At 68.4% G+C, this 111,351-nt stretch carries 105 protein-coding genes, 1 tRNA gene and 1 pseudogene (1 of these 107 cut by a window edge); 23 read left to right on the top strand and 84 right to left on the bottom strand.

Features of this window, described 5'->3' with window-relative positions:
• Position 1: 1 nt before the first annotated feature.
• The 30 genes and pseudogenes from FHW78_RS01985 to FHW78_RS01840 form a co-directional block, all read right to left on the bottom strand.
• Positions 2-1,075 (bottom strand): chemotaxis response regulator protein-glutamate methylesterase, encoded by a 1,074-nt coding sequence (locus FHW78_RS01985; protein ID WP_183637016.1) that lies wholly within the window; start codon positions 1,073-1,075, stop codon positions 2-4.
• Positions 1,075-1,677 carry a chemoreceptor glutamine deamidase CheD gene (gene cheD, locus FHW78_RS01980; RefSeq protein WP_183637014.1) on the bottom strand — a complete coding sequence of 201 codons (603 nt, stop codon included), beginning with the start codon at positions 1,675-1,677 and terminating at the stop codon, positions 1,075-1,077. Before cheD ends, FHW78_RS01985 begins: the two co-directional genes overlap by 1 nt.
• Positions 1,674-2,558, bottom strand: a complete 885-nt coding sequence (locus FHW78_RS01975; protein ID WP_183637012.1) for a CheR family methyltransferase — start codon at positions 2,556-2,558, stop codon at positions 1,674-1,676. The genes cheD and FHW78_RS01975 overlap by 4 nt, the downstream gene beginning before the upstream one ends.
• A 214-nt stretch (positions 2,559-2,772) precedes the next feature.
• A complete protein-coding gene (locus FHW78_RS01970; RefSeq protein ID WP_183637009.1) occupies positions 2,773-5,061 on the bottom strand; it encodes a methyl-accepting chemotaxis protein in 2,289 nt (762 codons plus the stop codon).
• A gap of 106 nt (positions 5,062-5,167) precedes the next feature.
• Complete coding sequence (locus tag FHW78_RS01965; RefSeq protein ID WP_183637007.1) at positions 5,168-5,572, bottom strand: hypothetical protein; 405 nt, start codon at positions 5,570-5,572, stop codon at positions 5,168-5,170.
• A 131-nt stretch (positions 5,573-5,703) separates the two neighbouring features.
• Positions 5,704-7,239 carry a diguanylate cyclase gene (locus tag FHW78_RS01960; RefSeq protein WP_183637003.1) on the bottom strand — a complete coding sequence of 512 codons (1,536 nt, stop codon included), beginning with the start codon at positions 7,237-7,239 and terminating at the stop codon, positions 5,704-5,706.
• Entirely contained in the window at positions 7,236-9,833 is a 2,598-nt protein-coding gene (locus FHW78_RS01955) for an EAL domain-containing protein (RefSeq protein ID WP_183637000.1), read from the bottom strand. The genes FHW78_RS01960 and FHW78_RS01955 overlap by 4 nt, the downstream gene beginning before the upstream one ends.
• A gap of 205 nt (positions 9,834-10,038) precedes the next feature.
• Positions 10,039-12,342 (bottom strand): methyl-accepting chemotaxis protein, encoded by a 2,304-nt coding sequence (locus tag FHW78_RS01950; protein ID WP_183636998.1) that lies wholly within the window; start codon positions 12,340-12,342, stop codon positions 10,039-10,041.
• A 582-nt stretch (positions 12,343-12,924) separates the two neighbouring features.
• A complete protein-coding gene (locus tag FHW78_RS01945) occupies positions 12,925-13,401 on the bottom strand; it encodes a chemotaxis protein CheW (RefSeq protein ID WP_141452547.1) in 477 nt (158 codons plus the stop codon).
• Between the two features lie 134 nt (positions 13,402-13,535).
• The gene (locus tag FHW78_RS01940) at positions 13,536-14,315 is read right to left on the bottom strand and encodes a flagellar brake protein (RefSeq protein WP_183636996.1); all 780 of its coding nucleotides are present in this window, start codon (positions 14,313-14,315) and stop codon (positions 13,536-13,538) included.
• 380 nt (positions 14,316-14,695) lie between these two features.
• A complete protein-coding gene (locus FHW78_RS01935) occupies positions 14,696-17,338 on the bottom strand; it encodes a methyl-accepting chemotaxis protein (protein ID WP_183636994.1) in 2,643 nt (880 codons plus the stop codon).
• 360 nt (positions 17,339-17,698) lie between these two features.
• The gene (locus FHW78_RS01930; RefSeq protein ID WP_183636992.1) at positions 17,699-19,945 is read right to left on the bottom strand and encodes a methyl-accepting chemotaxis protein; all 2,247 of its coding nucleotides are present in this window, start codon (positions 19,943-19,945) and stop codon (positions 17,699-17,701) included.
• Between the two features lie 208 nt (positions 19,946-20,153).
• The gene (locus FHW78_RS01925; RefSeq protein WP_183636990.1) at positions 20,154-21,377 is read right to left on the bottom strand and encodes a porin; all 1,224 of its coding nucleotides are present in this window, start codon (positions 21,375-21,377) and stop codon (positions 20,154-20,156) included.
• 92 nt (positions 21,378-21,469) lie between these two features.
• On the bottom strand, positions 21,470-23,443 hold the full coding sequence (locus FHW78_RS01920; protein ID WP_183636987.1) for a chemotaxis protein CheA: 1,974 nt from the start codon (positions 23,441-23,443) through the stop codon (positions 21,470-21,472).
• A 57-nt stretch (positions 23,444-23,500) separates the two neighbouring features.
• Positions 23,501-23,866 (bottom strand): response regulator, encoded by a 366-nt coding sequence (locus FHW78_RS01915; protein WP_183636985.1) that lies wholly within the window; start codon positions 23,864-23,866, stop codon positions 23,501-23,503.
• A complete protein-coding gene (locus FHW78_RS01910) occupies positions 23,863-24,174 on the bottom strand; it encodes an STAS domain-containing protein (protein ID WP_183636982.1) in 312 nt (103 codons plus the stop codon). The genes FHW78_RS01915 and FHW78_RS01910 overlap by 4 nt, the downstream gene beginning before the upstream one ends.
• 314 nt (positions 24,175-24,488) lie before the next feature.
• Complete coding sequence (locus tag FHW78_RS01905) at positions 24,489-25,751, bottom strand: chemotaxis protein CheW (RefSeq protein ID WP_183636980.1); 1,263 nt, start codon at positions 25,749-25,751, stop codon at positions 24,489-24,491.
• A complete protein-coding gene (locus tag FHW78_RS01900; protein WP_183636978.1) occupies positions 25,748-26,530 on the bottom strand; it encodes a ParA family protein in 783 nt (260 codons plus the stop codon). Before FHW78_RS01900 ends, FHW78_RS01905 begins: the two co-directional genes overlap by 4 nt.
• The gene (gene motD / locus FHW78_RS01895) at positions 26,530-27,498 is read right to left on the bottom strand and encodes a flagellar motor protein MotD (RefSeq protein WP_183636976.1); all 969 of its coding nucleotides are present in this window, start codon (positions 27,496-27,498) and stop codon (positions 26,530-26,532) included. Before motD ends, FHW78_RS01900 begins: the two co-directional genes overlap by 1 nt.
• A 12-nt stretch (positions 27,499-27,510) precedes the next feature.
• A complete protein-coding gene (locus tag FHW78_RS01890) occupies positions 27,511-28,251 on the bottom strand; it encodes a flagellar motor protein (RefSeq protein WP_183636974.1) in 741 nt (246 codons plus the stop codon).
• A gap of 357 nt (positions 28,252-28,608) precedes the next feature.
• A complete protein-coding gene (locus FHW78_RS01885; RefSeq protein ID WP_183636972.1) occupies positions 28,609-30,459 on the bottom strand; it encodes a chemotaxis protein CheA in 1,851 nt (616 codons plus the stop codon).
• A gap of 38 nt (positions 30,460-30,497) precedes the next feature.
• Positions 30,498-31,112, bottom strand: a complete 615-nt coding sequence (locus tag FHW78_RS01880; RefSeq protein ID WP_183636970.1) for a protein phosphatase CheZ — start codon at positions 31,110-31,112, stop codon at positions 30,498-30,500.
• On the bottom strand, positions 31,112-31,492 hold the full coding sequence (gene cheY, locus FHW78_RS01875; RefSeq protein WP_141452861.1) for a chemotaxis response regulator CheY: 381 nt from the start codon (positions 31,490-31,492) through the stop codon (positions 31,112-31,114). The genes FHW78_RS01880 and cheY overlap by 1 nt, the downstream gene beginning before the upstream one ends.
• A 349-nt stretch (positions 31,493-31,841) precedes the next feature.
• Entirely contained in the window at positions 31,842-32,588 is a 747-nt protein-coding gene (locus tag FHW78_RS01870) for an RNA polymerase sigma factor FliA (protein WP_183636968.1), read from the bottom strand.
• A pseudogene (locus FHW78_RS01865) lies at positions 32,585-33,397 on the bottom strand (MinD/ParA family protein); the annotation flags it as partial. The gene FHW78_RS01870 and the pseudogene FHW78_RS01865, both read right to left, overlap by 4 nt.
• Before the next feature lie 55 nt (positions 33,398-33,452).
• Positions 33,453-34,982: a flagellar biosynthesis protein FlhF gene (gene flhF / locus FHW78_RS01860; protein ID WP_183636965.1), complete on the bottom strand. Its 1,530-nt coding sequence runs from the start codon at positions 34,980-34,982 to the stop codon at positions 33,453-33,455.
• 165 nt (positions 34,983-35,147) lie between these two features.
• Positions 35,148-37,229: a flagellar biosynthesis protein FlhA gene (gene flhA, locus FHW78_RS01855; RefSeq protein WP_183636962.1), complete on the bottom strand. Its 2,082-nt coding sequence runs from the start codon at positions 37,227-37,229 to the stop codon at positions 35,148-35,150.
• Positions 37,226-38,356 carry a flagellar biosynthesis protein FlhB gene (gene flhB / locus FHW78_RS01850; RefSeq protein ID WP_183636960.1) on the bottom strand — a complete coding sequence of 377 codons (1,131 nt, stop codon included), beginning with the start codon at positions 38,354-38,356 and terminating at the stop codon, positions 37,226-37,228. Before flhB ends, flhA begins: the two co-directional genes overlap by 4 nt.
• Before the next feature lie 225 nt (positions 38,357-38,581).
• Positions 38,582-39,562, bottom strand: coding sequence for a GGDEF domain-containing protein (locus FHW78_RS01845; protein ID WP_183636958.1), 981 nt, complete (start codon positions 39,560-39,562; stop codon positions 38,582-38,584).
• Positions 39,563-39,848: 286 nt separating this feature from the next.
• A complete protein-coding gene (locus FHW78_RS01840) occupies positions 39,849-40,616 on the bottom strand; it encodes a hypothetical protein (protein ID WP_183636956.1) in 768 nt (255 codons plus the stop codon).
• 143 nt (positions 40,617-40,759) lie between these two features.
• Between FHW78_RS01840 and FHW78_RS01835 the strand changes: the two genes are divergently transcribed.
• Positions 40,760-41,614, top strand: coding sequence for a LysR family transcriptional regulator (locus FHW78_RS01835; RefSeq protein WP_183636954.1), 855 nt, complete (start codon positions 40,760-40,762; stop codon positions 41,612-41,614).
• 225 nt (positions 41,615-41,839) lie between these two features.
• Here the strand turns inward: FHW78_RS01835 and fliR are convergent, their stop codons facing one another.
• The 27 genes from fliR to FHW78_RS01700 all read right to left on the bottom strand — a co-directional run bounded on the left by fliR (position 41,840) and on the right by FHW78_RS01700 (position 66,717).
• Entirely contained in the window at positions 41,840-42,631 is a 792-nt protein-coding gene (gene fliR / locus FHW78_RS01830) for a flagellar biosynthetic protein FliR (RefSeq protein WP_141452584.1), read from the bottom strand.
• 144 nt (positions 42,632-42,775) lie between these two features.
• Entirely contained in the window at positions 42,776-43,045 is a 270-nt protein-coding gene (locus FHW78_RS01825) for a flagellar biosynthetic protein FliQ (protein ID WP_183636952.1), read from the bottom strand.
• Between the two features lie 96 nt (positions 43,046-43,141).
• Positions 43,142-43,960, bottom strand: coding sequence for a flagellar type III secretion system pore protein FliP (gene fliP / locus FHW78_RS01820; RefSeq protein ID WP_255443128.1), 819 nt, complete (start codon positions 43,958-43,960; stop codon positions 43,142-43,144).
• 2 nt (positions 43,961-43,962) lie between these two features.
• On the bottom strand, positions 43,963-44,367 hold the full coding sequence (gene fliO / locus FHW78_RS01815; protein WP_183636947.1) for a flagellar biosynthetic protein FliO: 405 nt from the start codon (positions 44,365-44,367) through the stop codon (positions 43,963-43,965).
• Between the two features lie 10 nt (positions 44,368-44,377).
• A complete protein-coding gene (fliN, locus tag FHW78_RS01810) occupies positions 44,378-44,716 on the bottom strand; it encodes a flagellar motor switch protein FliN (RefSeq protein ID WP_141452588.1) in 339 nt (112 codons plus the stop codon).
• Positions 44,713-45,759, bottom strand: coding sequence for a flagellar motor switch protein FliM (gene fliM / locus FHW78_RS01805; protein WP_183636946.1), 1,047 nt, complete (start codon positions 45,757-45,759; stop codon positions 44,713-44,715). The genes fliN and fliM overlap by 4 nt, the downstream gene beginning before the upstream one ends.
• A 16-nt stretch (positions 45,760-45,775) precedes the next feature.
• The gene (locus FHW78_RS01800) at positions 45,776-46,297 is read right to left on the bottom strand and encodes a flagellar basal body-associated FliL family protein (RefSeq protein ID WP_318289227.1); all 522 of its coding nucleotides are present in this window, start codon (positions 46,295-46,297) and stop codon (positions 45,776-45,778) included.
• Positions 46,298-46,577: 280 nt separating this feature from the next.
• Positions 46,578-47,882, bottom strand: coding sequence for a flagellar hook-length control protein FliK (locus tag FHW78_RS20130; protein ID WP_183636942.1), 1,305 nt, complete (start codon positions 47,880-47,882; stop codon positions 46,578-46,580).
• Complete coding sequence (gene fliJ / locus FHW78_RS01790) at positions 47,879-48,337, bottom strand: flagellar export protein FliJ (protein WP_183636940.1); 459 nt, start codon at positions 48,335-48,337, stop codon at positions 47,879-47,881. The genes FHW78_RS20130 and fliJ overlap by 4 nt, the downstream gene beginning before the upstream one ends.
• A 3-nt stretch (positions 48,338-48,340) precedes the next feature.
• Positions 48,341-49,723, bottom strand: coding sequence for a flagellar protein export ATPase FliI (gene fliI, locus FHW78_RS01785; RefSeq protein ID WP_183636938.1), 1,383 nt, complete (start codon positions 49,721-49,723; stop codon positions 48,341-48,343).
• Positions 49,720-50,334: a FliH/SctL family protein gene (locus tag FHW78_RS01780; protein ID WP_183636936.1), complete on the bottom strand. Its 615-nt coding sequence runs from the start codon at positions 50,332-50,334 to the stop codon at positions 49,720-49,722. The genes fliI and FHW78_RS01780 overlap by 4 nt, the downstream gene beginning before the upstream one ends.
• Positions 50,331-51,317 carry a flagellar motor switch protein FliG gene (gene fliG / locus FHW78_RS01775; RefSeq protein ID WP_183641068.1) on the bottom strand — a complete coding sequence of 329 codons (987 nt, stop codon included), beginning with the start codon at positions 51,315-51,317 and terminating at the stop codon, positions 50,331-50,333. The genes FHW78_RS01780 and fliG overlap by 4 nt, the downstream gene beginning before the upstream one ends.
• A gap of 16 nt (positions 51,318-51,333) precedes the next feature.
• The gene (gene fliF, locus FHW78_RS01770; RefSeq protein WP_183636933.1) at positions 51,334-53,004 is read right to left on the bottom strand and encodes a flagellar basal-body MS-ring/collar protein FliF; all 1,671 of its coding nucleotides are present in this window, start codon (positions 53,002-53,004) and stop codon (positions 51,334-51,336) included.
• A 44-nt stretch (positions 53,005-53,048) separates the two neighbouring features.
• Complete coding sequence (gene fliE, locus FHW78_RS01765) at positions 53,049-53,396, bottom strand: flagellar hook-basal body complex protein FliE (protein WP_183636930.1); 348 nt, start codon at positions 53,394-53,396, stop codon at positions 53,049-53,051.
• 70 nt (positions 53,397-53,466) lie between these two features.
• Positions 53,467-54,933, bottom strand: coding sequence for a sigma-54 dependent transcriptional regulator (locus FHW78_RS01760; protein ID WP_183636928.1), 1,467 nt, complete (start codon positions 54,931-54,933; stop codon positions 53,467-53,469).
• Positions 54,926-55,306: a response regulator transcription factor gene (locus FHW78_RS01755; RefSeq protein WP_141452597.1), complete on the bottom strand. Its 381-nt coding sequence runs from the start codon at positions 55,304-55,306 to the stop codon at positions 54,926-54,928. The genes FHW78_RS01760 and FHW78_RS01755 overlap by 8 nt, the downstream gene beginning before the upstream one ends.
• A gap of 12 nt (positions 55,307-55,318) precedes the next feature.
• Positions 55,319-56,740, bottom strand: coding sequence for an RNA polymerase factor sigma-54 (gene rpoN, locus FHW78_RS01750; RefSeq protein ID WP_183636924.1), 1,422 nt, complete (start codon positions 56,738-56,740; stop codon positions 55,319-55,321).
• Between the two features lie 305 nt (positions 56,741-57,045).
• Positions 57,046-57,678 (bottom strand): response regulator transcription factor, encoded by a 633-nt coding sequence (locus FHW78_RS01745; protein WP_141452599.1) that lies wholly within the window; start codon positions 57,676-57,678, stop codon positions 57,046-57,048.
• 198 nt (positions 57,679-57,876) lie between these two features.
• Positions 57,877-58,467: a PilZ domain-containing protein gene (locus FHW78_RS01740; RefSeq protein ID WP_183636921.1), complete on the bottom strand. Its 591-nt coding sequence runs from the start codon at positions 58,465-58,467 to the stop codon at positions 57,877-57,879.
• A gap of 3 nt (positions 58,468-58,470) precedes the next feature.
• Complete coding sequence (locus tag FHW78_RS01735; RefSeq protein ID WP_183636919.1) at positions 58,471-58,773, bottom strand: hypothetical protein; 303 nt, start codon at positions 58,771-58,773, stop codon at positions 58,471-58,473.
• A 1-nt stretch (position 58,774) separates the two neighbouring features.
• Positions 58,775-59,191, bottom strand: a complete 417-nt coding sequence (gene fliS, locus FHW78_RS01730) for a flagellar export chaperone FliS (RefSeq protein ID WP_183636916.1) — start codon at positions 59,189-59,191, stop codon at positions 58,775-58,777.
• Between the two features lie 44 nt (positions 59,192-59,235).
• The gene (gene fliD, locus FHW78_RS01725) at positions 59,236-60,594 is read right to left on the bottom strand and encodes a flagellar filament capping protein FliD (protein ID WP_183636913.1); all 1,359 of its coding nucleotides are present in this window, start codon (positions 60,592-60,594) and stop codon (positions 59,236-59,238) included.
• Between the two features lie 389 nt (positions 60,595-60,983).
• Complete coding sequence (locus tag FHW78_RS01720; protein WP_183636910.1) at positions 60,984-62,165, bottom strand: flagellin; 1,182 nt, start codon at positions 62,163-62,165, stop codon at positions 60,984-60,986.
• A gap of 85 nt (positions 62,166-62,250) precedes the next feature.
• Positions 62,251-63,444 (bottom strand): flagellin, encoded by a 1,194-nt coding sequence (locus FHW78_RS01715; protein WP_183636907.1) that lies wholly within the window; start codon positions 63,442-63,444, stop codon positions 62,251-62,253.
• Between the two features lie 79 nt (positions 63,445-63,523).
• Complete coding sequence (locus FHW78_RS01710; protein WP_183636904.1) at positions 63,524-64,762, bottom strand: flagellin; 1,239 nt, start codon at positions 64,760-64,762, stop codon at positions 63,524-63,526.
• A 517-nt stretch (positions 64,763-65,279) separates the two neighbouring features.
• Entirely contained in the window at positions 65,280-65,885 is a 606-nt protein-coding gene (locus tag FHW78_RS01705; protein ID WP_183636901.1) for a hypothetical protein, read from the bottom strand.
• On the bottom strand, positions 65,863-66,717 hold the full coding sequence (locus FHW78_RS01700; protein WP_183636898.1) for a hypothetical protein: 855 nt from the start codon (positions 66,715-66,717) through the stop codon (positions 65,863-65,865). Before FHW78_RS01700 ends, FHW78_RS01705 begins: the two co-directional genes overlap by 23 nt.
• A 148-nt stretch (positions 66,718-66,865) precedes the next feature.
• Between FHW78_RS01700 and FHW78_RS01695 the strand changes: the two genes are divergently transcribed.
• The gene (locus tag FHW78_RS01695; protein WP_183636895.1) at positions 66,866-67,255 is read left to right on the top strand and encodes a hypothetical protein; all 390 of its coding nucleotides are present in this window, start codon (positions 66,866-66,868) and stop codon (positions 67,253-67,255) included.
• 128 nt (positions 67,256-67,383) lie between these two features.
• On the opposite strand, the gene FHW78_RS01690 is transcribed toward FHW78_RS01695, so the two are convergent.
• Both FHW78_RS01690 and FHW78_RS01685 read right to left on the bottom strand, forming a co-directional pair.
• On the bottom strand, positions 67,384-68,010 hold the full coding sequence (locus FHW78_RS01690; protein ID WP_183636892.1) for a TetR/AcrR family transcriptional regulator: 627 nt from the start codon (positions 68,008-68,010) through the stop codon (positions 67,384-67,386).
• Positions 68,011-68,014: 4 nt separating this feature from the next.
• Complete coding sequence (locus FHW78_RS01685) at positions 68,015-68,272, bottom strand: acyl-CoA-binding protein (protein WP_183636889.1); 258 nt, start codon at positions 68,270-68,272, stop codon at positions 68,015-68,017.
• Positions 68,273-68,417: 145 nt separating this feature from the next.
• On the opposite strand from FHW78_RS01685, the gene FHW78_RS01680 reads away from it, so the two are divergent.
• Positions 68,418-70,406 (top strand): SDR family oxidoreductase, encoded by a 1,989-nt coding sequence (locus tag FHW78_RS01680; RefSeq protein ID WP_183636887.1) that lies wholly within the window; start codon positions 68,418-68,420, stop codon positions 70,404-70,406.
• Between the two features lie 131 nt (positions 70,407-70,537).
• On the opposite strand, the gene FHW78_RS01675 is transcribed toward FHW78_RS01680, so the two are convergent.
• The 4 genes from FHW78_RS01675 to FHW78_RS01660 form a co-directional block, all read right to left on the bottom strand.
• Positions 70,538-70,951, bottom strand: coding sequence for a group II truncated hemoglobin (locus FHW78_RS01675; RefSeq protein WP_183636885.1), 414 nt, complete (start codon positions 70,949-70,951; stop codon positions 70,538-70,540).
• On the bottom strand, positions 70,936-71,877 hold the full coding sequence (locus FHW78_RS01670) for a restriction endonuclease (RefSeq protein ID WP_183636883.1): 942 nt from the start codon (positions 71,875-71,877) through the stop codon (positions 70,936-70,938). The genes FHW78_RS01675 and FHW78_RS01670 overlap by 16 nt, the downstream gene beginning before the upstream one ends.
• Positions 71,878-72,169: 292 nt before the next feature.
• Entirely contained in the window at positions 72,170-72,757 is a 588-nt protein-coding gene (locus FHW78_RS01665; protein ID WP_183636880.1) for a phasin family protein, read from the bottom strand.
• 81 nt (positions 72,758-72,838) lie between these two features.
• Positions 72,839-74,080, bottom strand: a complete 1,242-nt coding sequence (locus FHW78_RS01660; protein ID WP_183636877.1) for a patatin-like phospholipase family protein — start codon at positions 74,078-74,080, stop codon at positions 72,839-72,841.
• A gap of 86 nt (positions 74,081-74,166) precedes the next feature.
• Between FHW78_RS01660 and FHW78_RS01655 the strand changes: the two genes are divergently transcribed.
• Entirely contained in the window at positions 74,167-74,880 is a 714-nt protein-coding gene (locus FHW78_RS01655) for a hypothetical protein (RefSeq protein ID WP_183636875.1), read from the top strand.
• Positions 74,881-74,991: 111 nt separating this feature from the next.
• Here the strand turns inward: FHW78_RS01655 and FHW78_RS01650 are convergent, their stop codons facing one another.
• A complete protein-coding gene (locus FHW78_RS01650; RefSeq protein ID WP_183636873.1) occupies positions 74,992-75,267 on the bottom strand; it encodes a polyhydroxyalkanoic acid system family protein in 276 nt (91 codons plus the stop codon).
• 95 nt (positions 75,268-75,362) lie between these two features.
• Between FHW78_RS01650 and FHW78_RS01645 the strand changes: the two genes are divergently transcribed.
• Positions 75,363-76,163, top strand: coding sequence for an FHA domain-containing protein (locus tag FHW78_RS01645; RefSeq protein ID WP_183641066.1), 801 nt, complete (start codon positions 75,363-75,365; stop codon positions 76,161-76,163).
• Here the strand turns inward: FHW78_RS01645 and msrQ are convergent.
• Complete coding sequence (gene msrQ / locus FHW78_RS01640) at positions 76,132-76,767, bottom strand: protein-methionine-sulfoxide reductase heme-binding subunit MsrQ (RefSeq protein ID WP_183636871.1); 636 nt, start codon at positions 76,765-76,767, stop codon at positions 76,132-76,134. The genes FHW78_RS01645 and msrQ overlap by 32 nt on opposite strands.
• A 53-nt stretch (positions 76,768-76,820) precedes the next feature.
• Positions 76,821-77,789, bottom strand: a complete 969-nt coding sequence (msrP, locus tag FHW78_RS01635) for a protein-methionine-sulfoxide reductase catalytic subunit MsrP (RefSeq protein ID WP_183636869.1) — start codon at positions 77,787-77,789, stop codon at positions 76,821-76,823.
• Positions 77,790-78,000: 211 nt separating this feature from the next.
• Here msrP and serC point away from each other — a divergent pair, with 211 nt between their 5' ends.
• The 3 genes from serC (at position 78,001) to aroA (ending at position 81,744) form a co-directional block, all read left to right on the top strand.
• Positions 78,001-79,086, top strand: a complete 1,086-nt coding sequence (gene serC / locus FHW78_RS01630; protein ID WP_183636867.1) for a phosphoserine transaminase — start codon at positions 78,001-78,003, stop codon at positions 79,084-79,086.
• 93 nt (positions 79,087-79,179) lie between these two features.
• A complete protein-coding gene (gene pheA, locus FHW78_RS01625; RefSeq protein ID WP_183636865.1) occupies positions 79,180-80,340 on the top strand; it encodes a prephenate dehydratase in 1,161 nt (386 codons plus the stop codon).
• A 102-nt stretch (positions 80,341-80,442) separates the two neighbouring features.
• Positions 80,443-81,744: a 3-phosphoshikimate 1-carboxyvinyltransferase gene (gene aroA, locus FHW78_RS01620; RefSeq protein ID WP_183636862.1), complete on the top strand. Its 1,302-nt coding sequence runs from the start codon at positions 80,443-80,445 to the stop codon at positions 81,742-81,744.
• A gap of 164 nt (positions 81,745-81,908) precedes the next feature.
• Here the strand turns inward: aroA and FHW78_RS01615 are convergent, their stop codons facing one another.
• Positions 81,909-82,484 (bottom strand): energy transducer TonB, encoded by a 576-nt coding sequence (locus FHW78_RS01615; RefSeq protein WP_225562416.1) that lies wholly within the window; start codon positions 82,482-82,484, stop codon positions 81,909-81,911.
• Between the two features lie 154 nt (positions 82,485-82,638).
• On the bottom strand, positions 82,639-83,298 hold the full coding sequence (locus tag FHW78_RS01610; RefSeq protein WP_183636855.1) for an energy transducer TonB: 660 nt from the start codon (positions 83,296-83,298) through the stop codon (positions 82,639-82,641).
• Positions 83,299-83,413: 115 nt separating this feature from the next.
• On the opposite strand from FHW78_RS01610, the gene serS reads away from it, so the two are divergent.
• Complete coding sequence (gene serS / locus FHW78_RS01605; protein ID WP_183636853.1) at positions 83,414-84,694, top strand: serine--tRNA ligase; 1,281 nt, start codon at positions 83,414-83,416, stop codon at positions 84,692-84,694.
• Between the two features lie 550 nt (positions 84,695-85,244).
• Here the strand turns inward: serS and FHW78_RS01600 are convergent.
• Complete coding sequence (locus FHW78_RS01600) at positions 85,245-85,985, bottom strand: DNA alkylation repair protein (RefSeq protein ID WP_183641064.1); 741 nt, start codon at positions 85,983-85,985, stop codon at positions 85,245-85,247.
• Positions 85,986-86,122: 137 nt separating this feature from the next.
• Positions 86,123-86,698, bottom strand: a complete 576-nt coding sequence (locus FHW78_RS01595; RefSeq protein WP_183636850.1) for an NAD(P)H-dependent oxidoreductase — start codon at positions 86,696-86,698, stop codon at positions 86,123-86,125.
• A 116-nt stretch (positions 86,699-86,814) separates the two neighbouring features.
• Here FHW78_RS01595 and FHW78_RS01590 point away from each other — a divergent pair, with 116 nt between their 5' ends.
• Positions 86,815-87,822, top strand: a complete 1,008-nt coding sequence (locus FHW78_RS01590) for a LysR family transcriptional regulator (protein WP_183636847.1) — start codon at positions 86,815-86,817, stop codon at positions 87,820-87,822.
• Between the two features lie 128 nt (positions 87,823-87,950).
• Positions 87,951-88,040: transfer RNA gene (locus FHW78_RS01585), tRNA-Ser, on the top strand.
• Positions 88,041-88,131: 91 nt separating this feature from the next.
• Here the strand turns inward: FHW78_RS01585 and FHW78_RS01580 are convergent.
• A complete protein-coding gene (locus FHW78_RS01580) occupies positions 88,132-88,977 on the bottom strand; it encodes a hypothetical protein (RefSeq protein ID WP_183636844.1) in 846 nt (281 codons plus the stop codon).
• A 227-nt stretch (positions 88,978-89,204) separates the two neighbouring features.
• On the opposite strand from FHW78_RS01580, the gene FHW78_RS01575 reads away from it, so the two are divergent.
• Both FHW78_RS01575 and FHW78_RS01570 read left to right on the top strand, forming a co-directional pair.
• Positions 89,205-90,314 carry a histidine kinase gene (locus FHW78_RS01575; protein ID WP_183636841.1) on the top strand — a complete coding sequence of 370 codons (1,110 nt, stop codon included), beginning with the start codon at positions 89,205-89,207 and terminating at the stop codon, positions 90,312-90,314.
• Positions 90,311-91,063: a LytTR family DNA-binding domain-containing protein gene (locus tag FHW78_RS01570; RefSeq protein ID WP_183636839.1), complete on the top strand. Its 753-nt coding sequence runs from the start codon at positions 90,311-90,313 to the stop codon at positions 91,061-91,063. The genes FHW78_RS01575 and FHW78_RS01570 overlap by 4 nt, the downstream gene beginning before the upstream one ends.
• 17 nt (positions 91,064-91,080) lie before the next feature.
• On the opposite strand, the gene FHW78_RS01565 is transcribed toward FHW78_RS01570, so the two are convergent.
• Positions 91,081-91,563 carry a DoxX family protein gene (locus FHW78_RS01565; protein ID WP_183636837.1) on the bottom strand — a complete coding sequence of 161 codons (483 nt, stop codon included), beginning with the start codon at positions 91,561-91,563 and terminating at the stop codon, positions 91,081-91,083.
• A 212-nt stretch (positions 91,564-91,775) separates the two neighbouring features.
• Here FHW78_RS01565 and FHW78_RS01560 point away from each other — a divergent pair, with 212 nt between their 5' ends.
• From FHW78_RS01560 to FHW78_RS01550, 3 genes are read left to right on the top strand one after another with little or no spacing between them, the layout of a single operon-like run.
• Positions 91,776-92,468 (top strand): glutathione S-transferase family protein, encoded by a 693-nt coding sequence (locus tag FHW78_RS01560; RefSeq protein ID WP_183636836.1) that lies wholly within the window; start codon positions 91,776-91,778, stop codon positions 92,466-92,468.
• A 2-nt stretch (positions 92,469-92,470) separates the two neighbouring features.
• The gene (locus FHW78_RS01555; RefSeq protein WP_141452635.1) at positions 92,471-92,824 is read left to right on the top strand and encodes a metalloregulator ArsR/SmtB family transcription factor; all 354 of its coding nucleotides are present in this window, start codon (positions 92,471-92,473) and stop codon (positions 92,822-92,824) included.
• Between the two features lie 20 nt (positions 92,825-92,844).
• Positions 92,845-93,333: an SRPBCC family protein gene (locus FHW78_RS01550; protein ID WP_183636834.1), complete on the top strand. Its 489-nt coding sequence runs from the start codon at positions 92,845-92,847 to the stop codon at positions 93,331-93,333.
• On the opposite strand, the gene FHW78_RS01545 is transcribed toward FHW78_RS01550, so the two are convergent.
• The 3 genes from FHW78_RS01545 to FHW78_RS01535 form a co-directional block, all read right to left on the bottom strand.
• Positions 93,330-93,851, bottom strand: a complete 522-nt coding sequence (locus tag FHW78_RS01545; RefSeq protein WP_141452637.1) for a hypothetical protein — start codon at positions 93,849-93,851, stop codon at positions 93,330-93,332. The genes FHW78_RS01550 and FHW78_RS01545 overlap by 4 nt on opposite strands.
• 119 nt (positions 93,852-93,970) lie before the next feature.
• On the bottom strand, positions 93,971-94,735 hold the full coding sequence (locus FHW78_RS01540; protein ID WP_183636832.1) for an SDR family oxidoreductase: 765 nt from the start codon (positions 94,733-94,735) through the stop codon (positions 93,971-93,973).
• A gap of 115 nt (positions 94,736-94,850) precedes the next feature.
• Entirely contained in the window at positions 94,851-95,561 is a 711-nt protein-coding gene (locus FHW78_RS01535) for a glutathione S-transferase family protein (protein WP_183636829.1), read from the bottom strand.
• 115 nt (positions 95,562-95,676) lie between these two features.
• On the opposite strand from FHW78_RS01535, the gene FHW78_RS01530 reads away from it, so the two are divergent.
• Entirely contained in the window at positions 95,677-96,573 is an 897-nt protein-coding gene (locus FHW78_RS01530) for a LysR substrate-binding domain-containing protein (RefSeq protein WP_183636826.1), read from the top strand.
• Between the two features lie 47 nt (positions 96,574-96,620).
• Here the strand turns inward: FHW78_RS01530 and FHW78_RS01525 are convergent, their stop codons facing one another.
• From FHW78_RS01525 to FHW78_RS01515, 3 genes are all read right to left on the bottom strand, one after another.
• Complete coding sequence (locus FHW78_RS01525) at positions 96,621-97,436, bottom strand: isocitrate lyase/phosphoenolpyruvate mutase family protein (protein WP_183636823.1); 816 nt, start codon at positions 97,434-97,436, stop codon at positions 96,621-96,623.
• A gap of 310 nt (positions 97,437-97,746) precedes the next feature.
• Positions 97,747-97,968 carry a hypothetical protein gene (locus FHW78_RS01520; protein ID WP_141452642.1) on the bottom strand — a complete coding sequence of 74 codons (222 nt, stop codon included), beginning with the start codon at positions 97,966-97,968 and terminating at the stop codon, positions 97,747-97,749.
• Between the two features lie 348 nt (positions 97,969-98,316).
• Positions 98,317-99,189, bottom strand: a complete 873-nt coding sequence (locus tag FHW78_RS01515) for a M28 family metallopeptidase (RefSeq protein ID WP_183636821.1) — start codon at positions 99,187-99,189, stop codon at positions 98,317-98,319.
• 173 nt (positions 99,190-99,362) lie between these two features.
• On the opposite strand from FHW78_RS01515, the gene FHW78_RS01510 reads away from it, so the two are divergent.
• The gene (locus FHW78_RS01510) at positions 99,363-100,010 is read left to right on the top strand and encodes a response regulator (protein WP_183636819.1); all 648 of its coding nucleotides are present in this window, start codon (positions 99,363-99,365) and stop codon (positions 100,008-100,010) included.
• Positions 100,011-100,131: 121 nt separating this feature from the next.
• On the opposite strand, the gene rne is transcribed toward FHW78_RS01510, so the two are convergent.
• Complete coding sequence (rne, locus tag FHW78_RS01505) at positions 100,132-103,302, bottom strand: ribonuclease E (RefSeq protein WP_183636817.1); 3,171 nt, start codon at positions 103,300-103,302, stop codon at positions 100,132-100,134.
• A gap of 411 nt (positions 103,303-103,713) precedes the next feature.
• Here rne and FHW78_RS01500 point away from each other — a divergent pair, with 411 nt between their 5' ends.
• Positions 103,714-104,703: an RluA family pseudouridine synthase gene (locus FHW78_RS01500; protein WP_183636814.1), complete on the top strand. Its 990-nt coding sequence runs from the start codon at positions 103,714-103,716 to the stop codon at positions 104,701-104,703.
• 17 nt (positions 104,704-104,720) lie between these two features.
• Here the strand turns inward: FHW78_RS01500 and FHW78_RS01495 are convergent, their stop codons facing one another.
• Genes FHW78_RS01495 through FHW78_RS01485 form a run of 3 tightly spaced genes read right to left on the bottom strand, consistent with a single transcriptional unit; the run spans position 104,721 to position 105,953 of the window.
• Positions 104,721-105,182 carry a hypothetical protein gene (locus tag FHW78_RS01495; protein ID WP_183636812.1) on the bottom strand — a complete coding sequence of 154 codons (462 nt, stop codon included), beginning with the start codon at positions 105,180-105,182 and terminating at the stop codon, positions 104,721-104,723.
• A gap of 7 nt (positions 105,183-105,189) precedes the next feature.
• Positions 105,190-105,603 (bottom strand): energy transducer TonB, encoded by a 414-nt coding sequence (locus FHW78_RS01490; protein ID WP_183636809.1) that lies wholly within the window; start codon positions 105,601-105,603, stop codon positions 105,190-105,192.
• Positions 105,603-105,953 (bottom strand): 4a-hydroxytetrahydrobiopterin dehydratase, encoded by a 351-nt coding sequence (locus FHW78_RS01485; protein WP_183636806.1) that lies wholly within the window; start codon positions 105,951-105,953, stop codon positions 105,603-105,605. The genes FHW78_RS01490 and FHW78_RS01485 overlap by 1 nt, the downstream gene beginning before the upstream one ends.
• A 92-nt stretch (positions 105,954-106,045) precedes the next feature.
• On the opposite strand from FHW78_RS01485, the gene FHW78_RS01480 reads away from it, so the two are divergent.
• Together FHW78_RS01480 and FHW78_RS01475 are read left to right on the top strand one after the other, a co-directional pair.
• Complete coding sequence (locus tag FHW78_RS01480) at positions 106,046-106,642, top strand: NfuA family Fe-S biogenesis protein (protein ID WP_183636803.1); 597 nt, start codon at positions 106,046-106,048, stop codon at positions 106,640-106,642.
• Positions 106,643-106,657: 15 nt separating this feature from the next.
• The gene (locus FHW78_RS01475) at positions 106,658-108,310 is read left to right on the top strand and encodes a hypothetical protein (protein WP_183636800.1); all 1,653 of its coding nucleotides are present in this window, start codon (positions 106,658-106,660) and stop codon (positions 108,308-108,310) included.
• Between the two features lie 244 nt (positions 108,311-108,554).
• Here FHW78_RS01475 and FHW78_RS01470 read toward each other — a convergent pair whose 3' ends face one another.
• Positions 108,555-109,010 carry a cytochrome c gene (locus FHW78_RS01470; RefSeq protein WP_183636798.1) on the bottom strand — a complete coding sequence of 152 codons (456 nt, stop codon included), beginning with the start codon at positions 109,008-109,010 and terminating at the stop codon, positions 108,555-108,557.
• 6 nt (positions 109,011-109,016) lie between these two features.
• Complete coding sequence (locus FHW78_RS01465) at positions 109,017-109,427, bottom strand: cytochrome c (protein ID WP_183641062.1); 411 nt, start codon at positions 109,425-109,427, stop codon at positions 109,017-109,019.
• Between the two features lie 361 nt (positions 109,428-109,788).
• On the opposite strand from FHW78_RS01465, the gene FHW78_RS01460 reads away from it, so the two are divergent.
• Together FHW78_RS01460 and FHW78_RS01455 are read left to right on the top strand one after the other, a co-directional pair.
• Positions 109,789-110,859, top strand: coding sequence for an efflux RND transporter periplasmic adaptor subunit (locus FHW78_RS01460; protein WP_183641059.1), 1,071 nt, complete (start codon positions 109,789-109,791; stop codon positions 110,857-110,859).
• On the top strand, positions 110,856-111,351 hold the 5' portion of the coding sequence (locus FHW78_RS01455; protein WP_183636796.1) for an efflux RND transporter permease subunit. It continues 3,026 nt past the right edge of the window; 496 of the gene's 3,522 nt are visible here — the first part of the coding sequence; it begins with the start codon at positions 110,856-110,858; its stop codon lies off the right edge, out of view. Before FHW78_RS01460 ends, FHW78_RS01455 begins: the two co-directional genes overlap by 4 nt.

The raw sequence follows: 111,351 nt of genomic DNA, 5'->3' as shown, positions 1-111,351 counted from the left end.
GTCAGCGCGATTGCGCGGAGAGTTGCACCAGGCGTTCGGCGACGGCGTCGAGCGGTACGGTCTCGCTGGCCGCGCCCAGCCGCACGGCCGCGCCGGGCATGCCCCAGACCACGCTGGTGGCTTCGTCCTGGACGAAGGTCGGAGCGCCGGCCTGGGCGATTTCCAGCAGGCCGCGCGCGCCGTCGTCGCCCATGCCGGTGAGGATCACGCCGATGGCGTTGTCGCCGGCGGCGTGCGCCACCGAACGGAACAGCACGTCCACCGCCGGCTTGTGCCGGTTGACCGGCGGGCCGTCGTCGATCCGGCAGCGCCAGCGCGCGCCGTCGCGGATCACCCGCAGGTGGCGCCCGCCGGGCGGCAGGTAGGCGTGGCCGGGCAGGATCGCCTCGCCGTCGCCGGCTTCGCGCACGGCCATCGCCGAATGCCGATCCAGGCGTTCGGCGAAGGCGCGGCTGAAGCCGGCCGGGATGTGCTGGGTCATGACGATCGCCGGGGCATCGGCGGGCATCTGCTCCAGCACCACCCGCAACGCCTCGGTGCCGCCGGCGGAGGCGCCGATGGCAATCAGGCGATCGGTGGTCTGGAAACGCAGCGCCCGCGCAGGCTGCGCGGCGGGCAACACCGCGTCGGCGCTCTGGCGCACGCTGGCCGGGCGCGCCAGCGGGCGCACCTTGGCGCGCGCCGCAGTCTTGACCTTGGCGATGATTTCGTCGGCGTAGGACTCCAGTCCGCGGACCACGTCGAGCTTGGGTTTGGAGACGAAGTCCACCGCGCCCAGCGCCAGCGCCTGCAGGGTGGTGTCGGCACCGCGCTCGGTCAGCGAGGAGATCATCACCACCGGCAGCGGACGCAGCCGCATCAGGTTTTCCAGGAACGCCAGCCCGTCCATGCGCGGCATTTCCACGTCCAGGGTGATCACGTCCGGATTCAGGCGCTTGATCTTGTCGCGCGCGATCAGCGGATCGCTGGCCGAGCCGACCACCTCGATGCCGGCGTCGCTGGACAGGATCTCGGTGAGCATCTGCCGTACGACGGCCGAGTCGTCGACGATCAAGACCTTGCAGGGCGCACCCATCAGAACAGCTCCACGCCACCGCTGACCGGCGTGCGCGACAGGCGGGCGCGGGCGGCGGATTCGGCGGCGGCCACTTCGGCGTCGTGGGCGTGCGGCAGGCGCTGCACCACCACCCGGCCGGTGGCGGGGAAGAACCAGACCTTGCGCGGATGGATGCCGCACAGGTCCTCGGCGACCACCGGGATGCGTTCGATGTCCAGGTAGCGGCGGACGAACTCGGCGTTGCGGGTTCCGACCGGATTGCTGGTGAATCCCTTCAGCACATTGGCGCCGCCGAACACCTTGGCCTCCAGGCGCGCGCGGCTCGCGCCGCGCTTGAGCAGGTCGTTGATCAGCAATTCCATGGCGAAGCTGCCGTAGCGCGAAGGAGCGCCATCGTTGGCCTGGCCGTCGGGCAACAGGAAGTGGTTCATGCCGCCCAGCTTGAGCAGCGGATCGCGGATGCAGGCGGCCACGCAGGAGCCGAGCACGGTGACCAGCGCGGTGTCGTCATCGACCACCAGGTACTGGGTGGGCAGCAGCTTGGCGGCCGGGGTCTGGAAGCGGGCGTCGTGGTAGCGCAGCACGCTGCCGTCGGCGAAGGCGAGGGCGGCGGCGCTCATCCGCGTGCCCCGGCGCGGCGGTACAGGGTGCGCCCGCACGGCTGGATGATGTCGGCGGCGTGCAGGTAGTTTTCGGAATGGCCGGTATAGAGCATGCCGTCGTCGGCCAGGTGCGGCACCAGCCGCGACAGGATGCCGCGCTGGGTCGGCTTGTCGAAATAGATCATCACGTTGCGGCAGAAGATCGCGGTGTACGGACCTTCCACGTCGTAGCGCGGCGCCAGCAGGTTGAGCGGGCGGAACTCGATCAGTTGGCGCAGGGCCGGATGGATGCGGCAATGGCCTTCGTTCGGGCCGGTGCCGCGCTGGAAGTAGCGGCGACGCAGGCCGTCGTCCAGCCCGGCGATGCGTTCCAGCGGATAGATGCCGCGCCCGCCGGTCGCCAGCACCTGGGTGTCCACGTCGGTGGCGAGGATGCGCACCGGCGGCGCCATCGTGCCGAAGGCCTCGCACGCGGTGATGGCGATGGAGTAGGGCTCCTCGCCGGTCGAGGCGGCGCATGACCACAGCCGCAGCGTGCCCGCGCCGCTGCGGCGTTCCAGTTCATCGCGCAGGCGATCGAAATGATGCGGTTCGCGGAAGAACGAGGTCAGATTGGTGGTCAGCGCGTTGGTGAACGCCTGCCATTCGTCGCCACCGTCGCTTTCCAGCTGATCCAGGTATTCGCGGAAGCTGCGCAGGCCGAGCGCGCGCAGGCGCCGCGAGAGCCGTCCGTAGACCATGTCGCGCTTGCCGTCGGCGAGCGCGATGCCCGCGCGCTGGCGGATCAGATCGCAGACGCGGCGGAAATCGCGATCGCCGAACTCGAACTCGCGCCCATGCGCGCGCGGGAGTTCGTCATCGTGCGTGGCGGTGTCGCGGGAACGGAGCGGGGCGGACATGGAGGACTCGTCGTAGCGCCGAGCTTGCTCGGCTGAAGGGAGAGCGGATGGGGCGGTGTTTCGCGTTCGGTGGAGCAAATCCCCTCAAGCCCCTTCTGCGCTTTCAACAGCCGCATGGCTGGTCAAGGGGGAGGCGTAGAGCCGAGCTTGCTCGGCTGTCGGGATGTTGAGCCGATGGGGACATCGTGGAGCGGAGCAAGCTCCGCTCCGTGGATCAGAACTCCTGCCAATCGTCTCCTTCGGTGGCGAGCGCCGCTTCCACGATCGCGGCAGGGGTCTGACGCGATGAGGTGGATCCCATCCGGGCAGGAGCGGCCTCCGGCCGCGAGCTCTTGGCGGGGTGGGTACCGTTCGCGCGAGAAGCTCGCGCCGGGGACGGCGCTCCCACCGACGGGGATGCGGCCATCGCGCTGTCTTCGATGACGAACACATCGACGGCTTCGGCCAGGCCCTGCGCCTGCTGCTCCATGCTGCGGGCGGCGGCGGAGGCTTCCTCGACCAGGGCTGCGTTCTGCTGGGTGGTCTCGTCCATCTGGGTGATGGTCTGGTTGACCTGCTCGATGCCGGCGGATTGCTCCTGCGAGGCGGCGGCAATCTCGGCCATGATGTCGGTGACCCGCTGGACCGAGGCGACAATCTCGCCCATGGTCGCGCCGGCCTGGTTGACCAGGGCCGAGCCGGTGGCCACCTGGTCCACCGAGGCTTCAATCAGTCCCTTGATTTCCTTGGCCGCATTGGCGCTGCGCTGGGCCAGGGTGCGTACCTCCGAGGCCACCACCGCAAAGCCGCGGCCCTGTTCGCCGGCACGGGCGGCTTCCACCGCCGCGTTCAGGGCCAGGATGTTGGTCTGGAAGGCGATGCCGTCGATGACGGCGATGATTTCGGCAATCTTGCGCGAGGCCGCTTCGATGTCGCGCATGGTGGTGACGACCTGGCCGACGACGTTGCCGCCTTGCGAAGCCACCGAGGCGGCACCGATGGCGAGCTGGTTGGCCTGGCGGGCGGAGTCGGCGTTCTGGCGCACGGTGGAGGTCAGTTCCTCCATGGAGGCGGCGGTTTCTTCCAGGTTGGCGGCCTGCTGCTCGGTGCGGCGGGACAAATCCGCATTTCCCGAAGCAATCTCGCCGGCGGCGGTGTTGATGGCGGTGGAGGCGTCTTGAATCCGGGAGACGATGTCGGTGAGCTGGGCGACGGTGGCGTTGGCGTCATCGCGCATGCGGGCGAACACGCCGTGGAAGTCGCCGTCCATGCGGGTGGTGAGGTCGCCGCGGGCGATGGCCTGGAGCAGCTGGGAGACCTGGTCCAGGTTGCCGTCGGTGGTTTCCATCAACTGGTTCAGGCCGGCGACCATGTCGCGGAAGTCGTACTGGTAGCGGTCGACCTCGCCGCGCTGGCTGAAGTCGCCGGCGGCCGCGGCGCTGGCCAGCCGCTTGATTTCGGCGTTGATGGCCGACAGGCTTGCCTTGGTGGCGTCCATGGTTTCGGTCAGCGTCGCCTTCTCGCCGGGCAGGCGATCCATGTCCGGGCTCAGATCACCGATGGCATAGCGCTGCATGATCCGCTGCGCGCTGCCGATCGCTTCCAGGTGCGAGGCGACCAGCGCATTGGTGTCGCGCACCATCCGGCCGTACTCGCCCGGGAACGCGCTGTCGTCCATGCGGTAGCTGATGGAACCTTCGTCATGGCGCTGCGCCATCTCCGACTGCGCGGCGATGACCGACTGCACCTGGTGCTGCATGCGCTGCATCGAGGCCAGCAGTTCGCCGACCTCGTCCTTGCGCGAGGTGTCGATGCTGCCGTCCAGCTTGCCACGCGAAACGTCGTTGGCCACCCGCACGGCCTCGCCGACCGCGCGGGCGATGGCGCGGGCGAAGAACCAGGCAAGGACCAGGCCGCCGACGATGCCGGCCACCAGCATGATCAGCAGCAGCGAGCTGGATGCGGTGTAGGTGCTGGCGGAGTTCCGGGCGGTGACGGCGGTCTGGCGGTTGACTTCCTTCAGCAGGGCATCCAGCGAGGCGGCCGCCTTGGCGTGCGCATTCCAGGTGCCGCCGATGAAGGTATCGATGGCGTCGTCCTGCAGATCCAGCTCCAGCATCTCGTTGACGTCCTGGTAGGACTTGTACGCCTTGCCCCAGTCGGCCACGAAGGCCTCGTAGGCCTTGCGCTCGGCGGCGGTGGAGATCAGCGGCTTGTAGGCGGCGATGGCCTTGTCGATCTCCCCATGGATGCGTTTGGCGCGGCCACGCGCATCGTTCTTCACCGCGTCGCTGGCGCGGACCAGGGTGGTGAAGGAGGTGGCGCGGTATTCGCCGATCAGGCCACGCAGCGCGCCCGCGGTGCTCACGCTGGGCAGCGTGTTGTCTGCCATCTCGCGGGTCACGCCGTTGAGCGACTTCAGGCCGATGAAGGAGGAGACGCCCTGCACCAGCATCAGCACGAGCACGATGCCGAAGGCCAGCATCATCTTCTGGGTCAGGCGGAGGTTCTGGATCCACTGCATGAAAGGTTTCCTCGGTCCGGGGCGGACGACGTCGCGGGCGGAGTGGCTGGCGAAGGAAGGGGACACCGGCGGCCCGCAGCGCGGCGCCGCCGACGGGAACGGGCGATCAGCGCATCGATGCCAGCTTGAGGTTGCTCGGCGAGGTCACCACGATTTCGGCGCGCGAGCTGTCGCGCTGGATGCTGCCGATCACGCACACGTCCTTGCCTTCCAGGGTTTCCGGCGCGGGCTTGAACTTGCCGCGGTCCGAACCCGGGATGCGGGCGGTGAAGGTGTGGCGCGGGAAGTCGCCGCCCATGTACAGGAAGGTCGGGGTGCCTTCGGAGTTTTCGGCGAAACGGGCCTTGCCGACCTTGCCGCAGACGGTGCCGTCGCGGCCGGCGAAACGCACCGCCTTGTCGGCCGGGATGGCGTCGGTGATCTGGGCCTGGCCGTTGGCGCGCTCGGCCGGCAGCAGCAGGGCGGCGCCCACGACGGCGGCCGACAGGGTGACGAGGGTGGCGATCTTCATGGGTGCTCTCCGGGAAGGGACAATCGATGACGCCGAAGGCGTCTTGAAGGCAGTCATCGGCCCCTCCGGGGCGAACTTGAGTCGGCGCGGGCGCCGGCCCGCGTGTTCGCGGACGGCGTCACATTTTTGCGTCAGGCCGGACTGGCCAGACCGGTCGGTGCGGCGGCCACCAGGGTGGTCAGGATCCAGCCGTCGTTGAAACACACCTCGATGCCCTGGAAGCGGACCCCGTCCAGGGTCGTCACCGGGAACAGCCGGCGTGGCGCGCGACGGCGCTGCCGCTGCTCGTCCCGCAGCCAGGTTTCGGGATCGCTGTCCAATGCCACGCCCTGCCGCAGGCGATGCGCATGGCGGATGACGTCGGCGAAGCGGACCACGCCCGGTGGAATGCCGTGCAGGCGGATGTAGGCGTCGTTGGCCATCACCAACTGATCGTCCGGGTTGTACATCGCCACCGGGGTATCGGCGATGTCGATGCCCTGCAGCAACTGCGCCAGCACCGCGGGGTCGCGCGGCGACAGCGCCGGGCGCAGGGGCGAACGTGGCGGCGAACGTGGCGGGGTGCCGTCGATTGCGGAGGAAGCGGCGGGCGCGGCGCTGCGTTCGGCGATGCGGTCGCGGCCGTCGTACTTGGCGCGATACAGGGTCAGGTCGGCTTGGCGGATCCAGGTCTCCGGACTGTCGATGTCGGCGGACAGCTCGGCCACGCCGAAGCTGGCGGTGATGGTGCGATGGCGTGAAAGCGGCGCCTCGTGCAGGCGCCGGTGCAGCCGGCGGACCACTTCCATCGCCTCGGGCAGCGGCGTCAGCGGCAACAGGATGCCGAACTCCTCGCCGCCGTAGCGTCCGGGCACGTCGATGTCGCGCAGATTGGTGCGCAGCAGATCCGCGAACCGGCGGATCACGGAATCGCCCTCCGCGTGGCCGTACAGATCGTTGATCTGCTTGAAGTGATCCAGATCCGCCAGCACCAGCGTGGCGGGCTGGCCGGTGCGGCGGCTGCGGGCGAATTCCCCGCGCACGGTGTCTTCCCAGTGGCTGCGGTTGAACAACCCGGACAGCCCGTCGTGCCAGCCGCGCAGTTCCAGTTCGTTGCGGCGGTGGTGCAGGCCGCGGGTGACGTCGTAGCCGACGTGCAGCAGGGCCAGCGGCGCCAGCAACGCCAGCGGCAAGCTGGCCAGGAACGAGAGCCCGTCCAGCCCCGGCAACCAGTGCAGGCCGTAGATGGGAATACCCACCAGCACGCCCAGCGCGAAGGCCAGCAGATTGCCCGCGAGCAGGCGCGGGCCGCCGCCGAACATGGCGGCAAAGCAGGTCACCGCGAGCAGCGCCGCGCTGATCGGCAGGTTGAACGCGATCAGCGGCAGCGCCATCCCGGCGAGCACGCCATCGACCAGGACGTTCTGCATCTCCGCGCGGTTGGGATGGCGGCTGCGGCGATAGCGCCAGCGCGCCAGGTGCGGCCAGCCCAGGCCGATCAGCAAGGTGCTGATCCAGTGTCCGGACGAGACCTGCAGCGTCCACATCGCCGGCACCATCGCCGCCAGCGCCAGCGCGCTGGCGATGACATGCAGCAGGTACAGCCGATGCGGATAGATGAGGTGCGGTGTGAGCGAATACGCCGCCGGCAACCGCTGCACCGGCGGCGTGCGCGGGACGGCGCTCATGGCGCGTGCGCGGCCTCGTCCCCGGACGCCGGCATCGTCACGTAGTCGTTGTTGCCCAGCCAGTGCTCCAGTGCCGGCGCGGGCAGCGGCGCGGAGAACAGGTAGCCTTGCAGCACCGGGAAGCCCTGTTCGGCCAGGAACGCATGCTGCGCGCCGGTTTCCACGCCCTCGGCCACCACCTTCATGCTCAGGCTCTCGCCGATGCGCAGCACCGAGGTGGTCAGGGTGCGGGCGATGGCGCTGCTGTCGATGTCGCGGACGAAGCTCTGGTCGAGTTTGAGCTCGTAGATGGGCAGTCGGTGCAGGTGGCTGAGGCTGGAGTAGCCGGTGCCGAAATCGTCCAGCGACAGGCGCACGCCCATCACGTAGATCGCCTCGATGTTCTCCAGCACGTCCGGATTGGGATCCAGCATCACGCTCTCGGTGATTTCCAGGATCAGATCGTCCGGGTGCAGGCCGTGGGCATCCAGGCAACTGGCGATCTGCAGCGACAGATCCGGATCGCGGAAATTGATCGCCGAGACGTTCACCGCCACCCGGGGCACCCGCAGTCCACGACCGCGCCAGTCGGCCATCTGCGCGCAGGCGTGTTCCAGCACCCACAGGCTGAGGTCGGCGATCAGGCCGCATTCCTCGGCCACCGGCACGAAGCGCGAGGGCGGCACGGTGCCCAGCTCCGGATGCTCCCAGCGCAGCAGCGCTTCCACGCCATACAGGGTGGGTTCGCCGCCGCCGCTGATCTGCGGCTGGTAGTGCAGGCTGAACTGGTCTGCCAGCAACGCCTCGCGCATCGCGGTTTCCAGCGATACGCGTTCCTGCGCGACCCGGTTCATGTCGCCGCTGAAGAAGCGCACGCTGCCGCCACCGTCGGACTTGGCGCGATACATCGCCATGTCGGCATGGCGCAGCAGCAGATCGATGTCGCGGCCATCGTCTGGATAGATCGCCACGCCGATGCTGGCGCTGGGATGCAGGGTCATCACGCCGGCGGTGGCCGGGCGCGCGATGGCGCCCAGCAGGCGTTCGGCGACGCTGGCGGCCTGTTCGGTCGAACATTGCGGCAACACCGCGACGAACTCGTCGCCAGCCTGGCGGCCGATCAGGTTGGGGCCGGGCAGTTCCTCGGCCAGGCGCGCGGCGATATCGCGCAGCAGGCCGTCGCCGGCGGCGTGGCCCTGCGCCTCGTTGACGCGCTTGAAGCGATCCACGTCGATGAACAGGACCGCCGCCTGGGCGCTCAGCTGGGCGGAGTTGGCCAGGACTTGTTCGGCCTTGGCGCTGAACATGATCCGGTTGGGCAGGCCGGTCAGGGTGTCGTAGAAGGCGAGCTGGTGGACCCGCTCGTTGGTCTGCTCGCGTTCCATCGCCAGCGCGCACAGGTGCAGGCAGGTGTCGGCGATGCGGCGGTGCAGATCATTGGGTTCGCCCCGTTCCCGATAGTAGAAGCAGAGCGTGCCGAGCACGCGCCCGCTGCTGGATTTGATCGGGCTGGAGAAGCAGGCATGCAGGCCGTTGCCGAGCAGCAGATCGCGGAAGCCCAGCATCAGCGGATCGGTGGCGACGTCCGGCACGTGCACCGGGCGGCCGCGCCAGGCGGCGGTGCCGCAGGCGCCCACGCGCGGTCCGATCGCCAGGCCATCGCAGGCGGCCACCAGCGCGGCCGGCAGGCTGGGCGCGGCCAGCGGCCGCAGCCGGCCATCGCCATCCACCGCCAGCACGGACACCGCGACTTCCGGGGCGATGCGCTCGACTTCCCGGCACATCAGGGTCATCACGTCGGCCACCGGCTGCTCGCGCACCATCGCGTCCAGCACCTTGTGATGCAGGACCTGGTGGGCCTTGGTCTGGGTGATGTCGGTCAGCACGCTGACCAACCCGATGGTGCGGCCGTCGTCATCGAGGACCGGATTGATCGCGGCCGATACCCACAACGGACGTCCGCTCTTGGTGTAGAGCAGCACTTCGGTCTGCATGCCTTCCGACAGCGCGAGCGAGCGCTCGATGAGGTCGCCCAACTGCGGCTCGGTGTGCGGGCCGGAAAGCACTTCGCTGGGCTTGCGGTTGCGCAGGTCTTCCAGCTCGTAGCCCAGCATGCGGGTGAAGCCGCTGTTGACGTACAGGACCTGGCGGTTGGGTGCGCTGACGAAGATGGCGTTGTCGCTGCGATCCACCACCAGCGAAAGCTGGCGCATGCGCTCACGCTGCAGGCGCACGTCGGTGAAGTCGCGCAGTGCGGCGGTATGGAACTGGCGGCCGCCGGCTTCGACCGGCGACATCGTCAGCGAGGCGGTGATGCGGCGGCCGTCGCCGCGTTCCAGCATCACCTCGCGATGGCCGCCAATCCAATGCGCGGCGCAGGCGTGGTCGGGCAGATCAGCGCCACCTTCGACCGGACAAGGCAGGAAGTGGTGCAGCGGCTGCCCCAGCGCCTGCGTCCGCGGCACGCCCCAGAGTTTCTCGGCGGCGGTATTGAACAGCAGGATGCGATTGCGCTCGTCGAGCACGAGCACCGCGTCGTTGGACTGCTCCAGGGTCTGGAACAGCAGATCGAATGCGGTGTCGACCGAGGCGGGCGCGTACACGGATGCTTTCATGCCCTGTCACCGCGCAAGGAGCACCGCCCCGATGCGAGGATCGGGCGGGCATGGCGGCGATGGGGAGGAAAGTCGGGGCTCATGCGCCATCCGTTGGTTCCAGGCGGGATCAGATATCGGCCACGGACGCGTTCGCTTGAGGCCGACATGCCCGGTGGTCGGACCAATGGGATGTCGGGCGCGGTCATGGGCGATTCGTGGTTGCTCAGAAGGTCTGCCACTCCGCGTCCGCCAGTGCGGGCGCGGGTTCGCGATGCGGCATGGGCTTGCGGGGGAAGAGCGTGCGGCTGGAGGCCACGCGGGCAGGAGCGGCCTCCGGCCGCGAGCTCTTGGCGGGGTGGGTACCGTTCGCGCGAGAAGCTCGCGCCGGGGACGGCGCTCCCACCGACGGGGATGCGGCCATCGCGCTGTCTTCGATGACGAACACATCGACGGCTTCGGCCAGGCCCTGCGCCTGCTGCTCCATGCTGCGGGCGGCGGCGGAGGCTTCCTCGACCAGGGCGGCGTTCTGCTGGGTGGTCTCGTCCATCTGGGTGATGGTCTGGTTGACCTGCTCGATGCCGGCGGATTGTTCCTGCGAAGCGGCGGCAATCTCGGCCATGATGTCGGTGACCCGCTGGACCGAGGCGACAATCTCGCCCATGGTCGCGCCGGCCTGGTTGACCAGCGCCGAGCCGGTGGCCACCTGGTCCACCGAGGCTTCAATCAGCCCCTTGATTTCCTTGGCCGCATTGGCGCTGCGCTGGGCCAGGGTGCGTACCTCCGAGGCCACCACCGCAAAGCCCCGGCCCTGTTCGCCGGCGCGGGCCGCTTCCACGGCCGCGTTCAGGGCCAGGATGTTGGTCTGGAAGGCGATGCCGTCGATGACGGCGATGATTTCGGCAATCTTGCGCGAGGCCGCTTCGATGTCGCGCATGGTGGTGACGACCTGGCCGACGACGTTGCCGCCTTGCGAAGCCACCGAGGCGGCGCCGATGGCGAGCTGGTTGGCCTGACGGGCGGAGTCGGCGTTCTGGCGGACGGTGGAGGTCAGTTCCTCCATGGAGGCGGCGGTTTCTTCCAGGTTGGCGGCCTGCTGCTCGGTGCGGCGGGACAGGTCGGCGTTGCCGGAGGCGATTTCCCCTGCCGCCGTGTTGATGGCGGTGGAGGCGTCTTGAATCCGGGAGACGATGTCGGTGAGCTGGGCGACGGTGGCGTTGGCGTCATCGCGCATGCGGGCGAACACGCCGTGGAAGTCGCCGTCCATGCGGGTGGTGAGGTCGCCGCGGGCGATGGCCTGGAGCAGCTGGGAGACCTGGTCCAGGTTGCCGTCGGTGGTTTCCATCAACTGGTTCAAGCCGGCGACCATGTCGCGGAAGTCGTACTGGTAGCGGTCGACCTCGCCGCGCTGGCTGAAGTCGCCGGCGGCCGCGGCGCTGGCCAGGCGCTTGATTTCGGCGTTGATGGCCGACAGGCTCGCCTTCACCGCATCGACCGTTTCGGTCATCAGCGCCTTCTCGCCGGGCAGGCGCGCGATGTCGACCGACAGATCACCGATGGAGTAGCGCTGCATGATGCGCAGCGCGTCCAGGATTGCGGCCACGTGCTCGCCGACCAGACCGTTGGTCTCGCGCACCATGTCCCCGTACTCGCCGGGGAACGCGGATTCGTCCATGCGATAGCTGATGGTGCCTTCGTCATGGCGGCGCGCCATCTCGCGCTGCGCGCCGATCACCGCGCGCAACTGGTCCTGCATCCGGTGCATGCTTTCCAGCAGGCGCCCGGGTTCGTCGTGCGGCTGCTCGCCGATGGCGTTCTCCAGCCGGCCCGCGGCGATGGACTCGGCCACGCGGGTGGCGTGCCGCAGCGGCACCACGATGCGGGTGCCGATGATCCAGCTCAGCAGCACCACGATGATCACCAGCGTGCCGCCGGCCAGGGTCATGATGCCGGTGAACATCCAGGCTTGGCCCTGTACGTCGTCCATGTACACACCGGTGGCCACCACCCAGTTCCAGGTCTTGTAGGGCGCGGCATAGACGACCTTGGCGATCGGCTCGTCGCCGCCCGGCTTGGGCCAGCGGAACTCGACGAAACCGCCACCGCGGCGCGCGGCTTCCACGCCCTCGCGATACAGCAACACGCCGTCCGGGCTGCGTTCGTCGCCAATCGGCTTGCCGGCCAATTCCTTGCGGATCGGATGCATCAGCATGACCGGATGCATGTCGTGGATGTAGTAGTAGTCCACGCCCTTGTTGCCGCGCATGCGCTCGATTGCCTTGAGCGCGTTCGCGCGGGCCGCCGCGGGGTCCAATTCGCCGGATTTTTCCAGGCCTGCGTAGTGATCGAGGATGCCGAAGGTCAGCTCCACCCGGGTCTTCAGGCCCGCCTTGCGGGTTTCATAGAGATCCAGGTACTGCATGCGCGCGGCGATCACGGCCAGGGCCACGATGCCGATCGCGATCAGGACGGTGAGCAGGTTGAGTTTGTGCCGGACCGGCAGGTTGGCGAAGCGGCGGGACAGGTTCATGGCGAACTCGGGGAAGGAAAAGAGGGATCAGGCGGTACGCCGGCGGACGGCGTAAGCACGAAGGGATGCTTGGGCGGGAACCCGGACGGGAACCCGGGCAGGAGCGGCCTCCGGCCGCGAGCTTTCCGCCGGGGGCTCGCCCGCGCGAGAAGCTCGCGTCTGGAACGGCGCTCCTGCGGTCGGGGGCGGCACCATTACAGAATCGGATTCGTGCGCACCCTGCGTGGTGCCGAACCATGCCTGCCATTGCCGCCGTCCGCGATGATTCCGGCGCCCGCTCGCGCTGCACGGAGCGGCAACGCCGATGACCGGCACGGCCGGTATCGAGGGGAACTTGCCGCACCGGCAGGGATCACTGGAACGCGGGCGGGATGCAGCGGACTTCATGGGGACTTCCGTTCACTTCTGGCAGAGGGGCGCTGGGCCCGGTAGTGCTATCGGCGCGGAGCGCGCGGGCGTTGAATCATCCTTGGTCGTAGGGGAATGCCTGACAGCCGGCCGCGCGGGGCGTGCGCGGACGCGGGGGAAGCCTGGCTCCCCCCGCGCGGGCGGTCATGCGATGGAACCGTCGCGCGAGCGGCGTCAGGCCGCTTCGGCTTCGGCGGTGTGTTCGGTCAGGTCGGCGCTGTCGATCAGGGTCTCGATGTCCAGCAGGATCAGCATGCGGTCGTCGACGGTGCCGATACCGGAGATGAAGCGGGTATCGACACTGGCGCCGAACTCGGGGGTCGGGCGGATCTGATCCTGCTCCAGCGGGATCACGTCGGAGACGCTGTCGACCACGATGCCGACCACGCGGTCCTCGACGTTGAGCACGATCATCACGGTGAAGGCGTCATAGCGCGCTTCCTTCAGGCGCAGCTTCAGGCGCAGGTCGATGACCGGGACGATGGTGCCGCGCAGGTTGATCACGCCCTTGATGTACTCGGGCGCATCCGGCAGCCGGGTGACGGCGTCGTAACCACGGATCTCCTGGACCTTCAGGATGTCCACCCCGTAGTGCTCCTCGCCCAGCGCGAAGCTGAGGAACTCCGCGGCCGTGGTCTTGTTGTCGCTCATCGCAATGCTCCTGTGCATTCTGGCTGGGACGCGGAGGCGTCCTTCCCGCTACTCATCGGCCGGGAGGGCGGGGACTTTAGGCGGGGAGGCGAGGCGGCGCGCGGAACCGGGATGGGGGCCGCAGAATCGGAGCGTCAGCCGATCCCGCGCTCGCGGGCGCTGCGCTGCCGTTCCATGCGGAAGATGTAGCGCTGGATCTGGGCGTCGCCGCCGCGCGGCAGGTCGGTGAACTGGCAGCCGGCCCGCCAGATTTCCCGGCCGTTGGGGCGGGACTGGCGGAACAGGTTCTTGACCATCAGCCGCACCTGCAGCGGCTCGCCGTCCGGCAGCAGGAGCCGGCAGTCGGTGTATTCGCGGAAGGGACGGAATTCCGGGCGCTCCGGCGGCACTTCCACCGCCAGGCCCCCGCCGCTGATGTCCAGCACCCGCATTTCCACCCACTGCGGTTCCTCCTCGCCGGCGGCGAACGGGATCAGGCAGCGCACCGGGTACGAGACCGGCACCTGCAGGCGATAGAACTCGCGCCGCTGCAGGCGCAGCACGCGCTCCGGCAGAGGCGCGCGGAAGGCGGTCTGGCCGTCCACGCGCAGGCGTTCGCAATCGGTCAGGGGAAACTGCACGTGCACGCGATCCAGCTGCGACACGCAGATGATCTGGGCCGCTTCCTCGACCGCGCGGTTGATGGTTTCGCTGATGCTGCCGTCGAACAGCAGGCTTCCCTCATCGGCGGCGAGCTCGATGAGCGCGGTGGGAAAGACATGGCCGCGCGGCACCAGGTGCGCGCTGATCAGGGCGCGGCGGTCGATCAGTGCCTGCAGCACCTGGCGAATGTCGCGCGGGTGCCGGAGCAGGTACTTCTCTTCCTCGTCGTACCGCACGGGTTCCTGGGTGGCGGCCTCGATCTGTTCGGACATGGGCTCGATGTGGGAAGCGGAAAATGGCCAGGCCCGGTGGGGAGCGGGACACCTGTCGATATATCGACCTCGTCACGGATTCTTTAGAGAAGGGGAGAGTGATCGTGATGGGGGTTGACCCGCGCGGGGGGAGTCGAGCGGTGTTTGTTGCTGGCGCGAAGAGCCAATCCCCCTCGGTCCCCCTTCTTTGAAGGGGGAGGCAACAGCGGGTCGTCCTTGCGGTGGATGGCCCCCTTGACCCGCCATTCGGCGGTTGAAGGCGAAAAAAGGGGGCGGGCACCCGCGTCAGCGGGTGACGGGGGATTGGCTTTTTGCGCCAAGAGCCAATCCCCCTCGGTCCCCCTTCTTCAAAGGGGGAGGCAAAAGCGGAAAGGCAGTGGTCAGAACTCCTGCCAGTCGCCGTCGGCCAGGGCCGGCTCGGGCTTGCGGCGAACGGGTGCGGCGGGTTTGCGCGATGCGGGACGCGCGGGCGCGCGCACGGCCGGCGCCGACGCGGCGACCGGTGTCGGCATCCGCGCGGCCGGGGCATGGCCGTCGAGCTCGAACACATCCACCGCTTCGGAGAGCAGGCGGGCCTGGTCTTCCATGCTGCGGGCGGCGGCGGAGGCTTCCTCGACCAGGGCGGCGTTCTGCTGGGTGGTCTCGTCCATCTGGGTGATGGTCTGGTTGACCTGCTCGATGCCGGCGGATTGTTCCTGCGAAGCGGCGGCAATCTCGGCCATGATGTCGGTGACCCGCTGGACCGAGGCGACAATCTCGCCCATGGTCGCGCCGGCCTGGTTGACCAGCGCCGAGCCGGTGGCCACCTGGTCCACCGAGGCTTCAATCAGCCCCTTGATTTCCTTGGCCGCATTGGCGCTGCGCTGGGCCAGGGTGCGTACCTCCGAGGCCACCACCGCGAAGCCGCGGCCCTGTTCGCCGGCGCGGGCGGCTTCCACCGCCGCGTTCAGGGCCAGGATGTTGGTCTGGAAGGCGATGCCGTCGATGACGGCGATGATTTCGGCAATCTTGCGCGAGGCCGCTTCGATGTCGCGCATGGTGGTGACGACTTGGCCGACGACGTTGCCGCCCTGGGAGGCCACCGAGGCGGCACCGATGGCGAGCTGGTTGGCCTGGCGGGCGGAGTCGGCGTTCTGGCGCACGGTGGAGGTCAGTTCCTCCATGGAGGCGGCGGTTTCTTCCAGGTTGGCGGCCTGCTGCTCGGTGCGGCGGGACAGGTCGGCGTTGCCGGAGGCGATTTCCCCTGCCGCCGTGTTGATGGCGGTGGAGGCGTCTTGAATCCGGGAGACGATGTCGGTGAGCTGGGCGACGGTGGCGTTGGCGTCATCGCGCATGCGGGCGAACACGCCGTGGAAGTCGCCGTCCATGCGGGTGGTGAGGTCGCCGCGGGCGATGGCCTGGAGCAGCTGGGAGACCTGGTCCAGGTTGCCGTCGGTGGTTTCCATCAACTGGTTCAGGCCGGCGACCATGTCGCGGAAGTCGTACTGGTAGCGGTCGACCTCGCCGCGCTGGCTGAAGTCACCGGCGGCCGCGGCGCTGGCCAGGCGCTTGATTTCGGCATTGATGGCCGAAAGGCTCGCCTTGGTGGCGCGCATGGCTTCGGTGATGACCGCCTTCTCACCCGGCAGGTCTTCCATGTCCACCGACAGATCGCCGATGGCGTAATGCCGCATCACCTCGACCGCGCGCATCTTCACCTTGATGTGTTCGCCGATAAGCGCATTGGTTTCACGCGCCATCCGGCCGTACTCGCCGGGGAACGCGGACTCGTCCATGCGATAGCTGATCGTGCCTTCCTGGTGGCGTCGGGTCATTTCGCCCAGCGCGGCGATCAGCGCATGGATCTGGGATTGCATGCGCAGCATCGCGCCCTGCAGCTGTCCCAACTCGTCATCGCGATCCTGGGCAATGCGGTTGTCCAGCCGGCCTTCGGCGATGGCGTCGGAAATGCGCACGGCCTCGGCCAGTGGCTTGAGGATCTGACGGCGCATCAGTACGAACAACGCACCGCACAGCACGCTGGCAGCGATCAGCCCGACCACCATGATGGTCAACAGCAGCGAGTGGGCCTGCTGCATCAGCAGCGAGCGCGGCACCATCACGCCCAGGGCAAAGCGCTGCGCGGCCTGTCCGATCTGCAGCGGCACATAGGCTTCCACCAGATCCTCATCCAGGTTCGCATCCCGGCTTTCGCGGAAGACGGACTGCCCCTTGGCGATGCTGGCCAGCACGGCACGGGTGCCGGCGTCTTCCAGCTTGCGCCCGACCTTGGCCGGATCCGGATCGGCGACCACGGTACCGGCCGGCGACAGCAGGCGGACATGGCCTTCGCCCATCGGCCGCAACCTGGCGATGGATTTCTGCAGGGACTCCAGTGCGAAATCGACGGTCATCGCGCCGACAAACCTGTCGTTCTCCACAATCGGCGTGGCCAGCGTGGTCATCAATATCTTGCGACCGCCGATCTCGTATTCGTAGGGCTCCAGCACCACCGGCTGCTTGAGCTTGCGTGGCAGCAGGTACCAGTCGCCATTGCCGGAGACTTCATAGTCGCGCAGCGCTTCCTGCATCGGCTGGCCGTCGCTCCAGGCCCAGTAGCTCATGAACCGGCCGGTGGCGTCGTGGCCTTCTGTGGTGACGTTCTCCGCGTCCTTGCCGTCGAATGCATCCGGTTCCCAGATGGTGCCCACGCCGACCCATTCGGGATGGGTGACCAGTTGCTGGCGGATGATGGCGCTGGCGGTGCCGCGATCCAGGCCGGCATGCGCCCGCTGGCTGAGGAAACTGTCGCGGAGCGTTTCATTGGTGGAGAACGCGCGCTCCAGATCTCCGGAAATGCGTTCCGCCTCCGCTTGCGCGAGGTTCTGCATGCTGGTTTGCGCACTGTCCAGGAGCGCATTGCTGCTGCGGATGTAGGTGATCAGGGCGGTGACGCCGAAGGCGAGCGCGGCGATCAGGGCCGTGCCGGACATCAGGCGGGTGGCGACGCTGCTGCTTGCGAAGTTCCGGAGTGAGCGGGTCATGAAAAAGGCCGGTAGCGAGGACGGGAGAATCACCAGGCCGGTGGGGGAGCGGTCTGCAATGCACTGCATCGGCCGGGCGATGCAGGGCTTTAGGCGTAATCGTGCTTTTGCGGGAGGTTGCGTGCCTGGAGATGCGTGAGGGAGGGAGAGAGAGCCAATCCCCCTCAATCCCCCTTCTGCGAAGGGGGAGGCAAAAGCAGGTCGTCCGTGGAGTGGATAGCCCCCTTGACCCGCCGTTCGGCTGTTGCAAGCGCAAAAAGGGAAGGGCGCCTGCGAAGCAGGGGATTTGCTCTGGCGCGAAGAGCAAATCCCCTCGGTCCCCCTTCTTCAAAGGGGGAGGCAAAAGCGGAAAGGCAGTGGTCAGAACTCCTGCCAGTCGCCGTCGGCCAGGGCCGGCTCGGGCTTGCGGCGAACGGGTGCGGCGGGTTTGCGCGATGCGGGACGCGCGGGCGCGCGCACGGCCGGCGCCGACGCGGCGACCGGTGTCGGCATCCGCGCGGCCGGGGCATGGCCGTCGAGCTCGAACACATCCACCGCTTCGGAGAGCAGGCGGGCCTGGTCTTCCATGCTGCGGGCGGCGGCGGAGGCTTCCTCGACCAGGGCGGCGTTCTGCTGGGTGGTCTCGTCCATCTGGGTGATGGTCTGGTTGACCTGCTCGATGCCGGCGGACTGCTCCTGCGAGGCGGCGGCAATCTCGGCCATGATGTCGGTGACCCGCTGGACCGAGGCGACGATTTCACCCATGGTCGCGCCGGCCTGGTTGACCAGGGCCGAGCCGGTGGCCACCTGGTCCACCGAGGCTTCAATCAGCCCCTTGATTTCCTTGGCCGCGTTGGCGCTGCGTTGGGCCAGGGTGCGTACCTCCGAGGCCACCACCGCGAAGCCGCGGCCCTGTTCGCCGGCGCGGGCGGCTTCCACCGCCGCGTTCAGGGCCAGGATGTTGGTCTGGAAGGCGATGCCGTCGATGACGGCGATGATTTCGGCAATCTTGCGCGAGGCCGCTTCGATGTCGCGCATGGTGGTGACGACTTGGCCGACGACGTTGCCGCCCTGGGAGGCCACCGAGGCGGCACCGATGGCGAGCTGGTTGGCCTGGCGGGCGGAGTCGGCGTTCTGGCGCACGGTGGAGGTCAGTTCCTCCATGGAGGCGGCGGTTTCTTCCAGGTTGGCGGCCTGCTGCTCGGTGCGGCGGGACAAATCCGCATTTCCCGAAGCAATCTCGCCGGCGGCGGTGTTGATGGCGGTGGAGGCGTCTTGAATCCGGCTGACGATGTCGGTGAGCTGGGCGACGGTGGCGTTGGCGTCATCGCGCATGCGGGCGAACACGCCGTGGAAGTCGCCGTCCATGCGGGCGGTCAGGTCGCCGCGGGCGATGGCCTGGAGCAGTTGCGACAACTGGCCCAGGTTGGTGTCGCTGACCGCCATCATCGCGTTCAGGCCGTCGATCATTACCCGGAAATCATGTTCGAAGCGCTGCGCGTCGCCGCGCTGGCTGAAATCGCCCACGGACGCGGCGGCCGCCAGACGCTTGATCTCGCCATTGATGGCCGCCAGGCTGGCCTTGGCGCGATCCATCGACTCGTGCAGCATCGCCCGCTGGCCGGGCAGGCGGCGCGCGTCCTGCGAGAGATCGCCCATCGCGTAGCGGTTGAGGATGGAGATGGCGTCGACGATGGCGTCCAGATGTTCGAACATCATCGTGTTGATGCCGCGCGCCAGGTCGCCGTACACGCCGGGGAAATCCTCCGACACGCGCTGGGAGATGTTCTCGCCGGCGTGCATGTGGACCATGTGCTGGGTCTCGTCGGAAAACCGGCGCAGCATCTTCATCATCTCGTCGGTGGAGGCGAGCATCTGGCCCAACTCGTCGCGGTGGCCGCGTTCGACCTTGATCGACAGATCGCCACGCGACACCGCGTTCACCGCGCGCACGACCTGGGCCAGCGGGCCGGTGATCGAGCGCGTGATGGCGATGGCCAGGAACACCGCCAGCAGCACCGCCACGCCCAGGCCGACGCACATCGCCAGCACGGTGCGCGAGTAGGCGCGCTCGGAAGCGGCGACCTCCGCCGCCAGATTGTCCACGTTGTACTGCGACAGTGCCTTGAGCTGGTTGAACAGTTCGCGGCGCAGGAAGCGCGATTCGTTGGTGGAGATGGCTTTCGCGGCCTCGAAATCATCGGCCGCCACCGCCGCCGAGATGCGGTCGTGCGCCTCGAAGTAGGCGGCGCGCGCCTTCTTCACCTTTTCGTAAATCGCCTTTTCCTTCGCGCTTGATTCGATGGGGATGGCGTTGTACGCCGCTTCCTCGGCGTCAATCAGCTTGCGGGTATCGACCAGCTTCTTCTCGTAGTCGGCGATTTCCTCCGGCTGGCCCTGCTTGGTCAGCTGCGACTGCTCGTAGGTGCGGTACTCGCCGAGCTGGGCGCGCATTTCGCCCAGGTGCTGGACAGCGGGCATCCAGTTCTCGTTGACGGCGAGCATCTGCGCGTTGGCCACCGACAGCCGCCACAGCGACAGGGCGCCCAGCAGGACGGTGAGGATGACGGTGACGGTGAAGGCCACCGCCAGCTTGCGGGCGATCGGCAGGTTGCGGAACCAGTTCATTGCTTGCTTCTCTCTCCAGGAGGAACGGCGCGCGGAGCCTCCCCGTGTGGCCGCGTGCGTCGGTGACGGAATGTCATGCCGCTACTAGCGGCGGCACCGCCTGGAACTTGACGGTGCGTTGGTCGTAAGGGCGCGCCCGACGTCGAAACGTAATCCGGCGCCGCGTCCACGCGTGGCGCGGACGCGGGGCTTGGCCGGGCAGGTTGAATCAGAAATAGAACTGCGCGCGCAGTTGCAGGATGCGTGGATCCGCCCGCCGTCCCGCCCGCTGGGCATCCACCCGGGTCAGGTTGGCCTGCAGGCGGAAGTAGCGGTTGAGATAGGCGTTCACGCCCAGCGTCCAGTTGTTCTCGCGGCCACCACGGATGCCGTCGTTGTCCAGGTCGATGCGGCTGTGGCGCAGCAGCAGTTCCCACGCGCCGTAGGCATGCGCGGGCACCGGGTTGGCGACGTTGCCGGCGTTGTAGACACGCGATTCGCCGGTGAGCAGCCAGCTGCCGGCGACATACCAGCCGTCGGCCGAGTAACCGCGCAGGCCGGCGTCGCGGGTGGTCTGCTGGCGCAGGTATTCGCCCTGCAGCGACCATGGCCCTTCGATCCACAGCGCTTCCACGCCTTCGCGGCGGATGCGGTCGACCCGGGTCAGGGTGCCGGAATCGACCAGCCGCGTGTCGGTGAGCGCGGTTTCCGGGCGCGCGCGCCAGCGCACGCCGGGCAGCACGGTCTGGCCGCGTCCATTCACTTCGCTGTGCGGATGTTCCTCGGACGCCGACAGCCCCAGGTGCAGCACGTGCCCGGCCTGCTTGCGCGGGGTCCACGCGGCGCGCGCGGCGAGGGTCGTGCCGCGGTTGTTGCCCTGCAGATCGTTGCCGAAGAAGTAGCCCAGGTTCCACAGATGGGTGGGGCGCTCGAATGCCCATTCCACGCCGACACGCCGGCTTTCGTAGAACGCCTGGGTCGGCAGCGAGTTCTCCAGGAAGCTGCCGGCGCGGGTGGAGGTATAGCCCTCGAAACCCACCGGCAACTTGAACTGGCCGATGCGCAGCTTGCCGGCGTCGTGGCCGAGCAGCGCCCTGGTTTCCACCCGCAACGCCACGTCCATCCAGGTGTCGGCATGGAAGTCGTAGCTGGCGGTGACGTCGTAGACGCCCTTGCGCTTGAGGGTGAAGCCGAATTCCTTGCGGCGGAAGTCCTCGTCGTCCTCCAGCGCGGTGGCGGCGGTGCCGTAACCCTCGCCGTCGAAGCGGACCAGATCGTAGGCGTAGTTGCCGGTGGCGGCCAGCTCGGTGCCGTTGGCGAACACGATGCGCGGCGGCCACGGCTTGAGCTGCGTACCGGTGGCGTCGCTTTCGGCGGCGGAGGCGTGCGGGGCGGAGAGGGCCAGCAGCGGAATCAGGGCGAGGGAATGGCGGGAAACGACAGCGGATTTCATGATGGAAGGATCTGGCAAGCGCACGCCCTGCGCGGCCACCCGGAGGCGGCCACGCGTGAAGGCGGCGGTGAAGAGGAGAGGTGGCGGGGCGATCAGGCGGCTTGCGGCATGCGCAGCGAGCGCACCAGTCCACCCACGTCGACGATGAGGGCGACGCGGCCGTCGCCCAGGATGGTGGCGCCGGAAATCCCGTCCACGCGCCGGTAATTGTTTTCCAGGTTCTTGACCACGACCTGTTGCTGGCCGAGCAGCTCGTCCACTTCCAGTGCCAGCTTCTGGCCGTCGCCCTCGACCACCACCACCAACGGCTGGGCGACGCGCGCATGGCCGTAGCGGTAGAACTCGTTGAGCGACAACAGTGGCAGGTATTCGCCGCGCACGCGCAGCACGCGGCCTTCGCCGGCCAGCGTGCGCACGTCCTCGGCCTGCGGTTGCAGCGCTTCCAGCACGTAGCCCAGCGGCAGGATCAGGGTTTCCTCGCCCACCGCGACGGTCATGCCGTCGAGGATGGCGAGGGTCAGCGGCAGCCGGATCACCACGCGGGTGCCGTGGCCGGCGCTGCTTTCCAGCTGCACTTCGCCGCCCAACGCCTGGATGTTCCGGCGCACCACGTCCATGCCGACGCCGCGGCCGGACAGATCGGTGACCGCGTCGGCGGTGGAGAAGCCGGGTTGGAAGATCAGATCCCAGACCTGCGCGTCGGAAGGATTCTCCGGCACGTGCAGGCCACGCTCGGCGGCCTTGGCCAGGATCCGCTCGCGGTTGAGGCCGCGGCCATCGTCGCTGACCTCGATGACGATGTGGCCGCCCTGGTGCGAAGCGGCCAGGGTGATGGTGCCGGTTTCGTCCTTGCCCGCGTCGCGGCGGGTGTCGGGCATTTCCAGGCCGTGATCGATCGCGTTGCGCACCAGGTGCACCAGCGGATCGGCGATGCGTTCGATCAGGCCCTTGTCCAGTTCGGTGCCCTCGCCAATCGTGCGCAGGCGGACCTGCTTGCCCAGGCGCGAGGACAGGTCGCGGACCAGCCGCGGGAAGCGGCGGAACACCGCGTCCACCGGCAGCATGCGCACGCCGATCACCGCTTCCTGCAGATCGCGGGTGTTGCGTTCCAGCAGGTCCAGGCCGGCGAACAGGCGTTCGCACTGGCCGGGATCCAGCAGGCCGGACACCTGCTTGAGCATCGCCTGGGTGATCACCAGTTCGCCGACCAGGTTGATCAGGCCGTCGATCTTGTCGACGCTGACGCGGATTGAACTTTCGGCGGTGTCGTTGCCCGCCGGCGCGGGCGCACCCGCGCCGGCGTTGCCGGCAGCGGCGAGGGTGATGGCCTCGACCGGAGCGGACGGCGCGGCGATCGCGGCCGGGATCGGCTGGATATCCAGTTCGCAGTCATCGACGACCCAGGCGAAGGCTTCCTCGACGGCGGTGCGCGGCACCGGCCCGAGCAGGCCGAGATCCCAGGCCAGATAGGCTTCCAGCGGATCCATCTGCTCGAAGCCGGGCAGGCGATCGATCCGGCACGCGACTTCCAGCGGCGCCAGATGCTCCAGTTCGCGCAAGATCCGCAGCGGATCGTTGCCGGTCATGAACAGCGAGGGCGCCGGGGTGAAACCGATGCGCCAGCCTTCCGGCGCGGCGTCCTTCGCCGCCGGCGCGGCGCTGGCGGCGGGCGCGGCGTCGCCGGACAGCACCGCGGTCAGGCGCGCGTGCACGTCCTTGACCCCCGCCGGATCCGCGGGATGGCCGTGCTCGGCTTCGGCCAGCAGGCTGCGCAGCACGTCCACCGACGCCAGCATCGCGTCGATCGCCGGGGTGGCGACGTCGCGCTTGCCGGCGCGCAGTTCGTCCAGCAGCGTTTCCAGCACGTGGGTCAGGCCGGCGACCGCGTCGAAGCCGAAGGTGGCCGCGCCGCCCTTGATGGAATGCGCGGCGCGGAAGATCGAGTTGATCAGCTCGCCGTCGCGGTTGCCCTGTTCCAGTTGCAGCAGGCCCGCTTCCATCGCTTCCAGCCCTTCGCGGCTTTCCTCGAAGAAGGTGGCGTGGAAGCGTTGCATGTCCATGTTCATCGGTGCGGAACCCGGGCGGCGTCAGGAAAGGGCGGAGTCGTCGGAAGCGGGCGCGGATCAGCCCAGGACTTTCTGGATGGTGGCGACCAGTTGTTCCGGATTGAACGGCTTGACCAGCCAGCCGGTCGCGCCAGCGGCCTTGCCCTCGGCCTTCTTGTCGGCGGCCGATTCGGTGGTGAGCATCAGCAGCGGGGTGAACTTGTAGTCGGGCAGCCCGCGCAGGGCGCGGATCAGTGCGATGCCATCCATGTTCGGCATGTTGACGTCGGTGACCACCGCATTGAAACGCTGTCCCTGCGCGCGGCCCAGGGCGACCTGGCCGTCCTCGGCCTCGTCCACGGCGTATCCGGCGGAAGTCAGGGCGAAGGCGACCATCTGGCGCATCGAGGCCGAATCGTCCACCACCAAAATACGTGCGCTCATGCGGCGTTCTCCACAGTTTTCGAATCGTTGTTGTCGGAAGGGGAAAGACCCAGCCGATCGGCCAGGCCCAGCAGGCGGGCGGCGTCGCGGAAGGCGGGACTGCTGCCGGCGAAGGCGGTGGCGCGGCCGGCCTGTTCGCGTTCGCGGAAGAAGGTGCACAGCACCTGCAGGCTGGCGGTGTGCACGCGTTGCACGGTCCCGGCATCCAGCAGCAAGGGCTGCGGCTGGGCCAGGTGCGGCACCAGTTGCTGCTTCAGATCGCTGGCGGCCTCGATGCCGAGGTCCGCGCCCAGGGGTACTGCGCTCATCATCGCTCCGATGGGTCGGTTCCTGCGTGGTATCGGCCGGACCGGGCAGGTCTTGAGCCGGCGCGTGGAAAAGTGGGAAGTGCGTCGCGACTTGGGATGTGCCGTGGGAACGAACATGGATAGCCCCCTTTGGAAAAAGGGGCGGGCGAGCGCGTAGCGGTCGAAGGGGGATTTGCTTGGCGCCAAGAGCAAATCCCCCTCGGTCCCCCTTTTTCAAAGGGGGAGGAAAAGCTTGGCTTTCCCAATCCCCAATCCCGAATCCCGAATCCCGGCTTTCAACGGCCGCATGGCCGGTCATCCCGAATCCCGGCCCCTCAGCCCAACAACTCCGAAGCATCCAGCAAAATCACCGTACGCCCGGAGAGCCGGGCGACGCCGCGAAACAACGGATGGGTGATGCGGCACATGCGGGTGTTGTCCGGTGGTTCGATCTGCTGCTCGGTGAGGCGGGTGACGTCCTCCACCGCCGAGACGCGCAGGCCGAGGATTTCGCCGTTTTCCTCCAGCACCACGATGCGTACCTGGCTGTCGGGGACGATTTCGGCGCGTCCCAGGTACAGGCCCAGGTCGATCACCGGCACGACCTGGCCGCGCAGGTTCATCACGCCCAGCATGTGCGCGGCCGCGCCGCGCAGTGGCAGCAGGGTGGCCGGCAGGACGACTTCCTGCACCTTCAGCAGTTCCAGTGCGTAGTGCTGGTCGTCGCAGCGCATCCGCAGCCAGCGGGTGGTGCGGTCGCTGGCGCGCCGGCGCTCGCCGTGCGGCGAACTGGCCGGGGCGTTGTCCTCGTCGTCGCGTTGTCTCTGCAGCATGTCGAACACCGGCTTGGCGTAGGCGGGGATGGCGGGCGACGAAGATGCGGGACGCGCGGGAGGCGGTGGCGCCGGTCGGGACGGAACGGTGGCCGGCGCGGGTGCCGCGGCGACGGACATTGGCGCGGGCGGAGTCGGCTCGGCCTGCGCCGTCGCGGCACCGGCGGGCGCCTGTGCGCCGGGCGCCGCGCCGCCGTGCAACTGGTCCAGCAGCGCCTCGAATTCGTCGTCGGTAATCAGATCCGCCGCGGCCATCGGCGCCATCGCGGGCGGTGCTGCCGCCGGTGTGCTGTCCACGGACGGGGTTTCGAGCGGTTCGGATTCGATGGAGACAGGTTCGATGGCCGCGGTCTCGACAGGCACGGTTTCGACGATCATGGGCGCGCGCTCGGTGGCAGTCGCCGGTGCAATCATCGCCGGCGCGGCTTCGACCTGCTGGAGGGCGAGGATGGCGTCGGGATCGTCGGCCACGGCGATGCCGCGGGTGGTCGCCAACAGGCGTTCCAGGACTTCCTCGTGCGTCGGATCGAATGCCCCGGCGTCATCGTGTGGCACGCCGGCCGTCGAAAGCTCCGCCACCACGGCGGGCACGCCAGCAGGCATGTCCGGCGACGCGATGTCCGCCTGCGCGGGCACCGGTGCATTCACCACCGCCAGGAACGGCTGCGGCGGAGCCGGCGCGGCGACGGCCGGGGCAATCGCGGGCGCGACGTCGCCGCCCAGCAGATCCCTCAGATAGTCGTCCAGCGCCGGTTGCGCGTTCACGCGGCCTGCTCCATCTGCACGCGATCGCAGCCCAGCAGCCACTCGAGCGCGCGGCGGTACGCGGACAGGCCGCGGCCCGGGTACTGGCCGGCCGACAGCGGCTTGACCAGTTCATCGACGCTGCAGATGCGGGTGTCGTTGGGAATGGCGTCGTCCCACACGCGATCGCCATGGGTCTCCTGCATCTGCCGCAGGGTGTCGTTGCCGGTGCGGGTGCGCTTGTCGTGCAGGGTGGGCAGGACCGAGGCCGGCAGCGGACGGCGGCGCGAGCGTTCGATCATGTCCACGGTCCGGCACATGCCATTGAGGCCATGCAGCGCCAGCGGTTCGGTCTGGGTCGGGATGATCACGCGATCGGCCGCAGCCAGCGCGTTGACCATCAGCAGGCCGAGCGTGGGCGGGCAGTCGAACAGCACGTAGTCGTAGTCCTGGCCGCCGCGCGCCAGCGCGTTGGCCAGCGCCATGCCCAGTCCGGGCTGGGTGGCGCTGCGGCGTTCCAGCGTGGCCAGCGCGGTCTGCGCGGCGACGAAGGACAGATTGTCGATGCCGGTTTCGCGCACCAGCGGGCCCAGCTCCGCGGTCGGCTGGTCGAACAGATCCAGCACGCCGGCCGGTGCCGGCTCGGCGGGCAGGCCGAAGGCGCGGGTCAGCGAGGAGTGCGGATCCAGATCCATCAGCAGGACGCGCTGGCCGCGCATCGCCAGGCCACGGCCCAGCGCCAGGGTGGTGGTGGTCTTGCCCACGCCGCCCTTCTGGTTGGCGATTGCCCACACGCGCATCAGTTGGATCCTCCTTCAAGGGTGGGCGCCATCGCGTCGGCGTCGGCGGCCGTCGCGGGCGTCAATGTTTCGGCCTGGGCCGGCGCGATCGCCGGCAGTGCGGGTGCGGCGGCGATCGCCGGCAGCGATCCGCCCGGCGCGTGTTCGCCCTCGCTGGCCAGGATCACCAGCAATACCCGGCGGTTGCTGTTGCGGCCTTCCACGGTGGCGTTGTCGCCGATCGGACGGAACTCGCCGTAGCCGATCATCGCCAGTCGTTCCGGCGGAATGCCGTCGCGCACGAACAGGTGCACCACGCTGGCCGCGCGCGCCGCCGACAGTTCCCAGTTGGATGGGAACTGGTAGGTCCGGATCGGACGGTCGTCGGTGTAGCCTTCCACGCGCACGCCGTTGGGCACGCCGGCCAGCACGTCGGCCAGGCTGGACACGGTGCTCTGCGCGGCCGGTTCCAGGGCGGCCGAGCCGGTGGCGAACAGGATGTCGCTGTTGATCTGCACTTCCAGCCAGAGTTCGGCGCGGCGCACCACCACCAGCTTCTGGTCGACCAGCGGCGCCAGCGCCTTCTCGATGTTGTCGGCGATGGCGTCGAGTTGCTGGTGGGCGTTCTGCATGCCCTTGGCGTCCACGCTCATGTTCATCTGCGAGGCCATTGCCGCCAGCAGGGTCACGTTGGGTGCCGGCGAAGGGGCGGAGGGGCCCTGCTTGGCGCCGGACTTGATCGGCGAGGGGCGATCGAAATCGGCGCCCTGCAGCTGGTGGTTGCCGACCTGGACCGGATTGATCGTGCGCGGCGCGCCGCCGAACGCGGCGGTGAGCGCGTCGGCCATCACCCGGTACTTGCCCTCGTTGAGGGTGGAGATGGCGTACATGACCACGAAGAAGGCCAGCAGCAACGTCATCAGATCGGCGTAGGGAATGGCCCAGGCCTCGTGGTTGACGTGTTCCTCGTGGGATTTCCGGCGTGCCATGCGGGTGCCCGATCAGTGCAGGAAGCCGGCCAGCTTGGATTCGATGTTGCGCGGGTTCTCGCCCTGGGCAATCGCGATCAGGCCTTCGATGATCATTTCGCGCTCGCGGCTCTGTCCGCCGATCACGCTCTTGAGTTTGCTGGCGACCGGCAGGAAGAACAGGTTGGCCGAGGCGATGCCGTAGATGGTGGCGGTGAACGCAGCGGCGATGCCGTGGCCCAGCTTGCTCGGGTCGGCCAGGTTCTTCATCACCGCTATCAGGCCGAACACGGCGCCGATGATGCCCAGCGTCGGTGCATACACGCCCATCGCTTCGAACACCTTGGCCGCGGCCAGATCCTGGTGCTCCTGGCTGTTGAGGTCGATTTCCAGCATGTGCCGGATGGCCTCCGGTTCCAGCCCGTCGACCAGCATCTGCAGGCCCTTCTTCAGGAACGGATCGCTCTGTTCGTTGACCAGCGGCTCCAGCCCCAGCAGGCCCTGCTTGCGGGCGATGTTGCTCCACTCGACGATCTGCGCGACGAGCCCGTCGTGATCGGCGCCCGGTGGGCGGATCACCCAGCGCGCAATCGACACCGCGCGCTTGAACACCGCCGGCGGCGTATGCACCAGGATGGCCGCGACGGTGCCGAGGATGACGATGACGAAAGCCGCCGAGGACCACAGCGACGACACGCCGGCACCCTTGAGGATGCTGCCGCCGACCAGGGCGACCAGGGCGAGGATGAGACCGATGAGGCTGAAGATGTCCATATGCAGTGGTATCGGCGCTGGCGGTCCGGACTTGAGTTGGCGGGTTGGGGGACGGGTGCGCTAGCGGGGTCTGTTCGGCTTTCGGTTGAGGGGCGGAAGGGCTCGCGGCCGGAGGCCGCTCCTACCGGTTTGTTTCAGGTTTGCCGCAATGCCGGACCAGGTAGGAGCGGCCTCCGGCCGTGAGCTCCTGCCATCGCAACGAATCCGCGAGTCCGTGACCGGTCTGTTCCTTCGGGGCGGCATTCGTGTGTGTGAAAAGCAGCGAAGCGTGTTCCGCTTTACGGGGGGCGTGTTGCCCCCATCCGCCCTTCGGGCACCTTCCCCCGCGAGCGGGGGAAGGGAGCGGGTGGCGCGGATTCACGCGGCCGCTTCGCGCAGGCCGTCGACGTCCAGGATCAGCGCCATGCGGCCATCGCCGATCAGGGTCGCGCCGGCATAGCCGCGCAGGCCGCGCACCGCGCGCGGCAGCGGCTTGATCACCACTTCCTCGCGCCCGCGCACCTGGTCCACGACCAGGCCGAAGCGCTGGTCGCCCATCTGCAGCACCACGATGGTCAGCAGCGGCGCCTTGACCGCCTCCACGCCCAGCCAGCGCCGCAGATCCACCAGCGGCAGGGTGGTGGACTGCCGATCCAGCACGGCCTGGCCGTCGAACCAGCGCAGGCTGGAGGCCGGCGCGTGCAGCACTTCCATCACCCGCGCCAGCGGCAGCGCGTAGACCGGATCACCGGCCTGCACCAGCAGGGTCGGCAGGATCGCCAGGGTCAGCGGCACCCGGATCAGGAAGCGGCTGCCACGGCCGAGCTGCGAATGGATCTGGATCTGTCCACTGAGTTCGCGGATGCGCGACTGCACCACGTCCATGCCGACGCCGCGGCCGGAGATGTCGGTGATCTCGGTCTTGGTCGAGAAGCCCGGCAGGAAGATCAGCTGCAGGCATTCGTCGTGCGACAGGCGGGCGGCGGCTTCCGGTTCGATCAGGCCCTTTTCCAGCGCCTTGTCGCGCAGCCGCTCCGGATCGATGCCGGCGCCGTCGTCGCGGATCTCGATGGTGACGTAGTCGCCTTCCTGCTGCGCCGCCAGCCGTACCTGGCCGCTGCGCGGCTTGCCCGTGGCCTCGCGCAGGTCGGGCAGCTCGATGCCGTGGTCGATGGCGTTGCGGACCAGGTGCACGAGCGGATCGGACAAGGCCTCGACGAGGTTGCGATCCAGCTCGGTATCGGCGCCGATCAGCTCCAGATCGACTTCCTTCTTGAGCGAGCGGGCGACGTCGCGGGCGACCTTGGGGAAGCGCGAGAACACCTTGCCCACCGGCTGCATGCGGGTGCGCATGACCGCGTTCTGCAAGCGCGCGGTGGCGATGTCCAGGCCGCTGACCGCGCGATCCAGTTCCTCGTCGCGCAGGCGTGCGCGCAGGGTCTTCAGGCGATTGCGCGACAGCACCAGTTCGCCGACCAGATTGACGATCGCGTCCAGCCGCTTGGTGTCCACCCGGATGGTCTGCTCGGCCTCGCTGGCGCGCGCCGGACGGACCGGTGAGGCCGGGGCGGGCGCGGGCGCGGGCGGGCGTACCGGCGCGGACTGGGGCGCGGCAGCGGGCGCAGGGCGGGCGGTCGCGGCGCCGGGCACGGCGCCGCCGTGCAGTTGATCCAGCAGGGCCTCGAATTCGTCCTCGCTGATCAGATCTCCGCCCGCCGGCGCGACGGCCGTGGCAGGCGGTGTGGCGCCGCCATGCAGTTGATCGAGCAGGGCCTCGAACTCGTCGTCGGTGATCAGATCATTCCCGCCGGCGGCGGGCGTGGCCACCGGAGCGCGGACCGGCGCGGGCGCGGCATCGACGTCGAACTGGGCGATCAGCGTGGCCGGCGCGTGCGGCGGCTCCTCGCCGGCGGCGACCGCGTCGAGCATGCGCTGCAGCCAGTCCAGCGACTGCTGGGCGGCGTCGAAATGATCCGCTTCCAGGGTCGCCTTGCCGGCGCGGACCATGCCCAGCGCTTCCTCGGCGGCGTGGCACAGGTTCACCATCGCCTGGATGCCGAGGAAACCGGCGCCGCCCTTGAGCGTATGGAAACCACGGAACACGGCGTTGAGCTGTTCGCTGTCGCCGGGATCCTGTTCCAGCGTCACCAGCTGCTCGCCGAGGCGATCCAGGATTTCCTGGGCCTCGATGAGAAAGTCGGCGGCGATTTCGGGCGTGACGGCGGACATGGCTGGCTCGGTATCGGCGGGGATGCGTGGGCGGACGGCTAGAGCCCGAGCCCCGACAGCAGATCGTCGGCGTCGTCCTGCGAGAACGCCGCCTTGTCCAGGCCCGCCACCGCGGGACCGGCCAGGCCGTCGTCCTTCTTCCTTTCCGGCGGCGGCAGGCCCAGTTCGCCGAATCCCTCGTGCACGCGGCGGACGATGCCGGCGACGCGGCGGATGATCTGGCCGGTGAGATCCTGGTAGCTCTGCGCCAGCGCCATTTCCGACAGTCCGGAACGGATCTGGTCCACCAGCTGGGTCTGCTCGGCGCTGAGCGCGGTCGTCTTGAGCTGGTCGGCCAGGCCGCGGCACTGCTCGGCCAGATCCAGGGTCTTGTGGCTGGCCTGTTCGGTCATCGCGACCACGTGATCCAGGCGCGCGCAGGCGTCGTCGAGATCGCCGGCACCGTGGGTCGGCGGCAGCTCGCCCAGCGTCTGCGCCAGTTCGCGGGCCAGCCGGCCCAGTCCCTGCATCATCGGCTGCGTGCGCCAGGCGGCGATGGTGTCCAGCTCGCGCCGCCAGCCGGCCTCGTCGCCCTGTTCCAGTGCGTCCAGCGCGTGCTGCAGGCGCTCGACCAGCGCGGCGCGGGCGCTGCCGGCTTCCATGACCGCAGCCATCAGGCGGCGGCTCCGAGGCGCTCGAAAATCTTGCCGAGTTTCTCTTCCAGGGTCTGCGCGGTGAACGGCTTGATGATGTAGCCGTTCACGCCGTTCTGGGCGGCTTCGATGATCTGCTCGCGCTTGGCCTCGGCGGTGACCATCAGCACCGGCAGGGTCTTGAAGCGATCGTCGGCGCGGATGGCCTTGAGCAGTTCGATGCCGGTCATGCCCGGCATGTTCCAGTCGGTCACCACGAAGTCGAAACTGCCCTGGGCCAGCGCGGTCAGCGCGCTGGAGCCGTCGTCGGCCTCGGCGGTATTGGTGTAGCCCAGATCGTTGAGGAGGTTCTTGATGATGCGGCGCATCGTCGAGAAGTCGTCCACGATCAGGATCCGCATGTTCTTGTTGGCTGTCACGAAGGGCTCCGGGTGCAGCAGGGTAGAGGGGGCTCGAGAGCCTTATCGGCAGGTGGCGGGGAAACTTTTGGGCCGGGATTGGCTGGGGCCGGGATTGGGGATTCGGGATTGGGGATTGAAAGAGCCCCTTGACCAGCCATGCGGCTGTTAAAAGCGAAAAGGGGGCGGGCGCCCGCGGAGCGGGCGACGGGGGATTGACCAGCCATTCGGCTGTTGAGAAGCGCTTGCTGTTGGCGCCCAAAGCAAATCCCCCTCAATCCCCCTTTTTCAAAGGGGGAGGCAAAAGCAAAAGGCTCTTGCGAATCCCCAATCCCGACTCCCCAATCCCGGCCTAATCCTCCAACCCGGCATCCACGCTCTCGAACACATTCAGCCGACCACGCAGGCGCAGCATGGCCTGGCCGTGGATCTGGCAGACGCGGGATTCGCTGACGCCGAGGACGGCGCCGATTTCCTTGAGGTTGAGTTCCTGTTCGTAGTACATGGACAGGACCAGCTGTTCGCGCTCGGGGAGCTGGCCGATGGCCTTGATCAGCGACTGGCGGAACTCGCTGCGCTCGAGTTGTTGCTGCGGGTTGGGGCCGCCGGTGACCACGGTCTGCGGTTCGCCATGGTCCTCGATGTGCGATTCCAGGCTCAGCACCTGGCCGCGGGCGGCGTCCTCCAGCAAGCGCAGGTATTCGGGCAGCGGCATCTCCATCGCCGACGCGACCTCGGTGGCGATGGCGGCGCGGCCGGTGCGCTGTTCGATTTCGCGCACGGTGGCGGCGGCCTGGCGGGCCCGCCGGTGCACCGAGCGCGGCACCCAGTCGCCGCGGCGGATCTCGTCGATCATCGAACCGCGGATGCGGATCGAGGCGAAGGTCTCGAACGAGGCGCCCTGTTCGGCGTCGTAGCTGCGCGAGGCTTCCAGCAGGCCAATCATGCCGGCCTGGATCAGATCGTCGATCTCCACGCTGGCGGGCAGGCGCGCGGCCAGGTGATGGGCGATGCGGCGGACCAGGTCCGCGTGCACCGTGACGAAGTCGGTGGCCGCCGCTTTCTGGACGGCACGGTATTGGGCGGCGCCGGTGTTCATGCTGGCACGCTCCGGTTGATCATGCGTTCGACGAAGAACTCGACATTGCCCCGGGCGCCGGAAGGCGGCTGCCAGCGTGCGGTGACCCGGGCGATCTCGTTGATGGCGCGCGCCGACGGACTGCCCGGATACGCCTTCACCACCGCCTGCTGGCGCTGCACCGCGCGGCGCAGCCAGTCGTCCTGCGGCACCGCCCCCAGATAGTGCAGGGCGACGTCGCCGAGGAAACGTTCGCACACGCGGGCCAGCTTCTCGTACAGCTTGCGGCCCTCGTTGGGGTCGCGGACCATGTTGGCGATGACGTGCACGCGGTCCACGCCGCGCTCGCGCGAGAGCACCTTGATCAGCGCATAGGCGTCGGTGATCGAGGCCGGCTCGTCACACACCACCACCACCGTGTCCTGCGCGGCCTGGCAGAAGGTCAGTACGCTGTCGGTGATGCCGGCGGCGGTATCCACCACCATCACGTCCAGGGCGCGCTGCAGTTCCGAGAACACGTTGACCAGGCCGACGTGTTCGGCCGGCGAGAGTTCGGCCATGTGCCGGAAACCCGACGAGGCCGGCACGATCAGCAGGCCGTCCGGTCCTTCCAGCAGCACGTCCTCCAACTGGCAGCGTTCGGCGACCAGATCCGCCAATGTGTATTTCGGCGCCAGGCCCAGCAGCACGTCGACGTTGGCCAGGCCCAGGTCGGCGTCCATCAGCAGGGTCCGCTTGCCCATCTCGGCCAGCGAGGCGGCCAGGTTGACCGACACGTTGGTCTTGCCCACGCCGCCCTTGCCGCCGGTCACCGCGATCACGCGGACCGGATGGAAGGCGCCGGTCAGCGGCGGCGTGCTGCGCGGGTTGGTCTGCAGCAGGTGTTCATGCGACATGGATGGCCTCCGCGTGGCTGGGTTCGTCGGCTTCGCGGCGCAGCTGGTCCAGGCGCAGCACCAGGTTGGGCGCGCTGGCGCGGTGCAGGTCTTCGGGCACGCGCTGTCCGTCGGTGATCCAGGCCATCGGCAACTGGTGATCGACGATCACCGACAGCGCGCTGCCGAGCCGGCCGGTCTCGTCCACCTTGGTCAGCACCACGCCGTGCGGCTGGGCGCCGCTGAAGCGGCGGACCACCTCGTCCAGGTCGCCGAAGTGCGAATTGGCCGGCAGCACCAGCAGGGTATGCACCTGCCCGGCGGCGCGCAGCCAGTTGAGCTGGCCGACCAGGTTGCGATCGCGCTGGCCCATGCCGGCGGTGTCGATCAGCACCAGCTTGTAGTCGCGCAGGCGTTCCAGGGTCTGCGCCAGGCGCACGTCGCTGTCGGCCTCGTGCACGGCGATGCCGAGCTGGCGGCCGTAGCTGTGCAACTGTTCGCGGCCGCCGACGCGCACGGTGTCGGTGGTGACCAGGGCCACGTCGCGCGGGTTGTGGCGATCGGCATAGGCCGCGGCCAGCTTGGCGATGGTGGTGGTCTTGCCGGCGCCGGTCGGGCCGACCAGGGCGATCACGCCGCCCTGTTCCAGCGGATCCACCGGCAGGATCGGCAGCCGGCGCGAGAGCAGGCCCAGCATCAGGCCGCGCCCGCGATGCAGTTCGGTATCGGCGGGAATCTGCAGGGCAACGTCGCGGGTGATGCCGGCGTCGAAGCCGTAGTCGTCCATCAGTTCCATCGCCTGCGCGCGCACCGGCGAACCGCGCAGGCGTTCGTCGGTGAGGCGGTGCATCTCGCCTTCGATCATCTCGCGCATCGCCGCCAGTTCGGCGCGCATCTGCACCAGTTGCTCGTCCTCGGCGCGGGCGCGCGCGCCGTTGTCGGCGACCACGCTCAGCACCGGCGCGACGGCTTCCGGCTGCGGAGCGGCGACGGGCGTGGCGGGGGCCGGCGCCGCCGTGGACAGTTCCGCCGGCACCGCCGGCAGGCTCGCGGCCAGGCGCGCGGCGAACGACATCGGATCCAGCGCGAAGGCGGCGGGCGCGGACGGCTCGGCCGGAATTTCCCGCGCGAACGAGGGCGCCGGCGCGATGAACGCCGACGGCGGCTCGACCGGGGCGCGCGACTCCTCGGCCACGCGCGATTCGATGGGCGCCGCCGCGGCGACCCGGTTGAAGTAGGCCGCAGCCGCTTCGGCCGGCGACATCTCCGTCGCCTGGCGGTTGGCGGCGGCGCGTGGTTCGGCGGACACGGATGCGGATGCGGACGGCGCGGCGCGCGCGAACGAAGGCGCCGGTTCGGCCGGACGCATTGCCTCCAGCGTGCGCTGCACCAGCGTCTCGTCGTAGTTGGAGGCCGCCACGATCTCGACGCCGTCGTCGGTCATGCGATTGGACAGGATCACCGCATCCGGCCCCTGTTCCTGCCGGACCAGCGCGAAGGCGGTGCGCATGTCGGGAGCGACGAAACGTTTGATTTTCATTTGAGAGGCCGGGATTGGGGATACGGGATTCGGGATTGGGTAAAGCAAGGCGACGGCAAGCCGTTCGAGGTGATTGGATATCTAGGTCGTGTCGTGTTCGTCTTCATCGCTGCATCCCCGTCATGAACCCGCTTTTGCGAATCCCCAATCCCCAATCCCGTCGCCTCAACTAATCGTCCCCACCAGCTTCAACCGCTTGTCCTCCGGGACTTCGCTGTAGGACAGGACCGACAGCGTGGGGACGCTGTGGCGGACCAGCCGGGCCAGCGCGGCGCGGACGCCGCCGGGGACCAGCACCACCGCCGGCTCGCTGCGCGCGTCCTGCTGGGCGACGCAGTCGGCCAGGCTCTGGTGGAGCCGTTCGGCCAGGCCGGGTTCCAGCGCGGCGCCGGTGCCCTGCACGCTGTCCTGCAAGACACGTTCCAGTTGTGGCGCCAGGGTGTAGACGGGAAGCTCCGGCGCCATGCCGGAGATTTCCTGGACGATGAAACGACCCAGCGAGGTACGCACGGCGGCGGTGAGCGCGGCCGGATCCGGGTTCTGCGGACCGAACTCGACCAGCGCCTCGACGATCCGGCGCAACTGGCGGATCGGCACGCGCTCGATCAGCAGGTTCTGCAGCACCCGCACGACCGTGGACAGGGTGAGCGTCTTGGGCGTCAGATCCTCGACCAGCTTGGGCGCGGTCTTGCCGAGGTTGGCGAGCAGTTGCTGCACCTCCTCGTGCCCCAGCAGTTCCGGCGCGTGCTCGCGCACCAGGTGCGACAGGTGGGTGGCGACCACGGTCGAGGCATCGACCACGGTGTAGCCCAGCGATTCGGCCATCGCATGCTGGCCCGGCGTGATCCAGGTGGCGTCCAGGCCGAACGCGGGGTCGCGCCCTGGAATGCCGTCGAGGGTGCCGAACGCGCCGCCGGGATCCAGCGCCAGTTCGCGATCCGGATGAATCTCGGCGGTGGCCACCGGCACGCCATGCACCAGCAGGCGGTAGCCGTTGGACGGCAGTTCCAGGTTGTCGCGGATATGCACCGGCGGAATCAGGAAGCCCAGATCCTGGGTGAGCTTGCGGCGCACCGCCTTGATCCGCGACATCAGTTCGCCGCCCTGGGCCTTGTCCACCAGCGGAATCAGCCGGTAGCCGACTTCCAGGCCCAGCGGGTCCACCGGACGCACTTCATCCCAGGTCAGTTCGGCCTGCGGGTTGGACGGCGCGGGCAGGGCGGGATCGGCGCCCGCGGCGCTTTCGCCGCCGGCGCCGGGCTGCTGTTTCTTCCACAGCTTCCAGGCGATGTAGCCCAGCACCGCGGCCAGCGTCAAAAACACGACATTGGGCATGCCCGGGACCAGCCCGACCACGCCGATCAGGCTGGCGGCCACCGCCAGCGCCTTGTGCTGGCCGAACACCTGGCCAACCATCGCGTTGCCCATGTCCTGCGCGCGCGAGGCGCGGGTGACCAGCATCGCCACCGCCGAGGACACCAGCAGCGCCGGCAACTGCGCCACCAGGCCGTCGCCGATCGACAGCAGGGTATAGATCTTGGCCGCCTCGCCGACCGGCAGGCCGTGCTGGAGCACGCCGATCGCCAGGCCGCCGACCAGGTTGATGAAGAGGATCAGGATGCCGGCGATGGCGTCGCCGCGGATGAACTTGCTGGCGCCGTCCATCGCGCCGTAGAAGTCGGCTTCCTCGCGCACTTCCTCGCGCCGGGCCTTGGCTTCCTCGCGGGTCAGCAGGCCGGCGTTGAGGTCGGCGTCGATCGCCATCTGCTTGCCGGGCATCGCGTCGAGGATGAAGCGCGCCGACACTTCCGAGATGCGCCCGGCGCCCTTGGTGATGACCACGAAGTTGATGATGGTCAGGATCGCGAACACCACCAGGCCGACCGCGAAATTGCCGCCGACCACGAATTCGCCGAACGCCTCGATGACCTTGCCGGCCGCGCCATGGCCGTCCTGGCCGTGCAACAGCACCACGCGGGTGGAGGCCACGTTGAGCGCCAGCCGCAGCATCGTGGTCATCAGCAGCACGATCGGGAAGATGGTGAAGTCGAGCGGCCGCCGCACGTAGACCACCGCCAGCAGCACCACCAGCGAAATGGCGATGTTGAAACTGAAGAGCGCGTCCAGCACCGGCGGCGCCAGCGGGACGATCACCATCGCCAGCATCGCCAGCACGACCAGCGGCGCGCCCAGGCCGTGGCGCAGCATGTCCATCACCCGGGAGGTGGGGCTGGGCACCGCGCTCATGCCGGCTTGCCCTCATCCACGTCCACCGCCGGCAGGTCCGGATGCTCGGCCACGGTGCCGTCGCGCCAGGCGCGCAACTGGTAGACGTAGGACAGGATCTGGGCGACGGCGGTATACAGTCTCACGGGGATCTCCCGGCCGAGTTGCCCTTCGCGATACAAGGCGCGTGCCAGTGGCGGCGCCGACACGATGGCGACCCGGTGCGCCTCGGCGACCTCGCGGATGCGCAGGGCGATTTCGTCCACGCCCTTGGCGACCACCCGCGGCGCGCCCATCTGGCCGGCCTCGTACTTCAGCGCCACCGCGTAGTGGGTCGGGTTGACCACGATGACGTCGGCGGTCGGCACCTCCTCGATCATCCGGCGCTGCGACAGCTGGTGCTGCATCTGCCGGATCCGGCCCTTCACTTCCGGCCGGCCTTCGCTTTCCTTCAGTTCCTCGCGCAACTCCTGGCGGGTCATCTTCAGCTTCCGCATCCAGTTCCACTTCTGGTACGGCGCGTCGATGGCCGCCAGCAGCGCCAGCGCGCCGGCGCAGGCCAGCAGCAGGCCGCCGGCGAAGCCCATGCCGGTGCGCACGGCCTGCTCCAGCGGCATGGTCAGCAGCTCGCGCAGGGAATTCAGGCCCAGCTTCAGGCTCAGGCCCGCGGCCAGGCCGATGAAGGCCACGCGCAGCAGCGACTTGAGCAGTTCCGCCACGCTCTCGGCGCCGTACAGGCGCTTGAGCCCGGCCATCGGGCTGAGTCGCTTCAGATCCGGTGTCAGCGCCTTGCTGGAGAATTGCAGTCCGCCCATCAGTACCGGGCCGAGGAAGCCGGCCAGCAGGCACAATCCGATCATCGGCAGCATCACCCACAGCAGTTGCAGCAGCAGGCTGCCGACGTGGCCGAACAACTGGTCCGGGTGCTTGAACAGCTGCGGATCCGGGCTGAGCGCGATCTTCATCCAGCCCAGCGAGCCGCGCGCCAGCGGCATGGCCATGGTCAGCAGCGCGACCACGCCGGCACCGAACACCGCCGCCGTCGCCAGTTCGCGCGAACGCGGGATGTTGCCCTGTTCGCGGGCTTCGCGCAGGCGTTTTTCACTGGGCTGTTCTGTGCGTTCGCCGCTTTCGTCCTGTTCGGCCATGGCGCTGCGTCGGGAAAACCGACCACCACGCTGCAAGTCCCGTTCCAGTCCGGCGACGGGAAACGGGCGTCGCCCCGTTCACGATGTCGTTTTCTCCGAACAACCGGGTAGGAGCGGCCTACGGCCGCGAGCTTCTCCCGCCATCCACGCGCGCCCCTGAAAAGCTCGCGGCCGGAGGCCGCTCCTACCCGGTCCAAACGAACCGTTCGCGATCGCCGCGGCAGGTCAGAACAGGTCTTCGGCGATCACGTAGCTGTCGCGGCCGTTGGACTTGGCCCGGTACAGGGCGGCGTCGGCGCGCGAGAACCAGTCGTGCCAGTCGCGTTCATGGCCGAGCAGGGCGCCACCGAGCGAGATGGTGATGCGTCCGCCCGGCCCGCGCAGGGAAGCGCGTACCGCCTTGCGCAGGCGCTCGGTGGCCGATTCCAGCTCGTCGCGGCTGGAGACTTTCAGCAGCACCACGAACTCCTCGCCGCCGAACCGGTAGACCTGGTCGTCCTTGCGCATCTCGAAACGCAGGATCGAGGCCAGATCGGCGATGGCGTCGTCGCCCGCGGCGTGGCCGTAGAGGTCGTTGACCTCCTTGAAGTGGTCCAGGTCCAGCACGATCAGGCCGTATCGCCCGCGCCCCAGCGTCTGCTGTTCCACCGCGTGGGTGAGCGCGCGCTCCATCATCCGCCGGTTGGGCACGTTGGTCAGCGCGTCCAGCGAGGCCAGTTCCTGCAACTCGACCCGGTCGTCCTGGCTGCGGGTGGCGAAGATGTAGGAGAACAGCGCGGTCAGCGCGGCCGTCACCAGGGTGGACACCGCATGGAACACGTCCGGGAACACGCCCGGCAGCAGGCACAGCACCGCCAGCATCACCAGGCCCGCGCCCAGCGCCAGCCGGCGGTCGGCGAGGAAGAAGTTGGTCAGCAGGACCAGATAGAGCCAGGTCATGGCGATCGGGCCGATCAGCCAGACGGCCAGCAGGCAGGCGCTGGAATTGAGCAGGCACAGCAGGTCGCCGGCGCGCGCGCTGTTGCCGCTGTTCCGGGCATAGACCACCACGCCGAAAATCGCCGCGGCGATCACCCCATCCACCGCCAGCGCCAGGAAATCGCCGTGCAGCCAGCGGTAAGCCGCGAAGGCGGCGATCACCACGGTCGTGGTCACGCCCAGCAGGGTGATCAGTTCCAGGCGGATGTCGCGGTTCTTTGGGGTCATCCCGGTCAGGGTCTGGCGCCCGGTGGCGCCGGCATCGTGATTTCGTCGTCTTTCCCGATGCAAGTCTAGTGCCGGAATTCCGACTGCGGGTGAAACCCGTCAAGGAATCGTTGCCAACCCGCCGGATAGCCCTCGTAGGAGCGACGTCAGTCGCGACCGGACCCCCGACATGTCCGCGCCACCCACCGCAAGATGGACCGTCCCTGTGGGAGCGACGTCAGTCGCGAAGGGTGGCCGGCATCCCGAATCGCGACTGACGTCGCTCCCACAGGAAGGAGCCGGCGGTTCAGCGGGCGGGAATCAGGCTCAGGTCGGCGCGGTATTCCCAGGTCTCGGTTTCCGCCGACAGCACCGCGGTGGCCAGCGCGGCGGCCGCGTCCGCCGCCTGTGGATCGGAGGATCGGGCGAGCAGGGCGTCCAGGCTGCCGTCGCCGCGGTCATGGTCCTGCCAGGCGCGCAGCGCGACCAGATGCAGATAGCCGGGCGCGTCGCCACTGACCGGCTCGTACCAGCTGTGCGCGGGCGCATCGGCCGGCAGCGCCGTCCGGGCGAGGCGGACCGCCCGCTCGAACGCCGCGCGTGCGCCGGGCCGGACCACGTAGCGGGTCACCAGCAGGCGTGGCGAAGGCTGCCAGCGTTCCAGCGGGAAGCCGCTGCTCAGATCCCGGCGCAAACGGTAGCTGGCGCGCAGCGCCGGTTCCACGAACGGGGTGACGTTGCGCGCGGCGTCGGCACCGTCGCCGGCCGGATCGACGCGCCGGTCGAACGCCGCGAACGGCGCGCCGAAACTGCCATCGACGAACATCCCGGCGCGCTTGCCGTCGCTGACATACCAGCCGTACCACACCAGCGGATCTCCCGCCTGCCGGTGCCACGCCAGATGGCGGCGATAACCCTCGTCGAAGGCTTCACGCTGGCCGGGCCTGGTCCAGTAACCGAACAGATGGACGGCATCGCCGCTGTCGCGGGTGGACACCGCCGGACTGGCGGCGGAAGCGGCGTGGGCGGTGGGCAACAGCGCAGCCAGCAGCAGGCAGGCGGACAGGAATCGCATGACGGGCATCCGGCGAAGGGGAATGGCGACAGCCTAGGCCGGGCGCGCGCCACCGGCCATTTCAAATCCCGGCGTCGCCATTCGATGACATGGAATGCTCGCGCCCGGCTTACCATCGGCGTTCCTCCGCTTTCCTCCGGCCGATGCTTCCCGATTTCCGCCGCCTGGCCGTATTCCGTACCGTGGTCGCCGAGGGCGGCGTCAACGCCGCCGCGCGCAGCCTGCACAAATCGCCCTCGGCGGTGACCTACGACCTGCAGCAGCTCGAACGCCAACTCGGCACGCCGCTGTTCCGGCGCAGCGGCAGCCGGCTGGTGCTGACCCCGCGCGGGCGGGTGCTGGCCGCCTCGATCGAGCGCGCCTACCTGGATCTGGGCCAGGCCTGGCAGAACGTGCGCGAGGACGTCGCCGCCGAACCGATGCGGATCGCCTGCGTGTCCGGCTTCGGCCGCTATCGGCTGGTGCCGCGGCTGCTGTCGCTGCTGCCGCCCGAGCGCCCGCTGGAAGTGCTGTTCCGCACCGCCAGCCAGGTGCTGGCCTTGCTGGAAACCGGACGGGTGGCGCTGGGCGTGAGCTATCGTCCGCTGGTGACCGCCGGCATCGCCTCGGTGCCGCTGGGCGAAGAGGAACTGGCGCTGGTCGGCCCCAAGGCACGTCGCGCGACGCCCCGCGCCGCGCAGATCGCCTCGCTGCCGTTCGTGACCTACGAGGAATTCGACTACGTGTTCTTCCGCTGGTTCGAAAGCCAGCAGTTGCCGCTGCCGGCGCGCTGGCACCGCAGCGATCATTTCGACGAACTGGAAGAAGCGCTGGAGAGCGTGGCACAGGGACGCGGATGGTCGATCGTCCCGCTGGATTCGGCGCTGGGCAGCGCCTACCGCTCGCGGGTGCGCGTGCACCGGTTGTCCAAGCCGTGCTTGAACGAGGTGCACCTGATCGGACGGGAGCGGGATTTGCGCAGCGAAGACGCCGCGTTGCTGCGCAGGGCGGCGGCGTAGACGGTGGCTTTCGCCATCATGTCGCCCGCTGGACATCGCCGCCGTTCCTCCACGTAGAGCGGAGCTTGCTCCGCTGCTCACGCTCTGTTTTTTGCCTGGGTTCCCAAGCCCCCGACGCAAACGCGCCAGGGCGAATCGCCCCTGGCAATCACGCGTGGCAGCGTCCGATATCAATGACGCCTAAAGGAAGAAGGCAAAGGCCAGGGCAGCGGAGCGAGCTCCGCTCTACGGTGTCAGCTGTCGCGCGGCGTCGAAGGTCTGGTCGAAGATGCGCTGCACCGGCGGCCCGAGTTCACCCGACAACAGCGCCAGCAGGAACAACCCCAGCAACAACGCGGTCGGCAGGCCCAACTGGATCGGATTGAGCGCCGGCGCCGCGCGGCCCAGCACACCGAACGCCAGATTCACCGCCAGCATCGCCACCATCACGGGCAACGCCAGGCTCAGGGCCGCGCGCAGGATCTGCATGAAGAACGCCGGTGCGACCTGCAACACCGCCTGCGGGTCCGGCAACGCGGTCCCGATCGGCAGCGAGTGGTAGCTGTCGACCAGCAGCGCCACCAGCGCCAGATGCCCGTTGAGAGTGAAGAACACCAGCCCGAAGGCCAGGTAGAACCACTGGCCGACCACGCCGGAATTCACGCCGCGCAGCGGATCCGACATCTGCGCGAAGGCCAGGCCGGTGCCCTGCGAGATCAGTTCACCCGCCAGCGCGCCGGCCTCGAACGCCAGTCGCAGCAGGAAGCCGATGCAGGCGCCGACCGCCAGCTCGCGCGCGGCGGTCAGCACGTTGGCCGAATCGAAGGCGATCTGGGTGGGTGGCGACGGCAGCATCGGCGCCAGTGCCAGCGACAGCGCGCCGGCCAGGATCACCCGCACCCGTACCGGCACCGCGCGGGTACCGACCAGCGGCATCGCCATCAGCATGGCGCCGGTGCGCAGCATCACCCACAGCAGCGTGGTGATCAGGCCGAACGCCTGCTGCCCATCGATGACCATCTGGGTGGCGGCATTCATCCGCGCATCCCCGCCGGGTTGTCAACACATTCGGCAGGCCGCCACCGTGGAAAAACCAGAACGGCACCCGGACATTCCCCCCTTTGAAAAAGGGGGGGCAGGGGGGGATTCCCCCGCGATGCCTGGCCAACCGTCGCCACCGCCTCACCCAATCAGATGCGGCAAGCGCTGGAACAGCGCCGTGGTGTACTCCACCAGCGTGCCCATCAGATAGCTGCCGGTGGCGAACAGCGCCGCCGTCAGCGCGATGGCCTTGGCGACGAACGCGATGGTCGGCTCGTTCAACTGCGTCGCCGCCTGGATCACGCCAATCACCACGCCGACGACCAGCACCACCAGCAAGAGCGGCCCACCCACCCACAGCGCGATTTCAAGGCCGCCACGCAGTTCGGTCAATGCGGTTTCGGGAGTCATTTGGGTGCCGGGATTGGGGATTGGGGATTGGGGATTGGGGATTGGGAAAGGCGCTTCGGCTCTTGCGAATCCCGAATCCCCAATCCCGAATCCCACTCAGTTGAAGCTCGCCGCCAGCGAGCCGACGATCAAGACCCAGCCGTCGACCAGCACGAACAGCAGGATCTTGAAGGGGGCCGAGACCAGCATCGGCGAGAGCATCATCATGCCCATCGACATCAGCACGCTGGCCACGACCAGGTCGATGATCACGAAGGGGATGAAGATCAGGAAGCCGATTTCGAACGCGGTCTTCAGTTCGCTGGTCATGAAGGAGGCGACCACGATCGGGAACGGCACGTCGGCCGGACTCGCGTAGCTGGCATGGCCAGCCATGCCGGCGAAGGTCATCAGGTCGGTTTCGCGCACCTGCGCCAGCATGAAGTCGCGCAGCGGACCGGTGGTCAGGGTCCAGGCGGTGGCGAAGTCGATCTGGCCGTCGAGATACGGCGCCATGCCCTGCGCCCAGGCTTTCTCGCCGACCGGCATCATCACCAGCATGGTCAGGAACAGCGCCAGCCCCACCAGCACCTGGTTGGACGGGGTCTGGCCGGTGCCCAAGGCCTGCCGCAGCAGGCCCAGCACGATGATGATGCGGGTGAACGCGGTCATCGCCAGCAGAATCGACGGGATCAGGGTGATCGCCGTCATCAGCAGCAGCGTCTGCAACGGCAGGCTGACGTTGCGATCGCCAATCTGGCCGACGTTGACGTCCGGCAGCGTGGGCAGGGTCGGCTTGCCCGGCGGCGTGGGCGCCGCTGGCGCGGTGGCGGCCGTGGCGTTGGCGGGAGCGGCGGCCTGCGCGTTCTGCGCGAACGCCAGCACGGGCGCGGCCAGCAGCCACAGGCACAGCAGGAAGGGCAACAGGCGACGCATCATCATTTCTCTTTGCGCAGGCGCTTGGCCAGCAGTTCGGCGAAGTTGGGCAGGGGTTGCACCGGCACCGGCGGCAGCGGTTCGGGCAGGCGATGCAGGTGGGCGATGCCGCCCGGGCTCACGCCCAGCAGCAGTTGTTCGCCGCCCACCTCGACCACCAGCAGGCGTTCCTTGGTGCCGACCGACAGGCTGGTGACGATCCGCAGCTGATCGTTCGGGCGCAGGCCCAGGCCGGCACCGGGCAGGCGCTTGAGCAGCCAGGCCAGGCCGAGGATCAGGCCCAATACCAGGATCAGGCCGACCAGCGCGCCGCCGATGCCGGGCGTGGCCGGCGCGGCGTGGCCAATCTTCTGCGCGGGTGCGGCGGCCGTGGCGGCGGCGGCGATCAGGGGAAGCGGAAACGACATGGACCGTGGCTCAGCGCAGGCGGCGGATGCGTTCGCTCGGGCTGACCACGTCGGTCAGGCGCACGCCGAAGCGTTCGTTGACGACCACCACTTCGCCGTGCGCGATCAGGGTGCCGTTGACGAACACGTCCAGCGGCTCGCCCGCGCCGCGCTCCAGTTCCACCACCGAGCCCTGGTTGAGCTGCAGCAGGTTGCGGATCGGGATGCGGGTGCGGCCGACTTCCAGCGACAGCACCACCGGCACGTCCAGGATGACGTCCAGGCTCATGTCGCTGAGGCTGCGTCCGGCGTCGGCCTGCAGGGCCTCGAATTGCGCGGCGGCGGCTTCTTCGGTGAGGGGTTGGTTCATGGCAGGGAATCCTGGGTGGCGATGTCGGTAGCGGTCGGGGCGAGCGAAGGCGCCGCGGGCGGCGGCGTGACCAGCGCGCCGGGCGGACGATGGGCGATGATCTTCACCGCGTTGTTGCCGTTGGAGGTGCCGAACTCGCCGGTGAACACCGGCACCTGCTCGACGCACACCGGCACCGTGCGCGGCAGGTCGATGGGCAGGATGTCGCCCACCTTCAAACGGGTGAGATCGCGCAGGCTGATGCGCTTCTCGGCGAGCACGCTGGACAGGGTGACCTCGGCGCCGCGCAGCAGATCGTTGACGCTGTCGCGGAAGCTGTCGTCGTCGTGCACGCGGTCGGACTGGATGCCGGCGTCGAGCAGTTCGCGGATCGGCTCCAGCATCGAATAAGGCAGGGTGATGTGCAGATCGCCGCCGCCGCCGTCCAGTTCGACATGGAAGCGGCTGACCACCACGTACTCGCGCGGACTGACGATGTTGGCGAAGTGCGGATTGACTTCCGAGTTGATGTACTCGAATTCCACCGGCATCACCGGCGCCCAGGCGTCGACCAGATCGGTGAAGGTCTGCTTGAGCAACAGGTGGATCACCCGCATCTCGGTGGCGGTGAACTCGCGGCCCTCGATCTTGGCCGGATAGCGGCCGTCGCCGCCGAAGAAGTTGTCCACCACCGTGTAGACCAGCTTGGGCTCGAACACCATCAGGCCGACGCCGCGCAGCGGCTTGAGCCGGATCAGGTTGAGGTTGGTCGGCACGTACAGCGAGTGCAGGTACTCGCCGAACTTGATCATCTCGATGCCACGCACCGACAGGTCGGCCGAGCGGCGCAGCAGGTTGAACAGGCCGATGCGCCAGGTGCGGGTGAAGCGCTCGTTGATCATCTCCAGCGTGGGCAGGCGGCCGCGGACGATGCGGTCCTGGCTGGCGAAGTCGTACAGGCGGGCGACGCCGGGGTCCGGCGGCGGCTCGTCGGTCTCGATCGCACCGGAATCGACGCCGTGGAGCAGGGCGTCGATTTCGTCTTGCGAAAGCAGGTCGCTCATCATCGCGGGCTTCCCCTTACTGCATCACGAAACTGGTGAACAGCAATTGCTCGGCCCCCGGCTTGCCGGTCTCCGCCTTCATCAGCTTGCGCACCTCGGCCAGCGCCTGCGCCTGCAGCTTTTCCTTGCCGGCGCGGGTGATCAGCTCCTCGGCGTTCTGCTGGGCGAACAGCATCAGCAATTTGGCGCGCAGGGCCGGGGCGTGCAGTTCGATGGCCTTGAGCGACTCCGGATCGCGGGTCATCAGCTGCACTTCGACCTGCAGGTAGCGCGCGCCGCCGGCCGAACCGATCAGGTTGACCACGAAGGGCGGCTCCAGGGCGAAGTACTGCGCCGGCGCGGGGACCTTGCTGGCGTCGGGCGCGGGCTTGGCTTCGGCCGCCTTGGCGGACGCGGCGTTGCGCGATGCGAAGAACCAGGCGCCGCCGCCGGCCGCACCGGCGGCAACCAGCGCGACCAGGCCGATGATCAGCCAGGGCTTGCCCGCCTTGGGCGTTGGTTTGAGCAGCTTGGGGTCGGGTTTCTCGGCGGGGGGCACGCGGGCGTTCTCCTGGATGGACGCGGGAGAAGATGCAAGTGGCGTGCCGTGGACCCGGCGGGGCGGTGCCGGAAATCCGGCGGAGGCACACGCCGCCGTGCGGAGCCGCCGACAGCCCGGCCGGGGCACCGACGTAGAGCGGAGCTTGCTCCGCTGCTCCAGCTTTGCCATTCCGTCCGGCCTTCATCCGGAAGGGTTGGGGCGCGATACCGATGACGAACGAACCATTCAGGCCAAAGCCAAAGCAGCGGAGCGAGCTCCGCTCTACGGGCGTTGCGGGTCAGGCGTAGGCGTCCAGCAATCCGCGGGCGATGCGAGCCGGCGCGCTGCGGGGGGCGGTGTCCGTGCCCGAGCCGGTGCCGTCGCCGCCACGTGTGGCATTGGCCTGGGCCGGCGAGGACTGCGGCTGCTGGCGGTGGCCGACGTCGGCCTGCGCCAGCAGGAAACCCTGTTGGCCCAGCATTTCGCGCAGGCGCGGCAGGCTGTCCTGCAACGCCTGCCGGACTTCCGGCTGCGCGCTGCTGAAATCGGCGTGTACGCGATCGCCGTCCAGGCGCAGGCTGACTTCGATTGCGCCCAGATCGCCGGGGCTGACCCGGATGTGGGCATGGCCGATTTTCTGTTCGGCCATCCAGGTCATCTGGGTGCCGAGGGTGTCGCCGAAACGGTCACCGCGCAGGTCCGGCGTCATCGACGCCAGCGGATTGACGGTGGCGGTGCGGGCAAGGCCGTAATCGGAGGCGGGCGCGGGCATGCCGGCCAGCGGAGCGGCGATCGGCGCGGGCGCGTCCGCATCGGCGCCGCCGGCATCGCTGGCCATGTCCTTGAGCGCGGCCAGTCCGGCGGCGAGCGTGGCGGGCAAGGGAGTGGTTTCGCCGGCGGCGAGGTCGCCGATCGGAATCGTGGACGGGGCGGTACCGGTGGATGCGGATGCCGGACGAGCGTCGGCGGGCCGGGCGGGGTTCGCCATCGCGCCGGCGAAGGCGAGCGGATCCGCTGGCGCGGCCTCCGCGCTGGTGGTCGGCGTAGCCAGTCCACCTTCGGCGAGCATGGTGCCTGCCATCGGCATCGCGTTCGCGGCCAGGCGCAGTCCGGCCGGGAAACCGGTCGACAACGCGGACGTGCCGTGGCCCGGGATTCCCGGCGGGACGCTTTCCGGCGTGCCGGCAAGGCTGTCCAGGGGAGGCGGGAACACCGCCAGGATCAGTCCGGCGGGCGGCCAGGCGGCGTCCTCGTCGGCGCTTTCGTGGCGGTCCTTTCGCGTGTCGCGTTCCGCCTGCGCGGTGGCGGCGGACGCGGATGCGGCGTCGTCGGCGGAAGCGTTCGCCTCATCCGCCTGCGCGCGGGCGGGGTCGTCCGTGCGCGCATCCCGCGCGGGCTCGCACGCCGGAGCGGCGTCGCGCTGGCGCTTGCCGGCCGGTGCGGCGGATTCCGCGCGGGCACCGGGCGCATCGCGGCGCAGCAACTGGTCGAAGGCGGGTTTCTTCGCCGAGGGTTCGGCCGTGCGCGGACCGTTCGCGCCGGCGCTGCTGGCACCCGCGTTCGCGCCCACGCCGCCCAGCCAACTGGAAGCATCCGCCTTCACTTGCTCTCCTCGGTTTCCTCGGCGGCGGTCGCCGCCAGGCGCGCGCGGCGCGCGCCCAGATCATCCATCTCGCGCTGGTTGCGGCGCTCGACCACCTGGTGCTCCTGCACCCGGTAGCTGGCGGCCAGTTGTTCCAGCACCTGCTTGTCGCGGCTGGCCAGCAGCAGCCGGTCGCGCTCGATGTCCACGCTGGCGCGGCTGCGATCCACGGTCTGCACCTGCTGCTGCACCGCGCTGTCCAGGCGATCCAGGAAGGCCCGCCGGTTGGCCAGCTGCGCCGGGCTGGTCGCGGCCATCTGGCTGCCGGCGTATTCGTCGGCGTAGCGACGCAGTTCCTCCAGCCGCGATTCGTGCATCGCCAGCGTGCGCTGGCGCTCGGCCAGATCGCGGGCGACCGCGTCTTCCTTCTCCTGGGCGCGGCGCAGCAGCGGGTCGATTCGACGGGATTGCATCATGGCTTAGGGTTCCTTGCGGGCTTGCGCATTGCGTTCGACCAGTTGCTCCAGCGCATCGCGGCTGTCCCGCAGATCCGCCGAGCGGGCCACGTCCTGGCCGAGGAATTCGACGATCTCCGGCCATCGCTCCAAGGCCTCGTCGACGGTCGGATCGCTGCCGCGCTGGTAGGCGCCGATGGCGATCAGGTCGCGGTTGCTGGTGTAGGCCGACAGCAGCCGCTTCAGTTTGCGGATGCGATCGCGCCAGGTCTCGTCGGCGATTTCGGTGACCACGCGGCTGACCGAGGATTCCACGTCGATGGCCGGATACAGGCCGCTGTCGGCGACCCGGCGCGAGAGCAGGATGTGGCCGTCGAGGATGGCGCGGGCGGCGTCGGCGATCGGATCCTGCGGATCGTCGCCTTCGGTCAGCACGGTGTAGAAGGCGGTGATCGAGCCGCGTCCGGCCGAGCCGTTGCCGGCGCGTTCGACCAGCGCGGGCAGGCGCGCGAACACCGACGGCGGATAGCCGCGGGTGGTCGGCGGTTCGCCCACCGACAGGCCGATCTCGCGCTGTGCCTGGGCGAAGCGGGTCAACGAATCCATCAGCAGCAGGACGTTCAGTCCCTGATCGCGGAACCACTCGGCGATCGCGGTGGCGCGATAGGCGCCCTGCAGGCGCGCCAGCGGCGGACGATCGGCCGGACTGGCCACCACCACTGCGCGCGCCAGGCCCGCCGGGCCGAGCGTGCTTTCGACGAAGTCGCGCACTTCGCGCCCGCGTTCGCCGATCAGGCCGACCACGATCACGTCGGCGGCGGTGTAGCGGGTCATCATGCCCAGCAGGGTCGACTTGCCAACGCCGGAGCCGGCGAACAGGCCCACGCGCTGGCCGCGGCCGATGGGCAGCAGCGCGTTGATCGCGCGCACGCCCACGTCCAGCGGCTGGGTGATGGGTTCGCGCGAGAGCGGATTGATCGCCACGCCGGACAGGCTGACGGTGGACTCGGCGCGGATCGGGCCGCGCCCGTCCAGCGGCACGCCGTCCGAGTCGATGACCCGGCCGAGCAGGCCTTCGCCGACTTCCACGCCGCCGCGCCGGCGCAGCGGCACCACCCGCGCGTTCGGCAGCAGGCCGTGCAGTTCGGCGCTGGGCATCAGGTAGGTGCGTTCGCCGGAGAAGCCGACCACTTCCGCGTCGACCCAGCCGCCATCGACCACTTCGACCTTGCAGGTGGCGCCCAGCGGCGCCTCGCAGCCGATCGCCTCCAGGGTCAGGCCGACCGCGCGGCGCAGGATGCCCTCGCGGATCAGGCCGTGGCTGCCGAGGGTGGGGCGGATCTGCGACAGCCGCGCGGCCAGCCGCAGGTCGCGGGCATTCAGCCATTCCAGCGGTTGCGCGCTCATCCGAGGGCGCCTCCGCGCTGCAATACGTTTTCCAGTGCGCCGCGCAGGCGCGCTTCCAGGGTGCCGTCGATGCGCACGCTCTCGGCGTGCACGCGCAGGTCGCCGCGGCTGAGCGAGGTGTCGGCGGTCAGCCGGGTGGTCGGCATCATCGACAGCACCGGCGTCAACGCGGCGATGTCGTCCGGATGCAGGCGCAATTCGACTTCGCGGCTGGTGCCGCCCACCGCGTCGAGCGCGGCGCTGGCCAGTTCCGACAGCAGCATCGGGTCAGCCTGGTAGGCGCGTCCGACCAGGCTGCCGGCGATGCGCACCGCCAGTTCCGACAGCGCGCCCATCACTTCGTTCTCCAGCCGATCCAGCGGGCGCGAGAAATTGTCCAGGATGCCTTCGATCTGCGCGGTCAACCGGCGCACCTCGGCTTGGCCCTGGGCGAAACCCTCGGCGTGGCCCTCGGTACGGCCGCGCTCCAGCCCCTCGCGGTAGGCGGCTTCCTCGATCGCCTGGATTTCCTCCAGGCTCGGCGGACGCAGCACCGGCGGCGGCTCGGCCTCCGGCGCGCGGCGGGCCACGAAATCCAGCGGCGGGGCCATCCAGCGCACCGGATCGTTCATACCATCTCCTCACTGCTGGCGTTGAGCGAGATGACGCCCTGGTCGGCCAGGCGGCGGACGATGGCGAGGATTTCCTTCTGCGCGCCTTCCACGTCCGACAGCCGCACCGGACCGCGCGCCTCCATGTCTTCCATCAGGATCTGCGCGGCGCGCTGGGACATGTTGCGGGTGATCTTCTCGCGCACCTTGGCGTCGGCGCCGCGCAGGGCCAGGCCCAGGCGGTCGTTGGGCACTTCGCGCAGCATCGCCTGCAGTTCGCGATCGTCCAGGTCGATCAGGTTGTCGAACACGAACATCAGGTCCTGGATGCGCGCGCCCAGGTCGGCATCGATGTGGTTGATCGCGCCCAGGATGGTCTGGTCCTGGCCACTGTCCATGAAATTGAGGATGTTCGCGGCCACCTTGATGCCGCCGATGCTGGAGGACTTCAGGTTCTGGTTGCCGGAGAACTGGCGCTCCATGATCTCGTTGAGTTCGTTGAGCGCGTTCGGCGGGATGCCGTCGAGGGTGGCGATGCGCAGCAGCACGTCCGAGCGGGCGCGTTCGGGCAGCATCTTCAGGGTCTCGGCAGCCTGGTCGCTGTCCAGGTGCGAGAGCACGATGGCGATGATCTGCGGGTGCTCATTGCGCACCAGATCCGCAATCGCGCGCGGGTCCATCCACTTCAGGGTGTCCAGGCCGGTGGTGTTGCGCCCCAGCAGGATGCGATCGATCAGGCTGCCGGCCTTGTCCTCGCCCAGCGCCTGCACCAGCACCTTGCGCACGTAGTCGTCGGCGCCCATGCCCAGCGAGGTCTGCTTCTCCAGCGAGTGGTTGAAGCTGTCCATCACCTGCAGCACCTGTTCGCGGCTGATGCCGCTGATGGTGGCCATGGCGATGCCGAGCTTCTGCACTTCCTTGGCGTTCATGTGCTTGAGCACTTCGGCGGCGTCCTGCTCGCCCAGCGAGAGCAGCAGGACGGCGGCGCGCTGCACGCCGGTCAGTTCGGTGTCGTTGGGATTAATCATCGCTGGCCACCCAGTCCTTCACCACCTGCGCGACCTGCTTGGAATCGTTCTTGACCGCCTCGCGGGCGTGGCGCAGGCGGTCCTCGTAGGCATCGGAGGCCAGCGCGCGCGGCACGCTGATCTCGGCATGGTCCTGGCGCAGCGCGGCGACGATGCGGGCATCCTCGTCGCCTTCGTCGACCAGGCTCACGTCCACCGCGTCGGGGGCGGCCTTCTTCGCGCGGGGCTGGATGATCTGGCGCATCGCCGGGCGCAGCACGCCGAACAGCAGCGCCAGCACCACGATCGCGCCCAGGCCATAGCGGGCGACGTCGCGCACCATCGGGTTCTGCAGCCACGGGCTTTCCCAGAACGGCACGTCCTCCACCGGCACCGGCTCGCGCACGAACGGCGCGTTCATCACCGACACCGAGTCGCCGCGCGCGGCGTCGAAGCCCACCGCTTCCTTCACCAGCGCCTCGACCCGGGTGAGGGTGGCCGCGTCCAGCGGCACCATCGTGGTCTTGCCGTTGGCGCCGGCGCGCGGCACGTGATCGACCAGCACCGCGGCGGTGACCCGGCGTACCCGGCCGGCGGGCTGGCGGGTGTGTTGCAGGGTGCGATCCATCTCGAAGTTGCGGGTCGCGCTGCTGGCGGTCTCCACCGGCGCCTCGGGATTGGGCGCGGCGGCGGCGTTGGGACCGGGCGGGGTATTGCTGGTCGCGCCGGGCACGCCCTCCAGTCCCGGCTTGGCGACCGTGTTCTGGCTGACCTGCTCGCTGCGCACCTTGGCCGGATCGTTGGCGAAGGTCTCGCGCGCTTCCTCGACCACCGAGAAGTCCATGTCCACCGCGACCTCGGCGTTGATCCGGCCGGGGCCGGTCAGTGGTTCCAGCAATTCCTTGATGCGCTGGTTGAGCGAGGTTTCCAGCTTGCGCACACGCTCGAACTGGGCGGCGTTGAGCGCGGCCTCGCTGTTGGGATCGCTGATGGTCAGCATGCGGCCGCTCTGGTCGACCACGGTGACGCGTTCCGGCGCCAGGTCCGGAATGCTGGAGGACACCAGGTGCACGATGGCATCGACCTGGTTGCGTTCCAGCATCGCGCCCGAACGCAGTTCCAGCACCACCGAGGCGCTGGCGACCTCGCGCTGGCGGGTGAACGCGCTGGGCTTGGGAATGGCCAGGTGCACGCGCGCGTCACGGACCGGGCGCAGGGTGGTGATGGTGCGCACCAGCTCGGTTTCCAGCGCGTGCTGGTAGCGGGCGTTCTCGACGAACTGGCTGACGCCGAAACCGGGATCGCGTTCCATCAGCTCGAAGCCGAGCCGGCCGTTCTCGGCCAGGCCCGAGCCGGCCAGTTTCAGGCGGGCGTCGTGCAGGTTCTCGGCGGGCACCGAAATCGCGCCGCTGGCCTGATCCAGCTGGAACGGAATCTGCGCGGCGCGCAGCAGGTCGGCGGCCTCGGCGGTGGCCTTGGGGTCCAGGCCGGTGTAGAGCGGGGTGAAGTCGGGCTTCTGCGACCAGAAGAACACCATCAGGCCGACCGCGACCGCACCGGCGATCATCAGCAGCGTGCCGAGCTGGCGGAACACCGGGAAGTCCTGGATCTTGGTCAGCGCGGCGCCGGCCTTCTCGGCGCTCAGCGATTCCTTCAGTGATTCCTTGGACAGGGTCAGGGCCATGGGCGTGCGGTTCCGGTGCGTTCGGGCTCAGGCGGTGCGGTGGGTTATAGCGGCATGTTCATCACGTCCTGGTAGGCCTGGACGAGACGGTTGCGGACTTCGACGGTGGCGCGGAAGGCGACCTGCGACTGCTGGGCGGCGACCATCACCCGCGCCAGATCGGCGCGCGGGTCACCGAGTTCGAACGCCTGCGACAGCGCGCCGGCGGTCTTCTGCGCGTCGTTGACGCCTTGCAGCGCGTTCTGCAGGGTCTCGCCGAAGCTGGGCGCCTTGACCGCGGGCTGGCCGAACTGGACCGCGTTCGGGTTCTGCACCGGCTCCAGCGCGCGCGCGCCCAGCTGGTGCTGGTAGCTGCGGATCTGCGAGAGGATGGAGGCGACGGAATCGGACATGGGCGCGGTTCGGCGGAGTGTCTGGGCTCATCGTTGCAAGATGCGTGCCGCAACCGCCGCGCCGGGCCTGTCAGTTTTCCGTCGCCAGCGCGTCCTCGCGTTCGACGCCGTACTTGCGCAGCTTTTCCACCAGGGTGGTGCGGCGCAGGCCGAGCAACTGGGCCGCGTGGGCGACCACGCCGCCGGCGCGATCCAGCGCGTCGCGAATCAGGTTCAGTTCGATGCGGGCGATGTGCTCGCGCAGGTCGATGCCGTCTTCGGGCAGGCGATCGGACGCGGCGACGGTCGTGATCTGGGTTTCCATGGGCGCCGTACCGCTGCTTTCCGCACGGGGCGCCAGCGTGGCCTGCGCAGCGTCCGCCGGCACCGGCAGCACGCCGTCCTCCGGCAGGTAGCGGCGCGGCAGGTCCTGCACCCGCACCAGCCCGCCGGGGTGCAGCACCGCCATGCGCTCGACCAGGTTGGTCAGTTCGCGCACGTTGCCCGGCCAGGGATAGAAGCGCAGCGCCTGCAGGGTCTCGTCGGCGAAGCGCACTTCACCGCGGCCGGTGCGGGCCAATTGCATCGCCAGGGTGGTGACCAGCGCCGGCAGATCGTCGAGGCGCTCGCGCAGCGCGGGCATCTCGATCGGGAACACGTTGAGCCGATAGAACAGATCCTCGCGGAAGTGGCCTTCGGCGATGCGATCCTCCAGGTTGCGGTGGGTCGCGGCGATCACCCGCACGTTGCAGCGGATGGTCTGGTTGCCGCCGACGCGCTCGAAGCTGCGCTCCTGCAGCACGCGCAGCAGCTTGACCTGCATCGGCAGGCTCATATCGCCGATTTCGTCCAGCAGCAGGGTGCCGCCCTCGGCCATCTCGAAGCGGCCCTTGCGCGCGCTCAGCGCGCCGGTAAAGGCGCCCTTCTCATGACCGAACAGTTCGCTTTCCAGCAGGTCCGGCGGAATCGCGCCGCAGTTGATGGCCACGAACGGACCGTCGCGGCGCGGCGAATGCTCGTGGATGGCGCGCGCCACCACTTCCTTGCCGGTGCCGGATTCGCCCAGCACCAGCACGGTGGTGTCGAACGCGGCGACCTGGTCGATCAGCCGGCGCAGGCGCACCACCGCCGGGCTGTTGCCGGTCGGACCGTTGCCCTGCGCGGTCTGCGCCTGGTGCTCGGTGTCCAGCCGCTTGAGGCTGGCCCGGCGCAGGCAGCTTTCCAGCTGGCTGTGGCGGATCGGGGTATCCAGCGGCCACACCCCGGCTTCGTGCAGGCCGTGGGCGGTGGCGAACGCGGCCGGTTCGGCCTCCAGCAGCAGCACCGGCGGCGGCAACGGCGCATCGCCCAGCCAGGCGAACAGCGCGCGGGTGGACGGGGCGTCCTCGATCCGGCCGACGATCACCGCCATGAAGTCGTGCGGGCGGTGCCGGCGGATGTCGACGTCGCCGGCCTCGGCGGCCCAGCGCGGGGTCAGGTCCATGAACTCCAGCAGGTCGGTCACCCGCACCGCGCGGGCGGCATCGGCGTCGAGGACAAGGATTCGGGATTCACTCATGGCGGTTGTCTCGGAACTTTTCCAGGATGGGGAGGACTTCCTGGATGTAGGAAAGCTTGCTGACGAATTCGTCGGCGCCGGCGCGGCTGGCGTGCTCGCGGTGTTCGGCGTCGTCGAAGTGGCTGGCGATGACCACGAACGGCGGCTGGTCCTGGGTCTTGATCAGGCGGGTGGCCTGCAGGCCGCCCATCTCGGGCATCGCCAGGTCCATCAGCACCACGTCCGGGCGCAGCGATTCCGAACGCTCGATCGCCTCCAGGCCGTTGCTGGCCCGGCCGACGATGTCCAGCCAGTCCAGCTTGCGCAGGTGGCGGATGGCCGCGTTGATGAAACCCTCGTGGTCGTCCACCAGCAGTACGGTGATCTTGTTCATGCGCGTGCTTCCTTATCCGGCCCTGGCCAAGGCCGACACGTTACCGCGCCGGCGGTCGCGTGCGGAGGCGATGTCCAGCTGTTCCCGATACTTGGCGACCGTGCGGCGGGCGATGTGGATGCCCTGGCGGGCCAGCAGGCCGGCGATCGCCTCGTCGGCCAGCGGCTTGTGCGCCGGTTCGTTCTCGATCAGGCGGCGGACCATCGCGCGCACCGCCGGGCCGGACACGCTGGCGCCCTCCAGGCGGACGGCGAAGAAATGCTTCAGCTCGAAGGTGCCGCGCGGGGTCTGCATGTACTTGCCGGTGGTGATGCGCGAGACGGTGGACTCGTGCATGCCGATTTCATCGGCGATTTCCTTCAGGGTCAGCGGCGCCATCGCCTCGTCGCCATGGGCGAGGAAGCCGGCCTGGCGCTCGACGATCGCGCGGGCGGTGCGCAGCAGCGTTTCATAGCGCATCGACAGGCCGCGGGTCAGCCAGCGCGCTTCCTGCAGCAGCTCGCGCAGGCGGCGGGCGCCGTCGCCTTGTTCGGCCTTCGAATCCAACTGGTCCAGCGCGCGCTCGTGCAGCGGCGACACCGACAGGCGCGGGGTGGTGGCCGGATTCAGCGCGACCCGCCACGCGCAGTCGGCATGCCAGGCGACCACGTCCGGCACGATGTGGCCGGTGGGGGCGGGCAGCAGGGTTTCGGCCGGGCGCGGTTGCAGCGACAGGATCAGGCGGATGCCTTCGCGGATCTGTTCCGGATCCAGGTGCAGGCGCGCGGCCAGTGCGTTTTCGTCGTGCGCGGCCAGCAGGTCCAGCGCTTCGTCGAGGATGCGGGCGGCGATGTGGCGGGCCGGCACGCGGCCGGGCAGGGCGGCCAGCTGCGCCCGCAGGCATTCGCGCAGGTCGCGCGCGGCCAGGCCGGCGCATTCGCCGTGCAGGATGCGCTGGCGGATCGTTTCGGCGGCCGCGGCGGTGATGGCGAAGCGTTCGGCGGCCTGGGCGGCCAGCGCATCCGCGTCGGCACCCAGGTAACCGGCCTCGTCGGTGTGTTCGAGCCAGAACGCGGCCACGGCCAGCGCGGGCGCGTCCAGTTCCAGCGCCAGCGACTGCAGCGCGCGCACCTGCGGGTCGGTGCTGCCGGCGTCTTCCAGGCGCTGCAGGCGGTCGTCGTCGCCTTCCTGCCAGCCGCCGCCATGCACGTCCCACATCGAGGTTTCGGGCAGTTCGTCGAAGGCGGCGGTTTCCAGCGGGGCGCTGGCGGCGTCGCCCTGCTCGCCGACGGCGACGGGCTCCTCTTCCAGTTCCAGCAGCGGATTGGCGTCCAGCGCGCGGCGGACTTCCATTTCCAGTTGCAGGCCGTCCAGTTGCAGCAGCCGGATCGATTGCAGCAGCTGCGGCGTGAGGTGCAGTTGCTGGCCGAGCTGCGTGGTGAGTCCCGTCTTCATCCCCAAATCCCCATTCGCCGCGTTTGCATCGTTGCCCCGATTCGACGTTCACGTGGATTTCACGTCGTGGGGAAACTTTGCGCCGCGCGCGGCGGAAAAAGAATCAGGGCGTTTCTGGTCGTGGTGGGGGCATGCCCGAGGGCGCTGTCAGGGATTTCCTGACATCGCCGGACTTTGGACGCGATGGGGTGCCGGGGGAATGGCGGGGAGAGCGCCGTCGGGGGGCCTGGGGAGGACCTGGCGACGGTGCGCCGCCGCGGGAACGGCGGACGCCCCCTTGTCCTGCAAGGCTCGGGCCAGAAACCTCAGGCCAGATCGTTCTGGTGGCGCGCGGCCAGCAGCAGCAGGTCGTTGGCGCGCCGGCAGCCCAGTGATTCCATCATCCGCGCGCGATGGGTTTCCACCGTCTTGACGCTGATGCCCAGGTGCGCGGCGATTTCCTTGCTGCTCATGCCACCGCCCAGCTTGCGCAGGATCTGGCGCTGGCGCGGCGACAGCGCGTCGATGCCGGTCGGCCGCGCCTGGCCCAGCATCGGCGCCAGCATCTTCGACGACACTTGCGGACTCAGGAACACCTGGCCGGCGGCGGCCGCGCGCAGGGCCAGTTCCAGTTCCATCGGCGCGGCCTCCTTGACCACGAAGCCGGCGCAGCCGCGATCCAGCGCGCTGCGCACCTGGCCGGGATCGTTGTGCATCGACATGATCACGACCTTGGTCTGCGGCAGCGATTCCTTCAGCGGCTTGAGCAGATCCAGCCCGCTGCGATCGGGCAGCGACAGGTCAAGCAGGATGACGTCGGGCCGGTGGATGGCGGCCATGTCCAGCGCCTGTTGCGCGTCCGAAGCCTCCGCCACCACATCCACGTCCGCGATCGACTGGAGCAAGCGGCCGATGCCGGCACGCACCAGGGTATGGTCATCAACGATCAGGACACGCACTGGAAGGGGCAGGGCTCGTGGGGAGGTCGCGCCACGATAGCGGCCCGTCGGGATCCCGCCAATGTTACTTAAGTGTCGAAGCCGTCAAAGCTTGAAGTTCGTCACACAAGCTTGTCCCCGGTGACGGGTTTCCGTCGAGGTGCCCGGTGCCCGTTCGGTCGGCGCCGCGTTCGCGAACGAGAGCGACGGTGATGAACCTCAGTCGGCCTGGCGCGCCATCAGCCGCGCTTCGGCGATCTGGCGACGGTGCAGCCGGAACAGGTGGCGCTCCAGCGCGTCGGCCAGGCCGGCGCCGAGCGGTGCGAAGCGCAGCCACAGGTGATGCAGGCCATCGGCGGTGGCGGACGTCGCCAGTACCCGTGCCGGCAGTTCGATGTGATCGCTGAGCCAGTTCGCCGGCTCAATCAAGGCCACCCCGGCATCACCCTGGGCGAGGCCGAACGGCTGCGTGGCATCCAGGCGCAGGCCCAGGTGCGACCAGCGCAGTCCGCGCAGGGGCGGGGCGTCGTCGCGCTGGCGCGCCAGCTTGCCGACCAGGTTCATCAGCAGATCGACCTTGGCTTCCAGGCGCTGGAACGAGATCGACGGCTCGCCCTTGCGATCGTCGGTGTCGTCGCCGCGCGCGTCCTCGGCGACCGCCAGGGCATGCAGCAGCGATTCGGCCGCGGCCGGCGGCTGGCGCGCTTCGCCGACGCGGAATCCCGCCGGCAGCCAGGCTTCGCAGGTCAGGGCATCGCCGAACAGTTCGGTTTCCGCCGGATGGTTCAGCAGGGGCACGCGCGTGGGCATGGCTCAGGCTCCCGGTGTCGACAGATAGGCGCGCGCGGCGCGCTCGGCCTGTTGCGATTCGCGCAGCTTGCGCGCGGCCGCGTCGCGGGCGTCGCGCAGGCGGTCCTGCAACTGCAACTGCGCGTACAGCAGGTTGGACAGCGTGTCGGTGCCGGTATCGCGGCCCTGCGGGGCCTGCATGAAATCGCGGACATCGCGATCATGCTGGTCCAGCAGGCCCTGCACGGTGTCCAGATCGCCGTTCTGCAGGCTGTCGTGCATGGCCTGCAATTGCGCGAACAGGGCGTCCATCGACACCGCGGTCATCTCAGGCTCCCTGGACCGCGGCCGGACGCTGTCGCTGTTCGGCGGGGATGGCGTTCCAGGCCGACTCGATCTCGCCCAGCAGTTCCAGCGATTCGCGCAGCGCGGCCGCGTCGTTGTGCAGGTTGGCCTCGATCAACCGGCCCTGCAGGTAGTCGTACAGCGCCGACAGGCTGCCGGCGATCTCGCCGCCGGCCTCGTGGTCCAGCGAACCGTTGAGATGGCCGATGATCGCGCAGACCTCGCCGATCGCCTTGCCCTTGCGGGCCAGATCGCCGTGCTCCACGCAGGCCTCCGCCAGCCGGATGCGATCGCAGGCGCCGGCCAGCAACAACGCGACCAGGCGGTGCGGATCGGCTTCCATCACGGCGCTGCTGATGCCCGTGTTGCGGTACTGCGCGGCGTAAGAATGGGCTGACATTCCTTCTATCTCCTGTCTCCCGCGGACTCCCCGCGGAGGTGGCCTTACTGGGAGGCCAGTGCAGCAAGCTGCTGCGAAAGGTACGAACTGGTGCTGTTCATCCGCGACATCATGTTGTCCAGCGCCACGAACTGCGCCTTGTAGCGATTGCCGACCGATTCCATGCGCGTATCCAGCGCCTTGCGCTGGTTGCCGATGTCCTTGAGCTGGGCATTGAGGCCGTCGGTGCGCCGGGTGAGCGAGCCTTCCTTGCCGATGTAGGTGCCCACGGTCGTCTGCAGCTTGGCCGCGAAACCGCTGTCGCCGGTGAAGGCGACGCGCACCTTTTCCGGATTGGACGTCATCAGCGCATCGAACTTGGCCGTGTCCAGGGTCAGGGTGCCGTCCGAGGACGGATAGCCCTTGGTCTGCAGGCCCAGGGTCTTGGCGTCCAGGCCCTGCTTGGCGAGTTCGCCGAGCAGGTCGCCCAGCACGCCGCGCATCTGGCCGGCGATGCCGCGCATCTGCGCGTCGCCGGTGAGCGCGGACGGGGTGTCGGTGCCGGCGTCGTACTGGGTGGAACTGTTGATCGCGGTGATCGCGCCGTTGTACGCGGTGACGAAGTCCTGCACCAGCTTGCGGCTGGCGGCCACGTCGGCGGACACGGTCACGGTGCTGGTGCCCTTGGCCTTCAGGTCCAGGGTCAGGCCCGGCACCGCGTCGGTGATCTTGTTGCTGCTGGCGGTCACGGTCAGGCCGTCGATCGACACCCGGGCGTCGGCGGCCGGGACCCGTTCGACCATGCTGTTGACCAGGTTCTGCAGATCCGCGCCGCCCTCGCTGAAGGCCAGCGAGATGCCGTTGGCGGCGCCGGTCTTGTCCGAGGCCACCGACAGGAACAGGCCGTCGTTGGACGTGATCACGCTGGCCTGCACGCCCTTGCTGCGCGCGGCGTCGTTGATCGCGCTGCGCACGTCGACCAGCTTGGCGCCTTCGGCGATGGTGATGTCGAGCGTCTCGCCGCCCACCGTCAGCGTCAGTTTGCCGGCGCCGAAGGTCTGCTCGGCGGTGACGGGCAGGTCGGCGGTCCACTTGTTGGCGCTGGCCAGGTCGAGCACCTGGATGGTGTAGTCGCCGCTGGGCGTGCCCTTGCCGGCGGTCGCGCCCAGCACGGTGTCGGTGCCGACCTTGCTGGTGCGACTGTCGAAGGCATCGGCGGCCTTGAGTGCCTTCAGCGCGGTTTCCAGGGTGCTGAAGGCCGAGCTGACCGTGCCCAGCGCGGAGACCTTGAACTTGGCGCTCGACTCGATGCGGTTGAGGCGGGCGTCGGCGGGCTTGCGGTCCGCTGCCACCAGTTTCTCCACCATGCCGGTGATGTCCAGGCCGGAGCCGACACCACCGTAACCGAGCGAGTAGTCTGCCATCGAGGATCTCCTGTCGTGCCCGTTCCGGAACGGGCGTCGGGACGAGCCTGGCATCCTTGATGGATGGCGGCGTCGCCCGTGTAGTGGTAACGGCCTCCGGAGGCCGATCTTTAGCCCGCATTTCTCCGTCTCCCGCCGCCGTGGCTTGAGCCCCGGTCGGCGAGAAATGCGGGACGACCGGCGTGATGCAGGATTTGTGCCAGTGAAGCCGGGATTGGGGATTCGGGATTGGGGATCAGTGCTTTTGCCAATCCCGAATCCCCAATCCCGAATCCCCAAAAAAGAAACCCCTCCCGTTTCCGGAAGGGGTTTGGGTACTGCCAAGACGGAGGGAGACGAATCCGTCCGTATGCGACAGGAAGCTGAAACAGTGGAGCGGACGAAACCGATCAGCGCAGCAGGCTGAGCACGTTCTGCGGCACCTGGTTGGCCTGGGCCAGCATGGCCGTGCCGGCCTGCTGCAGGATCTGGGTGCGGGTCAGTTCGGCGGTTTCCTTGGCGAAGTCCGTGTCGCGGATGCGGCTGCGCGAAGCGGCCAGGTTTTCCGAGCTGGTCTGCAGGTTGGCGACCACCGAGGTGAAGCGGTTCTGCACCGCACCCAGGTCGGCGCGCGCGCTGTTGACCGAGGTCAGGGCGGCATCGACGATTTCCAGCGCCTTCTGCGCGCCTTCGAACGTGGTGATGTCCAGGTCCTTGGCGAAGCTGGCGGTGGTGGTGGCCGCGGCGGTGGCATCGGCGATGCCGGTCAGGCCGATTTCGGTGGCGCCACCGGTGATGGTGCCGGCGGTGATGTCGAAGTCCTTGCCCGCCTTGACCGAGGTCATGATCACCTTGCCGGCGTCGGCGCCGGTGCCGACCGAGGCGGCCACGCCGGTCTCGCCCAGCTTGGCGTTCACGGCCGTGGCGATCGCCTGGGCGATGTCCGCGCCGGCCGCGCCGTTCTTCCACTCCACGTCGGCGATGGTCACGCCGTTGACCTGCATGCCCGCCAGCTTGCCGTCGGCGGTGGCCGCGGCGGCCGCGGTGGTGGCGGTCTGCTTGGCGGCGAACTTGACGTTGCCCAGCGCGTTGGCGCGGGCGTCGACCACCTTGTCGATGGCGATGGCCTGCGAGGCGTTGGCACCGACCTGGAACAGCTGGCTGGTGAACGAGCCGTCCAGCAGCTTGGTGCCGTTGAAATCGGCCTGCTTGGCGACGCGGTCGATTTCCGAGGTCAGCTGCTTGACTTCGGCGTTCAGCGCGGCGCGGTCGGATGACGAGTTGCTGGCGTTGGCCGACTGCACCGACAGCTCGCGGATGCGCTGCAGGTTGTTGCCGATTTCGGTCAGCGAGCCTTCGGCGACCTGGGCCAGCGAGATGCCGTCGTTGGCATTGCGCACGGCCACGTCCAGACCGCGGATCTGGGTGCTGAAGCGTTCGGAGATGGCCAGGCCGGCGGCGTCGTCCTTGGCGCTGTTGATGCGCAGGCCGGAAGACAGCCGCTGGATGGTGGTGGCCAGCGATGCGCCGCTGGTGCCGAGATTGCGCTGTGCGTTCAGCGAAATCGTGTTGGTGTTGATGACTTGTGCCATGAAAGATTTCCTTCAGTGTTGCGACCGGGGTGGTGCCTGGCCGGGGCGGACGGGGAAAGAGTCCGCCCCGGCTTTGTCTCCGTGATTAGCGGAGCAGGCTGAGAACGTTCTGCGGCACCTGGTTGGCCTGGGCCAGCATGGCCGTGCCGGCCTGCTGCAGGATCTGGGTGCGGGTCAGTTCGGCGGTTTCCTTGGCGAAGTCCGTGTCGCGGATGCGGCTGCGCGAAGCGGCCAGGTTTTCCGAGCTGGTCTGCAGGTTGGCGACCACCGAGGTGAAGCGGTTCTGCACCGCACCCAGGTCGGCGCGCGCGCTGTTCACCGCGGTCAGCGCCTTGTCGACGATTTCCAGCGCCTGCTGGGCACCCTTGAAGGTGGAGATGTCCAGGTTGCTGGCGTACTGGTTGGCCGGGGCCGCCGCCGCCGCCGTGGCGGTGAAGGTCGGCGCGGCGATGCCGGTCCAGGTGCCGACCGTGGCGGTGATGGCCTTGAAGCTGCCGTCGGCGTTGACGCTGTCCTTGACCGAGGTCAGATCGATGCCGGTGCCGGCGGCGTTGACTTCGGCGTACACACCGCTTTCGCCCATCTTGGCGTTGATGGCGGTCACCAGCGCCGCGCGCGCGGCCTTGCCGGTGGTGGCCGCGTCGGCGCCCTGCTTGACGTCGACGGTATCGATGGCGACGCCGTTGATGACCAGGCCGGTGACCTTGACGTCGCCGTTGGTGCCCGGATCCGCGGCGGCCAGCGCGTTCTTGTCGAACTTGGCGCCGCCCAGCGCGTTGGCCTTGGCGTCCACCACCTTGTCGATGGCGATGGCCTGCGAGGCATTGGCGCCGACCTGGAACAACTGGCTGGTGAACGAGCCGTCCAGCAGCTTGGTGCCGTTGAAATCGGCCTGCTTGGCGACGCGGTCGATTTCGGCGGTCAGCTGCTTGACTTCGGCGTTCAGCGCGGCGCGGTCGGACGACGAGTTGGTCGCGTTGGCCGACTGCACCGACAGCTCACGGATGCGCTGCAGGTTGTTGCCGATTTCGGTCAGCGAACCTTCCGCCACCTGGGCCAGCGAGATGCCGTCGTTGGCATTGCGCACGGCCACGTCCAGACCGCGGATCTGGGTGCTGAAGCGTTCGGAAATGGCCAGGCCGGCGGCGTCGTCCTTGGCGCTGTTGATGCGCAGGCCGGAAGACAGCCGCTGGATGGTGGTGGCCAGCGATGCACCGCTGGTGCCCAGGTTGCGCTGGGCATTCAGCGAGATCGTGTTGGTGTTGATCACTTGTGCCATGAGTTCGACTCCTTAGGCGTTCTCTGCACGGGGAACGAGTTTTCAACGATTCCCCGCCGTGCCATCGGGGACGCGAGGGTTAGCGTTGCAACAGGCTCAGTACGTTCTGCGGCACCTGGTTGGCCTGGGCCAGCATGGCCGTGCCGGCCTGCTGCAGGATCTGGGTGCGGGTCAGTTCGGCGGTTTCCTTGGCGAAGTCCGTGTCGCGGATACGGCTGCGCGAAGCGGCCAGGTTTTCCGAGCTGGTCTGCAGGTTGGCGACCACCGAGGTGAAGCGGTTCTGGATGGCGCCGAGGTCGGCGCGCGCGCCGTTCACCGCGGTCAGCGCCTTGTCGACGATTTCCAGCGCCTGCTGGGCGCCGGCGAAGGTGGTGATGTCCAGATCCTTGACGAAGCTGTTGGCAGCGGCGGTCATCGTGCCGCCGTTGGTGCTGGTCTCGGTCAGGCCCAGGTTGCCGGCGGTCGCCACGGTGGCACCGGTCACCGCCGGACCCGCGTAGGCGAGGGCGAAGGTCTGCCCGTCCTGGGTCGAGGTCAGGTTCAGCACGCCGGCCTTCACTTCGGCGTAGACGCCGGTTTCGCCCAGCTTGGCGTTGATCGCCGCGGCGGTGGCCTGGGTGATCGACTGGCCGGCCTTCACCTGGAAGGCGCCGATGTCGACCGTGGTGGCGGTGCCGCCCGAAGGAGTCACCGAGATCTGCAATTGCGAGTAGGTGGTGTCGGCGGTGGCCAGGTCTTCGTTGACCGCCGCAGTGCCGGCGTTGTCCAGCGCGGTGCCCTTGTAGACGTTGGCGAACTGCGCGCCGCCCAGGGTCTGCGAACGCGCGTCCACGACCTTGTCGATGGCAATCGCCTGGCCGGCGTTGGCGCCGACCTGGAACAGCTGGCTGGTGAACGAACCGTCCAGCAGCTTGGTGCCGTTGAAGTCGGCCTGCTTGGCGACGCGATCCACTTCCGCCGTCAGCTGCTTGACTTCGGCGTTCAGCGCGGCGCGGTCGGACGACGAGTTGCTGGCGTTGGCCGACTGCACGGCCAGTTCGCGGATGCGCTGCAGGTTGTTGCCGATTTCGCTCAGCGAACCCTCGGCGACCTGGGCCAGCGAGATGCCGTCGTTGGCATTGCGCACGGCCACGTCCAGACCGCGGATCTGGGTGCTGAAGCGTTCGGAAATGGCCAGTCCGGCGGCGTCGTCCTTGGCGCTGTTGATGCGCAGGCCGGAGGACAGCCGCTGGATGGTGGTGGCCAGTGAAGCGCCGCTGGTGCTCAGGTTGCGCTGAGCGTTCAACGACATCGTATTGGTGTTGATTACCTGTGCCATGGGTCGTCTCCTCTTATTTAGGTCCCGGCGTTGATGGAAAGAGGGTGCTGCCGGTTTGTTGGTTTGTTGGCTAGTCGCCCTCTGCTTGCGAAAGGGATAACGGCGCTGCCCGGAAAACCTTTAGGCCAGGGATGACGATTTCGTGCGGAAAATGCGCCGGTGCGGTACGCGGCGCGCGCCTTATTCGGCAGGGTGCGGCGGAACTTTAGGCCCCCGAAAAACCGTAGAGCGGAGCTCGCTCCGCTGCTCTTTCGCGACGTCGCCCGTTGCAGGGCCCCGCAGCCGAGCAAGCTCGGCTCTACAAGGCCGGCGTAGAGCGGAGCCCGCTCCGCTGCTCTTTCACGACGTCACCCGTTGCAAGGCCCCGCAGCCGAGCAAGCTCGGCTCTACAAGGCAGGCGTAGAGCGGAGCTTGCTCCGCTGCTCTTTTCACAACGACGCCCGTCGCAGGGCCCGCAGCCGAGCAAGCTCGGCTCTACAAGGCCGGCGTAGAGCGGAGCTTGCTCCGCTGCGCGAGCTCAAGGCGCAGGCGCCTTGCGCCAGGCGTCGTCCGGATCCTCAAGCAGCGAGAGATCCGGGAAGCGGTACTCGCAACCGATCAGCACGCGCTGTTGCAGGCCCGGGCGCTCCTCCGTGTACAGGACCAGGGCATGCAGGTCGTCCAGCGGACCGGACAATGGTGTCTCGCTGTCGGCAAGACTGGCTTCCAGGACGCGGGCGACGTCATCGGCGCTGCCGCCAACCACCATCAATACCCGGTTGGCGGTGATGACCACCGCATCGCTTTCATGGCCCCAGGCCCGCACCGGCGTCTCCAGCCGGTACAGATCCATCGGTGGGTCCGAATACTGCCGCTCGGTCTGCACGAAATCGTCGGGACGTTCCCGGCGCAGGCGTGGCAGCAGGCGGCCAATATCCGGACCGCTGCGGCAGGTGAGGGCATCGAACAGCGGATCGCCGGTTCCGTCGACCGAATCCTGCGCGGGCGCGTTCGTCGATGCCGGGGCGGCCGGCACGGACGAAGGCGCTATCGGCGGGACCGGACGCTGCTGAGCCTGCGCGGTTCCGATGCACGCCAGCAGCAACGCCACCGCGCAGCGTTTATTCGAGCTGCTCGTTCGCATGCCGGGCATCGAGGGCCTCCATGGCGTCGCGCGGCTTCAGCTTGCCGGCCTTCTCGAAAGCCGCCGCCGCCGCGTCCTCCTTCTTGTCGCCGTACAACAGCAGCAGCACGTTGGCGTGCTCGACGTGGGCGATGGGCGAGTCCGGGGTCAGCTTCAGCGCGGTCTTGATGTGCGATTCGGCCTCGGCGGCCTTGGCGCCATAGGTCAGGCCGCCGATCATGGCGCCGATCTTGTCGATGATCTCGGCGTGGTACAGCGCCAGCGCGGTATGCGCTTCGGCATGCTTGGGGGCCAGTTCGAGGGTGGCGTCCAGCGCTTCGCGCACCTTGCCGGCGATGCCCTGCTTGAGCGCCTTGACGATGCTCAAACCCTGGCTGTATCGCCCCAGCGCGAAGGCATGGCGGTAGTGGCTGTTGGCCTCGTCCGGCAATGCCTTGACCGCGACCTCGGCCAGCCTGGCGGCCTGTTCGAAGCGCTTGAGCTTCTCGTCCTCGTCATCGACCAGATAGGTCGCATGGATGCCCAGCGCCTTGACCGCGACCGAGGCGCCGAGCGGGCCGAGTGCCTGGCCGGCCTCGAAGGCGGCCTGGAAATCGCCCCGATGGAAGGCCCGCCAGGCTTCCTGCAGCGCGCTCGCCAGCGCGGCGGCGTCCTGGCCCTTGGAGGCCTTGCCGGCTGCGTCGATCAACGCCTGCGCACGCTTGCTGTCGGGGTAGGGCTCGGCATCGCCGGCGTGCAGCGCCGGCCAGGCCTTCTTCAAGGCGTCGCCCGCGTAGCTGAACGCCTTGGCGTCCAATGGAAACGGTGCCCATTTCGCCTGCTTGCCCGCCATGCCGACTCCCTCCCTTGATGGTTCGAATGAGCATGGCCGCAGCCCCTGCCGCTGACAAGCCCCGCGCCGCTAGTGTGTTTGCTCGATGCGGCGGCTTCAGCATCGAATCCGGAAGCCTGCCACCGTGGCCGGCGTCGAGGAGTCCCCCATGACTGCCAGGAACAGGACCACCCCGCGGGCCAAGGCCCCGGAACCGAATCTCCGCCATGTCTGGCTTGCCGGCCTCGGCGCGGTCGCGATCGCGCGCCGCCGCGGAGCCCAGCGCCTGACGGCGGCGAAGCAGGACATTGAACGCATCGCGCGGCAGGCACAGGCCACGCTGCGCGAGGTGCGGGCGCAGGGCGAGGCGGGCGTGGAGAAGTTCAGCGCCGATGTCGAGGCGCGCCTGGCGCCGGTGCTGGAAAAGCTGGGCCTGGCGTCCGCGCGTCCAGCCGCGAAGACCCGCCGCAAGAGTGCCACCGGCAAGCCGGCGCGGCCGGCGGCGCGCAAGCGCGCGGGCGCGGGCAAGGCCACGACCCGCAAGCGCGTCCGGGCCTGATTGCAGGGTAGAGCGGAGCTTGCTCCGCTGCGATGGCGTTTGCCTTCGCGGGCCTGCGCCTTCGCGGACGATGGCGCATCCGCCGTTCAACGGACAGGCACAGGCAGCGGAGCGAGCTCCGCTGCACGTCAGTCGACGTAGGCGGACGTCAGCGTATTCAGATGCACCCGCTCGGCATCGCGCAGGAACGGCGCCACCAGCATCATCACCTGCACGATGCCGTGGCGGATGGCGATCTGCTCGTCCTTGTCCCCGCGCGCGGCCGCGTAGTTCAACCAGAACGTGGCCACCACCAGGATGTTGGTCGCGGTGGCCGCCAGTTCCGCGGCCGAGGCGCGCATCACCCCGGCCTGGCCGAGTCCGCGCATCACCGCATGCGCGCTGTCATCGGCGCGCTTGAGCAGGCGGGCGAAGCGGATCCGCAGGCGACGGTTGCGGCTGAGGATCTCGACCAGATCCCGGTACAGGAAGCGGTAGTCCCAGATGCACTCGAACACCAGGTGCAATTGCAGCCAGATGTCCTCCAGCCCCGGCAGGCGGTCCACCGGCGCGGTGAGGGCGACATCCATCCGCTCCTCGTAGCGGGCGAACAGTTGTTCGATGATGTCGTCCTTGTTGCGGAAGTGGTAGTACAGGTTGCCGGGACTGATCTCCAGCTCGTCGGCGATATGGTTGGTGGTGACGTGCGGCTCGCCCTGCGCATTGAACATCGCGAGCGAGGCGTCGAGGATGCGCTGGCGGGTGTCGCGCGCCACGGTCTCAGGCGAGCAGCTTCTTCACCAGATCCACGTACTTCTTCTGCGCATCCTCCGACGCGGTGCCCTTGAGCTTGGCCCAGGCCTCGTACTTTGCGGTGCCGACGAAGTCGAAGAAACCGGGCTTGTCGCCCTTGACGTCGCCTTCCGCGCCCTGCTTGTAGAGCGCGTACAGGCGCAGCAGGGTTTCGTTGTCGGGTCGCTCGGCCAGGCCCTGGATATCGCGGGAAGCCTGTTCGAAAGCGGATTTCAGGTCGGACATGGATGACTACCTCCCAATAGTGGCGGCATCACACCACGCGGGACATGACGGGTCAATCGGGGCGGGATTGTGGAAGCCGGGAGGCTCTGGCAAGTTAGGCCGCAGGGCGGGCGGAGGGCCCGCCCGCCTACACGGGACGGTACTCATGAGCTACTTCGTCACCGGCGCCACCGGATTCATCGGCCGCTACCTGGTTTCCAACCTGCTCAAGCGCAGTGGCACGGTGTACGTGCTGGTACGCAAAGATTCGCAGAAGAAATTCGACGCCATCGCCAGGAAGTCCGGCTGGGATCCGAAGCGGGTGGTGGCGGTGGCGGGCGACATGACCAAACCGCGCTGCGGACTCACGCCCACCCAGTTGCGAAATCTGAACGGCAAGATCAAGCATTTCTTCCACCTGGCCGCGGTCTACGATCTGACCGCCAGCGTGGAGACGCAGCAGGCCGCCAACATCGACGGCACCCGCCATGCGCTGGACCTGGCCGCGGCGCTGAAGGTGCCGCTGTTCCACCACACCAGTTCGATCGCCGCCGCCGGCCTCTACCCGGGCATCTTCCGCGAGGACATGTTCGAGGAGGCCGAGGGCCTGGACGATCCTTACCTGCGCACCAAGCACGATTCCGAGGCGATGGTGCGCAGGGAAACCCGCTTCAAGTGGCGAATCTACCGCCCCGGCATGGTGGTCGGGCATTCGAAGACCGGCGAGATCGACAAGATCGACGGCCCGTACTACTTCTTCACCCTGATCAAGAAACTGCGCGAGCTGTTGCCGCAATGGGTGCCGGTGCTGGGCATCGAGGGTGGACGCATCAACATCGTGCCGGTGGATTTCGTCGCCGACGCGATGGATCACATCGCCCACAAGCCCAAGCTGGATGGCCACACCTTCCACCTGACCGACCCGGAGCCGATGCGGGTCGGCGAGGTGCTCAATACCTTCTGCCGCGCCGGCCACGCGCCGGAAATGACCATGCGGCTGGACGCGCGCATGTTCGCGTTCGTGCCCAGCGGCATCCGCGCGGCGGTCGGCAACCTGCCGCCGGTGCGCCGTTTCATCGGCATGCTGCTGCGCGACTTCAAGATCCCGAAGGAAGTCCTCAAGTTCATCACCTATCCGACCCGTTTCGACAGCCGCGAGACCGAGCGCGCGCTCAAGGGCACGAACATCGCGGTGCCGCGCCTGGACGGGTACGCCTGGCGCCTGTGGGACTACTGGGAACGGCACCTGGATCCGGACCTGTTCGTGGATCGCTCGCTCAAGGGCAAGGTGCGCAACAAGGTCGTGGTCATCACCGGCGGTTCTTCCGGCATCGGCCTGTCCACCGCGCAGCGGGTGGCCGAGGCCGGTGCGGTGACGGTGATCGTGGCGCGCGGCGAGGAGGAACTGTTCAAGGCCCGTGACGAGATGAAGGCCAAGGGCGGCAAGGTGTTCGCCTATACCGCGGACCTGGCGGACATGGCCGACTGCGATCGCCTGATCCGCCAGGTGCTGGACGAACATGGCCACGTCGACGTGCTGATCAACAACGCCGGCCGCTCCATCCGCCGCTCGATCGAGCTCAGCTACGACCGCTTCCACGATTTCGAGCGGACCATGCAGTTGAACTACTTCGGCAGCCTGCGCCTGATCATGGGCTTCCTGCCGAGCATGACCCACCGCCGCAAGGGCCACATCATCAACATCAGTTCGATCGGCGTGCTGGCCAATTCGCCGCGCTTCTCGGCCTATGTCGCCTCGAAGGCGGCGCTGGACGCGTTCAGCCGCTGCGCGCAGGGCGAGTTGTCGGGCAAGGGCATCAGCTTCACCACCATCAACATGCCGCTGGTGAAGACCCCGATGATCGCCCCGACCAAGATGTACGACAGCGTGCCGACGCTGACCCCGGAGGAAGCGGCGGATCTGGTGGTGAAGGGCATCATCGAGAAGCCCAGCCGCATCGCCACCCGCCTGGGCATCTTCGCCGCGCTGGTCAACGCGGTGGCGCCGAAGGCCTACGAGGTGATCATGAGCACGGCGTTCGAACTGTTCCCGGATTCGGCGGCGGCCAAGGGCGATCGGCAGGCGTTGAAGGAAGCCGCGCCGAGCCAGGAACAGATCGCCTTCGCGGCCCTGATGCGCGGCGTCCACTGGTAGAGCGGCGCTTGCTCCGCCGCGCCGGGACTCTCCTGGGATCCCGGCGGATCAGGACCGCCCGTGCATCACGCGGGAATGGGCGCGGAGAAAAAGCCGGGGCAGCGGAGCGAGCTCCGCTCTACGCGCCGTGGTCAGGCGCCCGTCCAGCCCGCGGGCAGCGCCTGCTGGTTGCGCATGTGCAGCGCCAGGGGTTCGATCCGGCTCCACAGGAACTCGCGCAGATCCGCATCCGCCACGGTTTCCTCCATGGCCTGGTGGAAACACGCGAGCCAGCCGCTGGCCTCGTCCATGCCGATCGCGAACGGCAGATGGCGGGCGCGCAGCATCGGCGCGCCCCGGCGTTCGGTGAACAAGGGCGGACCGCCCAGCCAGCCACTCAGGAACTCGAACAGCTTCTGCTCGCTGTCCGCCAGTTCCGGCGGATGGATCGCACGGACCGCGGCCGCTTCGGGCAGCGCGTCCATCAGGGCGTACATGCGCCGGGTCAGCTTGCGCACACCGGCTTCGCCGCCGATGCGCTGGTAAGGCGTCAGATCGTCTTGCATTGGCGCCAGCGTACCGGCTCCTTGCTGCCGGCAGGGGGATTGAGCTGCACGCGGACCGTGCGCAGCGCCGGGTAGAGCTCCACCTGCTGGCAGATCCGGGACCAGATCCCGGTCTCGTCGCCCTGGTAGTCCACCACCAGCGTCAGCCGGGTCTGCCACACGCCGCGAACCACGCCGGGCGTCCCCGACAGGGCGCGAGACACCGCCATCCGTTGCTCCTCGAGTTCCGCCTCGGTCGGTTCACGGTAAACCGCCACCGGGTTCGCGGCGGGCGCCGCGCTGGATGCGGGCGCGGGCACCGGCGTCGCGGGCGCGGCGGGGTCTTCGACCCCGAGTCCCGAATTGGCCAGCGCCGTCGCCACCAGCGCGCCCACCGCCACGCTGCCCAACCAGCCGATGGCGATGTGGCGTTTGGCGCGCGCGGCGGCGTGGCCGACGATCTGCTGGCGCAGGTCGGGTTCGACCAGTGGCGCCAGTTCGTCCCACAGGCGCGGGCCGTCCAGTACTTCGATGTTGTGGCTCTGGGCGGCGATGCGGCCTTCCTGTTCGAGTTGTCCCTCGGTGGCGAGGATGCCGCCGGCCGCATTGCCCAGGCGGACGCTGGAAGCCAGTTCCTCGACCGAAGCGGCGCCGATGCGATAGGCCGAGCCGTGCTTGCACGACAGCAGCCAGCGCTGTCCGCGCAGGGTGAGCGGAAAGATCCCGCGCGGGTCGCGGGTCTCGTCCGGACCCGCGGCGACCACGGCCATGCCGCGCCGTTCCAGCGCGGTCAGCACCAATCGGGAGAATTCGCGCCAGCGCAGGCCGGAAAGCGCATGCAGGCCCGCCGCGATTTCATCCTTGCGGCGGCGTACCCACCACAGATAAACGCTGACGGCCACACCGGTCAGCAGGGCAACGGCCAGTCCAGACAGCCAGAAGAGCATGAATACCGCGGGGGTTGTTCGAAGAGTCGGCGGATTCTAACCAAGCGGTGGGCAAACCGCTGTCAGGAAAACCAGTACACGGCCCGGGCCGCGCGAAGCGCGTGGGCGGTGGCGGGGTTCAGGAAGCCGGGCGGACGCCGGAAACAAGAAGGCCCGCCAGTCCGAAGCCGTAAGGGGAGGGGAGCATACGTACTTCGTGGGGACTGGCGGGCCCGGGACTGATTGTTGCGCGATCCATGCTGCCTTGCAACAAGAAATTCGACCGATTTCAGGTTGCACCGGCAGGGTGCGTTCAGTCCGCGTTTTTCTTCGTCGCGCGCTTCGCGCTGGTGCGTTTTGCGCCGGCGGTGGCGCGCTTGGCGGCCGTCGCCTTCTTCGTCGCGGCAGCCTTCTTCACGGCGGGCGCGGCCTTGCGGGCCGGCTTGCGCGCGGAGGGAACGCCACCGAGCCGACGCAGTTCCGCATTGAGCGCATCGACGCGATCGATCAACGCGCCGAGATCCTCGCGGCTGGGTACTTCCAGGCGGCGCAGGGCGCGCTGCACGCGGTCCTCGAACACCTTCTCCAGCCGATCCCAGGTGTCGGAAGCGCGCTCGCGGGCCTGGCCGACCGTGCTTTCGACCGCATCGCGGACCGCATCGACCCGTCCGCCCGCGAGCTTGCGGGTGGTCTGTTCCAGCGACAACCCTTCCTTGACCAGGGTTTCGAAAAGCTTGCTGCCTTCGGCCTGGGCGCGGCCGAACGCGCCGACGCCGGCCAGCCATACCTGCTGCGCCGATTCGCTGAGGTTCTTGGAAAGGCGTTGCGCCTGCGCCTGCAGGTTGTCCTGCTGGGCACCGGAGGCGGACTTCTTGCGGGCGGATTTCTTCAGGGTGGCCATGGGATTCCGTCGATGGAGGTGGGAACGTCCGCCAGAATCGGCGGCTGGTCTAGAGTTTTCACACCAGCGCGCGACCGTTTCTCAGGCGCGCGCGGCGCGGTGCTCGGCGATCCATTGATCCACGTCGTCCAGCGCACGCCGCAGCCGCGCGGTGGCGTCGGTCATGCGCGGCGCGATGTCGAGGCCGTCGAGGATGGACCGGTGCGGGTCGTCGATGATGTCGCGGCGCAGGCGGATGCCGTGCGCGGCCAGCATCGGTTGCAGCACCGGCGCGCGCCGGCGCAGATCGGCCAGGGTGTTGCGGTAGGCCAACTGGCAGACCCGGTGGCGCGAGGAAAAACTGAACAGATTGGTGAAGAACAGCTCGCTGTCGCCGGCGTTAGGCTCGAACACCAGCTGATCGATGTCCGGATATCGCAGCGGGTACTTTTCCAGGCCGATCTGCATGCGCGACTGCAGCAGCGTGCGCAGCGTCTGCGAGAGCACCGCCGGCAGGCCGCCGCTGGCCAGCCCGACCTGCTCGGCCTCGTCGGCCTGCGGGGCCGCGCGGGTGGCGTCGAACGGCACCAGCGGGTTGATGCCGATCATCAGGTCGATGTCGCGATCCAGCACGGTGGAGGCATGCATGGTCCGGCGCAGCGCGCCGTCCAGGAAATGGCGGCCGCGGATTTCCACCGGTGGATACAGGCCGGGCAGGGCCGCGCTGGCCTGCACCGCCTGCGAGATCGGCACGTCGTCCCAGCCGCGTTCGCCGAACCGGACCGCCTCGCCGGTATCCAGATCCACCGCCACCACGAACAGGTCCGCGCCGAGGGTACGGAAGTCGTTGCTGCGGCCCCGCCGGCTGAACACGTCGCGCAGGAAATCCTCCACCCCGGCGTTGTCGAACAGGCCGGTGGGCACCAATCCGCCGAAGCGCAGGATCAGATCCGACCAGCGCACCGCCTTGCCCGGGTTGCGCAGCAGCCGCTGCGCCCACTGCGCGTACAGACCGGGCAGGCTGGCCAGCCGGCGCAGGTACTCGTTGACGTTGGGGCGCAGGAACGTCTCGGGCCGGAATTCGGCGTCATCGCTGGTGCCGGTGATGAAGATCCGGCAGATCTCGGCGGTGCTCATCCGGTTGGCCAGGCCGGCGGCGAGGAAGGCGCCGGAACTCACCCCGACGTAGCAGTCCAGCCGGGTCAGGTCCAGGCCGTCGAGGGCTTCGTCCATCGCGCGCAGGGCGCCCAGTTCGTACATGCCGCCGATGGGACCGCCGCCGGCGATGGCCAGGCCGATCCGGCCGCCGTCGCCGCGCTTACGGGCACTGTGGATGGAGAGCATGCGGGTCCCGCACAGGAGGATGCGGCGAGTGTAGCCGACCGGCGCGACCGCTTGCGGGCGGCGGGATGGGCCCGGATCATCCGTTCATGGCCCGTCCTTCTTCCGTCGGCGAGCGGCTCGGCCGCCGCCTGGCCTGCCACCAGGCCCTGCATGATCCCCGCCGCGAGCCGCGCAATCGGCTGGCCTGGCTGCCCGAGCTCCGGCGCTGGCAGGCCGCGCGGCTGGAGCGCAGTTTCCGCCATTTCCTCGCCGACCCGCGCCGGCGGGGGGCGGCGATGTTCTTCCTCACCGATGTCTACGGCGACCAGGACTTCAGCCGCCGCGACGCCAGCGTCGCCAAGATCGTGCCGATGATGCAGCGGTTGTTGCCGGCGGCGGTGCTGGAGACGGTTGCCGACGCGATCGAACTGGGTGCACTGACCCACGCCCTGGACCTGCGCATGGCCGCGGCGCTGGAGACGCTCGCTCCGCGCCGCAAGCGGCTGGACGAGGCGCTGTACGCGCAGGCCTACCGCCAGGTCGGCCGGCCGCGCCTGCGCGCCCGCCAGATCGACTTGATCGCGCGGTTGGGCGTGGGCCTGGCGAAGGCGGTGAAGATGCCCGGGGTGCTGACCCTGCTCAAGCTATCGCGTGGCCCGGCCAAGGCGACCGGGCTGGGCGACCTGCAGGGTTTCCTGGAACGCGGCTTCGCCGCGTTCTCGGCGTTGGGAGACGGCAAGTCGTTCGTCCGCGACATCGAACAGGCCGAACGCGAAGTCTCGCGGCGGCTGTTCGCCGGCGATCCGGCGCCGTTCGGGTAATACCCTCCAAGTGTGGGAGCGACGTAAGTCGCGAAAGCGCGATTCACGACCGCGCGAAACGACCCAAGCTCGCGACTCACGTCGCTCCCACAGGGGCAGGGCTTGCCCGACTCAGGCGAACTTCTCGCCCAGCACGCGGCGGATCTCCGATTCGATCGGGCCCTTCATCGCCGACAGCAGGAAGCCCAGATCGGCGGTGACGTGAAGTTGGCTCGGCAGCAGCGCGATGTGGCCATCGACGCCGGAGCGGCGGAAATTCAGGGTATCGCCGTCCCAGCCGTAATCCATGTCGAAGCGCTCGGCGAGTTTGCGCGCCACGTCTTCCACTGCCTTCCTCGCCTGCGTCGGGGTCTTGCTGTGCTCGTGGACGATGTCGATGGTAGCCATGGCGTTCTCTCCGGATTGGCCGCCTATTGTCCGCAAGCCGTTCACATTCGCAAGCAGGGTGGATGCGATGCCTCGCGTGCGCTAGTCTGCCGCCGGTGGAACAACTGCGACTTCATTTCTCCAACCGCGCGCAACCGGATCGCCCGCTGTCGATGGGCGTGCACCGGATCGTGCGCGAAGCCTCCGGTCACGTCGGTGTCGGCGATCACCTCCAGGGCGCCCTGCTGGTGCGCATCTGCGTGGATCGCCGCGGCCTGTGGCTGCAGGTCCCCACCGGCATGCGGGGGGTGCACGTGAACGGACGCCCGGTCCAGCGGATGGCGCTGCTGCGCGCCGGCGACACCATCTACGTGGACAGCGTCGAACTGCTGTTGCAGGCATCGCACCTGCCGCCGGAACCTGCGTCCGAGCCGATGCCCGCCGCGCCGGATCCCCGCATCATCCTGCGTGGCGTGGGTGGCAAGTACCACGGCCGCAGCATCCCGCTGCTGCGCCCGGTGCTGGTCGGCCGCGCCCGCGAGGCGGCCATTCGGGTGGACGATCCGGTGTTCGCCGAGCGCCACGCGCACCTGGAAGTGCAGGGTGACCGGGTGCTGCTGCGGGATCTGGGATCGGCCGACGGCAGCCTGGTGAACGGGGTGGCGACGCGCGAGGCGCTGCTGGTGGCCGGCGATCAACTGGTGTTCGATCCCCAGCACCGATTCGTGGTGGAAGTGCCATGGACCCGCGCCGACGCGCCCTTGGGCGAAACCGAACGCGAGCCGATCGGGCCGGCGGAAACCGAAGCACCACCGCTCCGGCGCGCCGGTACCGTGCGGCGCTGGCCCTGGCTGCTGCTGGCGGCGTTGCTGCTGGCCGCCGCGCTCAGCGCGCTGCTGCTGTTCGGCTCCGGCTGAGGCGCTTGCCCAGCCGCCAGCCCAGCAGCAGCGCCAGGATGGCGGCGTAGAGCAGGGGCTCGCGGATGTCCGATTTCACCAGCCACCAGAAGTGCAGCACGGCCAGCACGCCGACCGCGTAGACGACCTTGTGCAACTGGCCCCAGCGGCGACCCAGCCGCCGGATCCAGCCCTGGGTGGACGTGATCGCCAGCGGGACCAGCAGCAGCCAGGCGGTGAAGCCCACGGTGATGTAGGGCCGCTTGGCGATTTCCTCGAAAATCTGCGTCCAGTAGCCCTGCAGGTCCAGGACCAGGTAGCAGGTCAGGTGCAGGGTGGCGTAGAAGAACGCGTACAGGCCCAGCATGCGCCGGAACCGGATCAGCACGGCCTGGCCGGTGAGTTGCCGCAGCGGCGTGATGGCCAGCGCGATCATCAGCATCCGCAGCGCCCACAGTCCGGTGCGATGTTCGACTTCGGCGACAGGATCGGCGCCGAGCGCGTCGCTGCCGGTGCTCAGCACCGACCAGAACTGCCATGCCAGGATCGCCAGCGGCGTCAGCGCCAGCGCGTGCACCAGCGTCTTGACCAGCCACAGACGGGAAGATGGCCTGGTCCGGTTCATGCCGCGGCGCCGTCGCCAGTCCGCCTGGCGTTCCTGGTCAATCGCATATCACTTCAATACCACTTCTTCAGATCCAGCCCCGCGTACATCGAGGCGACCTGCGGGCCGTAACCGTTGAACAGGCGGGTCGGGATGCGCTCGGCGAACACCCGGTTGGTGGTGCCGGCGATGCGGCGTTCGGTCTTCTGGCTCCAGCGCGGGTGATCGACGGCCGGATTGACGTTGGAGAAGAACCCGTACTCCGACGGCTGCAGTTCGTGCCAGGCGGTCTCGGGCATCTTCTCCACGAAGGTGATCGCCACGATCGACTTGATGCTCTTGAAGCCGTATTTCCACGGCACCACCAGCCGCAGCGGCGCGCCGTTCTGCTGCGGCAGTGGCTTGCCGTACAAGCCGGTGGCGAGCAGGGTCAGCGGGTGCATCGCCTCGTCGATGCGCAGGCCCTCCTTGTAGGGCCACTCGATCGAGCGGTAGCGGATGCCCGGCATCTGCACCGGGTCGGCCAGGGTGGTGAAGGCGACGTAGCGGGCCTTGGAGGTCGGCGCGAATTTCTTCAACACCGTGCCCAGCGGCACGCCCAGCCAGGGAATCACCATCGACCAGCCTTCCACGCAGCGCAGCCGGTAGACCCGCTCCTCCGGGCTCAGGCCCTTGACCAGATCCTCCAGCGCCAGCTTGCCCGGACGCTCGCATTCGCCGCCGACCACCACCGACCACGGCGAGGTGCGCAGGGTCTTGCGGGCGGTGGACGGGTCGGCCTTGCCGGTGCCGAACTCATAGAAGTTGTTGTAGGTGGTGACGTCCTCGTAGCGGGTCAGCGCCTCGTCGGTCCGGAAGCCCGAGCGGACCTGTTCGGGCGTCAGCGCGGTCCGGGGCGGCGGCGGCGGTTCGGCGTCGGCGCAGCCGGCCAGCGCCAGGGCGGGGGCGAACGCCATCGCGCGCAGCAGATCGCGGCGCTGGCGGTAGACCGCTTCATCGGTGATCTCGGAAGCGGGAATCCTGAGGGCATCCCGGAGGGACATGGGAAACTCCAAACGACAGTCGTGGACAGGAAAACAGAGGCGCCAATCGCCCGGAAGGTTTCGCCGGAATCCGCGTCGCGTCGCTCCGGCGGCATTCCGTTTATACGCCGGACAGCCTGCGCCGCGCGAAAAAAGACCGGACCGGACGGGAAAGGTTGCCCCTGCAACTGATGCACTGCGGCATACTACGGCTTCCCCGTTCAGGTGCCTTATGACGCGCGCGTTCAACTTCAGTGCCGGTCCCGCCACCCTTCCCGAACCGGTATTGCGGCAGGCGCAGGCCGAAATGCTGGAATGGAACGGTGTCGGCGCCTCCATCGTCGAAATCAGTCATCGCAGCGCGGACTTCATCGCGGTGGCCGCCCAGGCCGAAGCGGATCTGCGGACCCTGCTGTCCATCCCCGACGATTACGCCGTGCTGTTCCTGGCCGGCGGCGCCACCACCCAGCAGGCGCTGCTGCCGCTGAACTTCGCCGCTCCGGGGCAGGCTGTGGACTACGTGGTCAGCGGCCACTGGGGCAAGACCGCGGTCAAGCAAGCCAAGCCGTACGTGGCCGTCAACGTGGCCGCCGACGGCGAGCCGGGCGGGTTCCGCGACATTCCGACCCGCACCGACTGGCGGTTGAGCGACGACGCGGCCTATGTGCATATCACCGCCAACGAAACCATCCACGGCCTCGAGTTCCGCGACGTACCGGACGTGGGCGCAGCGCCGCTGTTCGCCGACTTCAGCTCGAATATCGCCTCCGAACCATTGGACGTTTCGAAGTTCGGGCTGATCTACGCCGGCGCGCAGAAGAACCTCGGCCCGGTCGGCATCTCGGTGGTCATCGTCCGCCGCGACCTGCTGGAACGCGCCGGCCAGCCACGCGCCGACATCTTCGACTACCGCTCGCACGCCGCGCGCGATTCGATGCTCAATACGCCGCCTACCTGGAACTGGTACCTGCTGGGCCTGACCGTGAAGTGGATGCTGGACGAAGGCGGTGTCGCCGAGTTCGCGCGCCGCAACGCGGCCAAGTCGGCGCTGATCTACCAGGCCATCGACGGCTCGGGCGGCTTCTACCGCAACGAGGTGGCGACCGCGGTGCGTTCGCGGATGAACATCCCGTTCTTCCTGCCGGACGAGGAACTGACCGCGCGCTTCGTCAGCGAGTCGAAGCAGGCCGGCCTGCTGGCGCTGAAGGGCCACAAGGCGGTCGGTGGCATCCGCGCTTCGCTGTACAACGCCATGCCGCTGGCCGGCGCGCAGGCGCTGGCGGATTTCATGCGCGACTTCCAGCAGCGCAATGGTTGAACGATTTCACTGTGGGAGCGACGTCAGTCGCGACTACACGGTTTCCGGTCGCGACTGACGTCGCTCCCACAAGAAGCATCAGAGAACAGACACATGGCCGCAAAGCCCAGGAAAACCGCCGGCAAGACCACCAAGCCGCCCGCTCGCGGCAAGGCCGCCGTATCCGCTGCCGCCGCACCGGTGCTGGCCGACGTGCGCGCCAAGATCGACGGCATCGACCGCGAGATCCAGGAACTGATCGCCGAGCGCGCGCGCTTCGCCCACCAGGTCGGCAAGGCCAAGGGCAAGCTGGCCGCGGCGGTGGACTACTACCGCCCCGAGCGCGAGGCGCAGGTGCTGCGGATGGTGGTGGACCGCAACGAGGGTCCGCTCAGCGACGAAGTGCTGGTGCACGTGTTCCGCGAAATCATGTCCGCCTGCCTTGCCCAGCAGGAGCCGTTGAAGATCGGCTTCCTCGGACCGGAAGGCACCTTCAGCCAGCAGGCCGTGCTCAAGCACTTCGGCCGTTCGGCGCATGGCCTGCCGCTGGCGAGCATCGAGGAAGTGTTCCAGGAAGTGGAAAGCGGCAACGCCGATTTCGGCGTGGTGCCGGTGGAGAACTCGGGGCAGGGCACCATCCAGGTCACCCTGGACATGTTCCTTACCTCCAACCTGAAGATCTGCGGCGAAGTCGAGCTGCGCGTGCACCAGTTCCTGCTCTCGCGCACCGGCCGCATCGACGACATCGAGCGCATCTACGGCCACCCGCAATCCTTCGCCCAGACCGCCGGCTGGCTGCGCGCCAACCTGCCCAAGGTCGAGAAGATTCCGGTGTCCAGCAACGCCGAGGGCGCGCGCCGTGCGCGCAACTCCGATGACGCCGCCTGTATCGCCGGCGAGAGCGCCGGCCATGTCTACGGCCTCAAGAAAGTGGTGATGAGCCCGATCCAGGACGACAAGGACAACACCACCCGCTTCCTGGTCATCGGCCGCAGCATCTTCCCGCCGTCGGGCCACGACCGCACTTCGGTGCTGGTCTTCATCCATGACAAGCCCGGCGCGCTGTTCGACGTGCTCAGCCCGTTCGCGCGCCACGGCATCAGCATGAACCGGATCGAATCGCGGCCCTCGCACCACGCCAAGTGGGAATATGGCTTCTTCATCGATCTGGCCGGCCATGTCGACGACGAAGGCATGAAGCAGGCCCTGGCCGAACTCGAGGCGCACTCCGCCCAGATCAAGATCCTCGGCTCCTACCCGGTGGCGGTGCCTTGAGGGCCGGGATTCGGGAGTCGGGATTCGGGATTCGTTGAAAGCGAACTCCGACCGGCTCTCCGCTCCCCACCGAATCCCCAATCCCGAATCACGAATCCCCCAATGAACGACTGGATTGCATCCCCCGGACAGCCGCTGCGCGGCGAGCTGACCATTCCCGGCGACAAGTCGGTGTCGCATCGCGCGGTGATGTTCGCCGCGCTGGCCGATGGCGTCTCGCAGATCGATGGCTTCCTGGAGGGCGAGGACACCCGCGCCACCGCCGCGATTTTCCAGAAACTCGGCGTGCGCATCGAAACCCCTTCGCCATCGCGCCGCATCGTGCATGGTGTCGGCGTGGACGGGCTGAAGGCGGCGGCCGGCGAACTCGATTGCGGCAATGCCGGCACCGGCATGCGCCTGCTGGCCGGCCTGCTGGCGGCGCAGCCGTTCGACAGCGTGCTGGTCGGCGACGAATCGTTGTCGCGCCGGCCGATGCGGCGCATCACCGGACCGCTGGCGCGCATGGGCGCGCGCATCGACACCGAAGAGGGCGGCCTGCCGCCGCTGCGCATCCACGGTGGCCAGCCGCTGCAGGGCATCGACTACACCCTGGAAGTCGCCAGCGCGCAGGTGAAGTCGGCGGTGCTGCTGGCCGGCCTGTACGCGCAGGGCGAGACCATCGTCCACGAACCGCACCCCACCCGCGATTACACCGAGCGCATGCTGGCCGCGTTCGGCGCCGACATCGAATTCTCGCCCGGCCACGCGCGCCTGCGCGGCGGCCAGCGCCTGCGCGCGACCGATGTGGTGGTGCCGGCGGACTTTTCGTCCTCGGCGTTCTTCCTGGTCGCCGCCAGCATCGTGCCCGGTTCGGAACTGCGCCTGCGCGCGGTCGGACTCAATCCGCGCCGGACCGGCCTGTTGACCGCGCTGCGTCTGATGGGCGCGGACATCCGCGAGGAAAACCGGGCGGAGCAGGGCGGTGAACCGGTCGCCGATCTGGTCGTGCGATACGCGCCGCTGCGCGGTATCGAAGTGCCCGAGGCGCTGGTGCCGGACATGATCGACGAGTTCCCCGCGCTGTTCGTCGCCGCGGCTTGCGCCGAAGGCCCGACCGTGGTGCGTGGCGCCGCCGAACTGCGGGTCAAGGAATCCGATCGGCTTGCGACGATGGCCGCGGGCCTGCGCACGCTGGGCCTGCAGGTGGACGAAACTCCCGATGGCGGCACCATCCATCCGGGCACCCTGCAGGGCGGCCACATCGACAGCCACGGCGATCACCGCATCGCGATGTCGTTCGCGGTCGCCGGCCAGCGCAGCGGCGGCGAAGTGCGGGTCGGCGACATCGCCAACGTCGCCACCTCGTTCCCCGGCTTCGACACCCTGGCGACCGGTGCCGGCTTCGCCTTGCGACCTGCGTGAGCGAACTCCTGGCCTGTGGGAGCGACGTCGTCGGTCGCGATTGAAATCATCCCGAGCCTGACGGACGACGGTCGCGACTGACGTCGCTCCCACAATGACGGAAGAAAAAAGGGAAGCCATCACCGGCTTCCCTTTTTCGATTTATGGTTTCATCAGTCCGGGCTTCAAATCGGCTTGAAGTCGACCGGCACCTGCACCGTGCTGGCGACCGCCTTGCCGTTGCGCAAGGCCGGTTCGAAGCGCCACTTGCGCACGGCCTGCACCGCGGCGCGATCCAGATCGCGATTGCCGCTGCGGCGGACCACGTCGACATCGACCGGCTGGCCGCTGGCGTCGAGTTCGGCGCGCACCATCACCGTGCCGCCGATGCCGGCGCGAAGCGCGGCAGCCGGATATTGCGGCGAGGGATTGCCGGTCATCAGCCGCGGCCCCTGCGAACGAGGGGCACGCTCGGCGGAAGCGACGCTGCGGCGCTGTTCGGCGCGCGGCTTGTCGGTGCGGGAAGCTGCAGCGGTAGCCTCGTCGTCGGGCACGACGGCGGGCGCGGTCACCGGGGGAGCAGCGCTTTCCAGTGGCAGCGATGCCGGTTGGCGCTGCTTGTACCACGCCACTCCGGCCGCCACGACGGCAAGCAGGGCAATCACCCACAACAACACCAGGGATGCGTTCTTCTCCCGTGGCGGCGTCGTATCAGCCGTTTCGGCGGGACTCCATTCGGGCTGGGGATGCGTATGGGCCATGGAAAAACCTCCTCGTCCACGCGTTGCTGCGTTGGCATCGAGTCTTGCATGGAGGTTTGTTGGCATCGCGTGAGCGGCCGGTAAAGTCGCCCGGATCGGGAAAGTCACGATTCAGCTGGCGCGCCGCCGGTTCAGCTGCGCGCCAGTTCCCGGCTCATTGCTGCAGATTGAAGTCGATCGGAACGACCACGCTGGACGCCACCGGTTGGCCGTCGCGCTGGGCCGGATTGAAGCGCCAGCGGCGGACCGCGTCGAGCGCGGCGCGATCCAGATCGCGCGAGCCGCTGCGGGCCTCGACGGACACGTCGGTGGGCACGCCGTCGGCACCGACTTCCACCCGCACCATCACCGTGCCGGCATCGCCCCGGCGCAACGCGGCGGCGGGATAGTCGGGCGGGGGCGTCTGGCCTGCCATTGGTACCGGCTGGTCGCCGGGCGCCAGCGCCACGCCGGCGGCCGGTGCCGCGGGCGCATCCGGTACCGCGGGAGCGGCCGGTGCCGGGGCTTCCTCGATCGGTGCCGGCATCGGTGCCTGTTCGACCAGTTGCGGACGCCCGTTGCCCTCTTGGCGGGGTTCTTCCAGGCCGCTGGCGCCACCGCGCGCGGGCAGGGGTTCGGGCAGCGCCTCCACCACCGGCTTGTTGCCCTCGACCGTGGCCTCGGGCTGGTAGAAGCCGTCGTCGCCGCGGCCGACCAGCCAGACAATCACGAACAGCAGCAGCCCGGCGCCGAAGGCGATGCCGGCGATGCGCAGGGTGCGGCGGGGCAGGCGGAACACGAGTTCGGAATCCGGGGATTCGCGGGAAGCGGACATGGAAGGCACCGTGGTGGCTGCGCCGATTCTGACACGCCCGGGGTGAACGCTGCGAGGCATGACGGCGCATAAAAGGCGATAATCGGCGTCCTGCCGCATATCCGTTCCGAATCCCATGCTCGATCCCGCCCTGCTTCGCACCCAGACCGCCGAACTCGCCCAACGCCTGAAGGACAGCCGGGGTTTCGACCTTGACGTGTCCCGGCTGGCCGAACTGGAGTCGTCGCGCAAGCAGATCCAGAAGCGCACCGAGGAACTTCAGAACCTCCGCAATACCCGTTCCAAGGCGATTGGCCAGGCCAAGGCCAAGGGCGAGGACGTGGCCGCGCTGATGGCCGAGGTGGCCGGTTTCGGCGACGAACTCAAGGCCTCGGAAGTGAAGCTGGAGGAGATCCGCGGCGCGATCGAGGCGATTGCGCTGGGCATTCCCAACCTGCCGCATGCCAGTGTCCCGAACGGCGGCGACGAGAGCCAGAACGTCGAACAGCATCGCTGGGGCGCCCCGCCGGCGTTCGACTTCCCGGTCAAGGACCATGTGGAACTCGGCGCCCGCCACGGCTGGCTGGATGGCGATACCGCCGCCAAGATTTCCGGCGCGCGCTTCACCGTGCTGCGTGGCCAATTGGCCCGCCTGCACCGCGCGCTGGCGCAGTTCATGCTGGACCTGCATACCGGCGAACACGGCTACGAGGAAACCAACGTGCCGCTGATCGTCAACGCCGAGAGCCTGTATGGCACCGGCCAGTTGCCCAAGTTCGAAGAGGACATGTTCAGCACCCAGCTGGGCGAGCACAAACGCTACCTGATCTCCACCTCCGAGATCTCGCTGACCAACATCGTCCGCGACGAAATCGTCGACGACGCGCGCCTGCCGCTGCGCATGACCGCGCATTCGCTATGCTTCCGCTCCGAGGCCGGCAGCAGCGGCCGCGACGTGCGCGGCTTCATCCGCCAGCACCAGTTCGAGAAGGTGGAACTGGTCTCGATCGCTCGCCCCGCGGAAAGCTACGACGAGCACGAACGCATGACCCGCAGCGCGGAAGTGGTGCTGGAAAAGCTGGGCCTGCCGTACCGCCGCATGCTGCTGTGCTCGGGCGACATGGGTTTCTCCGCCACCAAGACCTACGATCTGGAAGTCTGGCTGCCGTCGCAGCAGACCTACCGCGAAATTTCCTCGTGCTCCAACTGCGAGGATTTCCAGGCCCGCCGCATGCAGGCGCGCTGGCGCAATCCGGCCACCGGCAAGCCCGAGCCGGTGCATACCCTAAACGGCTCAGGCACCGCGGTGGGCCGCGCGCTGATCGCGGTGATGGAGAACTACCAGAACGCCGATGGTTCGATCACCGTGCCCGAAGTACTGCGCCCCTACATGGGCGGCGTCGACCGCATCGCCTGATCCGCGCGCGAACCCTCCCGTAGAGCGGAGCTCGCTCCGCTGCCCGATGCCACGCGATTCCTTGGTCCGAGTCGTGCCGATTCTTACCGAACGACCGCGCATCCCGTAGCCGAGCAAGCTCGGCTCTACGCCGCCCCTTCGGAGAAGGGGGACCGAGGGGATTCGCGCTCGCATCGCCTGACCGGCACCGCGAACCCTCCCGTAGAGCGGAGCTTGCTCCGCTGCCCGATGCCGCGCGATTCCTTGGTCCGAGTCGCGCCGATTCTTACCGAACGACCGCGCATCCCGTAGCCGAGCAAGCTCGGCTCTACGCCTCCCCCTTCGGAGAAGAGGGGGACCGAGGGGATTCGCGCTCGCATCGCCTGACCGGCACCCGCGAACGCTCCCGTAGAGCGGAGCTCGCTCCGCTGCCCGATGCCACACGATTCCTTGGTCCGATTCGCGCCGATTCTTCCCGAACGACCGCGTATCCCGTAGCCGAGCGAGCCCGGCTCCACGCCTGCCCCTTCGGAGAAGGAGGACGGACCGAGGGGAATATTCGCTTGGCCGCTCAGCGCCGCGCCAACCGCTGCGCAACCTGCGGGCGGGTCAGATCGCGCAGCGCGTCCTTGCCTATCCAGCGTTCGGTGGCGTCTTCCGAGGCCGCCAGCCGACGAGCCAGCGCAACGGCCGTTGCATGCAACCCGGCGCGACGCTGGCCGATGGCCCGCAACGCCCAGCTGACCGCTTTCCTGACGAAGTTGCGCGGATCGGTGGCGGCTGCCTCGACCAATCGCAATCCTTCGGCGAATCCGTCATCGGCCGCCGTCTTGTCGTGCACCGCCAAGCCGGCGAGCAGGGCGAACGCAGCGCGCTTCTCGAACTCGCCACGCCGGCCGCTCCATTGCGCCACCTTGCGCCAGGCATGCGGGCTGCGATCGAACAGGTGGAAGCACAGGGTGTCGCAGACGGCCCAGTTGTCGAAGTCGCGGCACCAGCGGTCCATCTGCGCGGTACCCAGCTGCGCGGGATCGGCAACGAAGGCGACCAGCAGGCGCGCCTCGTACACGCCGGTATCCCACAGGGCCGGCGCCAGCGCAGGCTGGCGTCCGATGCGCTTGCCGATGGCCTGGATCTTCGCCATCGGTACGCCCAGGGCGTGATCGTCGGGAATGCCGAAACGGGCGAGTCCTTCCCGATGGGAGGCACTTGCCTGTTGCTTCAGCATCGCCAGCGCCTGAATGGCGCTCACCGGCTCGATGGTGGCGGCCTTGCGGAAAGCGGTGCGCGTGGGCTTCTTGGCGACGGGCATGGGCAAGGCGGCGATCAGATGCGCGCAAGCATAGCCACGCGGCGTGGCTCATGTCCCGCGCCGGTGAGGCGGACAAAAAAAGGCCCGCTTGCGCGGGCCCGGAGAGAGGAACTGCCAGGAACATGGATGCCGGGCGATCAGGCCGCCAGGCGCTGCGGAACCGGAATCGACGCCAGTGCGCTGGCGAGCGCATCGACGCGGTGCTGCGGCGAATAGTTCACGCCCTCGGCGCGCACGAATTCCACGTCGGTGATGCCCATGAATCCCAGCACGAACTTCAGGTAGGACTCCTGGAAGTCGCTGGCGGCGCCGTGGATGCCGCCGCGGCCGCTGGCGATGATCACCTTCTTGTTGCCGGCCAGGCCTTCCGGACCCTTCTCGGTGTAGCGGAAGGTGCGTCCGGCCACGGCGACGCGGTCAATCCAGGCTTTCAGGGTCGACGGAATGCCGAAGTTGTACATCGGCGCCCCGATGACCACGACGTCCGCGTCCAGGAACTGCTGGAGCGTTTCTTCGCTGGCGGCGGCCACCGCCGGATCGGCCTTGGCCAGTACCGGTCCGGTCAGGTGGGGCAGGGGAGCGGCATCCAGATCGCGATAGGTGACCTTCAGACCAGGCACCTGGTCCTGCCAACGGGCTACGATGGCGGCGGTGAGTTGGCGGGTGACCGAGTTGTCGGCCAGCGCGCTGCTGTCGATGTGCAATAGTTTCATGATGGCTTTGTCGGGTGGATGCGGCCGTGCCGCGTTGGATGCCATCTTGGGTTGTTGCGAAAACAGGATAAAGCTGGTCTAATATCACTGATTGTTCTGATAATGGAACTATAGTCATGCAGCACGACCTCAACGACCTCTATTACTTCGCCATGGTGGTCGACCACGGCGGCTTCGCCGCGGCCGAGCGCGCTCTGGGCATTCCCAAGTCGCGGCTGAGCCGGCGCATCAGCCAGCTGGAAACCGATCTGGGCGTGCGCCTTCTGCAGCGTTCCACCCGCCGCTTCGCGGTGACCGACGTGGGCATGAGCGTGCATCGGCATGCGCAGACGATGCTGGCCGAAGCCCAGGCCGCGCGCGAGGTGGTCGATCGCCTCAGCGCCGAGCCGCGCGGCGTAGTGCGGGTCAGCGTGCCGGTGGCGGTGGCGCAGATGCAGTTGCCGAAGATCCTGCCCAAGTTCCTCGACAAGTACCCGAAGGTGCGGTTGCAGCTGCACGTCAACAACCGGCGCGTGGACATCATCAACGAAGGCTACGACGTGGCGCTGCGCGTGCGCGCCAAGCTCGACGATGACGGCAGCCTGGTGATGCGCAGCTTCGGCCAGATCCAGGAATTGCTGGTCGCCAGTCCGAAATACCTCAACCGCGCCGGACGCCCGCAGGCGCCGGAAGATCTGACCAATCACGTCACCCTGAGCATCAGCGAGGACGAGGCGCGCCAGCGCTGGGAACTGCATGGTCCGGACGGCGAGGTGCGCCGGGTCGAACTGCAGCCGCGCCTGGCCGGATTCGACTTCCCGCTGCTGCAGGCGATGGCAAAGGACGGCTACGGCATCACCCTGTTGCCGGAAACCGTCTGCGCCGAGGCCGTGCGCAAGGGCGAACTGGAAGTGGTGCTGCCGGAATGGTCGCTGCCGCAGGGCATCTGCCACGCGGTGTTTGCCTCTCGTCGCGGCCTGCTGCCGGCGGTGCGGGTGTTCATCGACTTCCTGGCAGAACACCTGCCCCAGCAGATCGAAGCCTCGCGCCTGGACTGCGGCGGCAAGTGCTCGGAGGCGGCGGAAAGGGCGCTGGAACTGGCCCTGGACAACGCCCGGGCCGGCAAGGTCAAGAAGGCCTCGTAAGCACGCGCACGGGCTTCATGCGAAAATGCGCCGGCCCGACAGGGCTGGCCTGCAGCGCCTGCCACCGCGGGTCGATGGTCAAACCGGCGAACCGATGCAACGCATCGGCGGGATGCAGCAGATACAACGGAGAGATGGCCGAGCGGTTTAAGGCACCGGTCTTGAAAACCGGCGAAGGGTCAAACCTTCCGTGGGTTCGAATCCCACTCTCTCCGCCAAACCTTCGCAGGACGCCCCCTACGGGGGCGTTTGCGTATCCGTCTGGATGATGGGACGGCACTTGCAGGCAAGTTGCAGTGCCCGCTTGCGTCACTTCTTCTTCTTCGCCTGCACGCAGTTCTCCAGCCACAGCATCCGCTTGAAATCGTCGTAGCGATGGAAGCTGCCGGTGAAGGTGGCGTAGTCGCCCTTGCGGAAAGTCAGCACGTTGGCGAGCTGGTTGGCGTTGAACAGGCAGGCCACGCCAACGCGCGGTTGGTCGTCGCCGGGCACCTTGATCAGGACTTCGCTCTCGTCGGGGATGTCGAAGGAGACGTTGTACTCGGCGCCATCTTCCTGGATGTAGTCCACGCGGCCCTTCAGGCTGTACTTACGGCCCTTGTGGCGGGCGTTGACCACCAGCGCGTTGCCCTTGGCCTCGCGCGCGATCTCGCGGGAGAACACGTATACGTCCTTGAACGTGGTGTCCGCCACGTTCTGGGTGCGCGCCCCCTGCGCGCCGGCGGTCCTGCCTTCCTTGCCGCCCTTGATCTTCGCCATCAGCTGGCACATGTACGGACGCATCGAATCGGCCTTGGCGAACTGGCCCTTCTCGGTCTTGACCGTCATCTCCACCACCGCCGCGTTGCCCTCCTGGCTGACGTTGATCAGCGTGGGGACGGCGCGGGTGAAATTGGTCGAGCGCTGTTCCACCAGCATCGTGCCGGTGCCCGCGTCCTCGGTGATCACGTCCATCTTCTCGGCGATCATGATGCCGCGGATCTGACCCATTGCGTCGGCCACGGACAGATCCGACACCGTCACCTTGCTGGAGAAGTCGGCGCCGGAAAACACGCTGCCGGATTTGCTGAAGTTGTCCTCGCATTCGCCGGCCCACGCGACCGGGGTCGCGCCCGCCAGGGCCAGGGGAAGCAGGAAAAGAAATCGGTGTGCCATGGGATCCTCTCGTGGTGGAAGCCGTCGTCCTTGCGCGGAAGCCTGGGCTTCCTGGCGTTGTCCGCCCGGCGGGAGTGCGCCATCTTTCTCGCCGCCGGGACAGGACCGCCATCCGGCTGTGACGAACGGCACCGGGCGCGTGACGAACGCCACGCGCGCCCGACATCCTGAAAAAAAGCCCGCCGGATACCTGTACGAGGTCGCGACGGAGCGGTAGGGTGGCGCCCGTGGACAAGCGCCCTTTCAAGATTCCCCTGATCGTCTGGATGGTCCTGCTGTGGTGGACCGCGTACTCGGTGATGTTCGCCAGCCAGGTCGTGGCCATGGGCGACACCGATGGCAAGCCGATCGCCTGGTCGCGCGCGCTGCACTTCAGCTTCGGCGGCTGGATGACCTGGGTGCCCTTCAGCCTGGGCGTCCTCTGGCTGGTCCGGCGCTTTCCCGTCGAGCGCGGGTCCGTCATGCGGGCCCTGGGCGTGCAATCGCTTGGCGTGGCGGCCATCATCGTGCTGAAGGCCGCGTACGTTTACCTGACCGATCCGATCTTCCAGTGGTATGACGTCCTGCCGGGTTTTGGCGAGGTCGTGGTCACCAGCATCCGCAACAACCTGATGACGGCATGGACGGTGATCGGCGTGGCGCACGCGTTCGTGTACTACGAGCGTTCGCGCGAGCGCGAAAAGCGCATCGCCGACATCGAGAGGAGCCTGGTTTCCACCCGGCTCGAAGCGCTGCGCGCGCAGGTCAATCCGCACTTCCTGTTCAATGCCCTGAATTCGGTGGCGGAGATGGTGCATGTGGACCGGGATCTGGCCGATCGCATGCTGGTTTCGCTGTCGGCGCTGTTGCGCGACGGACTCAAGCAGGACGAAATGCAGGAGCGGCCGCTGCGCGACGAACTGGCGGTGGTGGATCACTACCTGATGATCGAAAAGATCCGCTTGACCAGCCGTTTGCAGGTGCGCCGGGAAATCGATGCCGACTGCCTGGACGTGCCGGTGCCGGTACTGATACTGCAGCCGCTGGTCGAGAACGCCATCGTCCACGGCATCGCACGGCGCAAGTCTCCCGGCGGGTTGCTGATCCGGGCGAGGGTGATCCATCGCGTCCTTCATCTTGCCGTGGAGAACAGCGCCGAACCCGGCACCGCTACCGTCGCCGGCAACGGCGTGGGCCTGCGCGGCGTCGCCGGACGCCTGCAACTGCTGTATGGCGATCGGGCGCGCCTGTCGAGGCCGGATACCTCCCCCGACCGGTATCTGGTCGAGCTGGAAATCCCGTTGCCCGCGGCCGACGCGACGACGCTGGGCACCCGTCCGCTGGAGCGGGTGGCATGAGCCTGAAAGCCGCCATCGTCGATGACGAACCGCTGTCGCGCGCGCGCCTGCGCCGGCTGCTGGAAAAGGTCGCCGGCGGCAGCATCGCGGTGGTGGCCGAGTGCGTGGACGTGGAGGAACTGCTGGAGGCGGTCCGCAGGACCGCCATCGACGTGCTGTTCCTGGACATCGAGATGCCCGGCGGCGATGGATTTTCCGCGCTCACGCAATGGCGTGGACCGCAGCCGCTGGTGGTGTTCGTCACCGCCTATCACGAACACGGCGCGCGCGCCTTCGACGCCCGCGCGGTGGACTACCTGCTGAAGCCGCTGTCCGCCGACCGCCTGCAACAGACGGTGGAGCGCCTGCGCGAGCGCCTGGCCTTGCAGGGTCTGCAGGTGGCGACGGTCGACGACGGTGTACGCCGGATTCCGCTGCAGGTCGGACAGCGCGTGCAACTGGTGCCGGAGAGCCAGATCAACGTCGTCGAGGCGCAGGGCAACTACCTGGACATCGACTGCCAGCAGGGACGCTACACCCTGCGTCGCACGCTGGCGTCGTTCGAGGCGGAACTGGACGCGCTGGCGTTCCTGCGCGTGCACCGCTCGACCATTGTCCGCGCGGGCGCGATCCGGGAAATCATGCCGATGGGGTCGGGCCGCTACCGGATCGACCTGCATACCGGACGCCGGTTGGTCAGTGGCCGCAACTACCGCGATCAGATCCACGGCTTGATCCGCCGTGGCATTCCGGTGCCGTCACCGGCGTAGCGCTCCCCGCGGCCGCATCAATCCGTTCCGGTCAACCGCACCAGCGGTGGTGGCGGCTTGTCCTTCACCTGCGGCGTGAGAGCGACGACCTGCGCGTGCCGATTGGCGTCATGCGCGGCGATCACCAGCAGCATGGCGAGCAGCGCGATGCTGTACTCGCTGCCGCCGACGCCGTGCTCGCCGACGAACCAACCGTTCTTCCAGTGGATGAGCAGGATGCCGACGCCGGCAATCACCGCCAGGCCCGACGCCGCCCAGCGCACGCCGAGGTTGAGTACGAGCAGCGTGCCGGCGGTGAGTTCGTACAAAGTGATTGCCCAGACCCAGGCCGAGCCGTGCGGGAATCCCTGCGCCTCCATGAATTCGGCGAAACGGGGAATCGTGCCGTTGAAGATGCGGACGGCGGCGTGGGCCATGAACAGGATCGCGGTGACGATGCGCAGGAGCTGCAGGCTGGTCCCGGCGCGGATCCAGGGATAGCCGTTGAACAGGGAATGCATGGGCGATGTTCCGGATGGTAGGCGCGGGGAAGGGGGCACGATGGACATCGCCGCATCGCCGGACAACGCGGCTGGGACAAAGGGCACGGTCGGGGTGACCAAGCGGAAGCCGGCGCGGGCACTTGCGCCCGGTCCCGCGTCGGGCTAATACTTAGCCAATAGGGAAACTATTGGGCGAGCCATTCCCGGCGCGCATTCCCCGGAGGACATCGATGGATCTGGTGCTCTACTACCACCCGCTCGCCTCGTTCTGCCACAAGGTGCTCATCGCGCTGTACGAGCACGGCACGCCCTTCGAGGGCGTCATCGTCCGGCACGACAACGCCGATTCGCTGGATGCGTTCCTGGAGGTCTGGCCGGTGGGCAAGATGCCGGTGCTGCGCGATGTGCGCCGCGACGCGGTGATTCCGGAATCCAGCATCGTGGTGGAGTACCTGGACCAGCACTATCCCGGGCTGCGCCCCATGTTGCCGACGGAGCCGGAAGCCGCATTGCAGGTGCGGCTATGGGATCGGTTCTTCGACCACTACGTCCATCAGCCGGTACAGAAAGTCGTCATCGACCGCCTCCGCGGCGACGGCGAGCACGACGCACGCGGCGTGGCCGAAGCGCTGGCCACGCTCGATAGCGCTTATGCCATGCTGGAAAAGCAACTGGCCGGACGCGAATGGATCGCCGGCGACACGTTCAGCCTGGCCGACTGCTCCGCGTCGCCGGCGCTGTTCTATGCCGGCATCGTGCACCCGTTTCCGCCCGGATTCGGCGCGCTGGCGGCCTATTTCGAACGCCTGATGGCGCGGCCCTCGGTGCGCCGCACCTATGACGAGGCGCGGCCGTACTTCGATCTTTTTCCCTATCGCGAGCGGATACCCGCACGCTTCCTGCAACCGCTGGAGACGGACTGACCATGGCGGCGCAGGCTTCCGAACGCCTGGACGCGCTGTTCCATGCGCTGGCCGACGACAGCCGGCGGCGGATGGTCGATCAACTCAGCCAGGGACCGGCTTCGGTATCGGAGCTGGCGCGGCCACTGGACCTGGCGATGCCGTCGGTGGTCAAGCACCTGGCCGTATTGGAGCGGGGCGGACTGGTGGCCTCGGAGAAGCAGGGGCGCGTGCGCACGTTCCGGTTGATACCTGGCGCGCTGGCCCAGGTCGAAGCGTGGGCGGCCCAACGCGAGCGTAGCTGGCGGCGTCGCTTCGACCGGCTGGAAGCCTTCCTCGCCCGCACCGGATCCGATGACGCGGATTCCTCCCGCTGAAACTGCCCAAGGAGCATCGCATGCCCCTCCTTTCTGAACTGTCCGAGGCGCACACCCACTTTCGCATCGATCGCAAGCTGCCGGCAGCGCCGGCGCGGGTGTTCGCGGCGTGGTCGCAGGCCGAGGCCAAGCAGGCGTGGTTCTCCTGCCACGACGACTGGAACAACGCCGGCTACGCGCTGGATTTCCGCATCGGCGGCAGCGAATACAACCAGGTCCATGACAGCGATGGACTCGCGCACGTGTTCCGTGCGCATTTCCTCGACATCGTGCCCGAGCGGCGCATCATCTACGCCTACGACCTGCTGCTGGGCGAGCGGCGCATCTCGGTATCGCTGGTGACGGTGTCGCTGCGGCCCGATGCCGGCGGCACGCTGATGTCGTTCACCGAACAGGTCGTGTTCCTGGACGGCTATACCGATCATGGCGAACGCCGCGAGGGGACCGAAGTCGGACTGGAGAAACTGGCGGCCTGGCTCGCCGGGAACTCCGACGCCATCGCCGGCTAGCGTTTGCGCGTTCCATCGAGGCGGGCGTCGAGCATCGCTTTCACCTCGGGACGTTCGAAGCCGATGTCCAGTTCGCCGTCGCTGATCTTGCGCGCATAGGCGTCGCAGGCGTGGCGCCGGCGGGCGGGCTCATCGACCTGTTCCATCTCCTCGGCGAAGGTGCCGGCGACCTCTTCGACCGCAGCCATGAGCGCGGCTTCGGCTTCTTCGCGGGTGACGCCGAACTGGCGCACGCCCATCGCGTAGGTCTCCTCGCGCAGGGCAGGGCCCAGATCCACGTAGGCCTGGTTGCGTTGCCGCCAGGCGCGGATGCTGTCCAGCCCGGTGGCGGCGAAGCCGGCGTCCTGGCGGGTGCAGTAGTCGAGAATCCTGCTGACCGTTTCGGTGCGGGTGGTGACGTTCTGCGCCGCGCGCAGCAGGATCTGCTGTTCCTCCGACAACGGCGCTTCCTGCGCCGATGCGGTAGCCGTTGCCAGGCACAGTGCCGCGCCGACCCATCCCATGGTGTTCGTCTTCATCGATGTTCCCCCGTGGCGGCCGCTGCGACCGCCGTTGAGCCGATTCCCCGCCGTCACTCTAGCGTGGCGCGCGGGGACAGGCGAGGAGGAAAAGCGGGAAAGTGCCGGGCGCGCCGCCTCTACATGCGGGTGATCGAAACGCCACCATCGACCAGCAGCGCGGTGCCGGTGGTGAAGGAGGAGGCGTCGGAAGCCAGGTACAACGCCGAGCGCGCCTGTTCCTCCGGCGTGGCGGTGCGCTTGAGCGCGTGCAGGTTCTCGACGAAGGCCCAGGATTCCGCGGTGCCGTTCATCGCCCGTGCCATCGGCGTGTCGGTGCCGCCGGGAAGCAGGGCATTGACGCGGATGCCTTCGGCGCCGAACTCCGCCGCCAGCGCGCGGGTCAGGCCGAGCAGGCCGGCCTTGCTCGCCGCGTAGGCGGCTGCGCCTGGCAGGCCGACCGTATGGCCGACGAAGGTCGAGGTGAAGATCAGCGAGCCGCCGCCGCGCGCCTGCATTGCCGGCAGTTGGTGCCTGGCGGCCAGGAACGCGCTGGTCAGGTTGATGTCCAGGGTGTCGCGCCAGCCTTGCGCGGATATGCCCGGTGTCGGTCCCATCTCGCCAAGCGTGCCGGCGTTGTTGAACGCGATGTCGAGCCCGCCGAAATGTTCGAGCGCGGCCTGTACCGCGGCCCGCGCGCAGCTTTCGTCACGCACGTCGCCGGCAACCGCGACCGCTTCGCCGCCCTCGTCGGCGATGGCGGAAACCAGCCGGCGCAGACCTTCCTCGCCGCGTGCGACCGCGACGATGCGGGCGCCTTCGCGCGCGAACAACCGGGCACTGGCCTCGCCGATACCGGAACTGGCGCCGGTGACGATGGCGACCTTGCCTTGCAGAACCTTCATGGAGAACCCTCGTGGAGAAGAGGCGCCAGTGTGTCGGCGATGCCTTCTGGCGACTCTCCGGTTCTTGCGCCTCCGGCGACGGGATGCCGCCGGAGGCCATTCATTGCCCGGGGAATCAGGCCGCCTGGCGGAACTCGCCGAGCACGCCTTGCAGCGGCACGTGGCCCTGGAATCCACCCGCGGACACCGCCGGGCGTCCGGCTTCGATCGCATGCGCGAAGATCACCGCCGGGTCGGCTTCCAGTTTGTCGAACAGGCGCTGCAGGTTCGGGTAATCGCGGCGATCGATCACGTCGTGGTATTGCGTCCAGCGGGCAATGCCGATGAAGTAGGCGTCGGCCAGCGTGCGCTGATCGCCGAGCAACCAGGGACGGTCGCCCAGCAACTGTTCCAGCAGGGCGTGCGCGCGCACGACCCTGCCGCGGCCGTATTCGCCCAGCACTTGGTTCTCGACGCCTTCGCTGCCGTGCTCCAGCGCATGCCATAGCGGGCTGAAGGCGTTGAAGAAGGCGGTGTTGAGGAACGCCAGCATCTGATTGAGCCGGTCGAACCCCGGCGTGCCCTGGGCGAATGCCAGCCCGGTGTCCAGGCCACGCGCGCCGAGATGGTTGAGGATGGCCATGCTTTCGCTGATGGCGCGGCCATCCGTGGTGATCAGGGTGGGGGTCTCGCCGACCGGATTCAGGCGGCGATAGTCGTCGCCGGTGACTTCCTCGGGCATGGCAATCCGGCTGAGCCGATAGGGCAGGCCGAGCCATTCCAGCGCGACGATGGAACCGAAGGAGCAGCCCGAAGGCACGCCGTACAGCAGGGTAGTGGTGGTCATGGATGAAGATCCTGGGGGGAAGGGGAATCCGGCCGGTGGGGAAACAATAGAACTGTGGACTTTGACCGTGTAGTCGGCAAAATGGCGACTTATCGTCCACATTCATGGACTTTCGGTGCTCAATCTCAACGACCTGGTGTTCTTCGTCGCCGCGGTCGAACACGGCGGTTTCGCGCCGGCCTCGCGCCGGCTGGGGCTACCCAAGTCGACCCTGAGCAAGCGCGTGGCCGAACTGGAAGAGGCGCTGCAGGTGCGGTTGATCCATCGCACCTCGCGCAGCTTCACGCTGACCGAAGTCGGGCGTGATTTCTACGAGCATGCCCGTGCCTCGATCATCGAGGCCGAGGCCGCGCAGGACATCGTGCGCCAGCGGGTGGCCGAGCCCAGCGGCACCGTGCGCATCACCGCTTCCGTGCCGGTGGCGCAGGAGCAATTGGCCGCGCACCTGCCGCGACTGGCGCAACGGTTCCCGCGCCTGTGCCTGCAACTGGACGTGACCGATCGGTTCGTGGACGTGGTCCAGGAAGGCTATGACATCGCCGTGCGCAGTCATTTCGCGCCCTTGCCCGATTCGGGACTGGTGCAGCGCCGAATCGGGCAGGAAAGCATCGTGCTGGTCGCTTCACCCGGCTATCTGGACGCCCACGGAATGCCGGCGGACCCGGAAGCGCTGGAACGGCATGACGGCTTGTTGAGCGGTGCCGGCGCAACGCGCTGGACACTCATGGCGGAGGCCGCGGACGCGCGGACCGTGGAGGTCACCCCACGGCCGCGCATGATTGCCAACGAATCGCAGGCGCTGCGGGCGGCGGCCGGCGCGGGGCTGGGGATCGCCTGCCTGCCGGAATCCTTGTGCCGCCCGGATTTGGACGAAGGCCGACTGTCGCGTGTCTTACCGGGATGGCATGCCGGCCGGGTGACCACCACGCTGGTGATGCCGCACCGGCGCGGGCAACTGCCCGGGGTGCGCGCGGTCGTGGATTTCCTGATCGAATCCCTGGGCCACGACTGACGCGCCGCATCGTGAATGCAGCGGCGCGCGACGCCGAACGAGGCGGATCAGGCGGGCGCGAACAGCGCGTTGAGCTGCCCGTAGCCCAGTGCCTGCGGATCCGCCGGCATGCCGGCTCCCTCGGCGAGGAACGACTGCGCACGGCGTTGCAGGTGGCCGGCGACCGATTCGGCGAGATCCGAACCGGCGCTGAGGCGGCGTACACCACACCGGCGAAGCCGGTCGCGATCCGGCAGCGCGGCGCGCCACAGGACATTCAGCGGCAGGCCCGCGTCCTGGGCGATGGCGGTGATCTCGGTTTCCTCGACCACGCCCGGCACGAACAGCCCATCGGCGCCGGCCTCGCGGTAACGCGCGGCGCGCGCCAGGGTTTCCTGCACGCTGGCCGCACCCGCCGGAGCGAGCCGGCGCAGATAGACATCGGTGCGCACGTTGACGAACACATCGCTGCCAGCCTCCCGGCAATGTTCGCGGATGCGCGCAATCTTGGCGCACAGCACGGCGGGATCGTCGCCGCCGTCCTCGAGGTTGATACCCGACACGCCCCGCCGGACCAGATGCAGCACCGTGTCGGCGACGGTGTCGGGATCATCCGAGTAGCCGCCTTCGATATCGACGGTCAACGGCGTCGACAGGACACGGACGATGCTGTCGACGCTGTCCAGCAAGCGCGCGACCGGCAGATGGTCGCCGTCCGGATAGCCCTGTGACCACGCCAGGCCGGCGCTGGTGGTGGCGCTGGCGCGCGCGCCCAGCGATTCGATCAGGCGCGCGCTGCCCGCGTCCCAGGCGTTGGCGAGCAGCAGTAGCCCATCGGCGTGCAACTGGCGGAAGAGGGCGGTGCGTTCGGCGGTGGTCGGCATGCTGGCGATCCAGGAGGGAATGCCGCGATGCTGCCACAGCCCGCGTGCGCGAACTCACCGTTTTCGGCCATCATCAGGCCGCAGCAAAAAAGAAAGGTCCGGCACCATCCAGGCCGGACCTTGAAGGGGGAGGTTCCCGGGCCGCTTCCGCTTGCTCAAGGCGGCGCCCTTTTCCTTTGCAGAGCGGTCTTCCTGACCGTCGCAGGGCGTGCTTCCGGGAACGCGTCCAGAATGCCGCGGCGCACGCGACCAGTCAGTCGGTGCAGTGCCCGACCTGCTGTAGGAAAAATCCGATGTTCCGGGACCCGGGTCAGGCGCGCAGCCGACGAACGCCGCGGAACAGGCGCCACTTGCCGTCTCCTCCCTCGACATTGATCGCGTAATCCAGGCCCTGCTGCTCGCGTTGCCAGGCGAGCTTGCTGGCGTAGGCGAGCGCGGAAATGCGCGACGGGAAATGCAGGGGTTCGGATTCGTTGATCGACAGCAGGAAACTGCCGTCGTGGCCGGGCGAATGGGGGAGATCGAGCGTCATCATGGCGCGGCAGGGCAGCATCGGTTGCCGACAGGCTAGCGACAGGGATGTCATCTCCGTGCAAAGAAACGCCTTCGCCTTTGGCTATGACGCGCCGGCACGTCGCACGCGCTTCTCTACACGGCTTCTTCGCATCGGACGACGTATAAACCAAACGAGTGGCAGGCGCCGATCACCCCGGCCCGCTTCCCGGACCGGCCGATGACCCGGGAGCCACCAGAGAGCCCAACGTCCGCGCACAGGCGTGGATGCCCGGCGGTCAGTCGCGAGCCCGACACCGTCGCCGTCCGGAAAGCCGGGGCGGTTCTCGCATGCCGCCCCGGCAAGGTGGTTCTTTCCGCGTGTTTCTTATCGCGCGGCGGCATCCCAGTCGCGCAGTCCCTGCTCGATGACATCCAGGGCATCGTCCACGCGCCCGTCGTCGAGTTCGGCGACCGTGTCACGCGGACTGTGGATGACCTGCATGACCTTCGGCGCGGTGGCCGGTTTCTTGCCGCCGAAGACCGCCAGGATCGGATCGATTTCGTCGCCTCCCACCAGCGAGAAGGAAACCGCCGGCCATTCCTGCTTGAGGAACGCGAGATGATCGGTGGGCGGATAATGTTCACCCGGCTGGAAGCCCAGCTTGTGCGCCGTGCTTGCGCTGCGCAGCGCGGCGATCAGCGGGGTATCCGCTTGCGGTGACATCATCCAGAGGGTATCGCCCCAGCCGAACACGTCGAAGTTGACGTACAGCGCAGGTTTCTCGCGTCCCGGCGTGGTGACGTAGGCGTGCGAGCCGAGCAGGCCGGCTTCCTCCAGATCCCAGAACGCGATCTGGACCCGATGGTTGACCAGTGGCCGCGCCTTCAGGCGCGCGGCCAGTTCCAGCACCGCGGCGGAACCGGATGCGTTGTCGGTCGCGCCGTGGCCAACCGCGACGCGATCGTAGTGCGCGCCGATCAGCAGCAGCGGTGCATCGGCTTTTCCGCCCAGGTCGGCGAGCAGATTGCGGCCATGCTTGTCCTTTTGTTCGAAGGCCTCTTCGCGCCAGGTCACGCCCATGGCGTCCAGGCGACTGGTGATGGCCTGTCCGCGCGCGGCGGTATCGGCGCCCGCACTGATGCGGGCAACCTGGCCTTTCCATTCCGCCGCATCGCCGCCGTCGGCGGCGCAGACGGGCAGGGCAACCAGTAGCAACAGGCCGGCCCAGAACGGGCGTGCCGATGTTTTCGATGTCATTCAAGGCTCCTTCCGAAGGCGTGAACGGCGAGTATGCATGAGCCGGGAACCAGGACGATGCATGACCAGTGGGAGGTCATCGCGGTGCGGACGGACGGCTAGAATGTGAGTTGCGATGGCCGCATTCCGGGAATAGGCTCGGTGTTGAGCCGAGGCTCGAAAGGGGATGTGGCATGACGATTCGAGTATTCCTGATTGACGATCACGCGCTGGTGCGGACCGGCATGCGGATGATCCTCGCGCAGGAAACCGATTTCGAGGTGGTGGGCGAGGCGGAGAGCGGCGAGGAGGCCTTGCCGGTCATCCGCAAGCTGAAGCCAGACGTGGTGCTGTGCGATCTGCACCTGCCCGGATACAGCGGGCTGGAAGTGACCGAGCGCATCGTGCGCGGTGACCAGGAGACGCGGGTGATCATCGTGTCGGTGCTGGAAGACGGGCCGTTGCCCAAGCGCCTGCTGGAAGCCGGCGCGTCCGGCTATCTGGGCAAGGGCGGCGACGCCCAGGAGCTGATCCGCGCGGTGCGTGACGTCGCCCGCGGCAAGCGCTATCTGGGCAGCAGCGTGGCCCAGAACCTGGCGCTGCTCAACGTGTCCGGGGATGGTTCTCCCTTCGATGCGTTGTCGCCGCGCGAACTGGAAGTCGCCATGCTGCTGATCCAGGGCCTGCGCCAGGAAGAAATCGCCAAGCGCCTGAGCCTGAGCGCCAAGACCGTCAACACGCACAAGACGCGCCTGTTCGAGAAGGCGGGGGTCACCGACAACATCGCGCTGGCGCGACTGGCCGCCCAGTACGGATTGCTCGACCCGGCACGGGCGCTCTAGCAGGCCGGTTGCCAGGCGCTTCCATTTGGCGCCAAGCGCGCATCACGCATTTCAAGCGGACAAAAAGAAAACCGGCTGTCGCCAGCCGGTTTTCGTCGTGCCTGCGCGCTTGCGCCTGATGTCAGGCGCTGCGCTCGTTCTCCGGATGATCCGGATCGACCGGCTGATCTTCATCGTCGTTGTGGGCGATGCCGGCCGAGGTCTCCGGTGCGGTCGGCTTGGGCGTGGCGACCGGTTCGAACAGGCCACGCGTCACCGACGGCGGAGTATCCGCATCCAGCGCGAAGAACAGCGATCCGGTGGTGCCGCGCGGCGGCGCGGACGGCGTCGCCGGCTGGGCGGCCGGGGCCGGCTCGGCAAGTTCGGCGCGCACCGGTTCGCTGGCCGGCTCGGCCACGGCTTCAGTGCTTGCCGCCACCGGCGGGGAGGCCGCTTCGTTCGGAGCGGGCGCTCTCGCCGGGGTCTCGGTCACGTCCGTCGCGGACGCAACGGCGGGAGACTCCGTCGCGATGTCCTGCTGGACCGCCTGGACAATCTCGTTGCCGGCCCGGGCTTCGATCTTCACGGTTTCGGCGATGACGGCGCGCGCGTCGCCACTGTCGGCGACCGCGGCGACTTCGGCCCGTGCCTCGGCAACGACTTCGACCGGTGCCGTCTGGACGGCGACGGGAGCGGTCTGTGCCACGGCATCCGCCACGGGCTTGTCCTGCACCGGCGAGGCCGGAGCAGGCGTCACCGGCGCGACGGCCATCGGACGGTTGGCACCGGCGGGACGGGACGGCGCGGGAGCCGGTTCCTCGTCGTCGAAATCGAACTCCGGCTGCGAACGGCTGGCGACCGCATCCTGTTCGTCCGGACCCAGATCGGAAAGATCGTCGCCGCCTTGATCGTCGGCCAGCGTTGCGCCCTCGGCATTGCCACGACGGCGACGGCGGCCACCACGGCGACCACGGCGGCGACGTCCGCCGCCTTCGCCCTGCGCGGCATCACCGGCCGCGCCTTCCTCGGACGCAGTCACGCTGTCCGCGGCGGCTGCATCCGCGGTCTGTTCGGCGATGGTTTCAGGCTGAACCTGCGGTTGCGGTTGCGGTTGCGGTTGCGGACGCGGTGCTTCCGTTGCAGCAACCGCGGCCACGGTAGCGATCTTGCCCACCTCGGTCTCGGCGGGCGCGACGGCGACCGGCGAAGCGGTTTCCGGCTTCGAAACCGGGGCGACCTGCGGCTTCTGCGCCGGCTGGACATGTTCGCCGCGCGGCTTCGGTGCCTGCGGCTGGCCTTGGCCTTGCTGCCCCTGTTGACGGGGAGCCTGCGGCTGCTGTTGTTGCTTCTGCTTGGGCTGTTGCTGCTGCCCCGGCTGCTTGGGCTGCTGCTCGCCGCGCGGCTTCTGCTGCGCATTCTGCTGGCCCTTGCCGCGGCCTTCCTCACGGCGCTGCTGGCCGTTGCCGCCGCGTCCCTGGCTCTGCTGCTGGCGGTTGTCACGGCGCTGGCCGCGATCATTGCGTTCGTTGCGCGACTGGCGGTTGTCCTGTTGACGCGGCTGCGGCGCGGGTGCCGGCGCGCTTTCGGCACCGACCAGGCGCTTGAGCCAGCCGAACAGGCCACCGGAAGCCGGCGTGGCGACCTGCGCCGGGGCAGGCGCGGGGGCGATCGGCGCGGGCGCAGGGGCCTCGCGTTCCTCGCGTACCGGGGCGGGCTGCGAATGCTTCACGTGGGTGACCGCGGGTGCCGCCGGAATGTTCAGCTGCGCCTTGGTCAGCGCATGCACCGGCAACTTGCGCGGGGTGCCGCGCTGATAACTGGGCTTGGTGGTTTCCTCGCCCAGTTCGTTCTCGCGGACGCGGGTGACTTCGTAGTGCGGGGTGTGCAGCGCCTCGTCGGCGACGATGATGATCGGCGCGTCGTGGCGGGTCTCGATCTCGCGCAGCGCGCCGCGCTTCTCGTTGAGCAGGAAGTTGGCGATTTCCACCGGCGCCTGGACCAGGACCTGTCCGGTGTTCTCCTTCATCGCGTGCTCCTCGGCCACGCGGATGATGGACAGCGACAGCGACTCCACGCTGCGCATGCGGCCGTGGCCGTCGCAGCGGGGGCAGACGATCTGGCTGGATTCGCCCAGCGACGGACGCAGGCGCTGGCGGCTCATTTCCATCAGGCCGAAGCGCGAGATGCGGCCCAGCTGCACGCGGGCGCGGTCGTACTTCAGCGCGTTCTGCAGGCGGTTCTCGACCTCGCGCTGGTGCTTGTTGCTCGACATGTCGATGAAGTCGATCACCACCAGACCGCCCAGATCGCGCAGGCGCAGCTGGCGGGCCACTTCCTCGGCCGCCTCCAGGTTGGTGTGGAACGCGGTCTCCTCGATGTCGCCGCCCTTGGTGGCGCGCGCCGAGTTGACGTCGATGGCGGTCAGCGCCTCGGTCTGGTCGACCACGATGGAGCCGCCGGAGGGCAGGCGGACATTGCGTTCATACGCGCCTTCGATCTGGGACTCGATCTGGAAGCGGTTGAACAGCGGGATGTCGTCCTTGTAGTGCTTGAGCTTGCGCAGGCTCTGCGGCATGACCTGCTGCATGAACTCGCGCGCGGTCTCGTGCAGTTCCTCGGTGTCGACCAGGATTTCGCCGATGTCAGCGCGCAGGTAGTCGCGCAGGGCGCGCACGATCAGGCGCGACTCCTGGTAGATCAGGAACGGTGCCGGCTTGGTCAGCGCGGCCTCGGCAATCGCCTTCCAGACCTGCAGCAGGTAATCCAGGTCCCACTGCAGCTCTTCGGCGTCGCGGCCGACGCCGGCGGTGCGGATGATGACGCCCATGTCGTCGGGGATGGCCAGCGAGTCCATGGCCCGCTTCAGCTCGGCACGGTCATCGCCCTCGATGCGGCGCGACACGCCGCCGGCGGTGGGCGAGTTGGGCATCAGTACCATGTAGCGACCGGCCAGGGAGATGAACGTGGTCAGGGCGGCGCCCTTGTTGCCGCGCTCGTCCTTGTCCACCTGGACGACGACTTCCTGGCCCTCGCGCAGCAGTTCGCGCAGGCCGGCCTTGTTGTGGTCGACCCCGGCCTGGAAATAGTCGCGGGAGATTTCCTTCAGCGGCAGGAAGCCGTGCCGGTCTGCACCGTAGTCGACAAAGGCCGCTTCGAGGGAAGGTTCGAGCCGGGTGATGCGGCCCTTGTAGATGTTGGACTTCTTCTGCTCTTTCGACGGTTGCTCGATATCGATGTCGTACAGCGTCTGGCCATCCACGATCGCGACGCGCAGTTCTTCAGCCTGCGTCGCATTGATCAACATGCGTTTCATTGTTTGCGTTCCTCGCGCGCTACTACCGCGCGGAACGCCATGGCGTTTCGCCTCTGGAACGGTGCTCCGCCCCTTGCGCAGGCGCAGCGGGGCGGGTTGGGTTTCCAGCGCTACGACACCACGGCAGGCCGCGGGAGCGCTTTTTTTAATGTGTGTTACGGGCCGGCGGCAGCTTCCCAACCAGTGGTGGCGCCGCGCGGGACATGTTCAGCTACGGGCGCCGTCACGCGTCCGGCGGTATCCGGGTTCGCCGGCAAGCCGCTAACATGGCCGCCCCTGGGGCGGTGGCCGCGCGCCTGCCGGAATCGCGGGGAGCCGGGCTTCTGGCCCACGGCTTGCTTCCAAGCCGGCAACTCCCTGCGAAATCAAACCCTTATCTCGCCCGCCGAGTGTAGCAGAATAATAGTGACCATGACCGCTTCGCCCCCCGCTTCACGGCCGCAGGCCGGGACCAAAGCCGCCGTCCGCCTGGTCAGGGTCCCGGAAGACCGGGGCGGACAGCGACTGGACAACTTCCTGCTGGGCCAGCTGAAGGGCGCGCCACGCAGCCTGGTCTACAAGCTGGTCCGGAGCGGCCAGGTCCGGGTCAACGGTGGTCGCGCCAAGGCCGAGCGCAAGCTGGAGGCGGGCGACGAGGTCCGGATTCCCCCCGTCAATCTCACTGAAGTTGGAGACAAGGCACCGCCCCCGACCGGCTTCCTGCAACGGATGGAGGCGGCAATCGTGTTCGAGGACGCCCGCCTGCTGGTCATCAACAAACCCTCCGGGGTGGCCAGTCACGGTGGCAGCGGCATCAGCCACGGCGCCATCGAGACCATGCGCGTGCTGCGCCCGGGACAGACGCTGGAACTGGTGCACCGCCTGGATCGCGACACGTCCGGCTTGCTGATCATGGCCAAGAAGCGTTCCGCGCTGTCCGAACTGCAGGCGCTGATGCGCGAGAACGACAGCGACGAGGGGCGCGGCATCGAGAAGCGCTACCTGACCCTGCTGGTGGGGCGGATGCCGGACGGGGTGATGAGCGTGGATGCGCCATTGCATGTCGGCCTGCGCCAGGGCGGCGAGCGGCATGTGCAGGTCAATCCCGCCGGCAAGGCGTCACTGAGCCATTTCCGGGTACTGGAGCGGCGCGGTGGTCATTCGTATTGCGAAGTCGTCATCGAGACCGGCCGCACGCACCAGATCCGCGTGCATGCGCAGCACCTCGGGCATCCGGTGGCCGGGGATGACAAGTACGGGGATCAGGCGGTCAACAAACGCCTGCGCGACCAGGCCGGCCTGAAGCGGCTGTTCCTGCATGCCGCCTCGCTGGAATTCGCGCTTGACGGCGGCAAGACGCCCTACCTGCTCAATGCGCCGCTGGCGCCGGAATTGGCGGAAGTGCTGAACCGGCTGGGTTGAGCCGGCAAAAACCGCTTTCAGAGCTGCGGCGCCAGGCGCTGTTCCGCAATGACGCGCAGTTGCGGCTGCTCGGTTCGCACGGTGACATGTCCGGGTAATCCATCCGGGAAACTCAGTACCAGATCCGCCTGCGAATAGGCGAGACAGCAGCGTGGCTCGAATGGAGTCGCCGCATTGGAAACCAGCGGAATCACGATCTGCAGATCTTCATCGGCGCGCCAGGCGCGGATACCCGCCGCATGGACGCTTTCCTGTTCGTCATGGCGAACGGTCAAGCTTACTCGCAGGGTTCGTTCGTCGACGACGGACACCAGCATGTCGGCGGCACGGCCGTCACCCGGAATCGATTCCGCCTCGGCGATATGCGCATCGACGCGGACGGGCAGGTAGCGCAACTCGGCGGGCTGCGGCGGAGGCGGTGGCAAATTGTTGGCGGGCTGGACTTGCGCCAAGGACCACGCCAGCAACAGATTCAGCAACGCAGGTTCATCCCTGGCGTTGCGAATCCAGCGCGAAGCACTGGTTCGGCCGTTCGGCGGGCGGGGTGAAGGTCACCGGCACCTGGATGGTCTGGCTGATCGCCTGGCCGTTGCGGGTGGCGGCCTTGAACTGCCATCCGTGCACGGCCTTCTGCGCCGCTTCGTCCAGCGCCGGTTGGCCGCTGCTCTTGAACACGCCGACTTCGGTCGGAACGCCTTCGATGCCGACGACGACCTTCAGCGTGGACACGCCGCCGATGCCGGCGCAGGCCAGTTCAATCGGATACTCGGGCGGGGGCGTGTCGACCGCCGCCAGTTCGGTCGGCGCCGCCACCGGCGCGGCCGGGGTGCCGGAACCGCCGCAGGCGGACAGCGTTGCCGCCAGCACGGTGGAAGTCGCCAACAGGGGAAGAATTCTCATCAGGGAGCTCCGGTGACCAACGCCTCGGCCTTGGCCGCGCAGATGAAGTCGTTTTCGCTGAGTCCGCCGACATCGTGGGTCGAATAGCGGACCACGGCGCGGTTGTAATGTACGCCCAAATCCGGGTGATGGTCCTCGCGGTGGGCGATGTAGGCCAGCGCATTCACGAACGCCATGGTCTCGTGGTAGTTGGCGAAGGTGAAGGTCTTGCACAGCGCATGGCCGTCCTCGGCCAGTTCCCAGCCGGGCAGTTCCGGCATCAGTTCGGCGATGCGGGCCTGGCCCAGCTTGTGCTCGCCGCCACGCAGGGGCACGCAATGGGCCTGGGCGAGGGGGATCAGGTCGGTCATGGGTCCTCCGGGAAAGCCGGTCCGCTGAACGCCGGCACACGTTACGATGGTCCGGACGGGCAAGCCCCGGCCGGAACGCTAGAATACCCCGCATGATCCAGATTTCCGACAGCGCACAGGCCCATTTCCGCAAACTGATCGAGCGCGAGTCGCTGCCCGGTCTCGGCGTGCGGCTCAGCGCGGTGCATGCAGGTACCCCGCGCGCCGACGCGCGCCTGGAGTTCGCCGAACCGCGCGATCTGGCCGGCGACGAATGGGCGGTGGACTGCGACGGGTTCACCCTGTACGTGCAGGCCGACAGCGTGGCCTGGCTGGATGGTGCCGAGATCGACTACGTCTACCAGGGCGCCAGCACCCAGCTGACCATCAAGGCGCCCAAGATCAAGGGCGAGGTACCCGCCGAGTCCGCATCCCTGGTCGAGCGCGTGCGCTGGGTGGTGGAAAACGAGATCAATCCGCAACTGGCCCAGCACAAAGGCAAGGTGGCGGTGGAGCAGGTGACCGGCGACGGTGTCGTGTACCTGCGCTTCGGCGGCGGTTGCCACGGTTGCGGCATGGCCGACGTGACCCTGAAACAGGGTATCGAGAAGACCCTGGTCGCGCGCGTTCCCGGCGTGACGGCGGTGCGCGATGCCACCGATCACGATACCGGCGCGGCTCCCTACATTCCCCGCGGCAACGCGGCCTGACATAGCCCCGCGCCGGTGACGCGAGCCGCCGAACTCATCATCCAGGCGCTGTTGCCGCGCAAGGCGGCTCCCATACTGGAGCGTCACACCGGCCTGCCGTATGGCTGGGGGCTCTGGCTGCGCGCGCTGCCGGAACGGCTCGGCATCATTACCCGCGAAAGGTCCGAAGCCATCGTCACGGACCTGATGACGCGCCCGCCGCCACCGCCGGGCCCGATCGCGCCTGCGCTGGGTTTCTGGGGCGGTCTGCGTTCGCTGTTCTACCAGGACTGGGATCCGCCGCCGCGCGAGGAACGCGGCATCCGCTGGCTGGCTGGTTTCACCAGCCTGCTGATGCACCTGTTGTTCGTGCTGCTGCTGGTCTGGGTCGCGGTGGTCCGCCTGCCACCATCGCCGGCGGAAGCCGGCGACAGCAGCCGCGTGCAGGTCGAATTCGTCGGCCGCGGCACGCCCGAGGAAACAGGTGGCGGCGCGCCGCAGGCGACCTCTTCGCCGGCGCCGGCCGCTTCCGGTGGCGAGGCCGCGAGCCAGGATGCCAGCACCGTGGCCACGCCCCGGCGGATGCCCGAATTCGTGCCGCCGTCGCCGACGCTGGCCACCGAAACACCGCAGGTGCGCGAACGCGAAATCGCCGAGCCGGCACCGCAGGCACCGCAGCCGGTGCAGGTCACCGAAGTGCCGGCGCCGACCACCGAATACGTATTGCCGCCGCCCAATCTGCGTCGCGATGCGGTGACCGCACCCACGATCACCCCGCGCGAACTGAGCGTGCCGCAGCGCGAGGTCACCGTGCTGGAAACCCCGGCGGTACCGCGCGTGGACACGCAGCGCGGCATCGCCGCACCGCAAATCAACCGACCGGTGCCGCAGGTGCAGGAGCGCGAGATCGCCGCGCCGTTGCCACAGGTGCGCACGGCGCAGGTACCCACGCGGGTGGCGCCGGTACGCGATCTGCAACAGCCGGCCCCGGGCGTGCGCGAACGCGAGATTCCGGCGCCGCGCCCGGCCACGACGCAGGGCAATGCCAGTGCGGCGAGCACGCCGGCCCCGGCCACCGCCCGCGATACCGGCACAGGTCCGCAGGCGGCCACGCCTTCGGCGTCGAAAGGCCTGCAGCCCGGGGCGACGCGGTCGGGACCGGCGCAGGCCGATCGCAGCGGCGGCTGGGCCACACCGCAGCGCGGCGACGACTGGGGAGCTTCGCGGCGCAACGTCGCTGGCGACAGCGGCGCCAATGCCGGGCAGAAGCCGGGCCTGTTCAACGCCGATGGCAGCGTGCGGGTGCCGACCGGCGCCGGTGCCGGCGAGGGTCCGGCGACCGCCAGCGAACGCGGCGCGCCCGGCGGCGGCAATGACCAGTGGACGCGCGAGAAGATCGACAGTTCCGGCACCTGGCTCCAACGTCCGCCCTACGACTACGAACCGACCAGCTTCGACAAGTACTGGGTGCCGAACGAGTCGCTGTTGGCCGAATGGGTCCGGCGCAACATCCGCGAAGCGGTGATCCCGATTCCCGGAACCCGCAAGAAAATCCGCTGCGTGGTGTCCGTGCTGCAACTGGGCGGCGGCTGCGGCCTGTTCGACCCCAATCTCAACGAACAACCGGCTTCGGCGCGTCCGCCACCGGAAATTCCGACCAAGCGCACGCCCATTCCCACCGATTCCTGACGCCAGACGCCACGGGTGTGGCCGTTCGGTGGCGCGATACACGACTTGGGGGAAAACAGCTGGCGTTTTCCGGCAAACCGTCCAGCAATGGCATCACGATGATGCAAGGCCCGCATGGCATGCGGCATACGGCTCGAATCCAGGGCCGATGAGGGTGGCCCCGGCCATTGCGGATGTCATCGGCACAAAAAGAAACGGAGCCTTGCGGCTCCGTCTCCGACGAGGATGTCTGCCTGTCGCGGTTTCAGTGCACGCCGTGCAGGTCGCGCAGCTTGGACTCGCGCGAGCCGAAGTAGGCGGCCAGATCCGAGATGTCCTGGTCGCTCAGGCCGGCGGCCTGCGGCGACATCAGCGCGTGCTGGCGATCGCCAGCGCGGTAGGCCTGGAGCGCATGCGCGATGTAGTCGGCGTACTGGCCACCCAGCTTCGGGTAGGTGCCGTCGATCGGGGCATTGCCGTCGGCGCCGTGACAGTCGATGCAGCTCTGGCCGGTGGCCTTGCCCTTGGCGTTGGCCAATTGCTCGCCTGCGGCGATGCGGCCGTCCGGCAGGCCGGCGGAGGAACTGGAACCGTGCTCGCCACTGGCGTGGCCGGGATCGGCGGCGGCGGTCTCGTTGGTTTCCACCTTGGAGCATGCCGCCAGGGCGAGGGCGGCGAGCAGGGCGATGGCTAGACGCTGGGCGTGCTTGGCGTTGGGCATGGCGGATTACTTGACGGTGGAAAGGAAGGCGGCGATGTCGGCGATGTCCTGATCCGAGAAGCTTTCGGACTGCGCCTGCATGGTCGGGTGCTTGCGGGCCCCCTTCTTGTATTCGGTCAGCGCATTGACCAGATATTCCGCCGACTGGCCGCCGATCCGCGGCACGTGGTAGTTCGGGTAGGCATTCTTGTAGCCGGTGATGCCGTGGCAGCCCTGGCAGGTGTACGTCAGGGTGCGGCCCTTGTCGGCGTTGCCGGTGATCGGCGCGGCGGCAGGGGCGGCGGGAGCAGCCGCCGGAGCCGCAGCAGCGGGGGCCGGCGCGGGCGCGGCTTCGCTGGTGGGGGTCTGGGCGGTCAGGGCGGCCATCGGCAGGGCGGCGGCCAAGGCAAGGCAAGCGGCGAGCGGAAGCGGTCGCATCATGTCGTTAATCCGGGACTCTCATTTGCGCGCGCCGCGTCCAACCGCAGCGCTTGGCTTCGCGAAGTATAACGTTAACGTCACGAATGCCGCCATCCGCCGGACGGGCACGCCGGTGCCGCATGGTCGATGCACCCTTGGCGACAACCGGATCCAGGTCGCTCCGCACGCATCGCCGCCGCAAAAGCGGCCATTACGGAAGCTGGTCACCATGACCTTCGGCGCATGATTCCGGCTGAATGGGTGATATACCTTCATACAACACCTAAACAACACCACCACGGTCCACCCCATGTCCCGAGCCCACCCCCAATCCGGCCGCTCCCACCTGCGCCTGGCCCTGCTGCCCGTCCTGTGCGGCATGCTGGTCCTGTCCGCCTGCAAGGGCGGCGGCCCCGCGCCCGAAGCCCAGGCCAAGAACGGAGCCGAGGCCAAGGCCGCCGACGCGGTGCCGGTGGAAGCGGTGACGGCCAGCCGCCGCGCCGTGGCCGCCAGCTACACCGGTACCACCACCCTGGAACCGCGCGCCGAGTCGCAGGTGGTCGCCAAGACCTCCGGCGTGGCGCTGGCGGTGATGGTCGAGGAAGGTCAGCAGATCAAGGCCGGGCAGGCGCTGGTGCGGCTGGATCCGGATCGCGCGCGCCTGGCCGTGGCCCAGGCCGAGGCGCAGATGCGCAAGCTGGAGAACAACTACCACCGCGCCCGCCAGTTGGTGGATCAGCAGATGATCAGCGCCAACGACGTGGACCAGATCAAGTTCGATCTGGAGAACGCGCGCGCGCAGTACAACCTGGCCAAGCTGGAACTGTCCTATACGACGGTGGTGGCGCCGATTTCCGGCGTGATCGCCTCGCGCTCAATCAAGACCGGCAACTTCGTCCAGATCAACACGCCGATCTTCCGCATCGTCGACAACTCGAAGCTGGAAGCCACGCTCAACGTGCCCGAACGCGAGCTGGCGACGCTCAAGGCCGGCCTGCCGGTCCTGCTGCAGGCCGACGCGCTGCCGGGCAAGACCTTCCAGGGCGTGGTCGATCGCGTGGCCAATGTGGTGGATGCCGGCAGCGGCACCTTCCGGGTGGTCTGCGCGTTCGCCGACGCGACCCTGCAGCCGGGCATGTTCAGCCGCATCCGCATCGATTACGACCAACGCGCCGACGCACTGGTGGTGCCACGCATCGCGCTGCTGGACGATGGCGACCCGGCGGTGTTCGTGGTCCGTGACGGCAAGGCCGCGCGGGTGCCGGTGAAGCTGGGCTACGCCGATGGCGAATGGCTGGAAGTGCGCGAAGGCCTGAAGCCGGGCGATCGCGTGGTCACCGCAGGCAAGGTGGCCCTGCGCGATGGCAGTGCCGTGCAGGTGATCGGTGATCCCGTTCCGAAGGCGGTAGCGGCGAAGGATCAGGCCGTCGAGGCTGGTAGCAAGCAATGAGCGGCCATCCGGATCCCCACGATTCCCAGCCGCAAGGGCGGCTGGGCGGCGGCCTGGTGGAATTCTCCACCCGCCGCCGGGTGACTATCGCGATGATCACGGTCACCATGCTGCTGTTCGGCGTCATCGCCCTCGGCAGCCTGAAGGTCAACCTGCTGCCGGATCTAAGCTATCCGACCCTGACCGTGCGCACCGAATATACCGGTGCGGCGCCGTCGGAAATCGAGACCCTGATTTCCGAGCCAGTCGAGGAAGCGCTGGGCGTGGTCAAGAACCTGCGCAAGCTCAAGTCGGTCTCGCGTACCGGTCAGAGCGACGTGGTGCTGGAATTCGCCTGGGGCACGGACATGGACCAGGCCAGCCTGGAAGTCCGCGACAAGATGGAAGTACTGCAACTGCCGCTGGAGGCCAAGGCCCCGGTGCTGCTGCGCTTCAATCCCTCCACCGAGCCGATCGTCCGCCTGGCGCTGTCCAACAAGAACGCGCCGGCCA

The sequence above is a fragment of the Pseudoxanthomonas sp. OG2 genome, from assembly GCF_014192765.1.
Lineage (GTDB): Bacteria > Pseudomonadota > Gammaproteobacteria > Xanthomonadales > Xanthomonadaceae > Pseudoxanthomonas_A > Pseudoxanthomonas_A beigongshangi.
Note: the sequence above shows the minus strand (reverse complement) of the source record. Positions and strands in the feature narration are given on the sequence as shown.

Bases quoted from the DNA above. Each gene is read 5' to 3' on its own strand.
- FHW78_RS01920 (WP_183636987.1), bottom strand. From the start codon at position 23,443: ATGAACATGGACATGCAACGCTTCCACGCCACCTTCTTCGAGGAAAGC.
- FHW78_RS01560 (WP_183636836.1), top strand. From the start codon at position 91,776: ATGGATCTGGTGCTCTACTACCACCCGCTCGCCTCGTTCTGCCACAAG.
- FHW78_RS01985 (WP_183637016.1), bottom strand. From the start codon at position 1,075: ATGGGTGCGCCCTGCAAGGTCTTGATCGTCGACGACTCGGCCGTCGTA.
- FHW78_RS01700 (WP_183636898.1), bottom strand. From the start codon at position 66,717: ATGGCGGGCAAGCAGGCGAAATGGGCACCGTTTCCATTGGACGCCAAG.
- FHW78_RS01760 (WP_183636928.1), bottom strand. From the start codon at position 54,933: ATGAGTGAATCCCGAATCCTTGTCCTCGACGCCGATGCCGCCCGCGCG.
- FHW78_RS01890 (WP_183636974.1), bottom strand. From the start codon at position 28,251: ATGGACATCTTCAGCCTCATCGGTCTCATCCTCGCCCTGGTCGCCCTG.
- FHW78_RS01515 (WP_183636821.1), bottom strand. From the start codon at position 99,189: ATGACATCGAAAACATCGGCACGCCCGTTCTGGGCCGGCCTGTTGCTA.
- FHW78_RS01685 (WP_183636889.1), bottom strand. From the start codon at position 68,272: ATGTCCGACCTGAAATCCGCTTTCGAACAGGCTTCCCGCGATATCCAG.
- FHW78_RS01870 (WP_183636968.1), bottom strand. From the start codon at position 32,588: ATGAACACCGGCGCCGCCCAATACCGTGCCGTCCAGAAAGCGGCGGCC.
- FHW78_RS01695 (WP_183636895.1), top strand. From the start codon at position 66,866: ATGACTGCCAGGAACAGGACCACCCCGCGGGCCAAGGCCCCGGAACCG.
- FHW78_RS01490 (WP_183636809.1), bottom strand. From the start codon at position 105,603: ATGAGAATTCTTCCCCTGTTGGCGACTTCCACCGTGCTGGCGGCAACG.
- rne (WP_183636817.1), bottom strand. From the start codon at position 103,302: ATGAAACGCATGTTGATCAATGCGACGCAGGCTGAAGAACTGCGCGTC.
- FHW78_RS01580 (WP_183636844.1), bottom strand. From the start codon at position 88,977: ATGGCACACCGATTTCTTTTCCTGCTTCCCCTGGCCCTGGCGGGCGCG.
- fliJ (WP_183636940.1), bottom strand. From the start codon at position 48,337: ATGATGCAATCCCGTCGAATCGACCCGCTGCTGCGCCGCGCCCAGGAG.
- FHW78_RS01935 (WP_183636994.1), bottom strand. From the start codon at position 17,338: ATGACCCGCTCACTCCGGAACTTCGCAAGCAGCAGCGTCGCCACCCGC.
- FHW78_RS01840 (WP_183636956.1), bottom strand. From the start codon at position 40,616: ATGCGATTCCTGTCCGCCTGCCTGCTGCTGGCTGCGCTGTTGCCCACC.
- FHW78_RS01900 (WP_183636978.1), bottom strand. From the start codon at position 26,530: ATGCGCGTGTGGGCAATCGCCAACCAGAAGGGCGGCGTGGGCAAGACC.
- serC (WP_183636867.1), top strand. From the start codon at position 78,001: ATGACGCGCGCGTTCAACTTCAGTGCCGGTCCCGCCACCCTTCCCGAA.
- msrQ (WP_183636871.1), bottom strand. From the start codon at position 76,767: ATGAACCGGACCAGGCCATCTTCCCGTCTGTGGCTGGTCAAGACGCTG.
- FHW78_RS01535 (WP_183636829.1), bottom strand. From the start codon at position 95,561: ATGACCACCACTACCCTGCTGTACGGCGTGCCTTCGGGCTGCTCCTTC.
- FHW78_RS01950 (WP_183636998.1), bottom strand. From the start codon at position 12,342: ATGAACCTGTCCCGCCGCTTCGCCAACCTGCCGGTCCGGCACAAACTC.
- fliR (WP_141452584.1), bottom strand. From the start codon at position 42,631: ATGAATGCCGCCACCCAGATGGTCATCGATGGGCAGCAGGCGTTCGGC.
- fliF (WP_183636933.1), bottom strand. From the start codon at position 53,004: ATGGCCCTGACCCTGTCCAAGGAATCACTGAAGGAATCGCTGAGCGCC.
- FHW78_RS01655 (WP_183636875.1), top strand. From the start codon at position 74,167: ATGGCCCGTCCTTCTTCCGTCGGCGAGCGGCTCGGCCGCCGCCTGGCC.
- FHW78_RS01940 (WP_183636996.1), bottom strand. From the start codon at position 14,315: ATGTCCGAACAGATCGAGGCCGCCACCCAGGAACCCGTGCGGTACGAC.
- FHW78_RS01565 (WP_183636837.1), bottom strand. From the start codon at position 91,563: ATGCATTCCCTGTTCAACGGCTATCCCTGGATCCGCGCCGGGACCAGC.
- FHW78_RS01910 (WP_183636982.1), bottom strand. From the start codon at position 24,174: ATGAGCGCAGTACCCCTGGGCGCGGACCTCGGCATCGAGGCCGCCAGC.
- FHW78_RS01885 (WP_183636972.1), bottom strand. From the start codon at position 30,459: ATGTCCGCCGTCACGCCCGAAATCGCCGCCGACTTTCTCATCGAGGCC.
- FHW78_RS01465 (WP_183641062.1), bottom strand. From the start codon at position 109,427: ATGCGACCGCTTCCGCTCGCCGCTTGCCTTGCCTTGGCCGCCGCCCTG.
- FHW78_RS01705 (WP_183636901.1), bottom strand. From the start codon at position 65,885: ATGCGAACGAGCAGCTCGAATAAACGCTGCGCGGTGGCGTTGCTGCTG.
- FHW78_RS01590 (WP_183636847.1), top strand. From the start codon at position 86,815: ATGCAGCACGACCTCAACGACCTCTATTACTTCGCCATGGTGGTCGAC.
- aroA (WP_183636862.1), top strand. From the start codon at position 80,443: ATGAACGACTGGATTGCATCCCCCGGACAGCCGCTGCGCGGCGAGCTG.
- FHW78_RS01600 (WP_183641064.1), bottom strand. From the start codon at position 85,985: ATGCCCGTCGCCAAGAAGCCCACGCGCACCGCTTTCCGCAAGGCCGCC.
- FHW78_RS01925 (WP_183636990.1), bottom strand. From the start codon at position 21,377: ATGAAATCCGCTGTCGTTTCCCGCCATTCCCTCGCCCTGATTCCGCTG.
- FHW78_RS01735 (WP_183636919.1), bottom strand. From the start codon at position 58,773: ATGACCGCGGTGTCGATGGACGCCCTGTTCGCGCAATTGCAGGCCATG.
- FHW78_RS01665 (WP_183636880.1), bottom strand. From the start codon at position 72,757: ATGGCCACCCTGAAGAAATCCGCCCGCAAGAAGTCCGCCTCCGGTGCC.
- fliS (WP_183636916.1), bottom strand. From the start codon at position 59,191: ATGTCAGCCCATTCTTACGCCGCGCAGTACCGCAACACGGGCATCAGC.
- FHW78_RS01680 (WP_183636887.1), top strand. From the start codon at position 68,418: ATGAGCTACTTCGTCACCGGCGCCACCGGATTCATCGGCCGCTACCTG.
- FHW78_RS01520 (WP_141452642.1), bottom strand. From the start codon at position 97,968: ATGACGCTCGATCTCCCCCATTCGCCCGGCCACGACGGCAGTTTCCTG.
- FHW78_RS01780 (WP_183636936.1), bottom strand. From the start codon at position 50,334: ATGAACGATCCGGTGCGCTGGATGGCCCCGCCGCTGGATTTCGTGGCC.
- FHW78_RS01835 (WP_183636954.1), top strand. From the start codon at position 40,760: ATGCTTCCCGATTTCCGCCGCCTGGCCGTATTCCGTACCGTGGTCGCC.
- FHW78_RS01595 (WP_183636850.1), bottom strand. From the start codon at position 86,698: ATGAAACTATTGCACATCGACAGCAGCGCGCTGGCCGACAACTCGGTC.
- FHW78_RS01970 (WP_183637009.1), bottom strand. From the start codon at position 5,061: ATGCAGTGGATCCAGAACCTCCGCCTGACCCAGAAGATGATGCTGGCC.
- FHW78_RS01615 (WP_225562416.1), bottom strand. From the start codon at position 82,484: ATGGCCCATACGCATCCCCAGCCCGAATGGAGTCCCGCCGAAACGGCT.
- FHW78_RS01845 (WP_183636958.1), bottom strand. From the start codon at position 39,562: ATGACCCCAAAGAACCGCGACATCCGCCTGGAACTGATCACCCTGCTG.
- FHW78_RS01955 (WP_183637000.1), bottom strand. From the start codon at position 9,833: ATGAAAGCATCCGTGTACGCGCCCGCCTCGGTCGACACCGCATTCGAT.
- cheY (WP_141452861.1), bottom strand. From the start codon at position 31,492: ATGCGGATCCTGATCGTGGACGACTTCTCGACGATGCGCCGCATCATC.
- FHW78_RS01555 (WP_141452635.1), top strand. From the start codon at position 92,471: ATGGCGGCGCAGGCTTCCGAACGCCTGGACGCGCTGTTCCATGCGCTG.
- serS (WP_183636853.1), top strand. From the start codon at position 83,414: ATGCTCGATCCCGCCCTGCTTCGCACCCAGACCGCCGAACTCGCCCAA.
- FHW78_RS01710 (WP_183636904.1), bottom strand. From the start codon at position 64,762: ATGGCACAGGTAATCAACACCAATACGATGTCGTTGAACGCTCAGCGC.
- FHW78_RS01670 (WP_183636883.1), bottom strand. From the start codon at position 71,877: ATGCTCTTCTGGCTGTCTGGACTGGCCGTTGCCCTGCTGACCGGTGTG.
- rpoN (WP_183636924.1), bottom strand. From the start codon at position 56,740: ATGAAGACGGGACTCACCACGCAGCTCGGCCAGCAACTGCACCTCACG.
- FHW78_RS01610 (WP_183636855.1), bottom strand. From the start codon at position 83,298: ATGTCCGCTTCCCGCGAATCCCCGGATTCCGAACTCGTGTTCCGCCTG.
- fliE (WP_183636930.1), bottom strand. From the start codon at position 53,396: ATGTCCGATTCCGTCGCCTCCATCCTCTCGCAGATCCGCAGCTACCAG.
- msrP (WP_183636869.1), bottom strand. From the start codon at position 77,789: ATGTCCCTCCGGGATGCCCTCAGGATTCCCGCTTCCGAGATCACCGAT.
- FHW78_RS01715 (WP_183636907.1), bottom strand. From the start codon at position 63,444: ATGGCACAAGTGATCAACACCAACACGATCTCGCTGAATGCCCAGCGC.
- FHW78_RS01945 (WP_141452547.1), bottom strand. From the start codon at position 13,401: ATGAGCGACAACAAGACCACGGCCGCGGAGTTCCTCAGCTTCGCGCTG.
- fliN (WP_141452588.1), bottom strand. From the start codon at position 44,716: ATGAACCAACCCCTCACCGAAGAAGCCGCCGCCGCGCAATTCGAGGCC.
- FHW78_RS01510 (WP_183636819.1), top strand. From the start codon at position 99,363: ATGACGATTCGAGTATTCCTGATTGACGATCACGCGCTGGTGCGGACC.
- fliO (WP_183636947.1), bottom strand. From the start codon at position 44,367: ATGTCGTTTCCGCTTCCCCTGATCGCCGCCGCCGCCACGGCCGCCGCA.
- FHW78_RS01485 (WP_183636806.1), bottom strand. From the start codon at position 105,953: ATGACCGACCTGATCCCCCTCGCCCAGGCCCATTGCGTGCCCCTGCGT.
- FHW78_RS01550 (WP_183636834.1), top strand. From the start codon at position 92,845: ATGCCCCTCCTTTCTGAACTGTCCGAGGCGCACACCCACTTTCGCATC.
- FHW78_RS01975 (WP_183637012.1), bottom strand. From the start codon at position 2,558: ATGTCCGCCCCGCTCCGTTCCCGCGACACCGCCACGCACGATGACGAA.
- flhF (WP_183636965.1), bottom strand. From the start codon at position 34,982: ATGAAAATCAAACGTTTCGTCGCTCCCGACATGCGCACCGCCTTCGCG.
- FHW78_RS01880 (WP_183636970.1), bottom strand. From the start codon at position 31,112: ATGGCTGCGGTCATGGAAGCCGGCAGCGCCCGCGCCGCGCTGGTCGAG.
- FHW78_RS01540 (WP_183636832.1), bottom strand. From the start codon at position 94,735: ATGAAGGTTCTGCAAGGCAAGGTCGCCATCGTCACCGGCGCCAGTTCC.
- FHW78_RS01720 (WP_183636910.1), bottom strand. From the start codon at position 62,165: ATGGCACAAGTCATCAACACCAACACGATTTCGCTGAACGCACAGCGC.
- FHW78_RS01480 (WP_183636803.1), top strand. From the start codon at position 106,046: ATGATCCAGATTTCCGACAGCGCACAGGCCCATTTCCGCAAACTGATC.
- motD (WP_183636976.1), bottom strand. From the start codon at position 27,498: ATGGCACGCCGGAAATCCCACGAGGAACACGTCAACCACGAGGCCTGG.
- FHW78_RS01930 (WP_183636992.1), bottom strand. From the start codon at position 19,945: ATGAACTGGTTCCGCAACCTGCCGATCGCCCGCAAGCTGGCGGTGGCC.
- flhA (WP_183636962.1), bottom strand. From the start codon at position 37,229: ATGAGCGCGGTGCCCAGCCCCACCTCCCGGGTGATGGACATGCTGCGC.
- fliI (WP_183636938.1), bottom strand. From the start codon at position 49,723: ATGAGCGCGCAACCGCTGGAATGGCTGAATGCCCGCGACCTGCGGCTG.
- FHW78_RS01500 (WP_183636814.1), top strand. From the start codon at position 103,714: ATGACCGCTTCGCCCCCCGCTTCACGGCCGCAGGCCGGGACCAAAGCC.
- FHW78_RS01740 (WP_183636921.1), bottom strand. From the start codon at position 58,467: ATGCCCACGCGCGTGCCCCTGCTGAACCATCCGGCGGAAACCGAACTG.
- FHW78_RS01545 (WP_141452637.1), bottom strand. From the start codon at position 93,851: ATGAAGACGAACACCATGGGATGGGTCGGCGCGGCACTGTGCCTGGCA.
- pheA (WP_183636865.1), top strand. From the start codon at position 79,180: ATGGCCGCAAAGCCCAGGAAAACCGCCGGCAAGACCACCAAGCCGCCC.
- FHW78_RS01755 (WP_141452597.1), bottom strand. From the start codon at position 55,306: ATGAACAAGATCACCGTACTGCTGGTGGACGACCACGAGGGTTTCATC.
- FHW78_RS01960 (WP_183637003.1), bottom strand. From the start codon at position 7,239: ATGAGCGCCGTCCCGCGCACGCCGCCGGTGCAGCGGTTGCCGGCGGCG.
- FHW78_RS01915 (WP_183636985.1), bottom strand. From the start codon at position 23,866: ATGAGCGCACGTATTTTGGTGGTGGACGATTCGGCCTCGATGCGCCAG.
- fliD (WP_183636913.1), bottom strand. From the start codon at position 60,594: ATGGCAGACTACTCGCTCGGTTACGGTGGTGTCGGCTCCGGCCTGGAC.
- FHW78_RS01675 (WP_183636885.1), bottom strand. From the start codon at position 70,951: ATGCAAGACGATCTGACGCCTTACCAGCGCATCGGCGGCGAAGCCGGT.
- FHW78_RS01965 (WP_183637007.1), bottom strand. From the start codon at position 5,572: ATGAAGATCGCCACCCTCGTCACCCTGTCGGCCGCCGTCGTGGGCGCC.
- fliM (WP_183636946.1), bottom strand. From the start codon at position 45,759: ATGAGCGACCTGCTTTCGCAAGACGAAATCGACGCCCTGCTCCACGGC.
- fliP (WP_255443128.1), bottom strand. From the start codon at position 43,960: ATGCGTCGCCTGTTGCCCTTCCTGCTGTGCCTGTGGCTGCTGGCCGCG.
- flhB (WP_183636960.1), bottom strand. From the start codon at position 38,356: ATGGCCGAACAGGACGAAAGCGGCGAACGCACAGAACAGCCCAGTGAA.
- FHW78_RS01825 (WP_183636952.1), bottom strand. From the start codon at position 43,045: ATGACTCCCGAAACCGCATTGACCGAACTGCGTGGCGGCCTTGAAATC.
- FHW78_RS01650 (WP_183636873.1), bottom strand. From the start codon at position 75,267: ATGGCTACCATCGACATCGTCCACGAGCACAGCAAGACCCCGACGCAG.
- FHW78_RS01525 (WP_183636823.1), bottom strand. From the start codon at position 97,436: ATGCCGACCACCGCCGAACGCACCGCCCTCTTCCGCCAGTTGCACGCC.
- FHW78_RS01460 (WP_183641059.1), top strand. From the start codon at position 109,789: ATGCTGGTCCTGTCCGCCTGCAAGGGCGGCGGCCCCGCGCCCGAAGCC.
- cheD (WP_183637014.1), bottom strand. From the start codon at position 1,677: ATGAGCGCCGCCGCCCTCGCCTTCGCCGACGGCAGCGTGCTGCGCTAC.
- FHW78_RS01660 (WP_183636877.1), bottom strand. From the start codon at position 74,080: ATGCTCTCCATCCACAGTGCCCGTAAGCGCGGCGACGGCGGCCGGATC.
- FHW78_RS01470 (WP_183636798.1), bottom strand. From the start codon at position 109,010: ATGCCCAACGCCAAGCACGCCCAGCGTCTAGCCATCGCCCTGCTCGCC.
- FHW78_RS01570 (WP_183636839.1), top strand. From the start codon at position 90,311: ATGAGCCTGAAAGCCGCCATCGTCGATGACGAACCGCTGTCGCGCGCG.